A 114,230-nucleotide genomic window follows, 5' to 3' on the forward strand; every position below is an offset into this window, starting at 1 on the left:
ATGCGCGGCTCGTCGCTCGGTGCGATGCCGGGCGGCAGCAGCGCGGGGATCTCGCCGGCGGGCGTGTCGACCCGCGTCCAGCGGTGCCGGGCGGCGAGCTGCTCATGCGTCCACACGCCGTGCATGTCGTTCATCCGCGCGTTCGCGATGCCGGCCTGCTCGAGCCGGTCGATCACGTCGGCGGCCGTCAGCGTCGAGAATGCGCGGACGATGACGGATGCCAGCTCGTCGCGGTTCGCGACGCGGCGGCTGTTCGACCCGAAGCGCGCGTCGGCCGCGAGCTCGGGCATGCGAAGCACGGTCTCGCAGAAGCTTTTCCATTCGCGCTCGTTCTGCAGGCCCAGCATCACGGTGTGGCCGTCGCCGGCCTTGAACGGACCGTACGGAAAGATCGTCGCGTGCGACGCGCCGGCTTGCCGCGGCGGCGGCTGGCCGTCGATCGCGTAGTAGAGCGGATAGCTCATCCACTCGACCATGCTTTCGAGCATCGACACGTCGATGTGCCGGCCGCCTCCGGTGCGGCCGCGCGCGATCAGCGCGGCGAGGATGTTCGAATACGCATACATGCCCGCCGCGATATCGGCGATCGAGCAGCCGGCCTTGGCCGGCTCGCCGTCGGAGCCGGTAATGCTCAGGAATCCGGATTCACTCTGGATCAGCAGGTCGTATGCCTTCTTGTCGCGAAACGGCCCGTCGAGCCCGTAGCCGGAGATGTCGCAGACGATCAGCCGCGGATAGCGCGCGCGCAGCGCGTCGTAGTCGAGCCCCAGGCGTTGCGTCGCGCCGGGGGCGAGGTTCTGCACGAACACGTCGGCATCCGCGAGCAGCTTGTGCACGACGTCGAGCGCCGCGGGCTGCTTGACGTCGAGCGTGATGCTTTCCTTCGAGCGGTTGGTCCACACGAAGTGCGACGCGAGTCCCGACACGCGTTCGTCGTAGCCTCGCGCGAAATCGCCGACGCCCGGCCGTTCGATCTTGATCACGCGCGCGCCGAGATCCGCGAGCTGACGCGTGCAGAACGGCGCGGCGATCGCATGCTCGAACGTGACGACCTTGATGCCTTCGAGTGGACGCATGCTCGTCGCTCCCGTCAGAACGACCGCGGCAGGCCGAGGATGTGCTCCGCGACATACGACAGGATCAGGTTCGTCGAGATCGGCGCGACCTGGTACAGGCGCGTTTCGCGGAACTTGCGCTCGACGTCGTATTCGCACGCGAAGCCGAAGCCGCCATGGAACTGCAGGCACGCGTTCGCGGCTTCCCACGACGCGTCGGCCGCGAGCAGCTTCGCCATGTTCGCCTGCGCGCCGCACGGTTCGTGCGCGTCGAACCGGCGCGCGGCCTCGAAGCGCATCAGGCTCGCGGCCTCGACGTTGACGAACGCGCGGGCGATCGGAAACTGCACGCCCTGGTTCTGGCCGATCGGGCGGCCGAACACGACGCGATCCTTCACGTACTGCGACACCTTGTCGACGAACCAGTAGCCGTCGCCGATGCATTCGGCGGCGATCAGCGTGCGTTCGGCGTTGAGTCCGTCGAGGATGTACCGGAAGCCCTGGCCTTCGTCGCCGATCAGGTTCTCGGCGGGGATTTCAAGGTTGTCGAAGAACAGCTCGTTCGTCTCGTGGTTGACCATGTTCGGAATCGGGCGCACGGTCATCCCGTTGCCGATCGCGTGATGCAGATCGACGATGAAGATCGACATCCCCTCCGACTTCTTCTGCACGTCCGACAGCGGCGTCGTGCGCGCGAGCAGGACCATCAGGTCGGAGTGCTGCACGCGCGAGATCCACACCTTCTGGCCGTTGATCACGTAGCGGTCGCCCTTGCGCACGGCGGTCGTCTTGATCTTGGTCGTGTCGGTGCCGGTGGTCGGCTCGGTCACGCCCATCGACTGCAGGCGCAGCTCGCCGCTCGCGATCTTCGGCAGATAGCGCTGCTTCTGTTCGGCCGAGCCGTGGCGCAGCAGCGTGCCCATGTTGTACATCTGGCCGTGGCACGCGCCGGAGTTGCCGCCCGCGCGATTGATTTCCTCCATGATCACCGACGCCTCGGTCAGCCCAAGGCCGGAGCCGCCGTATTCCTGCGGAATCAGCGCGGCGAGCCAGCCGGCTTTCGTCAGCGCGTCGACGAACGCTTCGGGATAGCCGCGCGCTTCATCGATCCCGCGGAAATAGTCGGCGGGAAACTCGCCGCACAGGTCGCGAACGGCTTCGCGAATGTCTTGGTACGCGTCGGTAGGGTTCATGCGTCGTATCGGGGAAAGCGTCGGAATGGGTCAGGCGAGGGTCGCGCTCGCGGACATGGTCAGCCAGCCGTCGTGGTCGTTCGCCCAGAGTTCGACGGTCTTGCCGTCGTCGGCGAGGCGGCCGCACACGCTGAAGGGGTGGCCGAGAAAGGTCGGCCGCACCGCGCGATACGCGTATTCGCTGATCGTCGCGCCGGGCAGCGAGCGCGTGACGAGGTCGAGCAGCAGCGTCGAGATCAGCGGGCCGTGCACGACGAGGTCCGGATAGCCTTCGACGTCGCGCACGTAGGTGCGGTCGTAATGAATGCGATGGCCGTTGAAGGTCAGCGCGGAATAGCGGAACAGCATCACTTCGTCCGGCGTGATGTCGCGCCGCCATTGCGCATGCTCGGGCGCGGCCTTCGGCGGGGGCGCGACGGTGCCGGGCGCCGCCGCGCCGCGATAGACGATGTCGTGTTCATCGCGGATCGCGACTTCGCCCGCGGCTTCGATCACGTGCTCGACGGTCACGAAGCCGAGCGTGCCGCTGCGGCCTTCCTTGCGCTCGACCGACAGCACGCGCGACGTGCGCGTTGCGATCGCGCCGATCGGCAGCGGCCGTTCGAACGTCAGCCGGCCGCCGGCCCACATGCGGCGCGGCAGCCCGAGGTCCGGCAGGAAGCCGCCCTTGCGCGGATGGCCGTCGGGGCCGAGCTCGGCCTGCGGCGCGATCGACCAGAAATACAGCCAGTGCCACGCGGGCGGCAACGCATCGCCGGCGGCGGGAACGATCGGGTGGTCGAGCGTGGCCGCGAGTGCGACTGCACGTTCGGCGCTGATGAGGTCCGTCGTGACTTGCCGGACATCGTCACTGGCATTCGACCGGGAAGCATTCACTGTCACCTCCATCGCCGGGCGGCCGGCGCTTCTGACTGGGCATGAAGTGACTGTAGGTGAAGCGCGGGCGCGACGGAAATACCGTTTGAATGTACCCGTCATAGGGGTACCCTATGGCTTTCGCTTCGATCGAACCGCCATGGACATCCGTCAGCTCCGCTACTTCGTCAGCATCGTGGAATACGGGAGCCTCGGGAAAGCGGCCGAAAAACTCTTCGTCGCGCAGCCGTCGCTGAGCCAGCAGATCGCGAAGCTCGAAGGCGACCTCGGCGTCGCGCTGCTGGTGCGCAGCCCGCAGGGCGTGAAGCCGACGGCGGCCGGGCAGGCGCTGTACCGCCATGCGCGGCTCGTGCTGCGGCAGATGGAGCAACTGCGTCAGGAAGTGCGGGAAGGCGCGGGCAGCGAGTCGGGCACGGTCGCGGTGGGGTTTCCGACCACGATGACGTCGATCCTCGCGGTGCCGCTGTTCGAACGAATCCGGGCGCGTTATCCGGGCATCCGGCTGCAGTACATCGAGACCATGAGCGGCTTCATCAACGAGCTGCTGGCGAACGGGCGGCTCGACCTCGCGATCCTGTTCCGCGAATCGAACACCACCGGCATTACCGCGATGCCGTTGTTCGACGAGGTGCTGTATCTGCTCGGCGAGCCGGGCGGCGCGGTGCCGTCGCGCGCGCGAACCTGTTCCCTCGCGTCGCTCGCCGGCGTGCCGCTCGTCGCGCCGGGCGTGCAGAACGGGCTGCGCCTGTTGCTCGAGCGCACGTTCGCGCGTGAAGAAGTGCCGCTGAATATCGTCGCGGATATCGATTCGCTGCCGACGATGATATCGCTCGCGCAGGCGGGCCTCGCGTGCACGATTCTGCCTGCTTCCGCGCTGGCGTCGCGCGAGCCGGCGAGCCGGCCGAAGATGCGCCGGATCGTCGAGCCGGAGATTCGCCGGCCCGCGAGCCTGTGCTGGTCGAACACGTCCCCCGTCAATTCCGCCGCGCTGGCCGTGCGGCAAACGATCGTCGAGCTGATCGGCGAACTGGCCGCGAGCGGCGCGTGGACGGGCATCACGCTGCGCGCGGGTGATGCCACGCCGGCGTGACGGGTGGGGTGCGCGGGCTGGGTTCGCGAGCCTATGCGCAACCTGACCGGCACCGCGGTTGCGTCAGCCAAACGCCGATCCCGATCACACCAACGGCGCGACCGACGCGCCCGTGATCCCGTGGCGCTTCAACGCATCCGCGACGAATCCCGACGCCTTCATCTCCTCGACGAACGCGCCGAGCAACGCGGCCGCAGCTTCGCCGCGGCTCTTCGGTACGCCCATCGCCTGGCGGATCACCATGAAGCGCTCGTCGAGCAGGCGCAGGCCTGGCGTCTTCGCGGCATCGGCTTCGAGTTGCTGCTTCACGCCCGCCGCGATTTCGAGCTGCTGTTCGACGAACGTCTGCACGACGGCCTGCGACGTCGGCGCGCGCACGATCTGCGCGGCTTTCAGCTCGCGCGTGAGGAACAGGTCGTACGCGCTGCCCTTGCCGACCGTCACGCGGTTGTGCGGCTGGTCGACGTCCGCATTGCCGCGAATCGGCGAATCGTCGCGCACGAGATAGAAGCCTTCGATCAGCACGTAGGGCTCGGTGAACGCGACCGTTTCGCCGCGCAGCGGATCGACCGCGAAGAAGCCGAAATCGGCGCGCTCTTCGGTCAGCGCCTGCACCGACTTGCCGGCGGTGTCGAACACCACGAGTTCGAGCTCGGCCGACAGCCGCTCGGCGAACGCGCGCGCGAGGTCGATCGACACGCCGAATGGCTCGCCGGTGGCCGGGTCGCGGTTCGCGAGGATCGGGTTGCCGAGATTGATCGACGCGCGCAGCTTGCCGGTCGGCGTGAACGCGGAAAGGACGGAAGGGTCGATGGTCATGAAAACCTCGCGGGGAATCGGTGCGCCGGTCGCACAGGCGCTCGGGGTTTGAGAATGGCACGGCTGCGCGACGGCGCATCGAGCGTATGCGGGGTTACTTGACCGCCACTTCGGTATGCACGACTTGCGGCGGGCTCTTGAAGAACGGCCCGGCCAACTGCCGCCATGCCTGGAAGTCGTCCGATTGCCGGAAATGCACCATGTGATCGTCCACGGTGTCCCACTTGACGACGAGCAGGTAGCCGCCGCTGCGCTCGATCACGCGATGCAGCTCGGCGCCGCCGCAGCCGCGCGCCCGCGCGAACAGCGGCAGTGCCTGGCGAACCGCCGCCTCGAACGGCTCGGCCTGCGACGGGTCGATTTCGAGCGATGCCATTTCCAGAATCATGAATGCTCCATACAGGTTGAAAGATGCGAACGGATCGTGACGCGACGCGCGCCGCGCACGACGCATCCGGCAACGATACCGTAATTCGGCATCTCGATCGGCCGCGCCGCGTGATCGTGTACCGCAAGGCCGTCGATCGCGACGAGGCGGTGCCGCGAGCACTTGACGCCGATCGGCCTGCTGCTTGCCGATCCGCACGAGGCGGCGGCTGACTTCATGACGCTTCACGTGCACAATGCGGTGCGGGAGAAGAGGGGCGATCGACGTGCGCAGTCCGGCATCGAGGCCGCCCGCTTGCCACGCTGCATTCATTCCGGAGAGAGGAGCTCGACATGGCAGAACTGGACGACGCGCTTTACGAGCGGATCGGCGCGCTGAGCGAGGCGGGCGATGCGTTGGTCGAAGACGGGGACTACGCAGGCGCGCTGGAAAAATACTGGCAAGCGTTCGACCTGCTTCCCGAACCCAGGACCAACTGGGAAGCCGGAACCTGGTTGATGGCAGCCATCGGCGACACGAATTTCCATCAAGCCGACTACGAGGCCGGACGCGACAACCTCGGCCATGCGATGCATTTCCCCGATGCGATCGGCAACCCGTTTCTGCACCTGAGGCTCGGTCAGTGCCAGTTCGAGCTCGGCAATCTCGACCGTGCCGCGGACGAGTTGATGCGCGCCTACATGGGTGGCGGCCCGGAGCTGTTCGAGGACGAGGACGACAAATACCTGCGGTTCCTGGCCACGCGGGCGGAAGGGATCAAGGCGCCCTGACACGGGCATTCGCTCCGCGCACGGATCAGCGTTTTCCCCGATGTGGAAGCGGCGGCCCAGGCCGATGTCACAGAGGTAGTGAAGACAATTGATCCGAGGCCAATTATGACGACATCCGCGATGAACGGAGCGAACGATGCACTACCCGAAACGATCGCCGAAGCTGCGTCCGGCGACACCGCTGCTGCTGCGTCGATCCTGCTGGTCGACGATGAACCGAGCGTGCTGTCCGCGCTCAAGCGCGTGTTGCGGCCCGCGCGCTACGGCGTCCTGACCGCCGACAGCGGCGAGGCGGCGCTCGAGATCCTGGCGTCGACCGAAGTCGACCTGATCGTGTCCGACATGCGGATGCCGAACATGAGCGGCGCGGCGTTTCTGTCGCGCGCCCGCTCGCTGTACCCGGACACGATGCGCATCCTGCTGACCGGCTATTCCGACATCGCGTCGATCGTGGAGGCCGTCAACGAAGGCGGCGTGTACCGCTACTTGAACAAGCCGTGGGACGACCACGATCTGCTGATGACGATCGAGCAGGCGCTCGAGCAGCGGCGCTTGCGCGCCGAAGCGGCGCGGCTCGCCGCATTGACCGAAGCGCAGAACGAAACGCTGCGCCGCTTCAATACGGAACTCGAAACACAGGTGCGCGCGCGCACCGAGGAGCTCGCGCAAACCGTGATGTTCCTCGAAGCGGCCCAGGCCGACCTGAAAAGCAGTTTCACCGCGATGGTCCAGGTGTGCGCGAGCATGATCGAGCTGCGCTGCGGGACCGCCGGCGGCCATGCGATGCGCGTCGGCGAGATCGCGCGGCATCTCGCGCTGTCGGCCGGGATGAGCAACCTGCACGCGCAGGACGTCTATTTCGCGGGGCTGCTGCACGGCATCGGCAAGCTGTCGCTGCCCGACGAGCTGCTGCACAAGCCGCTCGTGAAGATGACGACGGACGAGCACAGCCTGTTCCAGCAGCATCCGCTGCGCGCGCAGATGGTGCTCACGCCGGTCGCGCAGTTGCACAAGGTCGCGTCGATCGTGCTGCACCAGTACGAGCGATACAACGGGCGCGGCACACCGGACGGCCTGACGGGCGATGCGATCCCGCTCGGCTCGCGGATCGTCGCGATCGCGCGCGATTTCGAAGGGCTGCGCAACGGCGAGATCGGTGCGCCGCATTCGGTCGAGCAGGCGATCGACGTGCTGCACTCGCAGGCCGGGGTACGTTACGACCCGCTGCTCGTCGCGCGCTTCATCGAACTGATGCGGCATCCGGCGAGCCTCGGCATCGCGACGTCCGTCGCGGAGGTTCAGTCCGCGCAGCTGCGCGAAGGGATGCAGCTCGCCGACGATCTGCGCACGCATCGCGGCGTGCTGCTGATGACGAAGGGCAGCGTGATGTCGGCGCACCAGATCGAGCTCGTGCGTCGCTTCGAGGCGCGCGAAGGAACATCGTTCGACATTCTGGTGCTGACCGGTGCCGCCGCGTCGAAGCAGGCGCCGGCCGACGCGCCGCCGGCGGCCTGACGTCGCGCACCGCACGCCCGCGGCGCGCGATCGTCCGTGCGCCGCGGCAACGCGTTCCTCTCGACCGAGGGTTCGATCATGCATGGCACCTACGATCCGCTGCTTGTCCTGCTGTCGCTCGTCATCGCGACGCTGGCGTCCTATACGGCGCTCGACCTGGCCGCGTTCATTTCGCTGCTCGACAACCCGAAGCTCAAGCGCGCATGGCTGGGCGGCGGCGCGGCCGCGATGGGCACCGGCATCTGGTCGATGCATTTCGTCGGCATGCTGGCGCTGTCGCTGCCGATCCCGCTCGGCTATGCGTTGCCGGATACCGTCGCGTCGCTCGTCATCGCGGTGCTCGTGTCGTATTTCGCGCTGAACATCGTCACGCGTGCGCGGTTGAGCCGCCGGCGCCTGCTCGCGGGCGGCGCGCTGATGGGCGCCGGCATCGTCGGGATGCATTACACGGGAATGGCCGCGATGCGCATGGCGCCCGGCATTCGCTACGATCCCGCGCTGTTCGCGGCGTCGATCGGCATCGCGGTGATCGCGTCGACCGCCGCGCTCTGGATGGCGCAGGCGCTGCGCGTGCAACAGGCGCGCCATGCGACCGCGCTGCGCATCGGGGCGGCGCTGATCATGGGCGTCGCCATCACGGGCATGCACTACACGGCGATGGCCGCCGCGCATTTCGCGCCGGATGCGCGATGCGGCGCGGCGAACGGGATCGATGGGCCGTGGCTTGCGACGACGATCGCCCTGTTCACGATGGCGACGCTGATCGTCACGCTGCTGGTGTCCCGTTTCGATGCGCGGACGACCTTTCTGCGCGGGATGACGGATACGCTCGAGCGGCTGGTGCGATTGCGGACCGCGGAACTCGAAACGGCGTTGCGACGCTACGAGCAGACGACCGCGATGCTGCAGCGCACCCGCGAAAACATGGCGACCGAGATCGACGAGCGCAAGGCGGCGCAGATCCGGCTCGAGCAGGAGAAGGACGAACAGCGGCGCCTGCTGCGGGCACTCGAGGAAACGCACGTGCAGCTGCTGCAGTCGGAAAAACTCGCATCGATCGGCCAGCTCGCGGCCGGCGTTGCGCACGAGATCAACAATCCGGTCGGCTTCATCAGCGCGAACCTCAACACGCTGAAGACGTGGGTGCGCAGCCTGCTCGACGTGATCGCCGCGCACGAGGCCGCGCTGCCGCAGCTGGAACCCGCCCAACGCGACGCGCTGGCCGCGATGGGGCGCGCCGCCGATCTGGACTACGTGCGCGACGAGATCGCGACGCTGATCGACGAGTCGATCGACGGCGCGCTGCGGGTGCGGCGGATCGTGCAGGACCTGCGCGATTTCTCGCGGCCGGGCAGCGGCGAATGGTGCGTGGCCGACATCCACGCGGGGCTCGAGAGCACGCTCAACGTCGTCCACAACGAACTCAAGTACAAGGCCGACATCGTGCGCGAGTACGGCGACGTGCCGCCCGTCGAATGCCTGCCGTCGCAATTGAACCAGGTCTTCATGAACCTGCTCGTCAACGCGGCGCACGCGATTCCCGAGCGCGGCGTGATCACGATCCGTACGTCGAGCGACGACGAACACGTGTCGATCGCGATCAGTGACACCGGCACCGGCATGACGCCCGACATCGTGCGGCGGATCTTCGATCCGTTCTTCACGACGAAGCCGGTCGGGCAGGGCACGGGGCTCGGCTTGTCGGTGTCGCACGGCATCGTCGAGCGCCACCGCGGCACAATCGACGTGACGAGCGAGCCGGGGCGCGGCACGACCTTCCGCATTCGGCTGCCAATCCGGCGCGCAGAGACGAGCGAGAGCGTGAGCGTGAGCGAGACGGCGGCAGTCGGGCAGCGCGCGTGAGCGCGAGGCGGCGCAGCGTCGCCGTTACCGCTTGCGCCGCCGCCTTCGAAAGAAATTCCAGAACATCGCGGTGGCGTCCGGCCCCGTCGCGGAGTGGAACGCTTCGCGCGGATCGCCGCCGCTCCACGCGTGCGCGAGGCGGCGAACGATGCAGACGCGGACGATCACCCGGCCGCCGCGCAGATAGTCCGTGTAATCCGCATCGTCATGCACGTAGGTATGCCGCTCGCCGACGCGCAGCTCACCGTGTTCGTCGACGAGCCGATTGATCCGCGCGAACGCGACGCCGAGTTGCAGCGCGTTCTGCTCGGCGACGACGGTATCGAGCCCGCCATGCATGACGAGCGCGGGCATGCCCGGATACGCGCGCACGTCGACGCATGCGTCGACCACGTGTATCGGGTCGTCGCGCAGGCCGCGGCGCATCAGGCTCATCGCGGCCATCGTCGACAACGGCGGCGCGATGGCCGGACCGGAATGCAGACCGACGGCCGCGAACAGCTCGGGATACGCGAGCGCCAGCTGCGCGGCGAGCCCCGCGCCGGCCGACATGCCGGCCAGATAGATCCGGTCGCGGTCGAACCCGCGCTCCCGCACGATCGCGTCGATCAGCGACGCAACCGCCGGAAGCTCCGACTGCGACGCATCGCCATGCCAGTTCCAGCAGCGATGCGCGTGCGCGGTCTTCGCCTGTTCGGGGAACAGCACGGCAAACCCGGCACGCTCCGCGGCGCGGCATATGCGCGTGCCCGCGGCGAACGACTCGGCGGTCTGCTTGCAGCCGTGCAGCATGACGACGACCGGCATGCCGGCGGTCGTCACCGGTGCGGCCGGCAGGTACAGCGCGTAGGCGAGATGGTTGACGAGGCGGCCGGCGGTCGGGCGCGCGGAATGAAACGAACGCAGCCAGGTGCCCGGTGCGTGGCGCGGCGACGGATGGGCGGCCGGCGCCGGGGTGCGGGTGCGACGCGGGGTCCGTACAGTGGCGGCGCGCTTGACCGACGCCGCCGGTTTGGCTGTCTTGCGTTTCGGTCGCGTGCTCGTCGCGGCGGAAAACAGGTCGAAAGGCCGGAGCCAGATGCTGGGTTTTTTCCTGGGCATGGACGAATCTCGTGCCGGCGGCGCGCGCCACAGCTTGCGGCGCAGCCGGCCGTCGGATGGAAGTCGAATGCGGGCAGAGCACGATTCGTGCTTGCGGGAAGCGGCCGCGTCGAAGCGGTCGCGCAGGGCCGAACATGTAGGCGTGTGGAGAAGTAAATGCCACGCCACGCGACATCTTTACAGCCGGGTCGCGATTCGCGCGGGCCACCCGGCATGCTAGCAGGGGTCGCTCGCATCGGGTGCGATGGTTTCGTGACGGAGCGATGAATGCTTCGACCCTGTCGGGGGGGCGTCGGTGCCGCCGTGCTGCGCGAGCCGATTGCCGACGCGGCGCGATGCGTCAACGGCCGCCGACGGCGCGGTTCGCGAGATGGTCGACCATCCGCTGGGCGGCGGGCTGCAGCGTATCGAAGCGCTGGAAACACACGATGAAGCGGCGCTTCGCCCATGAGTCGGTGAGCGGGATCATGTGCACGCCGAGCGACTGCCGGTAAGCCGCCGCCACTTCGACCGGAATGACGCTGATGCCCAGGCCCGCGGCCACGACGCGAAACGCCGCGTCGAAGCTCGACACGATCACGCGATACGACACGGTCCGGCCGCGGTCCGCGGCGGCCCGCTTGAGCATCGTATGAACAGCGGTGGCCGGCGGCAAGCCGACGTGCTCGAATTCGAGCGTGTCGTCGAAGCCGATCGACCGACGGCCGGCGAGCGGATGCTCGGGATGCACGGCGAGCGCCAACTGGTCGTGGCGATAGGACCGCTCCTGCAGCCCTTGCAGGTCGACGTTGTCCCAGCACACGCCGAGCGCGGCAGCCCCTTCGCGCACCTGCCGGACAAGATCGCGCGACAGCCGCTCTTCCACGTCGACCTTGATGTTCCGGTTGGCCGGATCGCGCATGAACGACGCGATGTCGTCCAGCAAGGCTTCCGCGATCGCCGATGCCGACGCGCAGATGCTCACGCGCCCCTGCAGCCCGTCGCCGATCGCGGTGACGTCGGCTGCGATCCGCTCCATCGTGAACAACATGCTGCGCGCATGCTCGAGCAGCGCGATGCCGGCCGGCGTGGGCGCGACGCCGCGTCGTGACCGCGTGAGCGCCGGCACGCCGAGATCGCTTTCGAGCTGCGCGATGCGCTTGCTGATCGCCGAAGGCTCGATGTGCGCTTCTTGCGCGGCACGCGCGATATTGCCGTGATCGCACACCGCCACGAACAGCCGCAGGGTCTTGAGGTCGATGTCGCGCATCGGTGCAGTCTCCGCATGTCGGAACGTTCCGGGCCGGAATTTTGCGGCTCGATTCCGCCGGCTTCCGGGTTCTCCGGGAATGCCAGAAATTACCACGACGGCGAGGACGCGTCGCTCAGCGCGTATTGCTTTCGAAATGCCTTCACGGTGTGATGTGGAGGGATTCCGTTTCGGAACGGGTTCGCTTCCAAACCGATGCTTTACGTTTTTTCGGGAATCTCTAAAGTGGGGCTATCGCCGGCGTGTGACGACCGGCCACCGATTGCGGAGACAGCCACCCCATGCGTTCTTTCCCCACCCACGTCGTGATTCGCGAGGTCGGATTGCGCGACGGTTTGCAAAGCATCCAGGCCGTCCTGCCGACCGCGCGCAAGCTCGAATGGATCGCCGGCGCCTATGCGGCCGGCCAGCGCGAGATCGAAGTCGGCTCGTTCGTGCCGGCGCGGCTGCTGCCGCAACTGGCCGATACCGCCGAACTTGTCGCGTACGCGAAAACGCTGCCGGGCCTCGCCGTGTCGGTGCTGGTGCCGAACCTGAAAGGCGCGCAGCGCGCACTCGAAACGGGCGCCGACCTGCTGCTCGTGCCGTTGTCCGCGAGCCGCGAACATAGCCTCGCGAACCTGCGCAAGACGCCCGATGAAGTCGTCGCCGAGGTCGCACGCATCCGCGCGGAACGCGATGCCGCCGGATCGACGACGCTGATCGAAGGCGGCATCGGCACGGCATTCGGCTGCACGATCCAGGGGCGCGTCGAACCGGACGAGGTCCTGCGCTGCATGCAGGCGTTGCTCGATGCGGGCGCGGATCGCGTCAGCATCGCCGATACGGTCGGCTACGCGGGGCCGGCCGCCGTGCGCGCGCTGTTCGAGCGGGCGCGTCGCGTCGCCGGCGAGCGCTTCTTTTGCGGTCACTTTCACGATACGCGCGGCCTCGCGCTTGCGAACGTCTATGCCGCGCTCGAAACCGGCGTCGCGCGTTTCGACGCGACGCTCGCCGGCATCGGTGGCTGCCCGCACGCGCCGGGCGCAAGCGGCAATGCGGCGAGCGAAGACCTGGCGTTCATGCTCGCCGACATGGGCATCGATACCGGCATCGACCTGCCGGCGCTGCTGGCGCTGCGCGCCAAGGTCGCGCGCTGGCTCGACGGCGAATCGCTGCACGGCGCGCTGTGGCGGGCCGGCCTGCCGAAAACCCATCGCGCGTCGATCGCGCTCAATGCCTGAGGACTTCATGGAAACCAACGCAAGACTGCCGCTCGACGGCGTGCGCGTGATCGAGTTCACGCACATGGTCATGGGGCCGACGTGCGGGATGATTCTCGCGGATCTCGGCGCGGAGGTCATCAAGATCGAACCGCCCGGCGGCGACAAGACCCGCAAGCTGCCGGGCCTCGGCATCGGCTTCTTCCGCACCTTCAACCGCAACAAGAAGAGCGTCGTCCTCGACATCAACACGCCGGAAGGCAAGGACGCGGCGGTCGAACTGATCGGCACCTGCGACGTGATGCTCGAGAATTTTCGTCCGGGTCTGATGACGAAACTTGGTCTGGACTACGACACGTTGTCGAAGGCGTTCCCGCGGCTCGTCTATGTGTCGCACAAGGGCTTCCTGCCCGGGCCGTACGAGAAGCGGCTCGCGCTCGACGAAGTCGTGCAGATGATGGGCGGGCTTTCCTACATGACGGGGCCGGTGGGCCGGCCGTTGCGCGCGGGAACGTCGGTCAACGACATCATGGGCGGCATGTTCGGTGCGATCGGCGTGCTCGCCGCGCTGCGCGAACGGGACGTCACCGGGCGCGGCCAGGAAGTGCAAAGCGCGCTCTTCGAGAACTGCGTGTTCCTCTGCGCGCAGCACATGCAGCAGTATGCGATGACGCACGAAGCGCCGCCGCCGATGCCCGCGCGCGTGTCCGCCTGGAGCGTGTACGACGTGTTCACGCTTGCCGACGACGAGCAGCTATTCATCGGCGCCGTCAGCGACAAGCAGTTCGTCACGCTGTGCGACGTGCTCGGCCGGCCGGATCTGCCCGCCGAGCCGCGCTTTGCCAGCAACGCGTTGCGGGTGGCGGTCCGGCCGGCGTTGCTCGATGTTCTTGGCGACATCCTGAAGAGGCACCGGATCGACGAACTGACGCCGAAGCTCGAAGCCGCGGGCATTCCGTATGCACCGATCGTGCGACCGGAGCAATTGCTCGACGATCCGCATCTGAAGGCCAGCGGCGGCCTCGTGCCGATGGAGGCCGACGACGGCACGACGACCGACGTCGTGCTGCTGCCGCTGACGATGGGCGGCCGGCGGCCGGGCGTTCGGCAGGCGCTGGCCCGGGTCGGCGAACACACGCACGAGATTCTTTCGCGGCTGACCGGACGCGCGGCCGCATGACCCTCTACCGCCTCGGCAGCGATCCGATCCGTCGAGGTGTCGCAGCACGAAACCGATGAGAACCATGCGCCGCGCATGACGTGCGCGGCGCGCAACACCGGCAGACGGACCACGATCGAACAACAAGGCCGTCGACAATCGCCGTATCAGGAGACAGACATGCAGCCCATCGTCACCGCGGATTCGCGTCCGCACGATTCGCCCTTCATCGATGTCGACGCCATGCCGGGCGCAGCAATCGCAGCGCGCATGGATCGGCTGCCGATCACCCGCCATCTATGGATGCTGGTGCTGCTGATTTCACTGGGCGGTTTTTTCGAAGTCTACGACCTGATCTTCACCGGCTATATCGCGCCGGGCATGGCGAAGAGCGGCGTGCTGCAAACCACCACGCACGCATTTTTCGGCTTCACCGGAATCGCCGGCTTCATCGCCGCGACGTTCGCCGGCTTATTCGTTGGTACGTTCGGGCTGGGCTGGATGCCCGATCGCTACGGCCGGCGCGCGGTGTTCACGGTGTCGCTGCTCTGGTATTCGATCGGCTCGGTGATCATGGCATTTCAGACGACCGCCGAAGGCATGATCCTCTGGCGCTTCATCACGGGAATCGGTGTCGGGGTCGAGATCATCACGATCGACAGCTACGTGACGGAACTCGTCCCGCAGCAGATGCGTGGCCGCGCGATGGCGTTCAACCAGAGCGTGATGTTCGCGGCGGCGCCGGTCGCCGCGATCCTGTCGTACTGGCTGGTGCCGACCACGGTGTTCGGCATCGACGGATGGCGCGTCGTGGTGCTCGCGGGCGCGCTCGGCGCGTTGCTGGTGTGGTTCATCCGGCGCGGCGTGCCGGAGAGTCCGCGGTGGCTCGCGATGCACGGACAGGTCGCGAGGAGCGACGCGATCGTGCGGCACATCGAGGCGATCGTCGAACGTCAGTCGGGGCAGCCGTTGCCGCCGCCGTCGCCGATCGTCGAACAGCCGCGGCATCGACGCGCATCGCTCGCGGAGTTGTGGCAGCCGCCGTATCGTTCGCGCCTCGTGATGCTGATCGTCTTCAACTTTTGCCAGGCGATCGGCTATTACGGTTTCGCGAACTGGGTGCCGACGCTGCTGATCAGCCAGGGCATCACGGTCACGAAAAGCCTGCTCTATTCGTTCATCATCGCGTTCGCGTTGCCGGTCGGGCCGCTGCTGGCGATGGCCGTCGCCGACCGGATCCAGCGCAAATACCTGATCGTCGGCGGCGCGCTGGTCGTGATCGTCTGCGGGACGGCGTTCGCGCAGGTCAGGGCCGTGGTGCCGCTCATCCTGCTCGGCGTGTTGATCAGCTTCGCCGGCCAGATCATCTCGGTCTGCTACCACGCTTACCAGGCCGAGTTGTTCCCGACGGCCGTGCGGTGCCGCGCCAATGGAATCGTGTACTCGGCAAGCCGGGTCGGCGCGATGATGTCGGGTTTTGCGATCGCGTTCCTGCTTCGCGATTTCGGGTTGCCCGGCGTATTCGCCGGGATCACGGCGTGCATGCTGGCGGTCGCGGTATCGATCGGATTCTTCGGGCCGAAGACCAACGGCCTGCGCCTCGAGGAGCTGAACCGTTGACGGGCCATTGCTGCGTGACGCCGGGCTCGCCACCGTAAAGCTTTACCGATACGTCCACACCCGATGCAGCACGAACATCGTCGGCGGGATCAGCAGCGCGATCGCGACGATGGCCCAGCCGCGCGGCACGTCGAGCAGTTCGGCGGCGCGCGCGAGCAGCATCGTTTCGATGAAGCCGGCCAGCGCGACCGTCAGATAGCGCACCAGATTGCGCGACTGCACCGTCGACGAGAAGCTCCACAGCGTATTCGCGAGATACGAGAACGCCGTCGCGCACACGAACGCGACGGCGTTCGCGAGCACCTGCGTCGCATCGAACAGCGCATACATCGCGGATGCGACCAGAACGTGCAGCGCGGTCGAGCAAAGCCCTGACAGGCCGAAGCGCGCGAGCCGCACGCGCTCCGCGCAGAGCAGTTCGAACATCGCGATCTCCGCCGGTCAGCGCGAGCCGACCCGCACGCGGGCCGGCTGGACGCGGCGGCGTCCGGCCGTGCGCCGCGCATCGCGCGCGACCGGCAGCTCGATCACCTTGGCGTGCGCCTCGTAGCGGCGGCGAATCAGATAGACGGGGCGTTGCTTCGACTCGTCGTAGATGCGCCCGATGTACTCGCCGACCACGCCGATGCCGATGAGCTCGATCCCGCCGATGAACAGCGTGACCGACAGCAGCGACGCATAGCCGAGCACCGGGTTGCCGAACAGCAGCGTACGGCCCACGATGAACGCGCCGTACAGGAAGGAGAGCGCGGCGATGCCCAGGCCGATATAGGTCCAGCTGCGCAGCGGCACGGTGCTGAAGCTCGTGATCCCCTCGAGCGCGAAGTTCCACAGCTTCCATCCGGAGAACTTCGAGTGCCCTGCGCTGCGCGCTTCGCGCTGGTACTCGATGATCACGGTCCGGTAGCCGACCCATGCGAACAGCCCTTTCATGAAACGATGCCGCTCCGGCAGGCTGCGCAGCGCGTTCACGACCTTGCGATCCATCAGCCGGAAGTCGCCGACGTTCTCCGGCAGCTTCACGTCCGACAGCAGGTTGTGGACGCGGTAGTAGATCGAGGCGGCAGTGCGCTTCGCGAACGAATCGCATGCGCGGTTGCTACGCTTCGCGGCGACGACTTCAACACCGTCGCGCCAGTGCTCGAGCATCACCGGAATCAGGCTCGGCGGATCCTGCAGGTCGGCGTCGAGCGGGATCACGGCGTCGCCGGCGGCTTCGTCGAGGCCGGCCGTCAGCGCCGCTTCCTTGCCGAAGTTGCGCGTGAGATCGATGACGCGCACGCGGCGGTCGCTCATGCTGATCCGGATCAGGCGTTCGAGCGTGTCGTCGCGGCTGCCGTCGTTGACGCAGACGATCTCGAAGCGGATCGCGTCGAGGCCGGCCATCAACGGAATCACGACGTCGAAGAAGCGTTCGACGGCTTCGCCTTCGTTGTAGAACGGCACGACCAGCGAGACGAGTGGCGTGTAGAGTGATTCGCGCATGATGGTTCCCCTGTGATCGCGTGTCAGCGGCCGATGCCGAAGGTCGGGCGGCCGGTGCGGCGCAGTCCGTGCGCCGGGCGGTGATGTGAGCGCAACGGATGCGTGAAGCCGGTTTCGGTCGTGTCGTCGCGCGCGTCGGGCATCGACGGCACGTCGTGCCTTTCCCGTGCGATCCGGCTGACGAGTAGCGCCAGCGACGCGAGCGTGACGAGCGGCATGAACTGGAACGACAGGTGCGGGACCAGCACGAGACCGGCGAGCGGCATCACCCACAGCAGCAGCAGCCATTCGCGATCGAAGCGCCGCCAGCCGTGCGTCCATGCATAGCGTGCGTACCACGCGATCACGAGGCCGTACCAGGTCAGGTCGTAGTCGTACAGATAAGGGCTGACGATCAGGCACGCGCACGCGAGGGTCGCCGCGCGCAGCGCGTACGAACACGCGCCGCGCCACGCGTACACGACGGCGATCGCGGCGGTCGCGGCCGACAGCAGTTGCAGCACACGCGCGACGGCGGCGGGCCAGCCGGCCATCGTCGCGAGCGCGAACACGGTCGGCATGCGTGCGAGCTTGGCGTGGCCGGCGCCGACGATCTGGTATGCGGCGTGCAAGCCGTGCGCGAATGCGACCCAGGCGTCGAAGCCGAACATCAGCGTCGACAGCGCGAAGCCGCTGGCGATCGTCGCGACCCAAGCGGCCAGCGCACGCCATTGTCCGGCGCACAGCAGCGCGAGCGGAAACAGCACCGCCATCTGCGGCTTCATCGTCAGCATTCCGAAGCAGATGCCGGCGATGACGGGACGGCGATTCAGCGTCAGCAGCCCGACGCCTGCGAGCGTCGCGGTCAGCAGGCTTGTCTGCCCGACGATCACTGCGAGAAACGCGCCGGGGAACGCGAGCGCGCAGAGCAGCGCGCCCTCGCGCTGTACGGTTGCGCGGATCGTCGTCACGAACAGCGCGTAGGTGGCGCCCAGCCACAGCACCAGCGCGAACATGTATGGCAGCCAGCCGAGCGGCAGCACGAACATCAGCATCGTGGGCGGGTAGAGCCACGGCAGCGAGCCGTTCCCGGCGTTCATCAGCGGGAGCGCGACCTTCTCGACCTCGAACAGCGACGGCAGGTTCCACGCGTTGATCCCGAGGCCGTGAGCGGCGAGCCTCGCGGCGCCCCAGATCGGCGCGACATCCTGTGCCAGGGGTTCGGGCAGGGATGTTTGCGACCAATGTACGCGCGCGAGATACACGAACATGAACAGCAGTTCGGCAAACAATACCGCTGCCGCATAGAGGCGCACCCGATCACGATTGAGCCAATGCGGGAAACGGCGGGGCCCTGCGATTGGCAGCTCGGGATGGGCGTCGACCGCCGAACCGACGTGCAGGAGGGAGAGCGGCGATTTCATTGCGCGCTCCGCGGCGCAAGGCTTGCGCGACGCACGACGACGAACAGGACGGCGAGCAGCACGATCGGGCCGATCTGCGGCAGCTTCGTGATCCGGTTGAACACCTCGAATATCGGCAGCAGCCACGCGAGCACGATCACGATCTGATCTCCCGGCAGCCAGCCGTCTTCGAGGCCGTGAGCGATCACGCAGAAGACCGCGATGCCGAGCCACGCCAGTTCGTAATGCCACAGATAGGGCGTCGTCAACAGCGTGGCGACCACCAACGCGGCGCCGCACAGCCGCATGTCGGCCGTGCGGCGCCACACATGAACGGCGGCTGCGATGGCGAGCAGTCCGACGGCGGCTTGCGCGGCGAGCGCGATCGGAATCGATGCACCCGCGAGCCGCAGCGCCGCGAACGTCGTCGGTGAAACGAACCAGTAGGCAGGCAGGGTGAAATGCATGCCGCGCACGATCGACATCGCGTGGGCCAGGCCGGTCAGCGAGCTGGTGCCGGTCAGCGCGATGCCGGCCACCACGAACAGCGTGGTCGTGAGCGCCGCCGCCGCGAAGGTGCGCCATGCACGCGCCGCGATCAGCACGAATGGAAACACCATCGCCATCTGCGGCTTGATGGCGAGCAGCCCGATCAGCACGCCCGCGATGATCGGGCGCGGGCCGATGAAATGCAGCGCGAGCGCGGCGATACCGGCGGTCAGGATGCTGTTCTGCCCGTACAGGACGGACGCGAACACACCTGAATAGGCAAGCACGACGAGCGCGGCGGCGCGCGGAACGGGCAGGTACGCACGCAGGCCCGACAGTCGCAGGACGGCGTACGCATAGCATAAAAGACTGCCCGCAAAAAAGAGGAAATACGCGGGCAGGAAAGGCACGAGGGCAATCGGCGCGACGAACAGCAGCATCGTCGGCGGATAGAGCCAGGGCAGCGATTGGTGACCCAGATAGGCCCCGAACTGCGCTACCTCGGCATGGGAGAAGAAGACCGGATCGTAGATCGCCGCGGCGTGGCCTTGCAGCACGAGTTGCGATGCGGTCCAGAAGACGGAGAAGTCGACGCCCGGCCGGGCGGTGGTTTGCGACGTGAAGGTATTCGTGACGGCGCCCCAGGTAATCAGGAATCCAACGCAGAGCATCAGCATGATGCAGCTGTACGGAATGATCCGGTCCGCTGTCAGCCATTGAGCACAGCGTTTGGCGCGATAGCGCACTCCACGATTGGCTGTGTACATGATGCCCCGTCTGCAGTGAAGGCCGCCTGGTGTGCCGCAGCCTTTTTGTGTTGTCGTGTATCCGGAGCGAATCGCATTCAATGGCGCTGTCCGGTGAATGCATTGTTGGAGAAAAAATCGCGTGACGCAAACCGCGGGCTGAATCGTGAAATATCGATTTGGCGGCGACATGGCTGAAAACCGGGTTTTTACATCTGAAAAACCCGCGCCGGCGCAAATGATGTTTCTCGCTTGAAACATTCCGGGTTTTTGGCCGGTCCGGCACGTCGTGGAACCGGCGTCGGGGGAGCGGCCTCGCGGATTCGGGAAAGTCCCGAGAAAATTTTTTGGTGCCTTGCACAGCGCGGCGGCGCTCACGCCGGCACGTCACGGCGACCGGCACGCGTATATCAAATCTGAAACATTTCGCGCATCGGGCCGAAGCTCCACTGGTGGGCGAATCGCCCGAACCCTTGCTGCGCCTGGCTTTCTTTGCGGCTGGCCTGCTCTTTGCGTCAAGGTCCGCACGACAGTCGACGATGTGACGAATGACCGGTTCAAGCAACGGACTTACCGAACCGGACTGAATCACCTGCGGAAAGCAACGGATCGAGGGCGCATCGGGGAATACGCCGCCCAGGCCTTGAAAACCGCCGGAATCGTCGACCGAGCGATACGCGACGGCATCGTCCGCGCAACAAGAATCACATGACAGCGTTTGGGGAATAAAAATGAAAGACCGGAGCACGCCGCGGCTTGCATGCCGCGCAGAAGATCTGCAGCAGCATCGACGCGTTGGCGTCATCCGCTCAATCCGTATTCATGCCCGGAACGGTCTCGCCGTTCTGCTCGATCGCGCGTTCCGCCCGATCGCAGCATGCATGCATATCGCACGCATCAGCTCACCGACGATCGTTCGCCAGGCCAGGCTCGTACCCTGCCGTGTGCGTCGCTGAGCGCTACATCCGCATTCTTTTGTTGTGCCGGTAGTACCCCGCTCCCCGCGTCGATCCCCGACAACGGGATTTTCATAGTAGTGCGAAAGGAGAAGAGCCATGTTCAAGTTCATCCAGAAGGTCCGCGGTTTCGTCCAAGACGAACAAGGTGTGACGGCCATCGAATACGGCCTGATTGCCGCACTGATCGCAGTCGGACTCGTTGCAGCACTGACGGCGGTCGGAACGGATCTCAAGACCGTGTTCAACACGATTGCAGACGATCTCAACGCGGCCATCTGAATGGCGGGCGGCGAACGGTGGGTCCGGCCCGTTCGTCGCCATCCCGTCACGCGTGCAGGGCCGGACGCAACACCAACAGATGTCGGATGCAACGAACGGCGGATGGCTCGGCCGGTGCAGTGCTCGAGCCGCCTCCGCTTTTTTGATCAAACCGAATCGGAGGACGCCATGCGGGTCAGGGTACGTGCAGATGCGATATCGCGATGGATCGACGACGAGCAGGGGGTGACGGCGATCGAATATGCGCTGCTTGCGGCGATGTTCGCCACCGTCGTGCTGGGAAGCGTGGTCACGCTGAAAGGCTCGCTTCAGGATATGTACGACATGATCGCGTCGGTCGTGACCGTGGCGGTCGATACCGCACTGGGTCAGTGAGTCCGGCCATTACGTCCAATCGAGGTCCGCCATGGTGCTGCCTGCCGCGCTGCCTTACCCGGTTCCGTTGTGCGTGACGCTGCTCGCGATCGTCGCGGCCAGCACCGACATCACGAGCCGACGCATTCCGAACCGGCTCGTCGCGCTCGGTCTGGTCGGCGCGCTGATCGCACAGTGCACGCTGCACGGGATCCAGGCAGGTGCACTTGCGTGGCTGGCGGGCGCGGCGACCGGCTTCGGCCTGCTGCTGCCGTTCTATCTGCTGCGCGGAATGGCTGCGGGTGACGTGAAGCTGATGCTCGCGATCGGCGCATGGGTCGGCGCGCAGATGACGTTCTACATCGTGCTGGCCACCTTTCTGGTCGGCGGGATCGGCGCGATCGGCTTCGCACTGCTGCGCGGACGCATGCGCCAGATGTGCGCGAACGTGTGGGCGCTGATCGCGCACCGCTCGACCGGCGCGTATGCAGGGGCAACCGACGGCCCCGTGGAATTCGCGTCGGTTGGCGCGTTGCCGTATGGCGTAGCAATTGCCGCCGGCACGCTGGGCATGCTGTTCGTTTCGTCTGTATAGCGTGACGAACCCGCAACGAGGATGAAACGCACATGAACACGATTCCCACCGAACCGAAACGCGACGCGCAGGTTGCACACCTGCCGTATCCGCCGCCGTCGCGGGAGGTGCATGCGAAACCGGGCGCGCTGCTGCCGCCGGCGCCGCGCTCGCTCGAGGAAACCGGCTTGACCCAGGCGTTCGTCGCAGGGCTCGTGCTGAAGTCGACGCTGGTGCTCGGTCGCCCGTCGTACGGCGTCCTGATCGAGCGCCACTGCCTGCCGCTCGCGGTGCTCGATGATGTCTTCGCGTTCCTGGTGCGCGAGCATCTGGTCGAACTGACCCATCGCGGCAAGACCGACCTCGACGTGACGTTCCGCCTGACCGACGCGGGCCGCGTGCTCGCGCTCGAAGAGCGTGCGCGCAGCAGCTACAGCGGCCCCGCGCCGGTGACACTCGACGCGTATCTCGACTGCGTGTCCGACCATTCGGTGCGCAAGCTGCGCGTGGCCCAGAACGACGTGTGGGCCGTATTCGAAGGCGTCGTCATGGACACGGCGGTCCTCGATTCGGCGGCCGCCGCGCTCAACGCCGGCCGCCCGCTGCTGATCCACGGCCCCGCCGGCAGCGGCAAGACCTTCCTCGCGGAGCGCCTTGGCGCGCTGATGGGCGGCCACGTGCCGGTGCCGCACGCCATTTACGCCGCGGGCGAAGTGATCCAGATCTACGACCCGATCGTGCATGTCGACGCGCCGTCGCAAGCCGACGGCCAATCGGCCGATCGCCGCTGGCGCCTGTGCGAGCGGCCCGTCGTGATGTCGGGCGGCGAACTGACGCTCGCCGAGCTCGACCTGCGCCGCGACGAAGGAGCGGGCTTCTATCAGGCGCCGCCGCACATGAAGGCGAACATGGGCATGTACGTCGTCGACGATCTCGGCCGCCAGCGCGTCGAACCGCGCGACCTGCTCAACCGCTGGCTGCGCCCGCTCGACCGCGGCGTCGATTTCCTGACGCTCGAGTCCGGCAATCGTCTCGTGATGCCGTTCGACGTCTGGCCGGTGTTCTCGAGCAACCTGGCACCGGAGCAGTTCGCCGACGACGCGTTCCTGCGCCGGCTCGGCTCCAAGCTTCACGTCGGCGCGATGTCGATCGACCACTACCGTGCGGTGTTCGATGCCGCATGCGTGTCGCTCGGGCTGGTGCCGGCACAGGACGCGTTCGACTATCTGCTGCACCGGCTGCACCTGCCGAGCGGCAAGGCCTATCTCGCATGCTTCCCGATGGATCTGCTGCGCCTCGTCGCCGCCGGCGCGCGGTATCGCGGCGATCCGCCCGAAGTGACGCACGACGCGCTGTACGACGCATGGGCCAGCTATTTCGGCTCGGCGCCGGCGCGCGACGGCGGGCATCCGCCGCCTGTCGATCACGGCGGGCGCACGTACATAACCGGTTGAGCCGTTTCTTTCACGATTCGTTGAGGAGCATTGCCATGAAAAACAGTCGAGCGCTCATGATGCTGATCATCGCGATGGTCGCGGGGCTAGCCGCGGTCGTGTTCGCATCCCGCTGGTTGATGCATACATCCAGCAGCTCGGTCACGTCGGTCGCGGTCGCGACCACCGACCTGAACCTGGGCGAGCCGCTCGGGCCGAACCAGATCCACATGGTGAGCTGGCCGTCGGGCAGCGTGCCGACCGGCGCGTTCGCCGACACGAAGGAGCTCGAAGGGCGCGTCGTGCGCACGAGCCTCGCCCGCGGCGAGCCGGTGATCGAGTCGAAGCTCGCGCCGGTCGGCACGAAGGGCGGGTTGTCCGCAGTGATTGCCGACGGCAGCCGCGCGATCACCGTGCGCGTGAACGACGTGGTCGGCGTCGCGGGCTTCGCGCTGCCGGGCAACTACGTCGACGTGATCGTCAACACGCAGGAACAGCAGGGCAAGACCGACGGGCAGAGCATCTCGAAGATCGTGCTCGAGCACATCCTCGTGCTCGCCGTCGCGCAGCAGGTCAGCCGCGACGACACCGCACCGAAGGTCGTCAACGCGGTGACGCTCGAAGTCACGCCCGATCAGGCCGAACGCCTCGACCTCGCGCGCAGCGTCGGCACGCTGTCGCTCGTGCTGCGCAACCAGGTCGACCAGAAGACGCTCACCACCGACGGCGCAACCAAGCTGACGTTGCTCGGCAAGGCCCCGGTACCCGACGCGACGCCCGCACCGGCACCCGCGCACGTACGGACCGTGCGCGTGCATGTCGCGTCGCACGCCGCACCGGAAGCGCGCCGCGATTGCGTCGGTGTACTGACCGGTGTGCACGGCAGCGTCGAATGTTTCTGAAAGCGCAGCACACATCCAGATAACCAGATTAACCAGATCGGCCGCCGTCAAGGCACGGCGGCCTTGCAAGGCAAAAACCGGCGTCTCGCCGGTCACTCGGGGGATCAGACGAAATGAAGATCAATCCGCAATATTCAGGTACCGGCCCGGTGCGCACCCGCATCGCGCGGGGCGCGATGATGGCCGCGATCCTCTGTGCAGGAACGTTGACCGTGTACAGCGCACTGGCCCAGGAAGGCGCCGAATCGGCTGCGCTGATGAAGGGCGGCGCCAGCGCGCCGGCCGCCGTCGCGAAGGGGCCGATGCAGATGACGATCAGCATGGCGCCGGCGCCGGCCACCGCGGCCGCCGCATCGGCGGCGCCGATGCGCGGACCGAACTGCGTGGGCGCGGTGCGTGATGCGACCAGCGTCACCGTGCCGCTCGGAAAGTCGCTGCTCGTGCCGATGCCGGAGCCGGTGCGCAACCGCACCATCGGCAATCCGGCCGTCGCGCAGGCGACGATGGTGTCGCCGCAGACGCTGTACATCCTCGGGCTGTCGGTCGGCACGACCAACATGATCGTGCAGGGCAGGAGCGGCGCATGCCGCGTGATCGACGTGGCGGTCGGCGCGGACGCAGGCGGCCTGCAGTCGTCGCTGCAGCAGCTGATGCCGGGCGAGCGCGACATTCACGTGTCGACCGCCGCCGGCACGATCGTGCTGGCCGGCACCGTGTCGAACTCGCAGGCCGCGCAGCAGGCCGTGCAGATCGCCCATGCGTACAGCGACAGCGCCGGTGAGGGCGCCGGCGGGGCCGGCAAGGGCGCCGGCGTATTGAACATGCTGGCCGTCACGTCGCCGCAGCAGGTGATGCTCGAGGTGAAGGTCGCCGAAGTGTCGAAGACGCTGATCAACCAGATGGGCACCGCATTCAACATCCAGGGCGGCTTCGGTTCGTGGAGCGGTGCGTTGGTCAGCAACCTGCTCGCGGGCGTTGCCAGCGCCGGGATCTTCAACAAGGCGAACAACAAGCCGTTCAGCGTCGCGGCCGACGCGCAGAACACCGACAACCTCGTCAAGATCCTCGCGGAGCCCAACCTCGTGACGATCAGCGGCCAGGAGGCGACGTTCCTTGCCGGCGGCAAGATCTTCATCCCGGTACCGCAGAGCAGCGGCACGGGCACGTCGTCGATCACGCTGCAGGAAGAGGAGTTCGGCGTCGCGCTGAAGTTCACGCCGACGGTGCTCGCGAACGGCCGGATCAGCCTGAAGGTCGCGCCGGAAGTGTCGGAGCTGTCGCAGACGGGCGTCACGCTCAGCGCGACGAACATCGGCGGCACGTCGATCCTGCCGCTGATCACGACCCGGCGTGCGTCGACGACGGTCCAGATGAGCGACGGCGAATCGTTCGCGATCGGCGGGCTGATCAAGGACAACGCGAGCGGCTCGCTCAAGGCGATCCCGGGCGTCGGCGAGGTGCCCGTGCTCGGCGCGCTGTTCCGCAGCACGTCGTTCCAGCAGGACCGCACCGAGCTGATCTTCCTGATCACGCCGCACCTGGTGAGGCCGCTGCAGACCGCCGACGTGCCGTTGCCGACCGACAGCTTCTCGAAGCCGAGCGAAATCGACGTGTACGCGACCGGCAACATGGAAGGCCGCAAGGGTGTCCGCAAGGCGACCATGCAACCGTCGAACGGCGCGGCACCGCAGACGCCGGCTTCGGCACCGGCTCCCGCGCCGCAATCGGCCGCGCCGGTCGCACCTGCCGCCGCACTGCCCGCACCGCGTGCGCCGCAGCCTGCCCAGGCGCCGGCGCCGGTGCCGGCCCAGCCGGAGAAGGCCGGCGCTGCAACGGCCGAGGCCGCGGGGGCGGTGAACGCCGAGCCGGCGCCTGCCGCGCGGCCGCAGCCACAAGCGCCCGCGCAACCGCAGGCCGATGCGGCCGGTGCGGCACGCATCGCGCGCATCGAAGCCACCGCCGCGCGCCTCGCGGCGGCCGGCTCCGCCACGCCGGCGAAACCTGCGTCGCGTGCGACGCCCAGCGTGCCGGCCGCCCATGCGCAGATCGCGCGGGCGAGCGCGGCACCCCAGTCCACCGATCGTTGAAGCTATCCAAGGGGAAGCTCATGAAATCCGCCTACCTCGTATTCGTGCGCCGCGCGGCGCTCGCCGTCCCGCTCGCGTTCGCACTCGCCGGCTGCATGTCGTCGAGCCCGGTGTGGGACAGCCGCTTCGGCGACTCGGTCCGCGCCGTCACGCAGGCCCAGATCATCGATCCGCATGCCGGGGAACACGCGGCAACGCACGCCGGGGTCGATGGCCGCGCCGCCGCGTCCGCGCTCGACAACTACGACAAGTCGTTCAAGCAGCCCGAGCCGAAAGCCAATGCATTCGTGATCGGCATCGGCAAGTCGGCGCAATAAAACAGGCACGCTCAGGGAGAACGCCATGTCCAGCGCAGCTCGTCATCCGAAGCTCACGCGTCACAGTCTGCATCGTCAGCAAGGCGCCGTTGCAATCATCGTCGGTCTCGCACTGGCGATGATGATCGGGTTCGTCGGTCTCGCGCTGGACCTCGGCAAGCTGTACGTCACGCGCAGCGAACTGCAGAACAGCGCCGATTCATGCGCGCTGTCCGCTGCGCGCGACCTGACGTCGGCCATCAGCCTGCAGGTCGCGGAAGCCGACGGCATCGCCGCCGGCCACGCGAATTACGCGTTCTTCCAGCAGAACGCGGTACAGATGCAGACGGATTCGAACGTCACGTTCAGCGATTCGCTGACCAATCCGTTTCTGACCAAGACGGCGGTCGCCACACCGGCGAACGTCAAGTACGTGAAGTGCACCGCGCAGTTGAGCAACATCGCGCACTGGTTCATCGAGGTGCTCAACACGATTCCCGGCGTGCAGGTCGCGAACGCGTCGCAGGTCGCGGCCAGCGCGATCGCGACGGTCGGGGCCGGGCAGACCACCTGCGCGATTCCGGTGTTCGTGTGCAAGCCGGCGTCCTCCGCGCCGTACAAGGTCGGCGACTGGATCTCGTCGCCGTCCGGCTCGTCGACGACGTACGGGCCCGGCAACTTCGGCTGGGCGGCGCTCGATGGCTCGACGAACGAGCCGACCATCGCCAGCGAACTGTCCGGCAACACCTGCAACATCACGTCGCCGCCGGACCTCGGCTCGACGGGCCTGAAGGCCGCATCGCTGCGCGCCTGGAACACCCGCTTCGGCATCTACACGAACGGCGCCAACGGCTCGAGCGGCCAGCCTGACTTCACCGGCTATGCGTATGTCGGCCCGAAATACGGGCCGCCGGGAACCGCGGGCATCGTCGGCGACGCGTACACGCAATTCGTGCTCGATCGCGCGAGCTTCAAGGCCTATCAGGGCGACGGTACGCCGCCCACCGGCAGCGGCATCTCGACCAACGGGACCGTCACGGCCAGCAACTACCAGACGTATGGCGGCGACCGCCGGGTCGCGCTGGCCCCCGAGGGCGATTGCTCGACGCTGTCGGGCAGCAGCGGCAAGGTGCACGTCACGCAGTGGGACTGCGTGCTGATGCTCGATCCGCTGCCGTTCAGCCCGGGAGCCGGCGGGGTCGTGGCGCACCTCGAATACCTCGGCTCCACGGCCTCCGGCACCACGCCGTGCGCGACGCACGGCCTGCCGGGCAGCGGCAGCTCGGTCGGTATCAAGGTACCGATGCTCGTTCAATAGAGGAGACACGATCATGAAGAGGCTCCCGATTCGCCGGTCACGCATGCGCGGTGTCGCCGCGGTCGAATTCGCGCTCGTGCTGATGCCGATGATCGTGCTTGCGACCGGCGTGGCCGAGTTCGGCCGCGCGATCTACCAGTACGAGACGCTCACGAAGGCGACGCGCAACGCGGCGCGCTACCTGTCGGTGTTTTTGCCGAACGACAGCGCGTATCCGCTCGCGGCGGCGCAGTGCCTCGTCGTGTACGGCAGCACCACGTGCGGCTCCGCCGGCACCGAGCTGGTGCCGGGGCTCACGACGTCGATGGTGATCGTGTGCGATGCCACGCATTCGACCGATTGCGGCGACGCGTCCGACCCGTCGCAGTTCGCGAACCTGCCGACCTACGACTCGACCAACAACGCGCCAAGCGGCACGGCGACCGGCAGCATCAACCTCGTCGAAGTGAAGGTGAAGGGCTATCAGTACCAGCCGATTCCGGCCTACCCGGGGCTGTCGTCGATCACCTTCGGCAACATCGTCACCGTGATGAGGCAAGTGTCATGAACCCGCGTCCCTCTCCGCTGTCGCGCCGTCGCGCCCAACGCGGCTCCACGATTGTCGAATTCGCGCTGATCGCATCGATCCTGATCATGCTGCTGATCGGCATCTTCGAATTCGGGCGCGTGATGTTTTACTGGAACACGGCGAGCGAGGCCATCCGGCTCGGCGCCCGCACGGCGATCGTCTGCGACGTGAACGCGGCCGGCGTCGTGAAGCGCGTGCGGTCGCTCATGCCGATCCTGGCCGACTCGAACGTGTCGGTGAGCTACTCGCCATCAGGCTGCGACGTGAGCTCCTGCTCGTTCGTGACCGTCAGCATCAGCAATGTCACTGTCAACACGATGATCCCGATCGCGAACGTTGCGATCACGATGCCGTCGTTCACCACGACGCTGTCGCGGGAAAGCCTGAACTCCTCGACGGGCGGAAGCGCCTGTCAATAACGAACCGACGAGGCACAGTCATGATCAATATCCTCGTAGCCGCCGACGATACCGCCCGGCTCATGCAGATCGCGCGTCTGGTCACGGACAGCGGACACTATCGCGTGACACGTGCGCACGGTCGGCCGTCCCAGATCGAGCATCGCACCGATGGACTTGATTCATTCGATATCCTGCTGATCGACGGCGCATTGACCGATGCGGCCGAGCTGTCGGCGATCGAGCGGATCTGCCGGCTGCACCCGTGCCTGATCGGCATCCTGGTGACCGCGGATGCGGCGCCCCATGTGCTGCTGGACGCGATGCGCGCCGGCGCGCGCGACGTGCTGCAGTGGCCGATCGATCCGGCCGCGCTCGCCCGCGCGCTCGAACGCGCCGCCGCGCAAAGCACGCGGCGCGACGGCGGCGATACGCGCTTCGTGTCGTTCATGTCGTGCAAGGGCGGCGCCGGCACCAGCTTCGCCGCGAGCAACGTCGCGTACGAGATCGCCGAAGCCCACAAGCGCCGCGTGCTGCTGGTCGATCTGAACCAGCAGTTCGCGGATGCCGCGTTCCTCGTCAGCGACGAGACGCCGCCGTCGACGCTGCCGCAGCTCTGCGCGCAGATCGAGCGGCTCGACGGCGCGTTTCTCGACGCGAGCGTCGCGCACGTGACGCCGACCTTCCACGTGCTGGCGGGCGCGGGCGACCCGGTCAAGGCCGCCGAGATGCGCGAGGATGCGCTCGAATGGATCCTCGGCGTCGCGGCGCCGCGCTACGACTTCGTGATCTTCGACATCGGCGTGAGCATCAACCCGCTGTCGATGATCGCGCTGGATCGCAGCGACCAGATCCAGCTCGTGCTGCAGCCCGCGATGCCGCACGTGCGCGCGGGCCGCCGGCTGCTGGAGATTCTCGTGTCGCTCGGCTACCCGGTCGACCAGTTGCGGCTGGTGGTGAACCGGATGACGCGCGCGGGCGACCGGTCCCGCGCCGCGCTCGAGGAAGTGCTCGGCCTGCACGCCAGCTGCACGATACCCGACGATGTCGACACGGTACGCGAAGCGCTCGACCTCGGGCATCCGGCCTCGCGCGTCGCACGTAGCGCTGCCGTTACGCGGGCATTGCAGGCCTGCGCGAAGCAGATCGTCGAAGGGGACGTGCGCACGCGGCACGGCACGTCCAGCAGCGAACCGTTGATGTCCCGGCTGTTCGGCCGCAAGGCCACGCCGAAGCTCAAATCCATGTGAATCTTTCGGGGAAACCATCATGTCATTGCGCGAACAGATGTCCTTGTACCGGACGCAGCCGCAGGCGGCGGGCACCGAACCGGCAGGTGCGGCGCATTCGTCGGTACGCGATGCGTACCAGAAGCTGCGCCGTGAAATTCACCTGACGGTGCTTGATCGCGTCGAGCTCGAGCGCCTGTCACGCCTGCCGCAGGAACAGGTCCGGCAGGAAATCTCGTCGCTGATCTCGCGCATTCTCGACGAGGAGCGGCTACTCGCGAACGACATCGAGCGGCGCCAGCTCGCGATCGACGTGTACGACGAAATGTTCGGTTTCGGCCCGCTCGAGTCGCTGCTGCGCGACCCCGGCATCTCCGACATCCTCGTGAACACGTACCGGCAGGTTTACGTCGAGCGCAGCGGCCAGCTCGAGCTGACCGACGTGACGTTCTACGACGACGCGCACCTGATGAAGGTGATCGAGAAGATCGTGTCGCGGGTCGGGCGGCGCATCGACGAATCGACCCCGATGGTCGATGCGCGCCTGCCGGACGGCTCGCGCGTGAACGCGATCATTCCGCCGTCGGCGATCGACGGGCCGCTGATGTCGATCCGGCGCTTCGCGGTCAACCCGCTGAAGATGGACGACCTCGTGGCCTACCAGAGCCTCACGCCGCCGATGGCGGAACTGCTCGACGCGCTGGCCCACGCGAAAGTGAACGTGCTCGTGTCGGGCGGCACCGGCAGCGGCAAGACGACGCTGCTCAACATCCTGTCGGGCTTCATTCCGCGCTCGGAGCGGATCGTGACGATCGAGGATGCGGCCGAGCTGCAGCTGCAGCAACCGCACGTGCTGCGGCTCGAAACGCGGCCGCCGAACATCGAGGGAAAGGGCGAGATCACGCAACGCACGCTCGTGCGCAACGCGCTGCGGATGCGGCCGGACCGGATCATTCTCGGCGAAGTGCGCGGCGCGGAAGCGCTCGACATGCTCAATGCGATGAACACCGGCCACGAAGGCTCGCTCGCGACGATCCACGCGAACACGCCGCGCGATGCGCTGACGCGGCTCGAGAACATGATCAGCGTCGGCGGCCTGACGCTGCCGCCGAAGACGATGCGCCAGCAGATCGCGTCGGCGATCTCGGTGGTGGTCCAGGCGACGCGGCTCACCGACGGCAAGCGCAAGATCGTCAGCATCCAGGAGTTGACCGGGATGGAAGGCGACATCATCAACATGCAGGAGATCTTCACGTTCAAGCGCACCGGCATGGATCGCGACGGTACGGTGCGCGGACACTTCTGCGCGACCGGCGTGCGGCCGAAGTTCGCCGAGCGTCTGCAGGCGTTCGGCATCAATCTGCCGGATTCGCTGTACGACCCGGCGCAGCGTTACGAGACGAAGTGACGACGCGCCATCGTCTGATTCCGGGGAGGCCTCATGGACTCGATCTATTACGGTTTTGTGATTCTCACCTTCGTCGCGGTGGTGCTCGCGATCGAGGGCGTCTATCAATGGTGGAACGCGCGTCATGGTGCCGCGGCACGCCGGATCGAGTCGCGCCTGCGCGCGATGTCGGCCGGCGGCAGCGTGCAGCAGGAGCGGCTGTCGATTCTCAAGAAGCGGATGCTCGACGAGTCGAAGCCGTTCGACCGGCTGCTGATGCGGGTGCCGCGTATTCAGGCGCTGGACCTGGTGCTGCAGCAGTCGGGGCTCGACTGGACGGTCGCAAAGCTGGTCACGATCAGCGCCGTATTGCCGGTCACGGCGGCGCTCGCCCTGGCCGTCACCCCGTTGCCGCTGATCGCCGTGCTGCCGATCGCGCTGCTGACCGCATGCCTGCCGGCGATGTACGTGATGCGGCATCGCAACCGGCGGATGCTCAAGCTCGAGCGCCAGCTGCCGGACATCTGCGACATGATTGCGCGCGCGTTGCGCTCCGGTCATTCGTTCTCGAGCGCGCTCGGGATGGTCGGCGAGGAGTTTCCCGATCCGATGGGCGGTGAATTCCGGATCACGTTCGACGAGATCAACTACGGCGTGTCGCTGCACGATGCGCTGGTGAACCTCGCGACGCGCGTGCCGGCTCACGACCTGCGCTACTTCGTGATCGCGGTGCTGATCCAGCGCGAGACCGGCGGCAATCTGGCCGAGCTGCTCGACAGCATCGCGTCGCTGGTGCGCGAGCGCTTCAAGCTGTTCGACAAGGTCCGCGTGCTGTCGGCGGAAGGGCGGCTGTCGGCCTGGATCCTCGGGCTGTTGCCGTTCGGCACCGCGGCCATGATGGCAATGATGAACCGGGAGTTTCTGTCGGTGCTCTGGCAGGATCCGGCGGGCATCAAGATGGTCGGCGTGATGCTGGGGTCGATGGCATTCGGCCTGCTGTGGATTCGCCGCATCATCCGCATTCGCGTCTGACGCGTGTCTCAGGCTTCACGAACCGATTCGAGGCTGTCATGCAAAACCTGAGCGTAATACATACCGTGATGCTCGCCGGCTTGTTCATCTTCGTCGCCGGCGGCGTGCTGGTCGCGATGCTGCTGTTTGCGCCGCGCAACATCGAGCGCCGGATTCAGCAGGCGAGCGGAGCAAGTGCGGGCATCGGCGGCGGTGCGGACGGCGACGGGCAAACGTCGCGCTGGATCGCGAAGCTCGTCGAGCTGTCGCAACCGATTTCCCGGCTGTCGGTGCCGCAGGAGGGCTGGGAGAATTCTCCGCTGCGGATCCGGCTGATGAATGCCGGCTGGCGCAATCCGAACGCGGGCGCGCTTTACTTCGCGGCGAAGACGGTGCTCGCGTTGGTGCTGCCGGGCGCGGCGCTGCTGGCGCTCGCCACGACGCGGCTCGCGGAGCAGCGCATGTTGCTGTCGTTCATTCTCGTCGCGCTCGCCGGGATCGGCTACTACGTGCCGAATGTGATCCTCTCGCGGCGGATCGCGACGCGTCAGCGGGTGATCTTCGAGGATTTCCCGGATGCGCTCGACTTGCTGACCGTCTGCGTCGAAGCCGGGCTCGGGCTCGATGCGGCGCTGATGCGGGTGAGCGAGGAACTGCGCTTTCGCAGCGAAGTGGTCGCGGGCGAGCTCGACTTGCTGCTGCTCGAGATGCGTTCCGGGTTCACGAAGGAAACCGCGCTGCGCAATTTCGCGCTGCGCACCGGCGTGGAGGATATCGAATCGTTCTGCGCGATGCTGATCCAGGCCGACCGCTTCGGCACGAGCATCGCCGAATCGCTGCGCGTGCTGTCCGACATGCTGCGCACGCGGCGGCGGATGCGCGCCGAGGAACGCGCCGCGAAGATCGCGCTGAAGCTGCTGTTCCCGCTGATCTTCAACATCTTCCCGGCACTCATGTGCGTGTTGCTCGGCCCGGCGATGATTCACGTGTATCGCGTGCTGCTGCCGTCTTTCGCCAGCATCGGACACTGAGTCGCGGCGCGGGTGGCCGCGCGAAACGGATGGGCGTGCCGGCCCGGCCGCACCGGTCGGCCGGCACGGTAGGTCTTCATGGGAGGCTCCTCCTCCCCCGGGCGGCGCCGCGAGACAGGTCGATCATAGCGGCGTCAACGCAACCCGGACCCATGGTCGACCCTGGACACAGCCGTAGTCCACTGCGCGCGCGGGTGGCGCCCTACGGTTAATCGCGAACGCAGCCGCGCTGCGTGCCGGCCCGACGGGAAATCGACCCGGCAAGGTCGGTCCGCACCGCGCGTGCCGCTCGAAAATCCCCTTGAAATTCCCGTTTCGAATTCCTACGATTATTCAAAATCAGGCTCGAACGACGGTGCGCACGGGCGATTGACCTGCGTGCCCGATATATCGAACACGACAACTGAAAATCGAGCGTCTGCCCGACGATACGGAAAACAGGCCAGTCGTCCACGATCAAGGCCGGGGGAACCATGAACGAACACACAGCGCGACGCACGCGGTCCGACGCTTCATCGAGCAGGCGCCCATCCGCGTGGCGCGAACCCGCGAACCCGCCGGGCATCGTCGCGCATCCTCTGCCTCCCGACTCCTGAGAACCGGCGCCCGCAACCGCGCCCGGTACACCATCTTCATCGACACCTGCGCATCGGCGCCCACGCGGCCGGCGTGGCGACGCGCGCCGCGCAGTCGACGGACCGACATAACAATTCGAACGAGGGACGCAGCATGGCCATCCATGTGCCTGTGACACGCCGGACGTTTCTGAAGCTCGCCGGTAGCGGCGCCGTCGTCGCCGTGTCGGTCACCCATTTGCCGGCCGTCGTGCTCGCCGCGGGCGACACGCAGGCCGATGCGAACGGCCTGAACTGGGCGCCGGTGCCCGGCAAGGCGCGCTGGCGCATCGACGGCATTCCGAAGGTCACGGGCCAGAAGATCTACGCGCGCGACTTCAAGGCTCGCGACTTCGTCGGCTGGCCGCAGCGGGAAAACTGGCTCTATGCGTTGCGCTGCGACCGGGTCGACGCCGTGTACCAGGGCTACGATCTCAGCGTGCTGCCGCCCGGACTGAGACCGATCGCGATCGTCGACAGCGCGTTGCTGAGCGCGCGCCGGATTCCGCTTGCGCCCGAACCCGATCCGATCGCGAACCAGGACATCTACTGGCTCGCGCGGCCCGGTCATCCGGCGGACTGCTACGGGCAACCGGCCGCGCTGCTGATCTTCGAGAACTTCGACGTCTATCGCCGCGCGAAGAAGCTGCTCGACTTCAATCGCGGCGTGATCCGCTACGGCGCATCGACCGGCACCGGCCCGGCCGCACCGGTCGTGCCGTATCTGCCCGTGACCGTCTACGTGCGCGACGACGAACGACGGTTCAACTACGTCGACAACTATCAGACCGACAGCAACGGCAAGCCGAGCGCGAAGTACCTGGAGGAACGCGAGGCGGCAGTCGCCAACATCGACGCGACGATTGCCCGTCAGGCGGCCGCCGGCGCGTGGATCGGCGTTCGCGCGACCGGCAACGACGGCTTCCAGACGCCGGCGATCGACCCGATGTTCATGGAGCCCGAGTCAGGACTCGCGTGGTACGACGCGTCCGCCGCAAAAATGAGGCTCGTGCTCGGCACGCAGTCGGCGAACGACGATGCGACCGGCGCGTGCGCGCTGTTCGACGGCAGCGACATCGCGGTCAAGGAGGCGCATGTGATCGCGTGCTACCCGGGCGGCGGCTTCGGCGGACGCGACAAGTCGTATTTCCCGCTGTATCTGGCGCTGGCGGCGCCGTTCGCGAAGGGCGCGCTGCGCTGGCAGCAGTCGCGCTACGAACAATTCCAGGTCGGCCTGAAACGCTGCGAGACGCAGTTTTCCGAATCGCTGTGGTTCGACCGTCGCGGCAAGCTCGAAGCGATCACCTGCGATTTCCTGTTGAACGGCGGCGGCAAGAAGAATCTGTCGCCGTACGTCGCGCAGCTTGCCGCGCTGAGCGCGATGAGCTGCTACGAGATTCCGCGCGCACGCGCGCAGGCCGCGTCCACCTACACGCGGGAAGTGCTCGGCGGATCGCAGCGCGGCTTCGGCGGGCCGCAGGCGTTCATGGCGATCGAGACGCTGATGGACGAGGCCGCGCGCCGACTCGGGCTGTCGCCGTTCGAGATCCGGCGCGCCAATCTGCTCGGCAAGGCGCCCGGTCCCGGCAAGGGCCGCGCGATCACGGGTGCGCCGATCCTGTTCGACCTGCAGCTCGACGCGCTGCTCGACCGGCTCGAGCGTCACCCGCTATGGCTGGAGCGCGAGCACACGCGTGCCGAGCGCAACACGCGCAATCTCCGGTACGGCGTCGGTCTCGCGATGGCGAACGAGGCGTACGGCACGTCCGGCGACGGGATGTTCGGGATGGTGCAGATCCTGCCCGACGGCAACCTGCGTGTGATCACGCCGTATACCGACATGGGCAATGGCGCGGCCACGACGCTGGGTCTCGCACCGGCTGAATTTCTCGGGCAGAACGCGCAAACGATTGCGATGAGCGAGATCGCGCCGTTCAACGCGCTCGGACTCACCCCGAAGGGCCCGTCGAGCGCGCCGAATTGGGTGCGCTACTACTACGGTTCCTCGAGCGCGTGCCTCGGCGCGTTCCATCAATACCATGCGGTGAAGGGGGCCGCGCAGGCGCTGTTTCTGCAAAGCGTGCTGCCGGCCGCGCGCGCACGGTGGGGCGTGAACGTGCGGGCCGCGGACGTGCGCTGGGTCGATCGCACGCTCGTCGCGAACGGCCTCGCGCCGATTCCGTGGCCGGTGCTGCTGGGCACGATCGGGAAGCTGGGCCTGCAGACCGTGGCGGCCGTGCATGCGAGCTATGCCGGCTACTTCTGGAAGGGCACCTATCCGTTCGCGTCCGGCAGTGCGCAGATCGACTACGACTACGTGGCGGTCGGCCTCGACCCGTATCGTCTCGCGCCGCTGCAGCGCGTGCTGCAGCCGCCGCCGGTCAACACGTCACTCTACGGGCGGACGACCTATGCGCCGTCGGCGACGCTCGTCGCGGTGGCGGTCGATCCGGCGACCGGGCGCGTGAAGGTCGAACACGTGGTGACGGCCGTGAGCGTCGGCCGGCAGTTGTCGCCGGAACTCGTCGAAGGACAGTCGCAGGGCGCGGTCGCGATGGGGATCGGCAATGTGCTGACCGAAACCTGCCCGCTGGGGCCGGACGGGCCGGGCGGCGGCCGCTGGAATCTCGATCGCTACGAGGTCACGCGGCTGCCGGACATCCCCGTGCAGGAACTGATCGCATTGCCGCCGCCGGCCGGCGATCCGGCCAACGCGCGCGGCATCGCGGAAGCGGTGATGTGTCCGATCGCGCCGGCGCTGCTCAACGCGCTCGCGATGGCGACGGGGCGGCGGTTCCGGGTGACGCCCGTGACGCCGGAGAAGATTCGGGAGGCACTGCAATGAGCACTCCGGTCCGGATGACCATCAACGGCAAGCCCGTCGAAGCAGACGCCGCCGACGGCGACATGAACCTCATCGACTTCCTGCACGAGCGGCGGGACCTGACGGGCACGAAGCTGTGCTGCGGCATCGGCGTGTGCCGCGCGTGCACGGTCGGCGTGCGCAACACGCCCGATGCGCCGATGGAAAAGACGCTGTCGTGCTCGACGCCGGTCAGCGCGATGGCGGACATGCACGTATACACGATCGAAGGGCTCGCGCAGGGCGGCGCGCTGTCGCCGCTGCAGCAGAGCTTTCTCGAGTCGTTCGCGTTCCAGTGCGGCTACTGCGCGTCGGGCTTCCTGATGGCCGCGACCGCGATGCTCGACCATCTGCGCGCGCAGCCGGTGCACGAGCGCGATCTGGACGCGATGATCGAAACCTGGGTCGGCGGCAACATCTGCCGTTGCACCGGCTACGTCAAGTACATCGAGGCCATTCGCAAGGTGGCGCTGCGCTACACGAAGGGGGCGGCATGACGACGAGAACCCGCGTCGCCGCGCTGGCGATGCTGCTGGCCGTGCAGGCGGCGCCCGGTGCGTCGGGCGCGCTCGCGGCGGACAACGCCGATGCGTCGCTGCATGCGTATGCGCAGCAGTGCACCGACGAAATCGGCGAGATTCCCGCGTTCGACTGCAACGCCGGCACCGATGTGCCGATCACCGTCAACGGCCGCGTGCCCGCGCGCTATGCGGCGCACATGACGTGCGATCGCCCGGCGCTGCTGCCGTACGACGCGCCGACATCCGGGCAGTGCACGCCTTATTCGAAGATCCTCGACCTGTCCCACGGCGACACGCAGATCTCGGCGTTTTGCCGTCGCAAGCAGATCCGCGCGAACCGCAGCCCGTATTACGACGAAGTCGACATCGTGCTGCACCATGCGGGCAACGGCAAGACCTGCTGGTTTCATGCGGAGAAGGGCGGCACGGCCGGCATGAACGCGGCGCGCGTGCCGCCGCCGAACGAGACGATGCCGCCGCCCGGCCATCCGTCCGCGGCCGAGTTCTGGTGGAAGCCGGCCGCGACCGCGACCAAGCGCTGCGTGTCGTGTCACGACGCGAGCCCGGTCATGTACAGCCCGTGGATCGGGCAGGTATGGAACAAGGTGCCGACCGATCCGTGGGGCAAGTATGTGAATCTCGGCGCCGACTTCGCGTCGTGGACCTCGCATGCGATCAGCACGCCCGGCAACACCTGCATCGGCTGTCACCGGATCGGCGACCAGAACAGCTGCAAGATCTACGTGCCGCTCGCGGCCGGGATGCTGCCGCCGCCGAAGGGCAGCAACGCGCGCGCGAGCCGGTATCCGCTGACGCACTGGATGCCGATCGACAACAACAAGAGCCTCTACGAATGGAATGCGGCAAACGCGAAGTCGGTGAGCGACCTGCTCGAATGCTGTTCGGCGCGCGGCAAGAACGATCCGAAGTGCAGCTTCACGCCGGCGGCGCAGGCTGCGCAGGCGGTGAAATAAGCCGCCTGCGATTGCCGTCGCCGTCGTGTCACGGCCGCCCCTCGCTCGGCACGTCCGACGCCTTGCTGAGCTCGGCCATGATGATGCGCGCGATCTCGTTGGCCGGTGCGCGTCCGTCGGGGCCGGCCCCCGTGTTCGCCCACGTGACGATCGTCGTCTTCGTCGCCGGGTCGTAGCCGGCGAATGTATTGAAGCCCGGTATTTCACCGGTGTGTCCGTAGAACGTACCGAACTTCGCGAGCCCCATGCAGTAGCTGGCCGATGCGGGATTCGACGGATCGATCGGCGTGCAGCTCGCGAGCCGTTGCGCCTGCAGGTCGGCGTTCAGGTAGCCGCCGCCGACCATGCGCTGCACGTACGCACCCAGTTCGGTCGCGGTCGAGATGCCGGAGCCGGCCGTCCATGCCCACGACGTATTGACGGTCGTCACGTTGGCGGGCTGCAGCGTGCCGTTTTTCGCGGCCGCCTGGCGTGCCGGGGACAGCGCGTCGCTGTCGATCGTCTCGGTATTGGTGCCCCATTGATAGCCCTGCGGCGACGGCGCCCGCAGCGCCGTGTTGTCCTGCGGCGGCAGGGCGGTTTCGGTCAGGCCGAGCGGCGCGAACAGCCGCGTCCGGATCGCATCGGCGGCGCTCATGCCGGTGAGCTGCTGGATGATCAGGCCGAGCAGCACGGTGTTCGTGTTCGAGTAGCGGAAATCCGCGCCCGGCGCGAAATAGACGGGCTGGCTCTGCGCGATGCCCAACAGCTCATCGGTGGTCCACACCTTGTTCGGTTGCGCATCCAGCGTCTGGTTGAACGCGAGATTCGTCGAGTAGTTGTAGAGGCCGCTGCGCATGGTCAGCAACTGCTCGATCGTGATCGAGTCGCCGTTCGGCACGTTGGCGACGTACTGGCTGACGTGATCGGTCAGGTGCAGCCTGCCTTCCTGAACGAGTTGCAGGATCACCGTGCCCGTCCACGTCTTCGTCACGCTGCCGACGCGGAAGTGCGCGTTCGTCGGGATCGGCGTATTCGTGCCGCGCACGGCCGTGCCGAACGACGCGAGCCAGTTGCCGTGTGGCGATTGCACATAGACGACGGCGCCGGGCGTCATCGTATCCGCGAGCAATGCGTCGATCTGCGGGCGCGCCTCGGTTGCGAAGGCGGGTTCGCCAGAGCTCACCGAGCTGTCGCCGCCGCAGGAGGAAACCGCGATGCTGACGGCCAGCGCCGGTGCAATCGCCGCCACGCGACGCATCAGCCGCTTGGCGGCGCGCGGGAAAAGCCGGGGAGGAGCAGAAGTCGTCATCGCGTGTTCCCTTCCTGTTCGTGATGTCTTGGTGTCTCCTTGCCATCCCCAGAACTATAGGACACGCATTCACGCGTCGAAGGTGTACGTTGAATTCGTCATACGATACCGACCGCGGTCGACGCCGGCGGCCAGGGCTGCACACTACTGAAAGTGATGCACGTACCGCAACACCATCCGCGTGCCCTGCGGCCGGTTGCGCGCATAGACCTCGAAATACGCGTTGAACATCAGGTGATCCTGCGGCGAGAAGCTGACCATCGCGCCCGGCCCGATCGCCAGCACGGCTTCCCGCGTGCCGGCAACATCCTGACCGTTCGCCTTCATGTCGGTGGTCTGGCGCAGCCAGTAGCCGTTGAGCCCCAGCCGCAGCCCGGGCCGCACTTCATACTCCGTCGCGAAGTTCGCATGAACGGCCTGACCGGCACGCGTCGACGTCACGTCAGGCCCGAGCGCGGTGGCTGGTTCGTGATTGGTCGCATTCCACAAATAGTGCAGCCGCCATGACACGGTCCACTTCGGCGTGACCCAGAACGTCGCGGCCCAGTACGGATCGAACGACCAGAAATGGCTGCCCGGATTGATCGCCCGTGCCGGATCGTAGGCGCCGGTCGGCGCGATGAACTGGAATTCCACGCGCTGCGCGAAGCGCGGGCCGTGCGCACCCATCACCGGATCGAACTGGATGAACGGGCCGACCAGCAGATCGCCGAACCCGGCACGGGAATTCAGCGCGACGTTGCCGATCCCGTCGTTGGTATGCACGGACGCCACCCACGGCAGGATCACGTCGAGCCCCGGATGCATGCCGCCGAACGTCAGCGGCGACTGGTAGACGAGCTGGCTCAGCCCCGCGAACAGGTCGACGTCCTGCTTCGGCAGCCCGACCTTGTTGCCGGCATTGTCGTTGATGCGGCCGGCCGTGTAGTACTCGAGATACTGCGTGCCGTACCAGCCGGCGCCGGCCGGCGGCATCCCGTCGAGGAAGCTGGTCATCCCGAGGTTGACCGCCGGCAGGTCGGTCGCATGGGCCGGCGCGGGGCCGGTCAGGCCGGCGAACACGAGGCCTGCGATCGCAAGCAGGCGAGAGCCGCATTTCATCATCACCATCTCCTGGATATTTATTGGTATTACTTATCAAACGGCGTGAGAAAAATCGGGATGCGCCGAGATCGCGCGATACTGGCCCGCGTGGAACACGAGCGGCGCATGGCCGTTCGTATCGAATGCCTCGATCTGGCCGATGAACAGCAGGTGGTCGCCGCCTTCGTAATGGCCGACGTTGCGGCACACGAAGCGCGCGCTCGTGCCGTCGAGGCAGGGCACGCCGCCGGCGTCGGCGTCCATGTGCGGCACGCCGGCGAACTTGTCGGCGCTCGGCGTCGCGAAACGGCGCGACAGCTCGATCTGGTCGTGCGCGAGGATGTTGATCGCGAAGTGCGTGGCCGCAACGAAATCGGGGCGGCTCGGTGCCACCTTGCGCAGGCTCCACAGCACGAGCGGCGGGTCGAGCGACAGCGACGAGAACGAATTCGCGGTGAGGCCGACCTTGCGCCCGTCCGGCGCGCGCGTGGTGATCACGGTGACGCCGGTCGGAAACTGTCCGAAAGCGGCGCGCAATTGCAGCGGGTCAATGACCGGATCGCAGGAAATGGTGGTGTCCATGTCGCTTACTCCGAACGCTCGGCGTGTTCGCGGATCAGCGCCGCGCAGGCCGACGGCTCGAACCACCACGGCGAGAACTGGCGCGGATCGTCGAAGCCATTGACGATCGTGGCGGCCAGCGTCGGCAATTGGCCGGCCGCGCCGAACAGTTCGAGAATGTGCGGCGGCGGCGGGGTGAGCAGCGAGTTGGTCCAGCGCACGACGTGCTGCGCATACGCCCAGTAGCGTTCGAACGTTTCGTGCATCCAGCCTTCGTCGAACGGCGCGGCTTCGCGCGCGAGGATCGCGTCGCCGTATACCTTCGCGCATTTCGCCGCATTGTTCGAGCCCTGGCCGGTGATCGGATCGTTGACGACCACCGCGTCGGCCATGCCGAACACGGTGCGGCCCGACGGCAGGCGGAAGAACGGCTTGCGCACGGTCGGCGTGAAGCGCCCCGACAGCGTGCCGTTCGCGTCGGTGAGCTCGACGTCGCGGCAGCGTTCGAATTCCCACGGCACGTACTGCTGCAGGAACGACAGGCTGCGGTCGAGATGCTGCTCGGGTGTCTTCACGTCGGCCCAGCAGTCGAGCGGGCCGCCGGGGATGCCTTCGAACACCATGATTTCGCACGGGCCCGTCGTGGTCAGCGCCGGAAACACGAAGTATTCGCCGATGCCCGGCAGCAGGTTGAAGCGCACCCGCGAATACGGCTGGCTCGGCGTCATCCCCTTCACGTAGGTGAGGGCCAGCGCGCGTTGCGGGCGCTCGAACGCGCTGCGCGCGTCGTCTCGGCCCAGCAGGTTGACGATTTCGCCCTTGCCGGCCGCGAGCAGCACGAGATCATGGCTGCGCGCGAGATCCTCGAGTTCCGGCACGCCGACATCGCAGATGCGCACGTCGGCGCCGCGGCGCGCGATCGCGTCGAGCCAGTCGGCCATCTTCACGCGCTGGTCGACCGATTGCGCGTAGCGGGTCAGCCGCGACGACCAGTCGATCGCCTTGAGGCCGTTGCCTTCCGGATGCGGCACCGCGATGCCGATGCCCTCGACGGACGGGCACGCTTCTTCCCAGCTGTTCAGGCCGAGATCGCGCTCGATCTCCAGCGCGGTATGGAACATGCACTGGCTCGACATGACCTTGCCGGAGCGGATCTGTTGCGCGTCGCGGTTGGTCGCGAGCGTGACGTGATAGCCCTGGTCGAGCAGCGTGACGGCGAGTTGCAGGCCGGACTGGCCGGCGCCGACGATAGCGATGCGTTTCATGACGAAATCCTTGGTAGAACGAATGATTTGGGTTGGAATGCGGGCGGTGGAAGCGCTTTGCGGTTACTCCGCGAGGCGCGGAATCGCCGGCACCGCCTGCTCAGGGCCCATCGCGGAATAGCCGCCGTCCACCGCGTAGTCGGCGCCCGTCACGAAGCTCGCGGCGTCGCTGCACAGGAACGTGACGACCTGCGCGACTTCCGACGGATCGCCGACACGACCGAGCAGATGAAACGGCGCGGCCACGCGATCGGTCTTCGCGCGGTCGCCGTGCGTCAGCTCGTCCATCACGCGCGACCACGTCCAGCCGGGCGACACCGAGTTGACACGTATCCGGTCGGCGGAGAGATCCATCGCCATGCTGCGCGTGAGCTGGCGTATCGCGGCCTTCGAGGTCGGGTAGAGCCAGCGGCCGGTCTGCGCGCATTGCGCGGAGATCGAACTGAAGTTCACGATCGCGCCGCCGCCGCGCCGCACCAGGTGCGGATGAACGGCCTTGACCAGCATCGCGGCCGACACGACGTTGACGTCCATCGCCGCGAGCCAGTCGCGGCGCGACGCCTGGATGCCGTTGTCGACGTAGCTGCAGGCGAGGTTGATCAGCAGGTCGATCGCGCCGAAGCGTTCGGCGACGGCCGATACCGCGTGTTCGATCGCGCGGTCGTCGGTGATGTCGGTCGCGATGAACATCCCGCGTTCGCCGAGCGCATCGGCCACGCGCGCACCGTTTTCCGCATCGAGATCGAGGATCGCGACGCATGCGCCGGCGCGGCTCAGGTCCTGCGCGACGGCGGCGCCGATCAGCGTGGCGCCGCCGGTGACGAGCGCGACTTTGCCAGCAAGGGCAGTCATGGGGTGTCTCCTGGAATGATTGAATCAAGGCGGCGCGCGTTCGGCGCGCCGCCTGCGCCTCCTGCCTATCCGCCGTCGCTCACGCGCTGTCGTGCCAGCGCTGCATCAGTCCGTTCGACGGCACGGTTTCGTCGAGCAGCTTGCGCGCCGTTTCGACACCGGCGACGGGCAGCCCGGCCGCGTCGAGCAGGCCGATCTGCACGAGCACGCTCGCCTGATCCCAATAGATGTGTTCGTGATACAGCTTGTCGCCGCGGAACTTGACGATCGCGACGAGCGGAATCTCGACGCGCTTGCCGGTCGGCGCGACGCCGGGCAGCATCCAGTCGATCTCGGTCGTATGCGTGAAGCAGAACAGCAGCTCGTCGACGATCTGGCTCGCGCCGATCGTGCGCGAGATCGGCGTGATCGTCGTGTCCGGCGGGTTTGCATGCACGAAGTGATGCGTGTAGAAGCGCTTGAGCTCGTCGTGGCCGACGCCGCCCGTCAGCGTCGGGATATGGTTCACGTAGGGTTGCGCGACCATCGTGGCCATCGTCGCGTCGACGTTGCGCGTGTCGAACTCGTGGCGCAGATGTGCTTCCCACAGCGTGGACAGGTCGTAGTGCGGGCCGAGCGCCGCTCGGAACGCGGCGATCGCGCGCTGGTGCGCCATGATCGCGGCCGCCTTGTCGAAATGATCGCCGCCGACGCGCGCGAACGCATGATCGACGCCCGGGTATACGTATACCTCGACGCCGTCGCGCCCCGCCAGCGCGGCGGCGATGCGCTGCTGCGCGTCGGGCGGGCAGAAGCGGTCCTGCGCGGGAATCTGCAGCACCAGCCGGCCGCGCAGGTGAGCGGCTTCGTCGAGCGCGTGCTCGATCCCCACGCCGTAATAGCTGACGGCGGCCGCCACGTCCGGCAGCCGGCACGCGGCGAGATACGCGAGCTTGCCGCCCAGGCAGTAGCCGAGCACGCCGGCCCGCCCCGTGCATTCCGGCCGTTGCGTCAGCACGGCCAGCGCGGCGGCGACGTCCTCCACGCCCTTGTTTTCGTCGTACTCGCGGTACAGCGCCATCGCGCGCTCGGCGTCGGCCGCGGTGTAGCCGAGTTCGATGCCGGGCGCCTGGCGCCAGAACAGATCGGGCACGAGCACCGTATAGCCTTCCTCGGCGTAATAATCGGCCACGTCGCGCATCGTCGCGTTCGCGCCGAAGATCTCGTGACACAGCACGATGCCCGGCCCCGTGCCGCCGGCCGGCGTGCTCAGGTACGCGCGAAACGCCCCGCCGTCCGGCGACGGGATCTCGATGTGTCGTCCTTTCATGTGTCCCTCCAATTCGTTCGTGATTTTCATGGCCCCAGTATTGGCGGACGAAACGCGCGCTTCTATCCGCTTTCTTCGGCCGGTATCCGCGAATTCCGGAAACCTGTGGATCGGCCCGCCGCGCCGGGCCGGCACGCGGTGCACTGCGGGTATGTGCGGATGCGGAAGTCCCGCACAGTTTTCTACGATGCGCGAACGGCCCGCTTCTTGCGTGATGGGCGCAGCGCTTGCGTAGTGTAACGACGCGGACTGTCCGGATACGCCGACGCTATCCGGCTCGTGCGACGGGATTCCCCGGAATCGGGATTGCGTGCACGGCGCAAGTGCGATCGGGCACGACGGGAGAACTTCGATGGGGCAATTTGCCGGAACGGGCTGGCTGGGCGACGCCGCCTGTTTCAATCACGACACGCTGCTGCTGCAGTCGAACGATCTCGACGAGGTGCGGGCGCGCGTGGCGGACGTGTTCAAGCCGCATCGGCTTACGTTGACGGGCGACTCGTGCGCGCTGCATAGCCGCATGCACCACGCGCGCTGGGGCAACCTCTCGTTGAATCTGCTCGATTACGGCGGCGAGGTGTCGATCGAACCGGGGCCGCTCGAGCACTTCTATCTGTTGCAGATTCCGCTGCGCGGCGACGCCGAGATCGAATGCGGCACGACGCGTTTCGTGTCGTCGCCCGACACCGCGTCGCTGCTGTCGCCGACGCTGCCGCTCAGGATGCGGTGGGGCGACGCGTGCCCGCAAGTGATCCTGCGCATCGAGCGCGAGGTGATGGAGCGGCATGCGCGGCGGCATTTCGGCGACGACCGGCGCGTGCCGGTCGAGTTCGAGCCGGAATTCAGGCTGTCGTCGCCGCAGGGCGCGTGCCTCGCGCAGATGCTGCCGATGCTCGCCGATGCGATCGCGACCGACGGGCATCCGCTGCGCCATCCGCTCGCGTTCGAGCAGCTCGAATCGACGCTGCTCAACCTGTTGCTGTACGGCCAGCCGAACAGCGCACGCAATGGCGCGCGCGTCGCGCCGGCGCCGCTCGCGCCGTTCTATGTGAGGCGTGTCGAGGAATACATCCGCACGCATGTCGACGAGCCGCTGACGATCGAACGGCTCGCCGAACTCGCGGGCGTGAGCCCGAGCACGCTGTTCGCGGGATTCCGCAATCGCCACGGCATCACGCCGATGGCATTCGTGCGTCAGTTGCGGCTGCAACATGTGCGCGACGAACTGCTCGACGATGCGACACCGGGGCTCGCGTCGGTGACGGACGTCGCGCTGAAATGGGGCTTCGCGCATCTCGGGCGATTCGCGATCGACTACAAGCGTGCTTTCGGGGAATCGCCGTCGGCCACGCTCCGGATGCGGCGCGTGCGCGGTTGACGGTCGCAATGGCGGCGGGATCATCGCGATGATCACGCGCACGGCGCACGGCGCGCGTGCTCGTCGCGGGCGCGTGGGCGCAGATGCACGAGTGGCTGGCGATCGGTGCCGATCTGGCAGAGAAGGATGCATCGCGCCGGCAAGCCTCGCGGCTTGCCGGCGGCATCGCGCGAGGAGCCCGCTTGCTGCAGCGGGCCTCCTCGCGCGTGGGTTCAGAAATGCACGACGGTCCGGATGGACTTGCCTTCGTGCATCAGGTCGAACGCTTCGTTGATGCCGGTGAGCGGCTTCGTGTGCGTGACGAACGGTGCGAGCTGGATCGTGCCGGCCATCGCTTCCTCGACCATGCCCGGCAGTTCGGAGCGGCCCTTCACGCCGCCGAATGCCGTGCCCAGCCAGCGGCGACCAGTGACGAGCTGGAACGGGCGCGTCGAGATTTCCTGGCCGGCGCCCGCGACGCCGATGACGACCGACTGGCCCCAGCCGCGGTGCGCGCATTCGAGCGCGGCGCGCATCACGTTGACGTTGCCGATGCACTCGAAGCTGTGGTCGACGCCCCAGCCGGTCATCCCGACGATCACCTGCTGGATCGGCTCCTGGTAGTCCTTCGGGTTCACGCAGTCGGTGGCGCCGAACACGCGGGCGAGATCGAACTTGCCGGGGTTGGTGTCGATCGCGATGATGCGGCCGGCCTTCGCGAGCTTGGCCCCCTGGATCACCGCGAGACCGATGCCGCCGAGGCCGAATACGGCCACCGTATCGCCCGGCTGCACCTTCGCGGTGTTCTTCACCGCGCCGAGGCCGGTCGTGACGCCGCAGCCCAGCAGGCAGACCTGCTCGGGGTTCGCCTGCGGGTTGATCTTCGCGAGCGAGACTTCGGCGACGACGGTGTATTCGCTGAACGTCGAGCAGCCCATGTAGTGATAGATCGGCTGGCCGTTGTAGCTGAAACGTGTGGTGCCGTCGGGCATCACGCCCTTGCCCTGCGTGGCGCGCACCGACACGCACAGATTGGTCTTGCCGCTCTTGCAGAACAGGCACTCGCCGCATTCGGCGGTGTAGAGCGGAATCACATGGTCGCCGGGCTTGACGCTCGTCACGCCTTCACCGACTTCCACCACGATGCCGGCGCCTTCGTGGCCCAGCACGGCGGGAAAGAGGCCTTCCGGATCGTCGCCCGACAGCGTGAAGGCGTCGGTGTGACAGACGCCCGTGTGAGTGATCTTGACGAGCACTTCGCCCTTGCGGGGCGGCTCGACGTCGATTTCGACGATCTGCAGCGGCTTACCCGCCTCAAACGCAACAGCGGCACGTGATTTCATGGCAATCCTGTTAAAAAAATCATCGAATGGCTCGGACGGCGACGATTCCCTGTCGGTCAGCGCAGGTAGGACCGAACGAGGGTCACGATATCGTCGATCGATCCGGGCGAGGGCCGCGGGGCGTCCGCGAGCTGGGTGAATTCCTCGCGCAAATGGCTTTCGAGCACGCCGGCCATCACGCCGTTGATCGCGCCGCGGATCGCAGCCAGTTGCTGGAGTATCGGACCACAGTCCGCTCCCTCCTCGAGCGCCTGCTCGAGCGCGTTCAGTTGCCCGCGCACACGGCGCACGCGGGTCAGCACGCGTTTCTTTTCTTCGGGGGAATGCGGCATGGGATCGTGGTTTCCGGATACTGGGGGGCAGTATAGAACATTGCCGCGCGGAGGTATACGGAATCATTGACCGCCACGGCCCGACCGGCTTCGGATGGGGCGTGGGCAGGGTGCGGCGGAAGGCTGCACCGCCATGCTTGGCTCTCTGGTCCGTGGCCGGTTTGGACCAACGATGAATTTTTGACGTCGATATGCTGCGTTCACGTTGGATCCGGCCCGGCACCCGCGCTTTGGAATGGGCCCTGGGACAAGCGGGGGGGGAAGTAACGCCGTCCACACGCCGATATCGATTCACGGGTCCGTGACATGAAGTTAGAAATCCTATCGAAATGGTTTAATTCAAGGAAACGATATGCAGATGCAGAATACTGAAAGCGTGATGCAGGGCGACACGACGGATTGGTTGCCGTTGATCGCCCTGTTCATGGTCGGAATCTTTCCGAACGGCGTATTGCTGTGCGCGCCGGCACTCGGCAACCAGCTCGTCAACGAGTTTGCGTTCACCCCCGAACAGCTGGGAAATTTCTTTTCACTGGAGTTTTGCGGGTTCGCGGTCGCCGGCATCCTCGGCACCTACGTGATGCCGAGGGTGAACTGGGTGAAGCTCTTCAACTTCGCGCTGTTCGTCTTCGTCGCCGGCTATCTCGCGTCGATTTTCGTCCTGCCCGATGTCAAGGGGCTCATGGCCGTGCAGGGCGTCACGACGATCTTCGGCGGCTGTTCGATCAGCCTGCTCGGCTTGTCGTTCTCGGGGCGGGTGTCGAGGCCGGCCCGCGGATATGCGATGTTCATCCTCGGCCAGCTGGCGTCGGGCACCGTCGGCCTCCTGGTCCTGCCGATGCTGTTCCAGGCCTATGGCCTGAAAGCATTCTTCGTCGCCGAAGTCCTGCTCGCGTTGTCGATGCTGCCGTTCATCAAGTGGCTCCCGGCCACGCCGCCGTCCGCGAGCGCGGGGAAGACGGTGCAGGCAAAGGTGCCGTTCCACTTGCTGCTGCTCGGGCTCGGCACCGTGACGGCGTTCTACTTCGGGCTGGCCAGCGTCTGGACGTTCGTCGGGCAAATCGGCACCAGCATCCATCTGACGGACGCGAGCATCGGCACCGCGCTGGCGATTTCCACCGTGGCCGGGATGATTGGCTCGGTCGTCGTCGGGGTGCTCAGCGGCCGTGCGCAAGCGGCGCTCCTGATCTCGGCTGGCATGGGCGCGATGCTCCTGTCGTGTTTCGGACTGGTCGACGTGCGCTCGCTCGCGCTGTTCACGCTGTCCGCGATCCTGTTCAAGTTCGCGTGGACGTTCGCGCTTCCGCCGATGCTGGAAGCCATTGCGCAGGCGGACGACAGCAGCCGCTTGCTCGCGTTTTCCAGTTCGGGCATCGGCGTCGGCCTGATGGTCGGCCCCGCGATTGCCGGCTGGATCATCTCGATCAGCAAGGGCTATACGGCGATGCTGCTCGTTTCCGCATTGATGTGCTTGCTGGCGTGGCTCGGTTGCCTGGCACTCGTACGCGTCAATCGACGCACGACGAAGGCCGTCCCGGCGCGGTGATCCGCGCCTCGATGACCGACAGACAAAAATTACCCGATCGTTTGGAGAATCCATGAAGCATAAAACGGCAATGCTGTGCACGTTGTTCTGTGCGGTAACAAACGCGTCCGCGCAGGACAGCGTGACCCTGTACGGCCTGATCGACCAGGGCATCGGCTTCACGAACAACGCCGCCGGCAAGCAGGCGTGGCAGACGCAGAGCGGCTGGACCGCGGGTGACCGTTGGGGGCTCAAGGGCGTCGAATCGCTCGGTGCAGGAAACGCGGCCATCTTTACGCTGGAGAACGGATTTGTGCTCGATTCGGGCCGGGATCTGCCGTCGGGTATGCTGTTCGGGCGCCAGGCGTTCGTTGGCTTGCAGAACACGCAATGGGGCAGCGTGACGTTCGGCCGGCAATACGACTCGATTCAGGATTACCTTGCGCCACTGACTGCCAATGGCCGCGATGGCGGATGGCCGTTCGCGCATCCGTACGACAACGACAATGCGGTCGCGACGTTCCGCTTGAGCAACGCCGTGAAATTCAGTAGCGCGAACTATGGTGGGCTGCAGTTCGGCGGCGTGTACGCGTTCGGCAATACGGCGAGCTTCGCGAACAATCGCAGTTTCAGCCTCGGTATCGCGTACAAACTATCATCGCTGTCGCTCGCGGCTGCGTATCTGCAGGCCGACTCGCCGGGCGCGACGGGCGCTGGCGCCGTATCGTCGACCGATGCCAATTTCGTCGCGCGGCGCCAGCGCGTGTGGGGCGCCGGCGCAAATTATGACTGGGGGCCAGCGACGCTCGGCCTGACCTATACGCACACGGTGTTGAACGATCCGGTTTCTTCCACCTATTTCGGCACGCTGCCGGCCGGCGCAACCTTGCTCCGGTTCGACAACGTCGAGGCAAACGTCAGGTATCAGGTCACGCCGACCGTGGTATTCGCCGCGATGTATGCGTATACGCTCGGCCGGTTCGACGGGGCGTCGGGCGAGGCAACGCCGCGCTGGCATCAGGCCGGCCTGATGCTCGACTACCTGCTATCCAAGCGGACGTTCCTGTATACGCAGGCGGTCTATCAGCATGTGGGCGGCGATGCGGCGGGCACCGTCTTCGGCAACGCGTACATCACCGGGTCGGCGGGCATCTCATCGACCCGCTCGCAGGTGCTTGGCCGCGTCGGTATTCGGACAGTCTTCTGACGTGTCGCGGTTCGTTCGAACCGCAGCGGAAACCCTCGGAGAACGGCATCTGGATGGAAATGCCGGTTCGATCCACTACTTTCCGGCGATATCAGGAGAGTTGCCGGGCCAGCGGGATGACCGATCGGTCCGGGAAAACAACGAAGCCGACGACGCCTGTCGTCGGCTGTCATTACACGATCGACACGATCGCGCTTGGCACGAACGCTAACGCGCCACATGCACCGGCGGCCGCCGGGTCGCCCACGGACGCGCCTGTTCGAGCTGGGCGGCCAGTTGCAGCAGCGTGGCTTCCTGCCCGTAGCGACCGGCGAAGTGCACCCCGACCGGCAGCCCGCTTTCCGTCACGTGCAGCGGCAGCGACATGGCCGGTTGCCCCGTGATGTTGAAGACCGGCGTGAACGGAATATAGGAGAACACCTGCTTCGTCCATTCGAACGCGGCGATGCCCGCGCGATCCTGGTTCAGCTCGCCCAGCGGCCGGGGCAGCCTGGCCAGGGTGGGCGTCAGGAAGACATCGACGGTTTCGAAGAACGCGCCGACCTGCCGGCAGACCGCGTTGTGCTGGCCCAGCGCACCGATCAGGTCGGTGGCCTTGAAGTTTTTCCCTTCTTCGTACGACGCGAGCGTCGCGGCCTCGAGATTGTGCGGGCCGGGCGTGCGACCGGTCGCCAGCGCGAGCTGCTGCGCGCTTGCCGCGATGAAGCTCATCCACACGACGTGCGTCGCATCGAGGAACTGCTCCCAATCGTAGACGGGCGCATCCTCGACCACGATGTGACCGAGTTCCTCGAGCAAGCGGACGGTCCGATGCACGGCCTGCATGCAGTCGGCGTCGGGAAGCTCGCCGGATCCCGTCTTCGTCGACCACGCGATGCGCAGCGGCCGCGGCGGTTTTGTCATGGCGGTGGCGTACGGCTCCAGTTGCGGCAGCGGATGTCCGGGCGCACCGACGTCGGCGCCCGACACCGCATCGAGCAGGGCGGCCGCGTCGCGTACCGTGCGGGTCAGCGCAAACTCCGAGATTGCGCCGAATACGAGTTCCGCACCGTGGTTCGGCCCCCAGGGCGTCCGGAAGCGGCTCGGCTTGAGGCCGACCAGCCCGTTGCACGACGCCGGAATCCGGATCGAGCCGCCGCCGTCGTTGCCGTGCGCGACGGGTACGATGCCCGCGGCGACGGCAGCGCCCGCACCGCCGCTCGAGCCGCCGGCGCTACGCGTGAGATCCCACGGGTTGCGCACCGCGCCGTGCAGCCGTGGTTCTGTCGACGGGCTGTACGCGAACTCCGACGTCTGCGTCGTGCCCGCCAGCACGAGGCCGCATTGCCGGAATCGCGTCATCAGTTCGGAGTCGGCCGGTGCAACGAGCCCTCTCGCGAGACCGGAGCCCATCTCGCACTTCACGTCCTTCGCCTGCAGCACCGCTTCCTTGATCAGGAAGGGCACGCCCGAGAACGGGCCCGCGGGAATCCCGGCCGACACGGTGCCGGTTGCCTGCTCGCGCAGGACCTGCAGCACGGCGTTGATGGCCGGGTTGACCTTGTCGATGGCGGCGAACGCGGTGTCCAGCAGCTCTTGCGGCGTGACGTCCTTTTTGGCGACGAGCCCGGCCAGGCCCAGGCCGTCATACCGTGCATACTCTTCCAGGGAAATCATGGGGGTGTCCTGTCGTCAGATTGAATAGCCAGGGCGAACCGCGAGGCCGTCCGCCGGCCTCCCGGGATCACCACGTCACGGCCGTCCGTCGGTTCATCGTCGATGCCGCGCCGGCCGCGTTTCGTACGGCGCGGGCCATACGAGCGCCGCGCCGTAAACGACGAAAACGGCCTTGACGCTTGCAGCAAGACGGTCGATTGTTTTATCCAGCCACATGGCTCCTCCGCTCGAACGCGATGACGATCGGGTCGTCGTGACGTGAGTGATCGCCGGCAGGCGATGTGTCGGCACCGGCGATCGAGCAGGCGTGCGCCGGCCGCTTCGTCGGTCCGAGACCACTATAAGCAGGCAAAAGCGGGCGTTGTGGGACCAAGCCGGCGTGGATCGAAGGTGCCAAGTCGGGGGGATGCCGGGGGCGCGACAATCGCGATCGCGAGCCGCGGCGACATAGGGGCAACCGAGTGTTTGGCGAGTGTTTGCGGCGCAGTAAGATCGGGCGGGCGGCAGCGCGTGGTACACGACGGGCGTGACGAGCGCGGCCGCTTTCTTTGCGTTCGAGAGGATCCCTAGCGGTGGAGAAGCCATCAAGCCGAAGCAGAAAAAGTTTGAGCGTCCTGTTTACGCTGGACGGCAAAGGGGTGCTGGTCGACCAGCTGGTTAGAGCATTGCGCATCGAGATCGCGAAGGCACAACCTGGCACGCGACTGCCGCCGACGCGCGATCTGGCGAAAGAACTCGGCGTCTCCCGAAACACCGTCACGACGGCTTACAGCGAGCTTGTGAACGAAGGGTGCATCGTTAGCCGCTTCGGCGCTGGATCGGTCGTTGCGGAGCGCCTCGCCGGCAAGCCGGCAGCGGCAGCTCCCACGACGCATGCAGCGACGCCCGCTCCGGTGCTGTCCCATTTCGCGAGACGCCTGCGGAGTCTCGAACCGTCGCCGATCCTCGAGCGGCCGGAGCTGAAATACGACTTCAGGTACGGCCTGCCGGTGACGGACGACTTTCCGTTTTCGAAGTGGTCGCGGATCGTCGCGCGGCGCGCGACCGTCAGCGCCACATCCAATATCGGCTATGGCCATCCGGGCGGCTATCCGGCGCTGCGCACCGAGATCGCCGAGTATCTGGCGCGGGCCCGCGGAATCCAGTGCCGGCCGGACGATATCGTCATCACGAACGGTTCACAGCAGGCGCTCGACCTGATCGCGCGGCTGCTGATCGATCCGGAGGACGGCGTGGTCATCGAGGAGCCGCATTTCGAAGGCGCGCGGGAGGCATTCGCCGCGGCCGGCGCACGGATCATCGCGGTGCCCGTCGACAAGGACGGCCTGCAGACCGCGAAGTTACCGGGCGCTTCCGCGCACTGCCGGGCCGTCTATGTGACGCCGTCGCATCAGTTTCCGACCGGCGCGATCCTTTCCGCGACGCGGCGCCGCGAACTGCTCGACTGGGCCGGCGAACACAATGCGTTCGTCGTCGAGGACGACTACGACGCGGAGCTACGCTACGACGTGCGGCCGCAAGCGTCGATCAAGGCCGTGGACAGCGGCGACCGTGTCATCTACGTGGGGACGATGTCGAAGGTGCTTTTCCCGTCGCTTCGGATCGGCTACATCGTCAGTCCGAGGCACCTGCTGCCCAGTCTGCTGGCCGCGAAACACGTCTGTGACCGGCAGACGCCGCTGCTGTTGCAGTCGTCGCTGAGCGACTTCATCTCGCAAGGCCATTTCGACCGCTACCTGGTCGAGCAGAAGCGCCTCTGCGGCCGCAAGCGTGCCGCGTTCATGCGCGCGGTGGACGAATGCCTGGGCGAGCACGTCACGGTGCAGGGCATCAGCGCGGGCATCCATGCGCTGGTCTGGCTCAACAAGCGCACGTCCTGCGACGTTCCGAAGCTGATCGACGCGGCCGCGCAGGCCGGCGTCGGCATCTATCCGGTGACGCCGTATTTCCTCCACGCGCCCCGAAAGGCCGGACTACTGCTCGGCTATGCGTCGATGGAAGAGGCGCTCATCCGCGAAGGCATCGAACGTCTGGCGCGCGTGGTGCGCGGCTGATCGGCGGGCCGGCCCGGTTTCGTCCGCGGCACCGGCCGGCATTCGACTTGGCTCCTTCGAATTCACCGCCTTTGGACCGTCAGCGGGCTTTTTTGCCTGCCTATATTGGGCCGTCCGTCACTCGCAAACCGCACACGCCGGTTCGAGCGACGAGCGACTGCCCGTCAATCCAATCACCAGGAGCCCGTAATATGTCTGTCTATCTGAGCATGCAGCGAGTGCGTTTCTCCAGCCCCGATGGTTACGAGAAGTTCAAGATGGTGTTCGCGGACGTGCGCAACCACCTGAAGGAAGTCCCGGGATTCATGCACCTGACGTGGTGGGTGCATGCGGACGATCCCGCCTGGTTCAACGAAGTCAGCTTCTGGACCAGCTTCGATGCGCTGCGCGACTGGCATGCGAACGTGTATCACAAGCATGCGAAGGAATGGGCGGTCCGCACCGGCGCGATCATGGAAGACATCATCACCAATTTCGAGCTGAAGAACACGCGCCTCATCCGCGTCTGCCCGTGCTGCGGGACCGCCGATGACAGCCCGTATCCGCTCGAGCGGGAGCAGGAAGTGCTTGGACAGCCGTGCGGGCAATGCGGATTCAACTTTCCCGTGACGTCCGAAAACACGGCAAGCACGGCGCTATACAAGGACGTCGGCGTCTGACGCTCGAAGTTTCGGTGAAGACCGCGGGCCGGTTTCAATGTGGTCCGCGTGCGGCGCCTGCCGGATCGGTGCATTTCCTGCGCGCATGGCTCACCGTACACCGTCAGATCAATAGCGTCAGCGTGCGGAACAGCGCGAGATCCTCCTTTCGCGCCGAGCGCGCATGCCGCCGGATCGTCTGCAGCAGGCAGTCGATGAAGCAGCGCGCGGCGTCGCTCAGCGTGCTGCTGCGACGCGTGACGATGCCGAGTTCGCTCGGCTCGAAGGTTTCCTTCAGCGACAGCACGCGCATCCGCTCGCCGAACGGCGGCACGGCCGCGAGGATGGTCGGGCACCACGTGCACATGCCGGCCTGTTCGAGCATGGTTTGCAGCATCGCGACCGACTGCGCGCGCACGATGCGCCGTTCGTCGATCTGCGCGCCGTGCCGCGTGAACAGGTAGTCGACGAGCGCGGCCTGACCGTCGGGCGACGAATTCAGCACCCAGTCGCAATCGAGCAGGTCGTGCACCGACTTCGCGCGTTCGCGCGGATGGCCGGCGCGCACCATCACCGACGTGTCGTAGCGCAGCAGCGGCTCGAATGCGAATTCCTGCGCGCCGCTGCCGGGCTGTACGTGGCCGAGCGCGAAATCCATGCTGCCGTCGCGCAGCAGCGGTTGCGCGACGGCCATCAGCGCTTCGTACAGCTCGAGGCGCACGTCGGGCATCCGTTCGCGAAACCGCAGCACGGTTTCCGCGAGGAACGTCATCGTCAGCCACGGCGTGACGCCGACGCTCAGCCGGCCCTCGACGCGCCCGCGCATCCGCTCGAGATCGCTCTGCGCGTGCTCCAGTTGCTTGAGCACGAGCTTCGCGTGCGTGAGCAGGGTCTTCCCGTACTCGGTGAAGCCGATGCCTTCCGGCGCGCGCACCAGCAACGGCAGGCGCTCGCTGGCCTCCAGCTCGCGCAGCGCGCGCGTGACGGCCGCCTGCGACAGCCCGAGCGTGCGCGCCGCGCCGCGGATGCTGCCGGCCTCCGCGCTCGCGACGAGCGCCTGCAACTGATGCAGCTTGATCGTGCTCATGGTTTTGATGGAGCTGAGGGTGCGATGCCCGACAACGAAAGGTTGTCATCATAACGAAACTGCGGCTGTTCGCCGGTTTTTTCGCTGCCTACGATTTCGCCACGATCTGCCATTCCGGCGATCGGCAACCGGCACGCATCGAGGAGTATCAGGATTGGATCGAGCACGCATTCCGCCTGAAATGGCGGCCATCGAGACCGAGATGATCGCGCTGCGCCATCGGCTGCACGCGCATCCTGAGCTCGGTTTCGAAGAAGAGGCCACGAGCGCGCTCGTTGCCGACTGCCTGACAACATGGGGTTATCGGGTCACGCGCGGCCTCGGCGGCACCGGCGTGGTCGGCACGCTCACGCGCGGCGCCGGCAAGCGGCTCGGGCTGCGCGCGGACATGGACGCGCTGCCGATCCGCGAGACGACCGGGCTCCCGCATGCGAGCCGCCGCGACGGCGTGATGCACGCGTGCGGCCACGACGGCCACACGGCGATGCTGCTCGCGGCGGCCCGGTGTCTGGCCCAGCGCGAGCGCTTCAGCGGCACGCTGAACCTGATTTTCCAGCCGGCGGAGGAAGGGCTCGGTGGCGCGAAGCGGATGCTCGACGACGGGCTGTTCACGCAGTTCCCGTGCGATGCCGTATTCGCAATGCATAACGTGCCGGGGCTGCCGGCCGGCGTGCTCGGCTTCTGCGACGGCCCGGCGATGGCGTCGGCCGACGAAGTGCGCGTGCGGGTGATCGGGCGCGGCGGCCATGGCGCGGCGCCGCACACGACGATCGATCCGGTGGTTGTCTGTGCATCGATCGTGATGGCGCTGCAGACGGTCGTGTCGCGCAACGTGAATCCGCAGGAGCTGGCCATCGTGTCGACGGGCTCGATCCACGCGGGCACTGCATCGAACGTGATTCCGCCGCATGCGGATCTCGAACTGAGCGTGCGTGCGCTGTCGCCGGACGTGCGCGCGCTGCTGGAGCGGCGCATTCGCGCGATCGTGCAAGGTCAGGCCGACAGCTATGGCGCGACGGCCGAGATCGACTATCGCCACGGTTATCCGGTGCTCGTCAATCACGCGGCGGAAACGGCGTTCGCCCGTGACGTGGCGCGCGAATGGGGCGGCGACGACGCGCTGATTCCGCATCTGCGGCCGATCGCGGCGAGCGAGGATTTCGCATTCATGCTCGACGCGTGCCCGGGCAGCTACCTGTCGATCGGCAACGGCGACGGCGCGGCTGGCTGCGGGCTGCACAATCCGGGCTACGACTTCAACGACGCGTGCCTCGCGACCGGCGCGAGCTACTGGATCGCGCTCGCCGAGCGTTATCTCGCGTGACGCGCACACACGAATTTGATTCACCTTCAACAACGGAAGCAAGGAGACGGGCAATGAAACAGTGGATGGCGGCGCTCGCGGTGGCGCTGACGGCGACGACGATCGCGGGGGCCGCGCAGGCGGGCGACTGGACGGGCAAGGAGATCCGCCTCGCGGTCGATCCGACCTACCCGCCGCTCGAATACAAGCTGCCCGACGGTACGCTGACCGGGTTCGGGATCGACATCACGAACGCGTTGTGCGCGGAGCTGCGTGCGCGCTGCGTGTGGGTCGAGTCGAGTTTCGACGGGATGATTCCGGGGCTGCTCGCGCGCAAGTTCGACGTGATTGCCTCGTCGATGACGATCACGCCGAAACGGATGCAGCAGATCGCGTTCACGAACCGGATCTCGAACGCGCCGGCGCGGCTGATCGCGCGCAAGGGTTCGCCGCTGCTGCCGACGGCCGCGTCGCTGAAGGGCAAGCGGGTCGGCGTCGAGCAGGGCTCCGCGCAGGCCGACTACGCGATCGCGAACTGGCAGCCGGCCGGCGTGCAGATCGAGTCGTACCAGAACCAGGACCAGGTGTACGCCGATCTCGTGACGGGGCGGCTCGACGCGGCGTTCCAGGCGTCGATCGCGGCCAGCGACGGCTTCCTGAAGAAGCCGCAGGGCAAGGACTTCATGTTCGTCGGCGCGGCGATCGACGACGCGAAGTACTTCGGGCAGGGCGACGGCCTCGGTCTGCGCAAGCAGGACACCGACCTGCGCGACGCGTTCAACCGCGCGCTCGCGACGATCCTCGCGAACGGCACGTATCAGAAGATCAACAAGAAGTATTTCGACTTCGACATCTACGGCACGAAGTAAGCCTGGCCGCACCTCGACGTGCGGCCTGGAATCAACATATCAATAAGGAAAACGAATGAACTGGAGATTGATTTTCGTCGCGATGCCGGCGCTCTGTGCTGCGCCGGCCTTTGCCCAAGGCAGCGTCACGCTGTACGGGCTGGTCGATGCCGGCATCGACTATACGAACAATGTAGGCGGCCACAGTGCGTGGCAGATGGCGAGCGGCTTCGCGCAGGGCAGCCGGTGGGGGCTGAAGGGCACCGAGGATCTCGGCGGCGGCTACAGCGCGCTGTTCCAGATCGAGAACGGCTTCAACGTGAACAGCGGCACGCTCGCACAGGGCGGCCGCATGTTCGGGCGGCAGGCTTACGTCGGGCTCGGCAACACGCGCTTCGGCACGCTGACGCTCGGCCGGCAATACGACTCGGTCGTCGACTATCTCGCGCCGACGACCGCGAACGGCAGCTGGGGCGTCTATCCGTTCTCGCATCCGCTCGACAACGACAACACCGGCAACACGTTCCGCGTGAACAACACGGTCAAGTACGCGAGCCCGGATTTCGCCGGTTTCTCGTTCGGTGGCACGTACAGCTTCAGCAACGACACCGGGTTCGCGAACAACCGGCAGTGGAGCGTCGGCGCGCAGTACGAGCAGGGCGGCCTGCTGGTCGGCGCGGCCTTCCTGAATGCGGACAACCCGGGCGCGACGGCCGGCGGCGCGATCGCGGGCTCGGGCTCGGTCGGCGCGGATGCGAACTTCGCGTCCGCGCGGCTGCGGATCTTCGGCGCCGGCATCAACTACACGGCCGGGCCCGCGACGCTCGGCTTCGCGTACACGAACAGCAATGTCACGCGGCCGACCGCGAACGTCGGCTACCTGTTCGGCGACGAGACGATCGAACCCGTCGCGGGGCCGCTCGCGGGCGGCACGGTCACGGCGATCAAGTACCAGAACTTCGAAGTGAACGGCAAGTATCAGTTCACGCCGGCGTTCTTCGTGGGCGCGCAGTATGTGTATACGACCGTGCGCTACGACGCGACCACGGGCAGCGCGAAACCGAAGATCCATTCGATCGGGCTGATGGCCGACTACAACCTGTCGAAGCGCACCGACGTGTACCTGATGGGTGCGTACCAACGGGTTGCCGGCGACGCGACCGGCTCGTCGCTCGATCAGGCGGTTATCCCCGGGGCGGCCGATTTGTCGTCGACGTCGAAGCAAGTGATGGTGCATGCGGGGATCCGTCACAAGTTCTGAGCGGATCGGGCGGGAAGGGCGGCGGGCCAGCGCCGCCCGCCTGCGAAATCGGTGATACCGGCGAAGCGCGGACCGACCTGCCGCGCCTCATGTGCGCATGGCAGCTTCAGCGACCATGTGCTGTACGGCAATCTGTTGTGAAAGTTCTGAAGCGGGGCCGGCCGTTCGCGAGGTGGTTTTTGCGAGGGGCCGGTTCCATTGGCGCGCACATATGACGTGTGCCCAAGAGACTGACCTGGTTCACCATCCGCCTGCGTTGGGAACTTGACGAGATATGTCCGAATGCATGTCAATCAGACGTGTCTGGAATTCGAATTTTGTGGTTTTCTTTCAATGACTTGGCAGTTTTTGACAGTCATTTTTTGATGTTTCGGTAAGCTCGCGCTCGATAGCCAACGATTGGGCGCGGGGCCGCGCCGATCATCGTCAAACAGGTCAACAGTCCGAACCCGTCTCAAATCCGCGGCATAGTCGAGATAGCGGGCGCCCCTGCGGAACTGATCGTGGCTACCCCGTCAGCATCTTTGTCGACGGCCAGAGCTTTCTCAATACCAGTCGCACGACCCTAAACCGGCGTGCCGTTTTATGGCGCCGATGGGGCCCAGGTGAACGCGGCCGCAGGAGGTAAAAAACGATGCCGAAGTGGCTGTTGAAGGACGGAAATTTCACTACATGGGTTCAGGGGGTATTAACGATTGGCGGTGCTGGAATTGCATTCGCTGGGTTGAAGTATGATAAATCCATGTGGGTTGCTATGTTGGGGTTGTTGACAGCAGCTATTGGCGGGATATCAAGTAGGGCGCAGATGCTTAAAATTAAACCTTTTGATAGAAGTCATGGGAGAGCAAGGGATAGCTACAAATCAAAGGGTGACGAAGATGGGCGGCAATGAGATAGCGAATTGGTCCACATTGCTATCATGAATCGATTTTAGGTCGCCCAATGCCGTGAAAAGATTTTTTTGGAAATGACGGAAAGTGTGGAAAAATAAACTGATCGAAGACGGTAATTTCGCGGCGTGGCTGAGAGTTATACTTTTTCTGGTTGGTTTAGTTTTGACCTTTGCAGGACTTGGGCTTGATCAAATGCCCCGTTGGCTCAGAGCGTTGGTCTTCTTGTCTGGCTTCGGAACGATGGCACTTGGAGGAATTTCCAGTCGAGCTCATATGTTAAAAATCAAACCATTTGACAACGGCTACCAGAAGGCACGCGATAGCTACAAGACAAGCGGTAGCGATGATCAGGATAAGCCAAGATGAAGCTGTTCAACGGCCTCATAAATGCCCGTTCTCTTGCAGCCCAGAGCTAGGAACCCAATTCCCGGTCTTGTTAATTTTTTTCAGGCGGTATCGCGGAAAGGGTGTCATCAGGTACTAGGTAAGCCAGCGAAAAAATGAAACGATCACGAATTGATCAATTGATATCGGACAAAGGTTGGAAAGGGTCTTGTGTCCGGGTTGTTGGAATGATCATTGTCTATTTTGGAATAAAGTACCTTCCGGCGGCGATAAATTGGGGTGCAGTGCATGGAAGTATATCTCCCCTTTCTCCCGAGCAGGCGGCAAATCATGGCGCTGTCTTGACGGTATTCGGCTGGGCATTTTGTATTGCAATTTCTATTGAGATTATTAGGTGGGTGATTGTGGCATTTAGGCGATTCCGATAATAATCGTAGCCCACGATTACATGCCTGGAAAAATGGGAGCTATTCGCCGGGGAATTCTGCAGCAGCACTGCCGTTTATCGCCGCCAGTGTGTTGGCGCAAGAAGTCCCGAGCTTGATCGTTCCTCGCTACGATCCGTAACCCCGATCTCACTGCCCGATGCACTGCCCGCGTCCGTAAAATCGTAAGGCGCCTCCGCTTTGCCGTTGGATCGTTTCCGAGTCGACACCCCGCAGCGCGAAAAACACCCCAAAATCGAGATCCGTCCGCATCCCTGCTTGCTCAGCCGATCTCTCCGACAGAAGTATTCCGATCGCCAGGAGCCAAGGATTTGCCTCCTGTCTCAACGCCGACCCGTCAATCCCTCGCCACCCCCGTCGACTCCCGCACCACGAGTTCCGGCGCACCGATCGTATGCACGGCCGCGGCCGGCTCGATCCCGTCGATCATGTCGAGCGTCAGCGCGATCGCCCGCGCGGCGATCTGCGACGTCGGGAACCGCACCGTCGTCAACGCAGGGCGGAACTGGTGGGCGAGCTGGATATCGGTCATGCCGACCACCGACAGATCGGCCGGCACGCGCAGGCCGAGATCGGTGGCCGCCTGCATCGCGCCGATCGCCATCAGGTCGTTGGTCGCGAACAATGCGGTGATGCCGGGCTTCTCGCGCAGTAGCGCAGCCGCCGCTTCGTAGCCGCCTTCGATCGAATCGTGCGCCGACACGGTCGTCAGCGCATCCGCCGGATGGCCGCGTGCCGCGAGTTCGTCGGCGAAACCGCGCAGCCGCACCGACTGCGGGCCGCCCGAGCCCTTGCCGACGAGCGCGCCGAACGCGCGATGCCGCAACCCGGATAGATGCGCGGCCGCCAGCGCGCCCGCCGCCGCGAAATCGACGGTCACGCACGGCAGCGTGCGCGATGCATGCACGTGCTCCCACATGCACAGCACGATCGACGCGCCGTGACGCGCGATGTCGGCGAGTTCGGCTTCGGCGAGATCGGTGTTCATCACGATCGCGCCGGCCGCGAGCGTTCCCGCGATCCGCTCGAGGTAATTGCGCGTGATCGCCGGATCGTCGTCGGTGTTGGACACGAGCAGGTAATGGCCGCGCTTGCGCGCCTCGCGCTCGGCGGCCAGCACGAACTCCGGATAGAACGGGTTCGTGATGTTCGACAGCATCAGCGCGAGCGTCGACGTGCGGCCTTCGGCGAGCGCCCGCGCGGTGAGATTCGGCCGATAGCCGAGTTCGCGGATCGCCGCCATCACGCGTTCGACGGTCGCCGGCTTCACCTTCTGCGGATTGCGCAACACGTTCGAGACGGTCGCCGCGGTGACGTTCGCGCGCCGCGCGACTTGCGCGAGGGTCACCATGCGCGACCTGCGGCCGGTCGGGCGACGCTACGCGCCGGAAGTGAAGCGGGGGAGTGTCTGCTCATATTCTGGGAGTGCGTCCCACAAGTTGCACAGGGACAGGCGATACGCTAATTTCTCGACACAACAGATGAAGGAGACGACATGGTACGGCGAACCGCGCGAACTGCGCCACCGAAATTTAAGCGGTTAAATTTTTCGCTCCGAAGCGCCTGACCGAGGAGGAGAGCGCGATGACCGCCATTTCATTGAAGGATGTCTCGAAGCGCTACGGCGACCATGCGCCGGTGCTGCGCGACGTCAACCTCGAGATCGCATCGCACGAGTTCTGCGTGTTTCTCGGTCCGTCGGGCTGCGGCAAATCCACGTTGCTTCGGATGATCGCCGGGCTCGAGGACGTGACCGAAGGCGAGCTGCGGATCGGCGGTGCGCGCATGAACGACACGCCGCCTGCCGAGCGCGGCGTCGCGATGGTGTTCCAGAGCTATGCGCTGTTTCCGCACATGACGGTGTTCGAGAACATCGGTTTCGGGCTGCGCATCGCCGGCACGCCGAAGGACGAGATCCGCCGGCGCGTGACCGAGGCCGCGCGCGTGCTGCAGCTCGACGCACTGCTCGATCGCAAGCCGAAGGCGCTGTCGGGCGGGCAGCGGCAGCGCGTCGCGATCGGCCGTGCGATCGTGCGCGAGCCGCGCGTGTTCCTGTTCGACGAGCCGCTGTCGAATCTCGACGCGACGCTGCGCGGCCAGACGCGCGTCGAGATCGCCCGCCTGCACGCACGCTTCACGCAATCGAGTTCCGTCTACGTGACGCACGACCAGATCGAGGCGATGACGCTGGCCGACCGGATCGTGCTGCTGCACGCGGGCGACGACGTCGCGCGCTTCGGCAGCATCGCGCAGGCCGGTGCGCCGCTCGAGCTGTATCACCGCCCAGCCAACCGCTTCGTCGCGGGCTTCATCGGCTCGCCGCGGATGAACTTCTTGCCGGCGGTCGTCGAGGCGAGCGATGCGCACGGCTGCCGGCTGCGCCTGGACGGCACCGGCGAAACGCTGACGCTGCACGATCGTCCGTTGCCGCGGCACGTCGGCGGCGGCGCGCGCGTGACGCTCGGGATTCGTCCCGAGCATCTGACGGTCGCGGGGCTCGGCGATGCCGACGTGCCGGCGATCGTGCGCGACGTCGCGCTCGTCGAGCAACTGGGCGAAGCTGCATACGTGCATCTCGATCAGCCCGGCGGCGTGCCGCTGCTCGCGAAACTGCCGGGCCAGGCTGCGTTGCGGCGCGGCGAGCGTCATGCGTTCAGCGTGCCGCCGTCGTGCTGCCACCTGTTCGACGAAGCCGGCATCGCATTGCCGGCCATCCACGCCGAAGCGGCATTCGCATAGCGGCGCGGCGCCGATCCGCCGCGCGCGGCGCGGCACCCATCACACCAATACCAGGAGACAACGATGAGACTTCGTGCGAGCCGACTGCTGCTTGCCCTGACGACTGCCGCGGCGTTCGCCGCGGGGACGGCCGATGCGGGCACGCTGAAGGTGAACGTCGCCGCGCGCGGCAACCAGCGCGCGACGTGGCAAGCGGTGTTCGACCAGTTCCACAAGGCGAATCCGGACATCGACCTGAAGGTCAGCTACGTCGGGGAGGAGGCGTACAAGGTGCAGATGTCCGGCTGGCTCGCGACCGATCCGCCCGACGTGCTGAGCTGGAACAACGGCGAGCGGCTCGCGTATTTCGCGAAGCGCGGGCTGATCGAGGACCTGAGCGCGGACTGGCAGAAGAACGGCTGGAACGACACGTATGCAGCCGTGAAGCAGTCGTCGACCTACGGCGGCAAGCTCTACAGTTTGCCGCTCGGCTATGACGCGTATGGCCTCTTCTACCGCAAGGACCTGTTCGAGAAGGCGGGCATTCACGGCGAGCCGGCGGACTGGACGCAGTTTCTCGATGCGTGCCGCAAGTTGAAGGCAGCCGGCATCGCGCCGATCGCGGTGGCCGCGCGCGACGCGTGGACGCTCGCCGCGTGGTTCGACTACCTCGACCTCCGGATCAACGGCTATGCATTCCACCAGAAGCTGATGGCCGGCGACGTCGCCTATACCGACCCGCGCGTGCGTGCCGTGTATGCGGCGTGGAAGAAGCTGATCGACGACAAGTATTTCATCGACAACGCGCTGTCCTACGACGTCGATTCGCTGAGCCCGCTGATCGTCAACGGCCAGGCCGCGATGACGCTGATGGGCACCTGGTATTCGGCGGGCCTGCTCGGCGCGACGCGCAACCCGATCAGCTTCTTCCGCTTCCCGGTGATCGATGCGTCGGTGCCGCTCGCGGAGGACGGTCCTGTCAACGTGCTGATCGTGCCGGCGAAGGCGCACAACAAGACGGACGCGCGTCGCCTGCTCGCGTTCATGGGGCAACCGGCGGTCAGCGGCGAGTTCGCGAAGGGGATGGGCCAACTGCCGTCGAACAACAAGGCGCCCGAGCCGCAGGACCCGATCTCGAAGATCGGCTTCCGCACGCTCGCGTCGACGCCCGGCGGCATCGCGCAGTTCTACGACCGCGACATGACGAAGGAAATGGCGGACGAGGGGATGAAGGCGATGCAGCAGTTCCTGTCCGACCCGACGCAGCTCGATGCGATCCTGCAGCGCCTCGAGCAGACCCGCAAGCGCATCTACCGGAAGTAACGACGCACGCGGCCGGTCCGGCCGCGTCGTCACGTCATGCCCGTTTCGTCTCGTTTCGTCGAAGGTCACAACAATGTCAACCAGCCTGTCCGAAAGCGCTGCGCGCCGCGATGCCGGCCGCGAGCAGCATGCGCGCGCGTCGCTCGCGCGCCGGCGCAACCGCGCGGCGCTGCTGTTCGTGCTGCCGGGGTTCGCGCTGTTCACCGTGTTCGTCTTGTATCCGATCGTCAGCAGCATCTGGCTGAGCTTCCATCACTGGGACGGGATGACGCCGATGACGTACGCGGGGCTCGACAATTATCGTGAGCTGCTGCAGTCCGATACGTTCTACGTCGCGCTGAAGAACAACGTGCTGTGGCTCGCGCTGTTCCTCGCCGCGCCGCCGCTCGGCCTCGCGCTCGCGCTGTACCTGAACCAGAACGTCTACGGGATCCGGCTCGTGAAGTCGCTGTTCTTCGCGCCGTTCGTGTTGCCGGGCGTCGTCGTCGGCCTGGTGTTCTCGTGGTTCTACGACCCGACGTTCGGGCTGCTGAAGCTGATCATCGGGCACGGAATCCCGGTGCTCGGCGATCCGCGCTATGCGACCTACGGCGTGATCGTCGCCGCGCTGTGGCCGCAGATTCCGTTCTGCATGATCCTGTACCTGACCGGGCTCACCGGCATCAACGGCGAGATCGTGGAGGCGGCCCGGATGGAAGGCGCGCGCGGCTTCACGCTGCTGTGGCACGTGATCCTGCCGCAGTTGCGGCCCGCGACCTTCATGGCGGTGGTGCTGACCGTGATCGGCGCGCTGCGCAGCTTCGACCTGATCTCGGTGATGACGGGCGGCGGCCCGTTCGACAGCTCGACCGTGCTCGCGTACTTCATGGTCGACCAGGCGATCAAGTACTACCGCGAAGGCTATTCGGCCGCGATCGCGGTCGTGCTGTTCGCGATCATGCTCGTCTATATCGTGTGGCAGCTGCGCAAGCTGGTGCGCGTCGAATCGTAAGGATTTCGAATATGTATCCGATGCCCATGTCCCGCTGGGGACGTCCCGCCCGCTTGCTGTACCGGCTGTCGCTGCCGTGCGCGCTCGCGCTGTGGCTCGTGCCCCTGCTCGCGGTGCTCGTCACGTCGATCCGCTCGACCGACGAGATCATGGCCGGTCATTACTGGGACTGGCCGAAGCAGTTCGCGCTGGTCGAGAACTACGGCGCCGCGCTCACGCAGACGCCGATGCTGCATTACTTCGCGAACAGCATCCTGATCACGGTGCCGTCGGTCGCCGCGTCGATCCTGCTCGCGTCGCTCGCCGGGCACGCGCTCGCGAACTACCGGTTCCGCGGCAATCTCGTGCTGCTCGGGCTGTTCGTCGCGGGCAACTTCGTGCCGATCCAGATCCTGATGATCCCGGTGCGGCAGATCATGCTCGGCGTCGGCCTGTACAACACCGTATGGGCGCTGGTGCTGTTCCATACCGCGTTCCAGACCGGCTTCTGCACGCTGTTCCTGCGCAACTTCATCCGCGAGCTGCCGTTCGAGCTGATCGAGGCCGCGCGCGTCGAAGGCGCGTCCGAGTGGGCGATCTACTGGCGCGTCGTGCTGCCGCTCGTGCGGCCGGCGCTCGCCGCGCTCGCGATCCTCGTGTTCACGTTCGTGTGGAACGACTACTTCTGGGCGCTGTGCCTCACGCAAGGCGACGACGCGGCGCCGATCACCGTCGGCGTCGCCGCGCTCAAGGGGCAGTGGACGACCGCCTGGAACATCGTGTCGGCCGGCTCGGTGCTCGCCGCGCTACCGTCGGTGCTGATGTTCTTCGCGATGCAGAAGCACTTCGTCGCGGGGCTCACGTTCGGCGCGACGAAAGGCTGATGGCCTCCCTCCTTCCACTCTCCAGCGAGGAATCCACGATGCACCTCGGCGTTTGCTACTACCCCGAACACTGGCCGCGCGAACAATGGGCGCGCGATGCGCGGCGCATGGCCGAACTGGGCCTGACGCGCGTGCGGATCGCCGAATTCGCATGGAGCCGGATGGAGCCGGAACCGGGCCGCTACGACTGGGCGTGGCTCGACGAAGCGATCGACACGCTCGCCAGCCGCCAGTTGAAGGTCATACTCGGCACGCCGACCGCGTCGCCGCCGAAATGGCTTGTCGATCGCCATCCGGAGATCCTGCCGATCGGCGCGGACGGCGCAGTGTGGCAATTCGGCTCGCGTCGCCATTACGACATCGCGAGCCCCGTGTATCGCGAGCACTGCGTGCGCATCGCGGACGCGATGGCGCGGCGCTACGGCGCGCATCCGGCGGTGATCGCGTGGCAGACCGACAACGAGCTCGGCTGTCACAACACGCTGCCGAGCTATACGTGTGCGGCGCTCGAAGGCTTTCGCGCGTGGCTCGCCGTGCGCTACGGCGACATCGGCGCGCTGAACCGCGCGTGGGGCAACGTGTTCTGGAGCATGGAATATCGCGGCTTCGACGAGATCGAGCTGCCACGCCATACGCCGACCGACGCGAACCCCGCGCACCTGCTCGACTTCCGGCGCTATCAGTCGGACGAGGTCGCGCGGTTCCATGCGGCGCAGGTCGATGCGATCCGTCCGCACGCGCCGGGCCGCGACGTGCTGCACAACTTCATGGGATTTTTCACCGAGTTCGACCACTACGCGTTCGCGCGCGGCGGCCTCGATGTCGCCGCGTGGGACAGCTACCCGGTGCCGCGCACCGAAGTGCTGCCGCTCGACGAAGCCGACAAGCAGCGCTGGGCACGCACCGGCCATCCCGACGTGTCGGCGTTCTCGCACGACTTGTATCGCGGTGTCGGCAACGGCCGGATGTGGGTGATGGAGCAACAGGCGGGGCCCGTCAACTGGGGGCCGTACAACCCGGTGCCGCACGCCGGCGCGGTGCGGCTGTGGACGTGGGAAGCGTTTGCGCACGGCGCGGAGCTCGTGTCGTATTTCCGCTGGCGGCAGTATCCGCATGCGCAGGAGCAGCTGCACTCGGGGCTCAACGCACCGGACGATCAGCTGTCGCCGGGCGGCCGTGAAGTGGCGCGCGTCGCACGCGAGCTGGCCGCGCTGGACCCCGCGCTCGTCGCCGGCGCGCGCGAGCCGGCCCGCGTCGCGCTGCTGTTCGATTACACGGCCGACTGGATGATCCGGATCCAGCCGCACGGTGCCGACTTCGACTATCAGCAGCACGCGTTCGACTGGTATCACGCGCTGCGCGAACTGGGGCTCGACGTCGATATCGTCGCGGCCGATGCCGACGTGTCGCGCTATGCACTCGTCGTCGTGCCGACGCTGCCAGTCGTGCCGGATTGCGTCGTCGAGCAGGCCGTGCGCGGCAACGCGCACTGGCTGTTCGGGCCACGCACCGGGTCGCGCACTGCCGAGTTCGCGATCGTGCCGGGCCTCGCGCCGGGCAAGCTGCGCGACGTGCTGCCGGTGCGGATCGCGCAAGTCGAGTCGCTGCGGCCGTCGCTCGCGCCGCGCGTCGCGTTCGACGGTGTCGACGGCCATGCGCTGAAATGGCGCGATCACATCGACCTCGACGCGAGCACCTCCATCGTCGTGCTCGCTGCCTGCGACGACGGCGTGCCCGCGCTCGTGCGGCACGGTCAGGTGACGATGGCGACTGCGTGCTTCGATCCCGCGCTGTTGCGCGCAATCGTCGGCCGCTGCGCGCGCGATGCCGGACTGCCGGTGCGCGAACTGCCTGACGGCGTGCGCTTGTGCCGGCGCGGGCGCGTCGTGTTCGCGTTCAACTACGGCGATACCCCGTGCACGCTGCCCGCGCCGGACGGTGCGCGCTTCGTGCTCGGCGGCCCCGAACTCGGCGCGGTCGATGTCGCCGCATGGGTCGAGCCGGACTGACGCGATGCAGTCGTTGCCGTCGCCGCGGTTGCATGTCGCGCGCCTCGCGCGGATCGCGCATTTCGTGCCGCTGTCCGCGGCGGCGCTGATGCTCGGCGTCGCGATGTCGTTTACCGCGCCGTACCTGTCGTTGTTCGGCGTGGAGGCGGCCGGGATGTCGCCGTTGCTCGCGGGCGTCTTCATGACGCTGATCGCGGCGAGCGGGGTGGTCGCGAGCACGTGGGCCGGGCGTTGGTCGGATCGTCGCGACCGCCACCGGCCGCTGCTCATCGTATCGCTCGCCGCGGCCGCGCTCGGCTTCGCGCTGCTGTGCGTACTGCGCGCGCACGGGCTGGTGATCGCGGCCGGCACGATCCTGCTTGGCGCGGGCGCCGTGTCGCTGTCGCAGATCTTTTCGTTCGCGCGCGCGGTGCTGCCGGTCGACGACGATGCGCAGCGCGAGCTCGCGTCGGCCGCGCTGCGCACGATGCTGTCGGTCGCGTGGGTGTTCGGTCCCGCGCTCGGCGCGCTGATCCTCGCGCAGACGGGTTTTACCGGGCTCTTTCTCGCGGCTGCCGCGGGTTTTGTCGCGTGCGCGGCGATCGTCGCGCGGATTCCGGAGCCCGCGCGGCGGCCGGCAGCCGTTCACGTGCGCGCGGTCGGCGACGACGCAAAGACGCCCGTCGATTCGACGGCTATCGTCGTCGCGCCGCGCGCGAGCGTGCTGCGAACCCTCGTCGCGCTCACGCTGATCGGGCTCGCGGCGAACGCGACGATGATCGTGCTGCCGCTGTACATCGTGCGCGGGCTCGGCGGCACGCCCGCGAACGTGTCGGCCGCGCTGGGTCTCGCCGCATTGCTCGAGATCCCGATGATGCTGTGGCTCGGCATCCGCTCGACGCGGCTCGACAAGGCGCGCTGGCTGATCGCATGCGCGGCCGTGCACGCCGCGTATTTCATCGGGCTCGCGGCGGTGACGCGGGTCGACATGATCCTGCCGCTGCAACTGCTGAGCGCGTGCGTGGTCGCGATCACGTCCTGCCTCGGGATGACGCGCGTGTGCGACCTGATGCCCACGCGCCCCGGCACCGCGACCGCAATGTTCTTCAGCACCGCGCGGGTCGGCTCGATCGCGTCGGGCGTGCTGTCGGGCGCGTGTGTCGACCTGTTCGGCTATCGCGCGACGTTCGCGGGATGTTGCGGGCTCGCGCTCGTCGCATTCGCGCTGCTTGCCCGGGATACGCGGGGCGAGCAGGGCGGTGCGAATGACACAAGCGGCACGGGGGCGCCTGCGCGGCGCCGCTTCGATGCACCGCACTGACGCGCAAAGCGCCGGTGCGGTGATGACGTGATGCCGTAATGTCGTCAGACGGGATCGATCAGCGCCGCCGAAGCGCGTCGAGCGACGACAGCGCATTGCCGTGGAAGTCGAACCACGTGTTGTTGTCCCACTGATCGCCCGCGCCGACCTTCCAGCCCACGCCCGGCGTCGGGATCCATTCGGGCTCCCACCAGAACACGCCCTTGCCGCGATTGCCCGGCACGCCCTTCACGATGTCGGTCACGGCCGTGAGGAATTGCGCCTGGCCGGCCGGTGACGGCGGGAACGCGGTCGAGCCCGTGTTCGTCATCGCGTTCGGTTCCGAGTCGCCGTCGCTGGTGGTCCACGGATACGCGGTTTCCACGACGATCAGCTCCTTGTCGTAGCGCACCGCGAGGTCGTTCGCGTTGTTGCGCAGGTCGTCGAGCGAGCCTTGCCACTGCGGGTAATACGACAGGCCGATCACGTCGAACGTCACGCCGCGCTGCGTCGCGCTGTCGAACCACCAGCGGCTTTTCGCGTTGTCGCCGCCGCTGTCGATGTGCAGCATCACCTTGATGCGCGGATCGACGGCCTTCACCGCATCGCGGCCCGTCTTCAGCAGCTGCGCGAGGTTGTCCCACTGGTCGTAGCGGCCGAGCGGCCACAGCATGCCGCCGGTGATCTCGTTGCCGATCTGCACCCACTCGGGCCGCACGCCGGCGCGCTGCAACTGGCGCAGCACGTCGGTCGTATAGGCCGACAGCAGCGCGCATGTCTCGGCGAGATTCTTGCCGGCCCAGGCATGCGGCGGGTATTGCTTGCCGGGGTCGGCCCACCAGTCGCTGTAGTGGAAGTCGATCAGGATGCGCATCCCGAGCGCGGCCGCACGCTTCGCGAGTGCCACGACGTGTGCGGCATTGTTGTAGCCGGCCGCATCGCTCTGGTTCGCGGGGAAGAAATCCGGATTGCCGGGATCGTTCCAGACCTTGATGCGGATCGAATCGACGCCATGCGCGTGCAGGATCTTCAGGCAGTCGCGCGGATGCCCACGGTCGAAGTATTGCGCGCCATGCGCCTCGAGCTCCGGCAGCGTCGACACGTCCGCGCCCATCGCGAACGGGACGCCGCCCGCGCCGCGCGCAACGCCTTGCGCGACGGCCGGCAACGCGCCGGCCAGGTCGACGCAGGCGAGCGCCGCGGTCGAGACACTCCAGCGCAACATCGATCGTCTGTTCATTGTCATCCTCCAAGTGTTGGCCCGGTCGATCGATCGCTGGATCGCGGGCATCGGCGGTTTAAGCGCTTAAATTTCAGCCTCGATACGAGACGACACGAGGCGAGAACGAGCGTAGCGCAGCCCCCGATGCCGATGCAAAGAACGCGTGCGTTGCCTACTATCTGGCGCTACCCCCGCACGCCGACCCGATACCGCGTCGTCTGGCGATAGGTGTCGCCCGGCTGAAGGATGGTTTCGTCGCGCAGCGCGTTCATGTTGATCTGGTTCGGAAAGAACCCGGCCTCGACGCACAGCGCCGCATGCTGCACGCACGACACACCGCCGCTTGCGCGCACGCCGTCCAGATAGTTGCCCGTATAGAGCTGCAGCCCGCGCTGATCCGTCGACACGGCGAGTTCCCGGCCGCTTTCCGGATCGTAGATCGCCGCGACGGGCCGCACGCCGCGCCCAGGCTCGCGCAGCACGTAGCAGTGGTCGAAGCCGCGCCCGCGGGCGAGCTGCGCATGCGGCCAGTCAAGGCGCGCGCCGATCGGCGCGCTTTGCCGGAAATCGAACGCGCTGCCCGTCACGTCGGCCGTGCCGGTCGGGATCAACGCGTCGTCCACTTCGACGAACGCATCGGCGTCGATCTGCAGCAGATGCCCGCGCACGTCGCTGCCCGCGCGTCCGCTCAGGTTGAAGTAGCTGTGATTCGTCAGGTTCAACGGCGTGGGCGCATCGGTCACGCCCGTGTAGTCGATCGTCAGCGTGCCGTCGTCGTCGAGCGTGTAGCGTACCTGTACGCGCACGTTGCCGGGGAACCCGGCATCGCCTTCCGGCGAATCGAGCCGCAGCGTCAACCCGCCGTGGTCGTCGATCACGTCCCAGCGCGCGCGATGAAAGCCGCTCGCGCCGCCGTGCAGCAGGTTGCCGTTCTCGTTGCGGTCGAGCGTGTAGTCGACGCCGTCGAGCGTGAAGCGCGCGTCCGCGATCCGGTTCGCCCAGCGGCCGACGGTCGCGCCGAGGTACGCGCCCGAGTCGATGTAATCGGCCGGCGTGTCATGGGCCAGCACGATATCGGCGAAGCGCCCGGTGCGGTCGGGGGCGAGCCACGACACGACGGTCGCGCCGAGATCGCTGATGACGACGCGCATTCCGTGCGCGTTGCGCAGCGTATAGCGCCGCACCGGATCGCCGCCGGGCGGCGTGCCCCACGGCTCGGACGGAATGCGGCCGAGCTCGGCTGCCGGGCGGGAAGTGTCGATATCGATAGGCATGAGTGGATTCGCTCGTGGGCGGTGAATTCAGTGGGCAGGCGCGGTGCGTTCCTGGTATTCGCGCGGCGTGCAGCCGAGTTCGCGGCGGAACACCGCATACATGTATTGCAGCGACGTGAAGCCGCAGCGGATCGCGACTTCCGCGCTCGACGCATTGCGGGCCGCGAGCAGCGCCTGTGCGGCCTCGAGCTTGTGACGCAGGATTTCCTGGTGCACGGTGCGCTGCAGTTCGCGCCGGAAGTGCTCCTCGAGCAGCGAGCGCGACACCCCGACGTAGTCGGCGACCTGTTCGGTCTTGATCCCCTGGCACGCGTACTGGCGGATGAAATGCCGGGCGCGCATCACGTGCGGGCTCGCAAGCGGCTGGTGGCGCGTCGATTCGAGCACGTTGATTCCGACCGGCGGCACGAGGATGCGTTGCCCGGGAAAACGCGCGCCGCGCAGCATCCGGTGCAGCAGGTGCGCGGCGGTGCGGCCCATTTCCTCGGTGCCCTGGATCACCGACGACAACGGAATGCGCGTCAGCGTGCGGGTGAGCGGATCGTTGTCGATGCCGATGATCGCGACCTGTTCCGGCACCGCGATGCCGGCGATCAGGCACGCCTGCAGCAGGTGCCGCGCGCGCGCATCGGTGACGGCGATCACGCCGACGGGTTTCGGCAGCGCATGCAGCCAGCCGATCAGCTGCTCGATCGCGTGATCCCAGCCCGACGCGCTCGTCGATACGCCGCGGTAGATCGGCGCGTCGAGCGCGTCCGCGCGCGCGAGCCGGTCGAACGCGAGCTCGCGCTGCTGCGCCCAGCGGTTCTCCTGCGCGACCGGCAGGCTGTACATCGCGAAATGCGCGAGCCCCGCGCCGATCAGGTGCGTATAGGCGAGCGACACGAGCTTGGGGTTGTCGGTCGCAATATATGGGACGCCGTCCGGATACTGCGCCGGATCCTCGTAGGACGAGCCGACCGCAACGATCGGCAGCGGCGAGCCGGCGAGCGCGTCGGCGACGGCCGGATCGTCGAAGTCGGCGATGATGCCGTCGCCGTCGAAGCGCTCGATGCCGGCGAGCCGGCAGCGGAAGTCGTCTTCGAGGAACAGGTCCCACACGACGCGCGTCGTGTGCAGGTACTGGCCGATGCCGCTGATGATCTCGCGGTCGTAGACCTTGTTCGCGTTGAACAGCAGCGCGATGCGGTGCGGTGTCTGGGCGGAGGGGGCGTGGTTCATCTGGTGTCGGGGCACGCGCGCCGGGCGCGTCGTGCCGTTGTCTCCGGGGGGCGCCCGGGGCGGCGGCGCGCGGTGTTCTGGTGTCCGGCGATTGTAGGACGGAACGCGGGCCGCGCGCAGCAACTGGCAAGAAACGTTAAGCATGCTGCGCAATTTCGCAATTGCCGGCCGGCGGGCGCACGGGCACGATCCAGTCAACCGAATTCGGCCGCGTGCGTCGTCGCGACGCGCGTTGCGCTGCAACAAGAGCCTGTACGGAGACACCATGTCGTATTTCGAACACATTCCCGCGATTCGTTACGAAGGTCCGCAGTCGGACAACCCGCTGGCCTACCACCATTACGACGCCGAGAAGCGTGTGCTCGGCAAGACGATGGCCGAGCATCTGCGGATTGCCGTGTGCTACTGGCACACGTTCGTATGGCCGGGGCACGACATCTTCGGGCAGGGCGCATTCCAGCGGCCCTGGCAGCAACCCGGCGACGCACTCGAGCGGGCGCGGCTGAAGGCCGATGCGGCATTCGAATTCTTCACGAAGCTCGGTACGCCGTTCTATACGTTCCATGACACGGACGTCGCGCCGGAGGGCGACAGCCTGCGCGAGTACGCGGCCAATTTCGCGCGGATGGTCGACTATCTCGGCGAGCGCCAGCAGGCGAGCGGCGTGCGGCTGCTGTGGGGGACCGCGAACCTGTTCTCGCACCCGCGCTTCGCGGCGGGCGCGGCGACGAACCCGAACCCCGACGTGTTCGCGTGGGCCGCGACCCAGGTGTGCCATGCGCTCGACGCAACGCACCGGCTCGGCGGCGAGAACTACGTGCTGTGGGGCGGCCGCGAAGGGTACGAGACGCTGCTCAATACCGACCTGAAGCGCGAGCGCGACCAGTTCGCGCGCTTCCTGTCGATGGTCGTCGAGCACAAGCACCGGATCGGCTTCAAGGGCGCGCTGCTGATCGAGCCGAAGCCGCAGGAGCCGACCAAGCACCAGTACGACTACGACGTCGCGACCGTGCACGGCTTCCTCGTGCAGTACGGACTGCAGAACGAGATCCGCGTGAACATCGAGGCGAACCACGCGACGCTCGCCGGTCATTCGTTCCATCACGAGATCGCGAATGCGTTCGCGCTCGGCGTGTTCGGCAGCGTCGACGCGAACCGCGGCGATCCGCAGAACGGCTGGGACACCGACCAGTTTCCGAACAGCGTCGAGGAACTGACGCTCGCGTTCTACGAGATCCTGCGCCACGGCGGCTTTACCACCGGCGGGATGAACTTCGACGCGAAGGTGCGCCGCCAGAGCGTCGATCCGGAAGACCTGTTCTACGGCCATGTCGGCGCGATCGACGTGCTTGCGCTCGCGCTCGAACGCGCGGCGGTGCTGGTCGAGAACGACCGGCTCGACGCGCTGCGCCGGCAGCGCTACGCGCAGTGGGACGATGCGTTCGGCCAGAAGATCCTGTCGGGCGGCTATACGCTGCAGTCGCTCGCGGACGACGCGCTCGCGCGCGGCGTGGACCCGCGGCATGCGAGCGGCGCGCAGGAGCGGCTCGAGAACATCGTGAACCAGGCGATCTACGGGCTGCGCTGACGCCATGTATATCGGACTCGATCTCGGCACGTCGGGCGTGAAGGCGGTGCTGCTCGACCGCGACGGTGCGGTGCGCGCGAGCGCGAGCCGCCCGCTGACGGTGAGCCGGCCGCGGCCGCGCTGGTCGGAGCAAGCGCCGCGCGACTGGTGGGACGCGGCATGCGGCGCGCTCGCCGCGCTCGTCGATGAAGCACGCGCAGCCGGCATCGATCCGCACGACATCGCCGCGCTGGGGCTGACCGGGCAGATGCATGGCGCGACGCTGCTCGACGCGCAGGGCGACGTGCTGCGCCCCGCGATTCTCTGGAACGACGGTCGTGCGGATGCGGAGTGCGCGGAACTCGAGCGGCTTGCGCCCGCGCTGCGCACGGTGGCCGGCAACATCGCGATGCCCGGCTTCACCGCGCCGAAGCTGCTATGGGTGCGCCGTCACGAGCCCGACGTGTTCGCGCGCATCGCGCACGTGCTGTTGCCGAAGGACTATCTGCGCTACCGGCTGACCGGTGCGTTCGCAACCGATCCGTCGGATGCCGCCGGCACGCTGTGGCTCGACGTCGCGAAGCGCGACTACGACGACGCGCTCCTGGCCGCGTGCGGGTTGTCGCGCGCGCAGATGCCGACCGTGTTCGAGGGCAACGGCGTGACCGGCACGCTGCTGCCGGCCGTCGCGCGCGCGCTCGGGCTGCGCGAGATCCCGGTGGTGGCCGGCGGCGGCGACAACGCGGCCGGCGCGGTGGGCGTCGGCATCGTGCGGCCCGGCGATGCGCTGCTGTCGCTCGGCACGTCGGGCGTCTATTTCGCGGTGTCGGACGGGTTTCGCGCGAATCCGGAATCGGCGGTGCACAGCTTCTGTCACGCGCTGCCCGATACGTGGCACCTGATGTCGGTGATGCTCAACGCGGCCGGCTGCCTCGACTTCAGCGCGCAGCTGGCCGGTTACGGCGGCGTCGCGGCGCTGCTCGACGATGCCGAGACGAACGCGCGCACAAGCCGCCCGTGGTTCCTGCCTTATCTGAGCGGCGAGCGCACGCCACACAACGACGTGAATGCGAAGGGCGTGTTTTACGGGCTCACGCCCGACACGCAGCGTGCGGATCTCGCGAACGCGACGCTCGAAGGCGTCGGCTTCGCGCTGCTCGACGGCATCGACGCGCTGCATGCGGCCGGGCTCGCGCCCGACAGCATCACGGTGATCGGCGGCGGCTCGCGCAGCGCGTACTGGACGCAGATGCTCGCCGATCTGAGCGGCCGCGCGCTGACGCTGCGCGCGGGCGGCGAAGTGGGGCCGGCGCTGGGCGCCGCGCGCCTTGCGCGTCTCGCGCTCGAACCGGATGCGTCGCTCGGCGACGTGTGCCCGCAGCCACCGATCGTCGCGGTGCGCGAGCCCGACCTCGCGCGGCATGCGTGGTATCGCGACGAGCGGCGTCCGACGTTTCGCGCGCTTTACCGCGCGCTCGAACCGGTGTTTGCAACGGGCGCATGACGTGCTGATGGCCTGTGCGTTGCAGTGACTCGATGCGGGCGGCGCATTCCGGCGGCCGCCCGGCGTTCGTGAAGTTGTCCAATAACAAGGAGTGGAGACATGAAATCCGTGACGCGTCGTACCGTATTGAGTTCCCTTGCCGGCGCCGCCGCGCTGGCAATCCTCGCGCTGGGCGCACCGCTCGCGCACGCGAGCAAGGACAAGCCCGAGATCGGCTTCTGCATCGACGACCTGCGCGTCGAGCGCTGGTCGCGCGATCGCGATTATTTTGTCGCGGCCGCGACAAAGCTCGGCGCGAAGGTGTCGGTGCAGTCGGCCGACGCCAGCGAGGCGCGGCAGATTTCCCAGATCGAGAACCTGATCTCGCGCGGCGTCGACGTGATCGTGATCGTGCCGTTCAATTCGAAGACGCTCGGCAACGTCGTCGCCGAAGCGCGGAAGGCCGGCATCAAGGTCGTGTCGTATGACCGTCTGATCCTCGACGCGGATGTCGACGCGTACATCTCGTTCGACAACGAGAAGGTCGGCGAACTGCAGGCGCAGGGCGTGTTCGACGCGAAGCCGAAGGGCAACTACTTCCTGCTCGGCGGCGCGCCGACCGACAACAACGCGAAGATGCTGCGCGAAGGACAACTGAAGGTGCTGAAGCCGGCGATCGACCGCGGCGACATCAAGCTCGTCGGCCAGCAATGGGTGCCCGAGTGGAGCGCGTCGACCGCGCTGCGGATCGTCGAGGACGCGCTGACCGCGAACAACAACAAGATCGACGCGATCGTCGCGTCGAACGACGGCACCGCGGGCGGCGCGATCCAGGCGCTCGCCGCGCAGCATCTGGCCGGCAAGGTGCCGGTGTCCGGGCAGGATGCGGATCTCGCGGCCGTCAAGCGCGTGATCGCCGGCACGCAGACGATGACGGTCTACAAGCCGCTGAAGCTGATCGCGAGCGAAGCCGCGAAGCTCGCGGTCGATCTGGCGAAGGGCGCGAAGCCCGCGTTCAACGCGCAATACGACAACGGGAAGAAGAAGGTCGACACGGTGCTGCTGCAGCCGACGCTGCTGACGAAGCGCAACGTCGACGTCGTCGTGAAGGACGGCTTCTACACCCAGGCCCAGCTGGCGAGCCAGTAACGGCACGACGGCGGCGATGCACGCGGCCGGCCGGGCGGGCGGCCGCGTGCACACTGCGAGGCGATGAACGTATGACCGAACCCTTGCTGACGATGCGCGGCATCGTCAAGGCATTCGACGGCGTGAAGGCGCTCGACGGAATCGACCTGACCGTGCGTCCGGGCGAGTGCGTCGGCCTGTGCGGCGAGAACGGCGCCGGCAAGTCGACGCTGATGAAGGTGCTGTCGGGCGTCTACCCGCACGGCACGTGGGACGGCGAGATCCGCTGGGAAGGCGCGCCGCTCGTCGCGTCCGGCGTGCGCGACACCGAGCGCGCGGGCATCGTGATCATTCATCAGGAGCTGATGCTCGTGCCCGAGCTGTCGGTGGCCGAGAACATTTTTCTCGGCAACGAGATCACGCTGCCCGGCGGGCGCATGCACTATGCGGAGATGGTGCGGCGTTCGGAAGCGCTGCTGCGCGACCTGCGGATCGACGCGATCAACGTCGCGCAGCCGGTGATGAACTACGGCGGCGGCCACCAGCAGCTGATCGAGATCGCGAAGGCGCTGAACAAGCGCGCGAAGCTGCTGATCCTCGACGAGCCGTCGTCGTCGCTGAGCGCCGCCGAGACGCGCATCCTGCTCGACATCGTGCGCGACCTGAAGCGTCGCGGTGTCGCTTGCGTGTACATCTCGCACAAGCTCGACGAAGTCGACGCGGTATGCGACACCGTGACCGTGATCCGCGACGGCCGCCATGTCGCGACCGAGCCGATGAGTACGCTGACCACCGACCGGATCATCGCGATGATGGTCGGCCGCGAGATTCGCAACCTGTATCCGCGCGAGCCGCACGAGATCGGCGACGTCGTGCTGGAGGCACGCAACGTGACCTGTCACGACGTGGCCAACCCGCGCCGCAAGCGCGTCGACGACGTATCGTTCGCCGTGCGGCGCGGCGAGATCCTCGGCGTCGCCGGGCTCGTCGGCGCGGGGCGCACCGAGCTGATGCAGGCGATCTTCGGCGCGTATCCGGGCGCGAGCACGGCGAGCATTCGGATGAACGGCCGGCCGCTCGCGATCCGCGCGCCGGCCGATGCGATCCGCGCGGGCATCGCGATGGTGCCGGAGGACCGCAAGCGCCACGGGATCGTGCCGCAGCTCGGCGTGGGCCACAACATCACGCTGTCGGTGCTGCGCCGTTTCGCGACGCGCGGACGGATCGACGCGGCCGCCGAGCTCGATGCGATTCGCACGGAGATGCAGCGGCTGTCGGTGCGCGCCGCGCATCCGTTCCTGCCGATCGCGAGCCTGTCCGGCGGCAACCAGCAGAAGGCGGTGCTCGCCAGGATGCTGCTGGCCGACCCGCAGGTGCTGATCCTCGACGAACCGACCCGCGGCGTCGACGTCGGCGCGAAGGCGGAGATCTATCGGCTGATCTTTGCGCTCGCGAAACGCGGCGTCGCGCTGATCGTCGTGTCGTCGGAGTTGCCGGAAGTGCTCGGGCTGGCCGATCGCGTGCTCGTGATCGGCGAGGGCGAGCTGCGCGGCGATTTCGTGAACGACGGCCTCACGCAGGAACAGATCCTCGGCGCCGCGCTGACGCCCGCGCGGCGTCCGGCCGAACCCATTGCAGCGAGTAACCCATGAATACCGAACTGTCTTCCTCTTCCGCCGTGCCGCCGGACGCCGACGCGCGCCGCGGGCACCGCCATCCGTTGCGTCAGGTCTTCGTGCGCTACAAGGTGCTCGCGCTGCTGTTCGCGGTCGCGGCGATCTGGGTGTTCTTTTCGGTGCTGACCGACGGGGCATTCGTCACGCCGCGCAACGTGTCGAACCTGCTGCGGCAGATGTCGATCACCGGAATGCTCGCGTGCGGGATGGTGTTCGTGATCATCGCGGGCGAGATCGACCTGTCGGTCGGCTCGTTGCTCGGGCTGCTCGGCGGCGTCGCGGCGATCCTCGACGTCAATCGGCACTGGCCCGTCGCCGCGACGGTGCCGGCGGTGCTCGCGCTCGGCGTGCTGGTCGGGTTGTTCAACGGCTGGTGGTCGACCTACCGTCGCGTGCCGTCGTTCATCGTCGGGCTGGGCGGAATGCTCGCGTTCCGCGGCATCCTGCTCGGCGTGACGGGCGGCTCGACGATCGCGCCGGTGTCCGACGGCTTCGTGTTCATCGGTCAGGGCTACCTGCCGCGCATGGCGGGCGACGGCCTCGCGCTGCTGCTGTTCGCGCTCGTCGCGCTGCTGGTCGTCCGGCAGCGCGGCACGCGGCGCCGTTACCGGCTCGCGGTCGCGCCGCTGTGGCAGGACGTCGCGAAGGTCGTCGGCGCCGGGGCCGTGCTGTTCGCGTTCGTCGCGATGCTCGACCGCTACGGCGGCATTCCCGTGCCCGTGCTGCTGCTGCTCGCGCTGCTCGGCGCGTTCTCGTGGATCGCGACGCAGACCGTGTTCGGCCGACGCATCTATGCGGTGGGTTCGAACCTGGAGGCGACGCGGCTGTCGGGCGTCGATACGGATCGCGTGAAGCTGGCGATCTTCGCGCTGATGGGGCTGATGTGCGCGTTCGCGGGGATCATCAATACCGCGCGGCTCGCGGCCGGCTCGCCGTCGGCCGGCACGATGGGCGAACTCGACGCGATCGCCGCGTGCTTCATCGGCGGCACGTCGATGCGCGGCGGGTCGGGCACCGTCTATGGCGCGCTGATCGGTGCGCTCGTGATGGCGAGCCTCGACAACGGGATGTCGATGCTCGACGTCGACGCGTACTGGCAGATGATCGTCAAGGGCGCGGTGCTGGTACTGGCGGTGTGGATCGACGTGGTGTCGCGTTCGAACCGGCGGTGAGGTGTCGTTCTATCCCTTCTATCCCGCCTCGGCCTTGATGAAATCGACGAAGGCGCGCAGGGGAGCCGGTACGAAACGTCGCCCCGGGTAGTAAAGATACGGGCCCGAGAATGGCCGCCACCAGCCGTCGAGCACCGGCTCGAGCGCGCCGCTCGCGAAGTACGGGCGCAGCCAGTCTTCGTACAGATGCACGATGCCGAGCCCCGCACAGGCCGCGTCCACGATGAGATCGACGGCGCCGCCGATCTGCACGACGAGCGGGCCCGACGGCTCCACGCGCACCACTTCGCCGTCGCGCTCGTATTCCCACGCCGGCATCGCGCCGCTCGCGAAGCGGCCGCGCAGGCATGCGTGATCGAGCAAGTCGCGCGGATGGGCGGGGCGGCCGCGCCGGTCGAGATAGGCGGGCGCCGCGGCGGTCGCGAGGCGTTGCGACCGCGGGCCGATCGGCACGGCGATCATGTCCTGTTCGAGGCGCTCGTCGTAGCGAATGCCGGCGTCGCAGCCGGCCGCGAGGATATCGACGAAGCTTTCGTCGGCCACGACCTCGAGCCGTATCTCCGGATACGCATCGAGAAAGCGCGGGACGATCGACGGCAGCACGAGCCGCGCCGCGCTCATCGGAACGTTGAGCTTCAGCGTGCCGACCGGCTTCTCGCGGAACGTGTTCACCACGTCGAGCGCCGCCTCCACCTCGCTCAGCGCCGGCGTGAGCCGTGCGAGCAGACGCGCGCCGGCTTCGGTCGGCGACACGCTGCGCGTCGTGCGGTGCAGCAGCCGCACACCCAGTTGCGCCTCCAGCCTGCGGACCGCTTCGCTGAGCCCCGATGCACTGGCGTTGGCCACGCGCGCAGCCTCGCGGAAGCCCTTCGCGCGCGCCACCGCCACGAACGCGTTCAGATCGCCGAGATCGACTTGCATTGTTCGCCTTTTCGTACAGGTTGTGCGCATTATGACCGCTTATCGTGCAGCGCCGCGCGGCGTAACCTGCGATTCACTCGTTCATACAGGAGCACGATCATGTCCCCCGTCGTTCAATCCGGCACGTTTTCCCTGGCGGGCCGCCGCGTTCATCGCCTCGGTTATGGCGCAATGCAATTGGCCGGGACGGGCGTGTTCGGGCCGCCGAAGGATCGCGACGCGGCGCTCGCCGTGCTGCGCGAAGCCGTCGAAGCGGGCGTCGATCACATCGACACCAGCGACTTTTATGGACCACATGTGACGAACCAGCTGATTCGCGACGCGTTGCATCCGTATCGCGACGATCTGCTGATCGTGACGAAGATCGGCGCGACGCGCGGCGACGATGGTTCGTGGCTGCCGGCGTTCTCTGCCCAGGCGCTTGCGGCCGCCGTGCACGACAACCTGCGCAACCTGGGTCTCGACGTGCTCGACGTCGTCAATCTGCGGATCATGTTCGACGTGCACGGGCCGGCCGAGGGCTCCATCGAGGCGCCGCTGTCCGCGCTGGCTGAGCTGCAGCGGCAGGGCCTCGTGCGACACATCGGGCTGAGCAACGTCACGGCCGCGCAGATCGCGGAAGGCCGGCGGATCTGCGACATCGCGTGCGTGCAGAATCACTACAACCTCGCGCATCGCGACGACGATGAACTGATCGATGCGCTGGGTCGCGACGGCATTGCCTACGTACCGTACTTTCCGCTTGGCGGCTTCAATCCGTTGCAGTCGTCGACGCTCGACGCGGTCGCCGCGCGGCTCGGCGCGACGCGGATGCAGACAGCGCTCGCGTGGCTGCTGCGCCGCGCGCCGAACATCCTGCTGATTCCGGGAACGTCGTCGGTCGCGCATCTGCGCGAGAATCTCGCGGCCGGTGCGCTGGTGTTGCCGGACGATGCGGTGCGCGAACTCGACGGGGTCGGGGCTGCTGGCGGTTGACGCGGGCGTGCGCGCAGGTGTCGTACATCGCATCGTACGGCCGCTGCGTCCGCGCCGGCCGCCGAATTCAGCGAGCCTGACCCAGTTGCTCGTCGATCGTGCGCGTCAACGGTGACTCGACATCGCCGGTGTGCTTCGTCTGCACGGGCTCGATCAGCACGATCCAGCATTCGTCGTCGGCGACGGGGTTATGCTGCGTGCCGCGCGGCACCACGTGCATCGAGCCGGCGGGCAAGTCGACGACGCGGCCGCCTTCATACTCGATCCTCAGGTGCCCGCGCACGACGAAGAACAGCTCGTCTTCATGCGCATGGTCGTGCCACACGAGCTGACCGCGAACCTTCGCGACTTTCACATACTGATCGTTGACCTGCGCGACGACCTTGGGCGACCAGTATTCGGATACATCGGCGAAGGCAGCCTCGAGGTCGAACGATTCGGCGAACGCAGCGGCGGGAATAGTCATCTCGTCTCCTGATCCAGTTGTGGCATGCGGGATCGAAACCGGCACGTTGCCGATTCATCGATATGTGGGGGCCAGGCCGATTATATTGACGCCGCCGTGACGGCGCACGACGGCGTCGCACCGCGCCGCGCTCAGCGGACCAGCGCTGCCGCGAAGTCGCGGTACGCGTGCAGCGGGCGGCCGAGGATCGCGGTCAGCCGCTCGACATCGCCGGCCTGAGGCACCATCCCGTCGCTGACGTAGCGTTCGGCCATCAGGCGCATCTCGTAGGCCATCCATTTCGGCATGAAATTCGCGAAATTGCTTTCGAACGCCGTGGGATCGTCGCCGCCGTAGGCTACCGGGCGGCCAAGCAGCTCCGACCAGATCGACGCCAGCTCCGGGCCCGTCAGCGTGTCGGGCCCGACCAGGTTGATGGTCTCGACCGGCAGCTTGCCGGGCGCGTCGTTGAGGCGGATCAGCTCGATCGCCGCGACTTCCGCGATGTCGCGCACGTCGACCATCGCGACGCCCTTGCTGCCGATCGGAATCGGGTAGACACCGTGATCGACGATTGTGTCCTTGATCATTAGTTCGTTGTCCATGAAATATGCAGGGCGCAGGATCGTCGCGCTGAATCCCATCTGATCGATCATCCGCTCGGCGCCGGATTTCACCGCGAAGTGCGGCACGTTGACGAAGCGGTCGGCATCGAAGACCGACAGATAGACGACGCGCTCGATACCCGCCTCGCGTGCAAGATTCAGCGCGATCAGCGCATGCGTGAATTCGTCGCCCGCCACGCCGTTGAGCAGGAACAGCGTGCGCACGCCGGAGAAGGCCGTGCGCAGCGAGTCGATATCGAGCATGTCGCCCTGAACGACGCTCACCGCCGCCGGAAAATCGGCTTTGGACGGATCGCGCACCAGCACGCGCACGTCGGCGCCGCGCTGGACGAGTTGATGGACGACCTGGCGGCCGACACGGCCGGTGGCGCCGGTAACGAGAATGGTCATGATGTTCGCTCCTGGGAGTACGGTTGGGTTGACTGCCCACGTAAGTTAGGTGATCCACACATGATCCGGAAGATGTGTTAAATAGACTCGGTGTCTCACAGGTGGAACACATGGACCTGCTCGCTCTCGCCGATTTCAATCTCGTCGCCCGTCATGGCAGCTTTGGGGAAGCCGCACGCGCGGCGGGGCGCCCGAAGGCGACGCTGTCGCGCCGCGTCACGGAACTGGAGAACAGTCTCGCGTTGCGCCTGTTCGAGCGCGGCTCGCGCGGCGTGACGCTCACGCAGGAAGGGCGCGCACTTTACGAGCGCACGGGCGCGTTGCTCGCCGAGCTGGCCGACAGCGCATCGGCGATCGCATCGCGCGGCGAGCGGCCGCACGGCCGGCTGCGCATCAGCGCGCCGATGCTCTTTTCGCACTTCGCGATGGGCAAGCTGGTGGCGACGTTTGCGTTGAAATATCCGGACGTGCGGGTGGAAGTCACGACGGAAGACCGGCCGGTCGACATGATCGACGAAGGCTACGACCTCGTGATTCGCGTGAACCCCGACCCGGACGAAAGCCTGATCGGGCGTGTGTTCCTGCGCGATCGGCTGGTGGTCGTGGCGACGCCGGCGCTGGCACGGCCGAGCGGCGACGCGGCAGCGCCGGCCGTGGTTCGCGGCACCGACGACAGGCGCGCCGCATGGGACGTCACGGGCCCGGCCGCGACGTCACGCATCGCGATCGAGCCGGTGGCCCGGCTGTCGTCGCTGATCATGGTGCGCGATACGGTCCGGCTCGGGCTGGGCGCCGCTTGCCTGCCGGTGTCGCTCGTGAGCGGCGATCTCGCCGCCGGCACGCTCGTCAGTTGGGGCGACGTGCCGGGGCCCGACATCGCACTGTGGGCGCTGTATCCTTCCAGGCGATTGTTGAGCGCGCGCGTGTCCGCGTTTCTCGATCACCTCAAGAGCGCGTTTCCGTCGGGCACCCCACAAGAACTGGCCGCCTATATCGACGCGCGCCAGTGACACCGCGCCGCGCGCGGCGTGGGGTTCGCGATACCGCGGCGGCGCGTGTGTTGCGCTACGTCCGGTCGCGGGTGCGTGCGCGTACCGCGCCCGTGATCACCGCGATGCCGAACAGGATGACGGCGACGATCTCGATGATGTGCTGCGACACATGCAGCGTCATCAATCCCCATGCCACGCCGCCGATGAAAATGATCCATCCGACCAGGTAGATAAGCAGAGTCATCATTTTTCTCCTTGCGGTTCGGGTTCTCGCTCGGATTGCCGTCGCGCGGCGGCCGCTTTCTCCGGCAGCGGTTCGTGCGGATGCAGGCCGAGGCGTTCCATCAAGCGTCCAGCGTCGAACGGTGCTTTCGTTTTCACGTCGTTGTCGAAATAGCAGTACACGTCGCGCCGCTGCGCGCGCGGCGGCGCCAGATCCGGCGCCGCAAGTCGCGCATCGGCGGGCTGCGCGCCGCCGCGCCACGACGTGATCCTGCGCGCCCACCGATCGAGCGAAGCATCGGAATACGCGCCGGAATACTTCGTTTCCGTGCCGTGCAGCCGCATGTAGACGAAGCGCGCGGTCAGATCCTCGAACTGCGGCCACGCCTCGGTGGAGTCCGACACGACGAGCGCGGCCTTGTGGCGGCGCAGCAGCTTCACGAACGCGGGATCCACGAAGCTCGCGTGACGCACTTCGACAGCGTGACGCAATTTGCGCTTGCGGTCGATCTCGAGATACGGCGTCCTGACCCTGCGGTCGTGCTGTTGCGCGAGGGCGAGCGCGGCTTCGGTGTCGGGCGGCAGCAGGCTCAGGAAATGTTCCATGTGCTCGGGGTCGAAACGCAGCGATGGCGGAAATTGCCACAGGATCGGCCCGAGCTTGTCATTCAGTGCGAGGAGCCCCTGCGCGAAGAAATTCGCGCAGGCGGTCGTCGCCGTTTCGTCGCGAAAGCGCAGCATGTGGGTCAGATAGCGCGAGCCTTTCACGCTGAACGTAAAACCGGGCGGCGTTTCGTCGTACCAGCGCCGCCAGCTGGAGAGCGATTGCAGGCTGTAGTGCGTGCCGTTGATCTCGATCGTCTGCATCCGGCCTGACGCGTATTGCAGCTCGGCCGCCTGCTTGAGCCCTTTCGGATAGAAGGTGCCGCGCCAGCCGTCGTAGCGCCAGCCTGAAATGCCGATGTGTATCTCGCCGGTTGTGCCTTTCACGTCGATGCCCGGAAGTCCGTGGATATCCGTGGCAAGTAGCAACGCGCGTGCCACGGCGTGCGGTAAGCGCGCTCCATCGCTTGCCGAGCCACGCGGCGAACGGCGCTGTCAAGTCAACGACAAGGAGCGCGATGAAAGCGACGCCGCACGCGCCACGCAACGATCACGACGCGGACAACCTCACCGACACGCCCGTCGCCGTATAAACCGGCGTCGCCTTGAACCCGTCGACCGTGACCGTCGAGAACTTCGCCGCGCCCGCCGCGCCGTCGATCAGCGCGATCGTATCGCCGGCCTTCGGCGCATAGCCGTTCACGAACTTCACATGCAGCGTGCCGCCGGCGACGGTCAATTGCCCGCCCACGCGCAGCCGGCCGCCGCCGTTGCCGTCGATGTCGAGTTCGAGGGTCGCGTTGTCGAGCTGCGTATAGCGCGTCGCGATCGTGACGGGCGCGCTCGCCGCGATCCTGACGTTGCCACCGGCGCCGACGTACACGTCGCCGTTGCCGAACGCCGACGCGGAGGCCGCGGCGAGCGTGCCGCCATTGACCTGCGTGCCGCCCGCATAGCGGTTGTTGCCCGCCAGCGTCAGCGTGCCGGTGCCTTGCAGCGTCAGCTTGCCGGCGCCGCCGATGTCGTTGCGCCACTGGTCGGCCGCGTTGAGTCCGCCCTGCGATGCGTCCATCGACACGACCACGTTGCCGTTGAACGCGCCATAGCCGTCGGCCGCGGCGAACAGGTTCAGGCGGCCCCAGCCTTCCGCATCGTCCATCACCGGGTAGCCGGACTGCAGCTCGGTCGTCTTCAGCACGACGCGCCGCTGGTCGGCGCTCAGGTACGGGAAGCGCGTCTGCAGCAGGATCTCCGCGCCTTTCGGCACGACGGGCGGCGCGTCGGTCGACTCGATCGCGCCGAAGCCGTACGTCATGCGGCGCGCGAAGGCCGCCTTGTTCGCCGTGTAATCGGCGAACCGGTCGTTGGCCGGCGTGCCCGAGTGCGCGAACGCGGCGAACGTCGTGCCGGTCGTCCCCGTGAGCTGCTGCAGCGCCTGGTGGGCCTGGTTGTATGCGGCCTGCGCATCGCTCGCATACGCGTTCAGGTTCGCCGCGCTGACCGCCAGCGCGAGCATGCGGCCGCCGATCACGTCGAGCGGCGAGTGCATGCCGGCGAGAATCCGGTTCTCGCCCAGTTCGAGGCCGCGGCTCACCATCTCCTGGAATCGCTCCGGCACGAGCCACGCCATCGTCATCGCATCGCGCATCGCTTCAGCCTCGTGGCCGCTGATGAAACCGCCGTCGGTCGCGGGCGTCGTGCTTTCCGCCGGCACGAGTGTCGGCGCGACGACGACGCTCGAACTCCAGCGATATGGCCGCGCGTACTTGTAGAAGCGCTTCGACGGTTCGGTCGACGCGTTGTTGCCCATTTCGTTGAGCAGGTCGACGACCTTGCCGAAGCTCGCATTGGTGCTGCTGCCGACGCCGACGTTGTTGCCGGCGTCGTTGTACAGCACCGTCGTCGCGTCGGCGGGCACGCTGGTGATGCTGGTGGTCTGCTGCGCGGCCGTGCGCCACGCGCTGGTGAGCGGGCCCATGCCGTCGGTCACGCTGTAGCCCTTGCCGCGCCGGTCGTCGAAGTAGGCGGCGTCGGCCTGCTGCTGCGTGCGCGCGGTCGTTGCGTTGACCACGTACTGCACATTCGCCGCCAGCACCGTGTCGTTCAGGATCGTGCCGCACGGCGTGCCGCTGCCGGGCAGGCCCGAGCAGGTCGACGGCGAGATCGCCGGAAACGCGCCGTTGGCCGGTGCGCTCACGCCCGCATCGACCAGCATCGTCGACGGCTGCCACAGGTCGAGGAAGCGGCTCACCACGCGCACGGCCGCGTTGGTCGACAGCGTCGCATAGCGCGCGTCGCCGCGCTGGTTGGTCGCGATGTTGTCGACGAAGGCCGGCACGCTCGGCACGGGGGCGCTGTCGACGAAGCCGGGGTCCGCCGGCGGCGCGGGAACGGCCGCGATGGTCGGGTTCGTCGACGCGACGTCGTCACCGCCGCCGCAGGCGACCAGAACGAACGCACTCGACAGCGCTGCGACGTGCAGCGGGAAACGGCTCCGTGATACCAACATGCAAGGCTCCATCCTGAGGGTCGAAGATGGCGGATTGTCGTGGGCGATCGTGACGTGGCGGTTAAGGATTTGTTGCGGCGCGCGGTCGATGCGCACGAATTCTCACTATTTGGTGAATTCGTGATGCTGAACATGCCGGACGGAGCGATCCGGTCTTCTGCGCAGCCCGGTAGCGGACCGCGACGTGCAAGCCGCGCAAGCGTGCGCGGTCGAATCAGGAGACCGGAACCGCGGCGCTCACGCCGTTTGTGCGAGCGGTTCCACGTCGGCGACGCACACGCGGTTTCTGCCCTGGCGCTTGGCCGCATAGAGGGCGAGGTCGGCCTGATGCGTGAGCGCATGCATGGACGGCGGCCGCGCGCGATGGCCGGTCGCGCAGCCGATGCTGACCGTGAAGGCCGGCATCGTCGCGTCGAACCCGTCGAGCTGGTTGCGCTCCACGGCGTGGCGAATCGCTTCGGCGACCTGCTGCGCACCGCGCTCGTCCGTGTCGGGCAACACCGCGACGAATTCCTCGCCGCCGTAACGTGCGGCGAGATCGCCGCGCCGTCGCGTATGCGCGCGGATGCATTCGGCGAGAAAGCGCAGCGCGGTGTCGCCTTGCGCATGGCCGTAGCGGTCGTTGTACTGCTTGAAGTGATCGGCGTCGATGAACAGCACCGACAGGCTGCCGTCGCTGCCGCGCTGCAGCCGTTCCCATTCGTCGGCGAGCGCGGCATCGAGCGCGCGCCGGTTGTGCAGGCCCGTCAGCGGATCGGTGCGCGTGAGGTCCGTGAGCAGCGTCTGCTTGCGCAGGTTGTCGCGCAGCGCGAACGCGAGCAGCCACACCACCGCGCAGAACAGCGCGCCGATCACGGACGCCGACACGCCCGCCGTCCACGTCAGGCGCGTGATGCCGGCCAGCACGTCGCGCTCGGCCGGCGCGACCACGGCGATCAGCGGCGTGCCGGGTACCCGCTGGTACGTGTACAGCCGCAACGTCCCGTCGATGCTCGAGCGCGCGGCATAGAAACCCGCTTCGCGGCTCACCATCCGCTCGAACGACTTCGACCGGCGCACGCGCACCATCTGGTGATCGGTCAACGGCGGATTGCGCGCGAGGATCGTGCCGTCCGCGCGCAGGATCGCGCTGACGCCGTGCGGTCCGACGTTCAACCGCGACAGCAGCTGATCGAAGTAGGCGAGATCGACGGCGACCACCGCGATTCCGTTGAACGCATGATCCGGCCGTTCGATGCGGCGCGACAGCGCGATCGATTCGGTGCCGCCGCGCGAACGCGCGCGGTACGCCTCGGACACGTACAGGCCGACGTTGTCCGAATCGCGATGGACCTTGAAGTAGTCGCGATCGCTGAAGTCCCAGTTGTGGGTCGGGCCGCAACAACCGTCGATCAGCCGCCCGTCGCGGTCCGTCACGCCCATGCCGGTCACGTATTGCGCGGCCGTGCGCTCGAACAGCACGTCGTGGCGCAAGCCGGCCTTCAGGCGCACGATCGCGGGGTTGCCGAGATCGGCGGCGAGCGATACCAGCGCATTGTTGGACGTTTCGACGGTGCGCGCGATCTCACTGACGAGGACGGCCGCGACATTGCGCGACGTCTCGTGCGCATGTTCGACGACTTCGCTGCGCGCGGCCCACAGCGTCACCGCGCTGATGCCGAGCGCCGCGACCGACATCAGCGTGCCCAGCACACCGACGATCAGGTGGTGGCGACCGGCCCAGTCGGCAATTTTCTCGATCGAAGGGGATGCAGGCATGGCTCGCGCTCGTACGGGAAGCGGGCTGCGACGGCAGCGGCGCTGGTCAAATCCGGGTTAACGGCAGGTGTGCCCGGAAATCGAGGCCGGCATGCGAGGCGATGACTGCGCGCAGGCACCGCAAACGTGTGCGAGCGGGGCGCGCCGGCAGCGGCGCGCCGCGACTGCGTGACGATTGCATAAGCGCCGCGGATGACGGCGGCGGCGCGGCCTCACTCGAGCCCGCCCTGGCACAGGTACTTGATCGACAGGTAATCGTCGAGGCCGTAGCGTGAGCCTTCGCGGCCGTAGCCCGATTCCTTCACGCCGCCGAACGGCGCGGCCTCGCTCGCGAGCGCGCCTTCGTTGATGCCGACGAGGCCCGTTTCGAGCCGAGCCGACACGCGCGCGATGCGGCGCAGGTCCTGCGTATAGAAATACGCGGCGAGCCCGAACGGCGTGTCGTTCGCGGCGTCGACGGCTTCGTCTTCCGTGTCGAACTTGAACAGCGCGGCGATCGGCCCGAAGGTTTCCTCGCAGGTCAGCTGCATGTCGGCGGTGGCGTCGCCGAGCACCGTCGGCGCGTAATAGTTCGGCCCGAGTTCGGGCAGGCGCTTGCCGCCCGTGAGCACGCGTGCGCCGCGCTCGATCGCGTCGCCGACGTGGCGCGCGATCTTGTCGACCGCGCGTGCGTTGATCATCGGGCCGATTTGCGCGGCCGGGTCAGTCGCCGGCGCGACCTTCAGCGCGGCGACACGGGCGGTGAGTTTGGCGGCGAACGCATCGTAGACGCCGGCCTGCACGTACACGCGGTTCGGCGACACGCAGGTCTGGCCGCCGTTGCGGAACTTGGCGGCCATCAGCCCGTCGACCGCCGCGTCGAGCTCGGCATCGTCGAACACGATGAACGGCGCATTGCCGCCGAGCTCCAGCGACAGCTTCTTCAGCGTCGCCGCCGATTCGCGTGCGAGCAGCTTGCCGACGGGCGTCGATCCGGTGAACGTGATCTTGCGCACGCGGCCGTCGGCGAGCCAGTCGGCCACCGCGTCGATACCGCGTTCACGCGACGCGGCGATCATGTTCAGCACGCCGGGCGGCACGCCGGCTTCCTGCGCGAGGAACGCGAGCGCGAGCGCGGTGAGCGGCGTATCTTCCGCCGGCTTCGCGACGACCGTGCAGCCGGCCGCGAGCGCGGGCGCGATCTTGCGCGCGATCATCGCGAGCGGAAAATTCCACGGCGTGATCGCGGCGACGATGCCGATCGGCTCTTTGACCGCACTCAGCCGCTTGCCGCGCTGCTGCTGCGGAATCAGGTCGCCGTAGGTGCGCGTCGCTTCTTCGGCGAACCACTGCACGTACGATGCGCCGTACGCGACTTCGCCGCGCGCTTCGGCGAGCGGCTTGCCCTGTTCGCGCGACATCAGCTTCGCGAGATCGTCGGTATGCGCGACGATCGCCGCGTGCCATGCGCGCAGGATCGCGGCGCGGTCGCGAGCGGGCGTCGCGCGCCACGCGGGCAGCGCGCGGGCTGCCGCGTCGGTCGCGGCGCGCGCGTCGGCGGCGCCGCTGTCGGGGGCATGGGCAACGGTGTCGAGCGTGGCCGGATCGGTGACGTCGAAGCGACGGCCGTCGCGCGCGTCGCACCACGCGCCGTCGATCAGGTTGGCGGTGCGAACGAGTTCGGGTCGGGAGAGCGTAAGCGGCATGACAGGTCCTGGGATGGAGCGATTCGGTGACGACGGCTGCGGCGCGGGCGCGCGACTATCCCACGCGTGACAGCGAACTGCCACGCTGATGGGTGCCGCACGCTGCGGTAGTCAGTGACGTTCGCCGAACAGCGATTCGAGCGGATAGTGCCGTTTGACGAACGGCGACTTGATGATCACGTAGCTGAAATACTTCTCGATGCCGATGTTCTGCTCGAGCAGCCCTTCGACGATCGTCTGGTAATGGCTCACGCTGCGCGTGATGAACTTCAGCAGATAGTCGTAGCCACCGCTCGCGAGATGGCACTCGACGATCTCGTCGACGTTGCGGATCGCCGCGACGAAGCGGTCGAAGTCCTCGCGGCGGTGGTCGGCCAGCGTGACCTCGGTAAACACGACCTGCACGTCGCCGAGTTTCTCGAGCTGGATGTGCGCGCCGTAGCCGCCGATGTAGCCGGCCTTCTCGAGCCGCTTCACGCGGATCAGGCACGGACTGGGCGACAGCCCGACCGCATCGGCCAGCTCGACGTTGGTCATGCGGCCGCGCTTCTGCAACTGGGAGAGGATGCGCAGGTCGATGCGATCCAGCTTGCTGTCCGTCATGTTCACGTGAGAGCGGAAAAATGGAATGTCCGGTTACTTTAGAGTCGAACGATGGCCGCCACAAGCCCGGCTTTCCCTCGGCCGGCTCAGGCCGGCTGCGCGTGCGCGGCCTCGAGCGCGCGCTGCACGCCCGCGTCGGCCAGCACGTCGTCGAGCGTCTTGCGCACGCGTTCGAACAGCAGGTCGAACTCGCCCGCCGTGAAGCTCAGCGCCGGCGCGAAGCCGAGCACGCCGTCGCCGAATGCGCGAAACACCACGCCGTTCGCGTACGCGGCCGCCGCGATCCGGTCGGGCACGTTCAGCGCCGGGTCGAAGCGCGTCTTGCGCGCCTTGTCGGACACCAGTTCGAGCGCGCCGAGCAGGCCGACCGAGCGCGCGTCGCCGACGAGCGGATGCGCGCGCAGCGCATCGAGCCCCGCCGCGAAGCGCGGCGCCATCGCCTGGCCGTTCGCGAGCAGCCCGCCTTCGTGATAGAGCTTCAGCACTTCGAGGCCGATCGCCGCGCTCACCGGGTGCGCGGAATACGTATGCCCATGACCGACCACGGCCGACTCCGCGCGGCTGCCCGCGAGGCCTTCGTAGATTTCGTCGGACATCAGCACCGCGCCCATCGGCGCATAGCCGGCGGTCAAGCCCTTCGCGACGGTCATCAGGTCCGGATCGACCTGCTCGGCCTCGCACGCGAACAGCGGGCCCGTGCGGCCGAAGCCGGTGATCACCTCGTCGGCGACGAACAGGATGCCGAGGCGCCGGCAGGCGTCGCGCATCGCCTTCAGCCAGCCGGGCGGCGGCACGATCACGCCGCCGGAGCCTTGCACGGGTTCGCAGAAGAACGCGGCGACGTTGTCCGCGCCGAGCTCCGCGACCTTCGCTTCGAGTGCGGCGACCGACGCGGCGATCAGCGCCTGCGGATCGTCGCCGAGCGGATGGCGATACGGGTAGGGCGACGGGATATGGTGCTGGTCAGCGCGCGGCAGGTCGAAATGGCGGTGGAACGCGGGCAGCGCGGTCAGCCCCGCGCCGATCGACGACGAACCGTGATAGCCGCGCTCGAGCGCGATCATCTGCTTCTTCGACGGGCGGCCGGTCGCGTTGAAATAATGCGTGATGAAGCGCACCGCGGAATCGACCGCATCCGAGCCGCCGAGCGTGAAGTACACGCGGTTCAGCGACGGCGGTGCGAGCGCCGCGAGCCGTTCGGCGAGCTCGATCGCGGGCTGCGAGCCGAAATGGAAATAGCCGGTCGCGTAGGGCAGCTTCGACATCTGTTCGGCGGCGGCCTTCACGATGCTGTCGCGGCCGTAGCCGACGTTCACGCACCACAGGCCCGAGAACGCATCGAGCAATGTATGGCCGTCGCCGTCGCGCAGGAACACGCCGTCGGCGGATTCGAGCACGGTGACGCCGCGCGCCTCGTGCGCGCGATAGTTGACGACGGGGTGGATCAGGTGTTGACGATCGGCTTCGATCAGCGCGGCTTGGTTCATGGCAGGGCGGGACTCTCGTCGGGTGTCAGCGGTGAGTCCATGCTACCGGGCGAGAATTCCGCACGCGTCTTCAATTTGTCGCCGGAAACGTATGGTCGCGGCGTTTGCACGGGGCGCTGCGGCATTTTCTGCTGCGCGCCCCGCCGGGCCGGGCGCGCGCGTCAGTAGCCGCGCGCGCGATCGACGATGCCGATCATCGGCTGTCCCGCGCGATGGCGCGCGAGGTTCTCGAGCACCGCGTCGACCGCGGTGTCGGGCCGCGTCGCGCTCGCGATGTGCGGCGTGATGCGAATGCGCGGATGCGTCCAGAACGGGTGGCCGGCCGGCAACGGTTCGGGCTCCGTCACGTCGAGGATCGCGCTGTCGAGCCGGCCGCTGTCGAGCGCGGCGAGCAGCGCCGCCGCATCGAGCTGCGGGCCGCGCCCGACCTGCACGAGCGACGCGCCGGCCGGCAGCGCATCGAACACGCGTGCGCCGAGCAGGCCGCGCGTGCTGTCGGTGAGCGGCAGCAGGCAGATCAGGATGTCGGTGCGGGCCAGGAACGCGTCGAGCGCCGCGTCGCCCGCATAGCAGTCGATGCCGTCGAGCGTGCGCGGCGTGCGGCTCCAGCCGGCGCACGGGAAACCGAAGCGCCGCAGCGCGTCGAGCACGGCCTGGCCGAGCGTGCCGAGCCCGAGCACGCCGACGCGCCGCGACGCGGCCGCGCGCACCGGCTTCTCGCACCATGCCTGCACGCGCTGTTGCGCCGCATAGTCGAACAGGTCGCGGTGGATCGTCAGCACCGCCTGCGTCACGTATTCGACCATCCCTTCGACGATGCCCGGCTCGATCATCCGCACGACCGGAATGTGTGTCGGCACGCGTGACAGGTCGAACTGATCGATGCCGGCGCCGACCGAGAACACGACCTCGAGGTTGGGCAGCAGCGCGACCGGGTCGTCCGGCGGTTGCCACGCGGCGAGGTAGCGCACGTCGTGCGGATCGCCGAGATCCGGCCAGATCCGGAACGGGAGGTCGGGCGCGCGTTGCGCGAAGCGTTGTGCCCATTGCGCGCCGCGCACCGGGTCGGCTTTGTACAGGAAGCTCATCTTGCGTGCCGCTCAGCCGAGTGCCTGGTTGACGATCGCGAACGCGCGCAGCGCCGGGTCGCGCGCGGGCGCCGCACCGCGCGCCATCGCGACGACGGTATCGACATGCGGCAGGCCGAGCCCCTGCAGCCAGTCGGACAGCCCGCTGTCGCCCGGCACGTCGAGGCGCACGAACATGCCTTCGTGCAGCGCGAGCCAGTGGCTGATGAGCGCCTGCGCGCGCAGCGCGTCCGGCGCGATCACCGGGCCGATCACATGGCCGCGGCCGAAGCGGCGGAACAGCGCGAAGCCGAGCAGTTCGCCGTCGCGATCGAGCGCGATCCCGTTCGCGACGTCGAGCAGCGCGTCGATCACCGCGCCGCGCTCGTAGCCTGCGGCGCGCGATGCGAGCGCCGCGAGGCGCGGCCCGTCGTTCGTGCCGAGCGGGCGCAGGCGCTCGCCCGGCGGCAGCGAGATCAGCGGCGGCTGGAATGCGGCGCCCTGGTGCTGGTCGATCGTGGCGATCGCCTCGAAGCCGAACTTCACGTAGAGCGGTTCGCCGGACGGCGTCGCATGCAGGAATATCGTGCGCGCGCCGAGATTGTCGACGACGCGCGTGAGCAGTTCGCGGCCGATGCCGCGACCCTGGTGCTCGGGCGACACGATCACCATGCCGAGCGACGCGTGTGAGTCGTCGAAGCGCCAGCCGAGCGCGGTGCCGATGACGCCGGATGCGTCCTCGGCGACGAAGCCGCCGCCGAGCTGGAACGCGAAGCGCCAGTCGTCGAGGCGATGCGGCCACTTGACCGCTTCCGACAGGCGGTGCGCGGCGGGCAGGTCGGTGTCGACGAACGGGCGATAGGTAAGCGTGCGGGAAGGATTGAGGTCGGCCACGCCGGACTCCGGATGGGTAGAAGTGACCTATCGACTCTGCCAGCGACCCACGGGCGCGGATAGGACGATTCGCCTGTTTTCCGGCGTCGGCGGGCGGCCGCGCGAGATCGATGCAAACCGGCTCGATCGGCGCGGACGAACGCGCGCGTCGTGCCGGCCGGGCCCGTCATTCCGACAGCTTGTGCTGGATGAACGCCGGTACGATGGGAGCAGGATGGCGCGGCGGCGGTTGCCGCGCCGCACCGCGTGGTGGCCGTGCCGCGCATGCGCGTGGCGGTGTCGCGAGACCCGCCGGCCGGCCGGCGCGCACTGCACAGGCGCGCACCGCAGATCGTGCCGTGCAGGGCGCGCAACACGCGGCGATCGTGCGTTTCGGGCGGCATCGAACGACGTGCGACGGACTTTTTGCCCTGATTCAATTTCATACAACCCAGCCCGTCCCCGGCCCTGCCGGGGCTTCACACCGACAGGACGTCACCATGATCCAGTTTGAACCGAAGTACATCACCTTCGACTGTTACGGCACGCTGACCCATTTCCGGATGGCCGAGACGGCGCGCGAAATCTATGCGGATCGGTTGTCGCCGGCCACGATGGAGGCCTTCGTGCGCGCGTTCGCCGCCTATCGGCTCGACGAGGTGCTCGGCGCGTGGAAGCCGTACCGCGACGTCGTCGTCAATGCGGTCCGCCGCACGTGCGCGCGGATCGGCGTGAAGTTCGACGAGGCCGAGGCTGAGCTTTTCTATCATGCGGTGCCGACGTGGGGCCCGCACCCGGACGTGCCGGCCGGGCTGTCGCGGCTGGCGTCGAAGTACAAGCTGGTGATCCTGTCGAACGCGATGGATGACCAGATCATGAGCAACGTCGACAAGCTCGGCGCGCCGTTCCATGCGGTGTTCACCGCGCAGCAGGCGCAGTCGTACAAGCCGCGCATGCAGGGCTTCGAATACATGTTCGACAAGCTCGGCTGCAAGCCCGAGGACGTGCTGCACGTGTCGTCGAGCCTGCGCTACGACCTGATGACGGCCGAGGATCTCGGCATCAAGCACAAGGCGTTCGTGAACCGCGGTCACGAGCCGGGCACGCCGTTCTACAACTATTACGAAGTGTCGGACATCGGCCAGCTCGCGACGCAGCTCGGGCTGTAAGCCGGCTGCGCCGGCCGATTCATCGAGCGCCGGGACGCGGCCGTGATGCCGTCGCGTCCCGGCGCGTTCGGTCAGCGCACGAAACGAGGGTAATTACCGATATCGAGTCGTTCAAGCCGGGGCCGCCCGGGCCGATATATGTACCGAACGGTTAATATTTCGAGGCCCCCGCATGAAGTTGTCCACCAAACTGCTGATGCTCGTCGCCGCGGCGCTGCTCGGCGTCGTCCTGCTCGCCGCGTTGTCGCTGCACACGCTGCGCGATGCGCTGATCGACAGCCGCCGCGAAGAGATCGTCATTCTGCTGACCAAGGCCGAGCACCTGGTCGATTCGTATCGCGCGATGCAGACGAGCGGCACGCTCACGCAGGAGCAGGCGCAGCAGCAGGCCAAGGCCGCGCTGGCGGCGCTCAACGCGAATTCGAAGAGCTACTTCTGGGTCACGACGTCCGACGGCGTCAACCTCGTGCACCCGAACGCGAAGTTCATCGGCACGCGCGCGAAAGGCAACCGCACGACCAGCGGCCTGACCGACAGCGATGCGTACCGCGCGGGGATGGCGCACGCGCATTTCGCGCTCGTCGACGTGCTGATCAAGCGCAGCCCCGACGCGGACCTGGAGCCGAAGCTGCAGGGCGTGGTCGCGATTCCGGACTGGAACTGGTGGATCGGCACCGGATTTTTCTACGACGACATCAACGCGGCGTTTGCCCGGCTCGCGATGGTGCTGGGCGCCGTCGCGCTCGTCATCGCCGCGGCGCTCGCGGCCATCGCATGGGGCGTGCTGCGCAGCGTCAGGCGCACGCTGGGCGGCGAGCCCGCGCATGCGACGCAGATCGCCGCCCGCATCGCCGCCGGCGAACTGGACGTGCCGTTCGATACGGCGCACGCCGCGCCCGGCAGCCTAGTCGTCGCGCTGGGCGACATGAAGGCGCGGCTGACCGACACCATCGCCGAGATCCAGACCACGACCCACTCGATCGCCACCGGCACCGGCGAGATCGCGCAAGGCAACCTGGATCTGTCGCAGCGCACGGAGCAGCAGGCCGCATCGCTGCAGGAAACGGCCGCGAGCATGGAGCAGATCACGTCCACGGTCAAACAGAACGCCGACAACGCACGCCAGGCGAATGCGCTCGTGGCCCAGGCGAAGGATGCGACGGAACTCGGCGGCGCCGCCGTGCAGGCGGTCGTCGAAACGATGCGGCAGATTTCGGATGGATCGGTGCGGATCGCCGACATTACCGTCGTCATCGAAAGCATCGCGTTCCAGACCAACATTCTCGCGCTCAACGCCGCGGTGGAAGCCGCGCGGGCCGGCGAGGAGGGGCGCGGGTTCGCCGTCGTCGCGTCGGAAGTCCGCTCGCTCGCGCAACGCAGCGCCGCGGCCGCGAAGGACATCAAGGGATTGATCGACGCGTCGGTCGAGCGGGCCGGCAGCGGCAGCCGGCTCGTCGAGACGGCCGGCGAGCGCATGACGGAGATCGTCCGGTCGATCGACCGGGTGGCCGACATCATGGGCGAGATTTCCGCGGCATCGGCCGAGCAAAGCACCGGCATCGAACAGATCGGGCTGGCGGTCGCGCAAATGGACGAAGTCACCCAACAGAACGCCGCGCTCGTCGAACAGGCGGCTGCGGCCGCTTCGTCGCTGGACGAGCAGGCGGCGCGCCTGCGGGCCGCCGTATCGGTATTCCGGCTCACTGCGTGACGGCTTCGCGCCGTCCGCTCGCGGCCGGCGTATCACCCTGCCTCCCGGGCGTCGCGCCGGCGCCCGCCCGGCGTGCGCGGCGACATGCCGGTGATGGACGCGGCGCCTGACGGCTGCACGCGCCCGGTTTCCGGGCAGTCCCGCCTGCTTCCCGTCCTCCCGCCAAGCCGTTCCGATCGAGCGGCATTCTTCTGAACTTTCCTGCGCGACGTCCCGTCGCGATCCCCACCGTCGACGCCCGTGCATGCGGCGATCTGCCGCAACGTGCCGCTCGTTTCGGCCGTCGTGGGCAGGCGCGCACGCATTCGACACAAACGTGCGGTTTGCGTCAGCCAAACGCGCGCCGGATGCCGAACGGGCAATTTTGTCGGCGCAATCTGCGGCGGCCGCGGCCTTACGATTTCCTGCATCGACACGGGTTCGGCAACCACCGCGACACGCCGCCGGGCCAACGGCGACACGTGCGTGCACGCAGCAATTCATGCTGCGCGGGCCGCTCAAAACGGTCGATTCGTATCGTGCGGGCCGCCCGAATCGCGACAAACCGCATTTTGGCGATGCTTAAATGAATTGCATGTGTACGACGTTGCGCCCGCCACCAGCAAGCGGGCGCGGCGGGATTCGAGAACCACGCTGGACCCAGGACCCCACTTTCCACAGTCAGGAGCAGTTCGGATGAGCGACGATATCGACAACGGCGGCAAGGGCGGCTTCACGCGCCGCGACATGATGAAGGTCATGGCGGCGAGCGGCATGATGGCCGCCGGCGCCGGCGGACTGCTGATGACCCCCGGCTCTGCATTCGCCGCGCCCGCGCCGAAGCGCGGCGGCAAGATCCGGGTCGCGAACGAAGCCGGCTCGACGTCCGATACGCTCGACCCGGCCAAGGGCTCGACGGGCGCGGACTACACGCGCTTCTTCATGTTCTACAGCGGCCTCACGCAGCTCGATGCGAGCCTGACGCCGCAGATGAACCTCGCCGAGTCGCTGCAGACGACCGATGCGAAGACGTGGATCATCAAGCTGCGCAAGGGCGTCACGTTCCACGACGGCAAGCCGGTCGGCCCGGCCGACGTGGTGTTTTCGCTGATGCGCCACAAGAACGCGGCCACCGCGTCGAAGGTCAAGACGCTTGCCGAACAGTTCGTGGACGCGAAGGCGAGCGGCCCGGACGAAGTCACGCTCACGCTCGCCAGCGCGAACGCGGACCTGCCGGTGATCCTCGCGACGCCGCAATTGGTGATCGTCAAGGACGGCACAACCGACTTCTCGACCGGCATCGGCTGCGGCCCGTACAAGCTGAAGTCGTTCAAGCCGGGCGTGTCGACCGTCGGCGTGCGCAACGACAGCTACTTCAAGCCGGGCAGGCCGTATCTCGACGAGATCGAGCTGATCGGCATCAGCGACAGCGCCGCGCGCCTGAACGCGCTGCTGTCGGGCGACGTGCACCTGATCAACGCGATCGATCCGCGCTCGACGCAGCGGGTCTCGTCGACGCCGGGCTACGCGCTGAAGGAAACCAAGTCGGGCCTTTATACCGACCTGATCATGCGCAGCGACAACCCGATCGTCTCGAGTCCCGATTTCGTCGAAGGGATGAAGTACCTGTTCGATCGCGAGCAGCTCCGCACGGCGGTGTTCCGCGGCTACTCGGTGATCGGCAACGACCAGCCGATTCCGCCGGGGCACCGCTACTTCAACGCGTCGCTGCCGCAGCGGGCGCACGATCCGGACAAGGCGAAGTTCCTGTTCAAGAAGGCGGGCGCGCTCGGCGCCACGTTGCCGCCGGTCTATGCGACGTCCGACGCGAACGGGTCGATCGAAATGGCCGTGCTGCTGCAGCAGGCCGGCCAGAAGATCGGGCTGAACCTGCAGGTCAACCGCGCGTCGCCCGACGGCTACTGGTCGAACCACTGGATGAAGCACCCGCTCACCTTCGGCAACATCAACCCGCGCTCGAGCGCCGACGTGCTGTTCACGCAGTTCTTCAAGTCGGATGCGCCGTGGAACGAGTCGGGCTGGAAGAACGCGAAGTTCGACCAGCTGCTGCTCGCCGCGCGTTCGGAAACCGACGACGCGAAGCGCAAGCAGATGTACGGCGACATGCAGGTGATCGTGGCGCAGCAGGGCCGGGTCGGCATTCCGGCGTTCATCAGCTTCCTCGACGGCTACGACAAGCGGCTCGCGGGCCTCGGCTCGATCCCCACCGGGCCGATGATGGGCTTCACGTTCGCCGAGAACGTGTGGTGGAACGCATGACGTTGTGGCTGGCCGCCGCCGCGCGGCCGGTGCGAATCATCGCGCCGGCCGCACGCGGCTTTTCCGGGAGTGCGACTCCATGAATCGAATTTTGCTCGGGCTGATCGGCCGGCGCATCGCGGTCACCGCGCTGACGCTGCTGATCGTATCCGCGATCATCTTCACGATCACGAACCTGCTGCCGGGCGACGCCGCGCAGGCCGCGCTCGGCCAGTCGGCGACGCCGGAGACGGTCGCCGCGCTGCGCCAGCAGTTCGGTCTCGACATGCCGGCGCACGTGCGTTACGTGCACTGGCTCACCGGCCTGCTGCACGGCGACTTCGGCCGGTCGTTTTCCGGCGACATGCCGGTGTCGGAGCTGATCGGCGGGCGCCTGCCGAAGTCGCTCGCGCTGGCGGCGATCACGACCGCGGTGTCGGTGCCGATCGCATTGCTGCTCGGGATTCTCGCGGCGGTCAAGCGCGAGTCGGCGATCGACCGCGTGATCAGCCTCGGCACGCTGTCGCTCGTCGCGACGCCGGAATTCCTGATCGCGACGGTCGCCGTGCTCGTGTTCGCGGTGAAGCTGCACTGGCTGTCCGCGCTGTCGTACAGCGGCCCGATCGAAAGCCTGCACGATTTCCTGCGTGCGTATGCGATGCCGGTGCTGACGCTGTGCGCGGTCGTGATCGCGCAGATGGCGCGGATGACGCGCGCCGCGGTGATCGAGCAACTGAGCGCGTCGTATGTCGAGATGGCCGTGTTGAAGGGCGCGAGCCCCGCGCGCGTCGTGCTGCGCCATGCGTTGCCGAACGCGATCGGCCCGATCGCCAATGCGATCGCGTTGAGCCTGTCGTATCTGCTCGGCGGCGTGATCGTCGTCGAGACGATCTTCAACTATCCGGGCCTCGCGAGCCTGATGGTCGACGCCGTCAGCAACCGCGATTTCCCGTTGGTTCAGGCCTGCACGCTGATCTTCTGCGTCGCTTACCTGACGCTGGTGCTGTTCGCCGACCTGTGCTCGATCGTGTCGAACCCGCGACTGCGCACCTGAGTGTTTCGTTTTCCTTCCGAGATGCCGCCCATGCAACCGATCGAACCCGTACAACGCAGCAGCGCGCTGCCGCCATCCGGCGACCCGCCCCTTGGGCGGGGCAGCATGCCGCCTGCCGCGCCCGCCCCCGACCAGCCGCGCAAGCGCCGCGCCGCGCGCATCGCCTTGACCGCCGGCGGCCGCGTCGGCCTGTCGATGGTCGGCCTGATGCTGTTCGTCGCGGTGTTCGGGCCGCTGATCGCGCCGCATGACGTCGGCGCGATCGTCACGCCGGACGTGTTCGCGTCGTTCAGTGCGAAGCTGCCGTTCGGCTCCGACTTCCTCGGCCGCGACATGCTGAGCCGGATCCTGTACGGCACGCGGCTGACCGTGCTGCTCGCGCTCGCCGCGGTGCTGCTCGCCGCGGTGACCGGCACGACGCTTGGGCTGCTCGCGACCGTGTCGGGCCGCGCGGTCGACGAGACGATGAGCCGGCTGCTCGACGCGCTCACGTCGATTCCGTCGAAGATGTTCGCGCTGATGTTCGTCGCCGCATTTGGCTCGTCGCTGCCGCTGCTGGTGCTGACCGCCGCGATCAGCTACATGCCCGGCTCGTACCGGATCGCGCGTGCGCTGGCGGTCAACATCAGCACGCTCGAATTCGTGCAGGTGGCCAAGGCGCGCGGCGAAAGCGCGCTGTACATCGCGTGCGTCGAGATGCTGCCGAACATGATCCACCCGATGCTGGCGGATACCGGGCTGCGCTTCACGTTCGTCGTGCTGCTGCTGAGCGGCCTGAGCTTTCTCGGGCTCGGCGTGCAGCCGCCGTATGCGGACCTCGGCTCGCTCGTGCGCGAGAACATCGCGAGCCTCGGCGACGGCTCGGCCGTCGCGATCATGCCCGCTGTCGCGATCGCGATCCTGACGGTGGGCGTCAACCTGATGATCGACGGTCTGCCGCATCGCGGCCGCCGCAAGGGCGCGGCCGCGGCCGCGGGAGAACGCTGATGCGAGATGAATCGACTCCGCTCGTGCAAGTGCGCGGGCTGCGCGTGGTCGGCGGCCGTCCGGGCGGCGTGGAAACGACGATCGTCCACGACGTCGACTTCGACGTCGCGCGCGGCGAGGTGCTCGCGCTGATCGGCGAGTCGGGCTCCGGCAAGACGACGATCGCGCTGTCGCTGATGGGCCATGCACGCGCCGGCTGCCGGATCGCCGGCGGCTCGGTGAAGCTCGGCGGCACGGACGTATGCACGCTGTCCGCGCAGGCGCTGACCGCATTGCGCGGCCGCAAGGTCGCGTATATCGCGCAGAGCGCGGCTGCCGCTTTCAATCCGTCGCGCACGATTCTCGACCAGGTGATCGAGAGCGCGCTGATCCACAAGACGATGACGAAGCGCGATGCGCAGGCGAAGGCGGTCGAGCTGTTCCGCGCGCTCGCGCTGCCCGAGCCGGAAACGATCGGCAAGCGCTATCCGCACCAGGTGTCGGGCGGCCAGTTGCAGCGGCTGATGGCCGCGATGGCGCTGATCACCGACCCGGAGCTGGTGATCCTCGACGAGCCGACCACCGCGCTCGACGTGACCACGCAGATCGACGTGCTGCAGGCGTTCAAGAACGTGATCCGGCGCTACGGGATGAGTGCGGTGTACGTGTCGCACGACCTGGCGGTGGTCGCGCAGATGGCCGACCGGATCGTCGTGTTGAGCGACGGCCAGATCCGCGAAGCGGGCGAGACCGAACAGATACTGCACGCGCCGGCGCACCCGTACACGCAAAGCCTGATCGCGGCCGTCACGCCGGGCGCGATCGAACGCGACGCGAAATTCGCGCAGGCCGCGCCCGCGCCGCTGCTCGACGTGCGCGGCGCGGTCGCCGGCTACGGCGGCCGCACCGCGAAAGGCTGGCCCGCGAAGGTGATCCTGCACGAAGTGGACCTGCGCATCGGGCGCGGGCAGACGGTCGGCGTGATCGGCGAATCGGGCTCCGGCAAGACGACGCTCGCGAAGGTGATCGCGGGCCTCGTGCCGGCGACGGCCGGGCAGATCCTGCTCGACGGCGAGCCGCTCGCGCTCGACATCGGCAAGCGCTCCAAGGAGCAGCACCGCCGCGTGCAGATCGTGTTCCAGAACGCCGATACCGCGCTCAACCCGGTGCATACCGTCGAGCGCACGCTCGCACGGCCGCTCGCGTTCTACCACGGGATCAAGGGCGCGCGTGCACGCCAGCGCGTCGCGGAACTGCTCGACCTCGTGCGGCTGCCGCAGGCGGTGGCAGCGCGGCGCACCGGCGAGTTGTCGGGCGGGCAGAAGCAGCGCGTGAACCTGGCGCGCGCGCTCGCGGCCGAGCCCGACCTGATCCTGTGCGACGAAGTCACGTCGGCGCTCGACACCGTGGTCGGCGCCGCGATCATGGACCTGCTGCGCGACCTGCAGGCGAAGCTCGGCGTGTCGTACGTGTTCATCACGCACGACATCGCGAAGGTGCGTGCAATCAGCGACGACATCGTCGTGCTGTACGCGGGCCGCCGCGTCGAAACCGGCAGTCGCGATGCGCTGTGCGCGCCGCCTTATCACCCGTATTCGCATCTGCTGGTGTCGTCCGCGCCGGAACTGCGCGCGGGCTGGCTCGACGATGCGGCCGAGCGTTGCCATCGGCCGCTGGTGCCGATCGGCGAGCGCGAGAACGAGGCCGAGCTGTGTCCGTTCCTGTCGCGTTGTTCGATGCGGGTGGACGGCGTGTGCAACCAGACGGCGCCCACGCTGCGCACGCTCGGGAACGGCGCGAAGGTGTTGTGTCATCGCAGCGAGGAAGACCTCACGCGCTTCCAGGCGGAGCCGGTGGAGGCCGACGGAGCGCCGGTGCAGCCGGTGCGTCTGTAGCGCGCCCGATGTACGTGTTCGTCGCGCATTCCGTGGCAGCCGGTGCTCCGCATAGTCTGCTGCGGCGGTCGCGCAAAACGGCAATTTGTACGCGCGCCGCGCGCGAATACGCGGTAACTGCGGTTTTTGACGGTGATTAAATGATTCTCATTGAACGGTCGCCGATCGTCGTTGCCGGCATGGACAAGAAGGATCCAATGAAACTGGAATCGTACTGGCTGGATACCCGCCCCGCGTTTCGCGCCGGCAGCGAAGGCACCGTCGAGGGACGCGCGGACGTGGTCGTGATCGGCGGCGGTTTCACCGGCTTGTCGGCAGCGCTCGCGCTCGCGCAGCGCGGCGTCTCGGTGGTCGTGCTCGAAGCCGCGCAGGTCGCGGGCGAAGCGTCCGGCCGCAACGGCGGCCAGTGTAATACGGGCGTCGCGCAGGACTACGCGTCGCTGGCCGCGCGCATCGGCGCCGCGCAGGCGAAGCAGTTCTATCGCGCGTACGAAAGCGCGGTGAAGAGCGTCGAGACGATCGTGACCGAACAGGCGATCGATTGCGATTTCCGGCGCGCCGGCAAGCTGAAGCTCGCCGCGAAACCGCAGCATTTCGCGGGGCTTGAAAAGACCTTCAACGCGTTGCGGCGCGACGTCGATCCGGACATCGAGCTGATCGACGCGTCGCACATCCGCGACGAAGTCGGCTCCGACGGTTTCTACGGTGGACTCCTGCAGCGCAACGGCGCGCAGATGCACATGGGCAAGTTCGGCGTCGGGCTCGCGCAAGCGGCCGTGCGGGCCGGCGCACGCGTGTACGAGCACGCGGCCGTCACGCAGCTCGAGCGGCTCGACGGCGAGCGCCACACGATCACCAGCACGCGCGGCACGATCGTCGCCGATCGCGTGCTGGTCGCGACCGGCGCATCGCAGCTCGGGCCGTTCGCATGGTTCCGGCGGCGCATCGCGCCGGTCGGCAGCTTTATCGTCGTCACCGAGCCGTTGCCCGACGCGCAGCTGAACCGGCTGTTCCCGCATCGGCGTGCGTACGTGACGTCGCGCCAGATCGGCAACTACTTCCGCGTGACGCCGGACAACCGGCTGCTGTTCGGCGGCCGTGCGCGCTTCGCGATGTCGAGCCCGCGCTCGGACGCGAAAAGCGGCGACATCCTGCGCGCCGGCATGGCCGGCTATTTCCCCGAACTGGCTCACGTCCGCCTCGATTACTGCTGGGGCGGGCTGGTCGACATCACCGCCGACCGGCTGCCGCGCGCGGGCCAGCACGACGGGCTCTATTACTCGATGGGCTACAGCGGCCACGGCGTGCAGATGGCGGTGCACATGGGCCGCGTGATGGCCGACGTGCTGTACGGCGCGGCCGCATCGAATCCGTGGCGCGAGCTCGACTGGCCGGCGATGCCCGGTCATTTCGGGCACGCGTGGTTCCTGCCGATCGTCGGCGCGTATTACCGGATGCAGGATTTTCTGCACTGAAGCGAGCGCCCAGGAGGATTCGACATGAAAGTGCGTTTCGTTTACCCATTCTTCGTCGTGCGGGCGGCGGCATGAGGGCGGCGAGCATGGCTGTTCCGTTCCACGATCCGATCGACGGCGCGATTTCCCGCGCAGCGCGTGTCGCGCGGCCCGTGTCGCCCGCGATCGGCGACGTACTGCGCACGATCGACGCGTCGTTCGCGCAGCCGCTGAACCTCGACACGCTCGCGGCGGTGGCCGGGTTGAGCGTGTCGCGTTTCACCGCGCGTTTTCGCAGCGAAACCGGGTTGTCGCCGCACCGGTATCTGTGTCTCGTGCGGGTGCTGCGGGCGCAGGACCTGTTGCGCGCCGGTCTCGCGCCGTCGGTCGTCGCGACCGACGTCGGCTTCTTCGATCAGAGCCACCTGTGCCGGCATTTCCGGCGGGTGCTCGGGATCACGCCGGGTGATTACGTGGTGGCGCGGCCGGGTAGGCCGCCGGCGCGAACTTCGCCGACGCGCACACGCGCCGAACGCAGCGACGTGTCGTGTCACGTCGCGTAGGCGCCAGGCGCGGGCCGCATGCAGCGCGCCCGCAGATTTCCGGCTCGAAGCCGGCGAACGACGATTTCCGATATCGCGCGACGGCTGTCGACCGGCTGCCGCGCATTGCACAGGAGCAGGAATGACCGCAGCTTTCGTGTTGCATCGTGCCGACGGCACACTTTCTTCCACCGCGTTCCGCAAGCAGGCGTTCGGCGCGAGCGATCCTTTCGCGCAACATCGGGAAATTGCGTGGGAAGGGCCCGACGCGATGGCAGCGGGACGGATCGGCTTCGTCGGCGAACTCGACGTCGCGAGCTTTCCGCACATCGAAACCCTCGTGGTCGTCGCAGGCGAGCTGACACTCGAAGCGGCCGGCGCCGCGCCGCTGGTGCTCGGCCCGCGCGAGGGCGTGGTGATCGGCGGCGGCACCGCGCTGCGCATCACCGCGCAAGCGCCCGTGCTGTTGACGTTCTGCGCGGCCGCGTGCACGAACCCGACGAAGCGAGGCCTCTTCGCGCTGCGTGCCGACGCCGACTTCAAGCCGTCGTCAACGCTGCCCGCGGAAGTGCTGCTCGGGCCCGCGCCGCAATGCCGCAGCGACAACGTGTTTCTCGACGACAGCGCCGAGTACTGCGCGGGCACGTGGGATTCGACGCCCTATCACCGGATCATTCGCCCGCATCGCGTGAACGAATTCATGCTCCTGCTGGACGGCGGCGTGCGGTTCGCCGCGCCCGACGGCAGTGTCCTGTCGCTCGGTGCCGGCGACGCGCTGTTCGTGCCGCGCGGCGCGCCGATCGGCTGGGAAAGCAGCGAACGCGTGGCGAAGTTCTACGTTGTGCAAAACGTCCAAGCATCAACCGACCGAGACTGAACATGTCCCCTCCGCTGCGCCATATTGAAACTTCGCCCACGCCACCGGCTTCGGCCGACGTCGTCGTGATCGGCGGCGGCATCATCGGCGTCTTCACCGCCTACTACCTCGCCCGGCGCGGGGTGTCGGTCGCGCTGGTCGAGAAGGGCCGAATCGGCGCCGAGCAGTCGAGCCGCAACTGGGGCTGGTGCCGGCAGCAGAACCGCGATGCGCGCGAGTTGCCGATGGCGAGCAAGAGCATCGACCTGTGGGAACGATTCGCGGCCGAATCCGGCGAAGACACGGGCTTTCATCGCTGCGGCTTGCTGTATCTGAGCAATGACGACGAAGAGCTGTCCCGCTGGGCCAGTTGGGGCGAATTCGCGAAGACCGCGGGCGTGACCACGTACATGCTCGACAGCAAGCAGGCCGCCGAGCGCGGACGGGCAACCGGGCGGCAGTGGAAGGGCGGCGTGTTCTCGCCGACCGACGGCACGGCCGATCCAGGCAAGGCCGCGCCGGCCGTGGCCGCCGCGCTGATCAAGCTGGGCGGCAGTGTCCACCAGCACTGCGCGGCGCGCGGCATCGAACTCGAGGGCGGCCGGGTCGCGGGCGTCGTCACCGAGGCGGGCGTCATCAAGACCCGAACGGTCGTGATGGCCGGCGGTGCATGGGCGTCGTCGTTCTGCCGCCAGCTCGGCATCCGGTTTCCGCAAGCGTCGATCCGTCAGTCGATCCTGAGCGTGTCGCCGGTCGAAACGCCGTTGCCGGATGCGATGTACACGTCCGGCGTGTCCATCACGCGCCGCAGCGACGGACGCTACGCATTGGCGATCAGCGGCCGCGCGCGCGTGGACCTGACGCCGCAGTTCCTGCGCTTCGCGCCGCAATTCGTGCCGATGTTCGCGAAACGCTGGCGCAATCTGCTGCCGGGCGGCCTCGAAGGCGTACGCGGCGGCCACGAAACGTTGAAGCGCTGGCGCCTCGACGCGCCGACGCCGATGGAAGCCGTGCGCATTCTCGATCCGAAGCCCGACATGCCGACGGTCACCGAAACGTACCGCCGCGCGGCCGAACTGTTGCCCGAACTGCGCGACGCGAAGATCACGCACGCGTGGGCCGGGTTCGTCGACAGCACGCCGGACGGCGTGCCGGGCATCGGCGAAGTGCCGGGGGTGCCGGGGCTGATCCTCGCGGCGGGGTTTTCGGGTCACGGCTTCGGGATTGGCCCGGGCGCCGGGCACCTGATCGCCGATCTCGCGTCCGGTGCGCAACCTTTCGTGGACCCGGCGCCGTACCGGCCCGGCCGGTTCAGCGAGTCCGCATGGGGCAAGGTCGCGGATTTCTAGTCCGCGGTCGTCACGGGAACGATGGTGGCGGCCTCGGGATGATACGTTTCGATCCGGACGGCGCGCGAGCGGTCGGATCGGTGTGGTGAATGCTCGCCGTGCTGTGCAGCCCGGTGCTGCCGACAATGGAGTGCGTGATGCGTTTCGGTTCCTACTGGCTCGATACGTCCGAGCCGTTCGTGAGCCGCTCGACCGAGCGGCCTGACGGAAATTGCGACGTGGTGGTGGTGGGCGGCGGCATCACCGGTTCGGCCGCCGCACTGGCGCTGGCCAAGAAAGGCGCGCGCGTGATCGTCTGCGAGGCGGGCACCGTCGGGCAGGCGGCATCGGGACGCAACGGCGGCATGTGCAACAACGGCTTCGCGCAGGATTACGCGTCGCTGTCGCAGCGCATCGGCACGGAACTGGCCAACCGGCTCTATCTCGCGTTCGACGCGGGTGTCGACACGGTCGAGCGGCTGGTCAGGGAGGAGTCGATCGATTGCGATTTCGTGCGGCGCGGCAAGCTCAAGCTCGCGGCGAAGCCCGAGCACTACGACAAGCTCGCGCGAAGTCAGGCCCTGCTCGCGGCGAGCGTCGACCCCGACACGCGCCTGGTCACGAAGGCGGAGCTGCGCGACGAGATCGGCTCGAACCGATATCACGGCGGGCTGCTGTTCGGCAAGAGCGCCGGGATGCATGTTGGCCGTTATGTACGCGGCCTCGCGCGCGCCGCGCAAGCCCGCGGCGCGCATATTCTCGAGCATGCGCCGGTGCTCGGCCTGCAGCGGCAAGCGGGCGGCGCGTACGCGGTGCAAACACCGCTCGGCGAGATCCGTGCGCGCCAGGTGCTGCTCGCGAGCGGCATCTCGCAGGTCGGGCCGTTCGGCTGGGTTCGCCGCAGGATCGTGCCGGTCGGCGCGTTCATCATCGTCACCGAGCCGTTGCCGCGCGAGCTGCTCGACCGGTTGCTGCCGACGCGCCGGATGGTCACCGACACGAAGAACTTCGTGAATTTCTTCCGCGTCACGCCCGACAACCGGATGCTGTTCGGCGGGCGCGCGCGTTTTGCCGCGTCGAATCCGCGCTCCGACGAAAAGAGCGGGGCGATCCTGCGGCAGCAGATGGCCGCCGTGTTTCCCGAGCTGGCCGCTGTGCGCATCGACTATTGCTGGGGCGGGATGGTCGACATGACGGCCAACCGGCTGCCGCGCGCAGGCCAGCGCGACGGCGTTTACTACTCGATGGGTTATAGCGGCCACGGCACGCACATGGCGACGCTGATGGGCACGCTGATGGCGGAGATCATGGACGGACGCGCCGATCTCAATCCGTGGCAAAGCTTCGACTGGCCCGCGATTCCCGGCCACTTCGGCAAGCCGTGGTTTCTGCCGTTCGTCGGCGCATGGTATCGACTCAAGGACACGCTGCAATGAATTCACTCGTCAATTCACCGGTTCGCCACCTGAAGGAAGCCGGCAGGCTGGATCGCTTCTTCATCGACGGCGACTGGGTGCTACCCGACGGCGGCGACCGGTTCGCGGTCGTCTGCCCGTCCACCGAAGACACGCTGTGCGACATCCCGCTCGGCAGCGCACGCGATGCCGACCGCGCGGTGCAGGCCGCGCGCAACGCGTTCGAACGCTGGGCCGCGACCTCGCCGCAAGAACGCGCCGCGCTGCTCGACCGCGTGCATGCGTTGATGCTGGAGCGCGCGGAATCGTTCGCCATGGCGCTCGCGCTCGAAATGGGCGCGCCGATCGGCTATGCACGCGGCGCCCATGTGCCGCTCGCAGCCGAACATATCCGGGTCGCGCGCGACAATCTGGCCCGCTACCCGTTCGTCTCGCGGCGCGGGACGACCGCGGTCGTACGCGAGCCGATCGGCGTATGCGCGTTGATCACGCCGTGGAACTGGCCGATCTATCAGATCACCGCGAAGGTCGGCCCGGCGCTCGCCGCAGGCTGCACGGTGGTGCTGAAACCCAGCGAGCTGTCGCCGCTCAGCGCGCTGCTGTTCGCGGAAGTGATCGCCGATGCGGGCGTGCCCGCGGGCGTGTTCAACCTGGTGAGCGGCAGCGGCGAGGCGGTGGGCGCCGCGCTTTCGTCGCACCCCGAGGTCGACATGGTGTCGATTACCGGGTCGACGCGCGCGGGCGTGCTCGTCGCGCAGGCGGCGGCCCCGACCGTCAAGCGCGTCGCGCAGGAGCTGGGCGGCAAATCGCCGAACGTCGTGTTGCCGGACGCGGACCTGCAGCAGGCCATCGCGCCGGGCGTGGCCGCCGCGTTCCGCAACATGGGGCAATCGTGCAGCGCACCGACCCGCATGATCGTGCCGCGCGACGCGCTCGGCGCGGTGGAGGAACTGGCCGTCGCAGCAGCGCAGCGGCTGATCGTCGGCGATCCGTTCGACGATGCGACGACGCACGGGCCGCTCGCCAATCGCGCGCAGTTCGGTCGCGTCGCGCAGATGATCGACGTGGGCATCGACGAACGGGCGAAGCTGATCGCCGGCGGCCCCGGACGGCCCGCGGGATTCGACCGCGGCTTCTATGCGCGGCCGACGATCTTTTCCGACGTGCGCACCGACATGGCGATCGCGCAGCAGGAGATCTTCGGGCCGGTCCTGGCGATCCTTCCTTACGATACGGTCGACGAAGCCGTCGCGATCGCGAACGACACCGTCTATGGGCTCGGCGCGCATGTGCAGGGCGCCGACAAGGAACGCGCACGTGCGGTGGCCGCGCGCATCCGCTCGGGGCAGGTGCATCTGAACTACCCGGCATGGGATCCGCAGGCGCCGTTCGGCGGCTACAAGCAGTCGGGTAACGGTCGCGAGTACGGGATCGAAGGGATGGAGGAGTATATGGAGATCAAGTCCGTCGTCGGCTTTTACGACTGACCCAGCCGTCTACTTTTCGAAGGTGCCGAAATTGGAAAATCCCGTCATTCCCGACACGTCGCTGCAAGCGCATCACGCGCACTGGGCGAAGCTGCGCCGCGACCTGCATGCGCATCCCGAACTGCGATTCGAAGAACACCGGACGGCCGACGTCGTCGCCCGCGAGCTTGAAGCGCTCGGCTATGCGGTGTCGCGCGGGCTCGGCGGTACAGGCGTCGTGGCCAGCCTGCCCGGCGCGGATCCGGGCCGCGGCATCGTCCTGCGCGCCGATCTCGATGCGTTGCCGATCCACGAAGCCAACGATTTCGCGCATGCGTCGTGCACGCACGGGATCATGCATGCGTGCGGCCATGACGGTCATACCGTGATGTTGCTCGGCGCCGCGCGCGTGCTGAAAGCGTTGCCGCAGCTGCCGGGCACCGTCCATTTCGTGTTTCAGCCGGGCGAAGAAGGCGGCGCGGGCGCGCGCAAGATGATCGACGATGGGCTGTTCGAGCAATGCCCGACGGAGGCGGTATTCGGCATGCACAACTGGCCCGGTTTGCCGGCCGGGCATTTCGGGTTGCGCACCGGCCCGATCATGGCCGCCGGCTCGCGGTTCAGGATCACGATCACCGGCAAGGGCGCGCATGCGGCGCAGCCGCACCTCGGCATCGATCCCGTTCCGCTCGCGTGCTCGATGGTGCTGCAGTGCCAGACGATCGCCGCGCGGCACAAGGATCCCGTTGACCCGGCGGTGATTTCCGTCTGCATGTTCCATGCGGGCACGACGGACAACGTCATTCCGGACACGGCCGAGCTGCGCGGCACGATCCGCACGCTGTCGTCCGCGTTGCAGCAACAGTTGCAGCGCGACGTCCGGCTCATGTGCGAAGGGCTGGCGGCGGCTTATGGCGCGCAGGTCGACGTCGAATTCTTTCAGTACTACCCGGCAACGGTCAACACGCCGACCGAGACGGCGCTGTGCGAAGCGGTGATTCGCGACACGTTCGGCGACGAACGCCTGTACCCCGACGTACCGCCGAACATGACGTCCGAAGACTTCGGCTTCATGCTGGAGGAGCGCCCCGGCGCGTACGTGCTGATCGGCAATGCGCCGGTCGGATCGACGTCGCCGGCGTTGCATCACCCGAAATACGATTTCAACGACGACATCATTCCGGCTGGCGTTCGGTACTGGGGGGCACTCGCACGGGAGTATTTCGCGCGATTTCCGTGACGCTGTGCGTGACGCCGACCCGGTCGGCAGTCGAGCCGAATCGAATGGTCATGCGCGTACTTGGCATTAAGTTTTGGTTAATGGTGCATTTATAGATCGTTAGGCACAGGAAAATCATTCCTTCCTATAGTCGGGTTATGAAACTGCGCCATTTCGAAGGATGACTTTGATGAACGACGAACACGTGATGAACGATTCCGGCGCCGCGACGGCGCTGCACTACCGACGATTTACCGCGGCCGACGTCCCCGCGGCCCACGCACTCTCGATGGCGCTTCGCTGGCCGTTCAGGGCGGAAGACTGGCAGTTTTCCGCGGACACCTCGATCGCGTTCGCGGCCGAGGAAAACGGGGTGGTC

General features: G+C 67.2%; 100 protein-coding genes (2 of these 100 cut by a window edge). 61 read left to right on the forward strand and 39 right to left on the reverse strand.

Annotation, left to right across the window (positions count from 1 at the left end; all coding sequences use genetic code 11):
- The 3 genes in view from BAMB_RS31225 to BAMB_RS31235 are tightly spaced (at most 30 nt apart) and all read right to left on the reverse strand, a layout consistent with a single transcriptional unit that may run on beyond the window.
- On the reverse strand, positions 1-1,076 hold the 5' portion of the coding sequence (locus tag BAMB_RS31225; RefSeq protein ID WP_011661142.1) for a CaiB/BaiF CoA transferase family protein. It extends 103 nt beyond the left edge of the window; 1,076 of the gene's 1,179 nt are visible here — the first part of the coding sequence; it begins with the start codon at positions 1,074-1,076; the stop codon falls past the left edge of the window.
- Positions 1,077-1,090: 14 nt separating this feature from the next.
- Positions 1,091-2,248 carry an acyl-CoA dehydrogenase family protein gene (locus BAMB_RS31230; RefSeq protein WP_011661143.1) on the reverse strand — a complete coding sequence of 386 codons (1,158 nt, stop codon included), beginning with the start codon at positions 2,246-2,248 and terminating at the stop codon, positions 1,091-1,093.
- Positions 2,249-2,278: 30 nt separating this feature from the next.
- A complete protein-coding gene (locus BAMB_RS31235; RefSeq protein ID WP_045555007.1) occupies positions 2,279-3,124 on the reverse strand; it encodes an HTD2 family dehydratase in 846 nt (281 codons plus the stop codon).
- Between the two features lie 139 nt (positions 3,125-3,263).
- On the opposite strand from BAMB_RS31235, the gene BAMB_RS31240 reads away from it, so the two are divergent.
- On the forward strand, positions 3,264-4,214 hold the full coding sequence (locus BAMB_RS31240) for a LysR substrate-binding domain-containing protein (RefSeq protein ID WP_011661145.1): 951 nt from the start codon (positions 3,264-3,266) through the stop codon (positions 4,212-4,214).
- An 84-nt stretch (positions 4,215-4,298) separates the two neighbouring features.
- On the opposite strand, the gene BAMB_RS31245 is transcribed toward BAMB_RS31240, so the two are convergent.
- From BAMB_RS31245 to BAMB_RS35730, 3 genes are all read right to left on the reverse strand, one after another.
- Entirely contained in the window at positions 4,299-5,033 is a 735-nt protein-coding gene (locus BAMB_RS31245) for an ABC transporter substrate-binding protein (RefSeq protein WP_011661146.1), read from the reverse strand.
- A 94-nt stretch (positions 5,034-5,127) separates the two neighbouring features.
- Positions 5,128-5,421, reverse strand: a complete 294-nt coding sequence (locus tag BAMB_RS31250; protein WP_006753336.1) for an antibiotic biosynthesis monooxygenase family protein — start codon at positions 5,419-5,421, stop codon at positions 5,128-5,130.
- On the reverse strand, positions 5,418-5,639 hold the full coding sequence (locus BAMB_RS35730; protein WP_158380553.1) for a hypothetical protein: 222 nt from the start codon (positions 5,637-5,639) through the stop codon (positions 5,418-5,420). The genes BAMB_RS31250 and BAMB_RS35730 overlap by 4 nt, the downstream gene beginning before the upstream one ends.
- 114 nt (positions 5,640-5,753) lie before the next feature.
- Here BAMB_RS35730 and BAMB_RS31255 point away from each other — a divergent pair, with 114 nt between their 5' ends.
- The 3 genes from BAMB_RS31255 (at position 5,754) to BAMB_RS31265 (ending at position 9,569) form a co-directional block, all read left to right on the forward strand.
- A complete protein-coding gene (locus tag BAMB_RS31255) occupies positions 5,754-6,191 on the forward strand; it encodes a tetratricopeptide repeat protein (protein WP_011661148.1) in 438 nt (145 codons plus the stop codon).
- 105 nt (positions 6,192-6,296) lie between these two features.
- A complete protein-coding gene (gene nosR / locus BAMB_RS31260) occupies positions 6,297-7,706 on the forward strand; it encodes a response regulator c-di-GMP phosphodiesterase, NosR family (protein ID WP_011661149.1) in 1,410 nt (469 codons plus the stop codon).
- 78 nt (positions 7,707-7,784) lie between these two features.
- On the forward strand, positions 7,785-9,569 hold the full coding sequence (locus BAMB_RS31265) for a histidine kinase (protein ID WP_011661150.1): 1,785 nt from the start codon (positions 7,785-7,787) through the stop codon (positions 9,567-9,569).
- Positions 9,570-9,593: 24 nt separating this feature from the next.
- Here the strand turns inward: BAMB_RS31265 and BAMB_RS31270 are convergent, their stop codons facing one another.
- Both BAMB_RS31270 and BAMB_RS31275 read right to left on the reverse strand, forming a co-directional pair.
- Positions 9,594-10,670 carry an extracellular catalytic domain type 1 short-chain-length polyhydroxyalkanoate depolymerase gene (locus BAMB_RS31270; protein WP_011661151.1) on the reverse strand — a complete coding sequence of 359 codons (1,077 nt, stop codon included), beginning with the start codon at positions 10,668-10,670 and terminating at the stop codon, positions 9,594-9,596.
- Between the two features lie 340 nt (positions 10,671-11,010).
- A complete protein-coding gene (locus tag BAMB_RS31275) occupies positions 11,011-11,919 on the reverse strand; it encodes a LysR family transcriptional regulator (protein WP_011661152.1) in 909 nt (302 codons plus the stop codon).
- Positions 11,920-12,200: 281 nt separating this feature from the next.
- Between BAMB_RS31275 and BAMB_RS31280 the strand changes: the two genes are divergently transcribed.
- From BAMB_RS31280 to BAMB_RS31290, 3 genes are all read left to right on the forward strand, one after another.
- Positions 12,201-13,142, forward strand: a complete 942-nt coding sequence (locus BAMB_RS31280) for a hydroxymethylglutaryl-CoA lyase (protein WP_011661153.1) — start codon at positions 12,201-12,203, stop codon at positions 13,140-13,142.
- Between the two features lie 7 nt (positions 13,143-13,149).
- Entirely contained in the window at positions 13,150-14,301 is a 1,152-nt protein-coding gene (locus BAMB_RS31285) for a CaiB/BaiF CoA transferase family protein (protein WP_011661154.1), read from the forward strand.
- Between the two features lie 159 nt (positions 14,302-14,460).
- Positions 14,461-15,900, forward strand: coding sequence for an MFS transporter (locus BAMB_RS31290; protein ID WP_011661155.1), 1,440 nt, complete (start codon positions 14,461-14,463; stop codon positions 15,898-15,900).
- A gap of 42 nt (positions 15,901-15,942) precedes the next feature.
- Here the strand turns inward: BAMB_RS31290 and BAMB_RS31295 are convergent, their stop codons facing one another.
- Genes BAMB_RS31295 through BAMB_RS31310 form a run of 4 tightly spaced genes read right to left on the reverse strand, consistent with a single transcriptional unit; the run spans position 15,943 to position 20,023 of the window.
- Complete coding sequence (locus BAMB_RS31295; RefSeq protein ID WP_011661156.1) at positions 15,943-16,326, reverse strand: GtrA family protein; 384 nt, start codon at positions 16,324-16,326, stop codon at positions 15,943-15,945.
- A 15-nt stretch (positions 16,327-16,341) separates the two neighbouring features.
- A complete protein-coding gene (locus BAMB_RS31300) occupies positions 16,342-17,385 on the reverse strand; it encodes a glycosyltransferase family 2 protein (protein WP_011661157.1) in 1,044 nt (347 codons plus the stop codon).
- A 23-nt stretch (positions 17,386-17,408) separates the two neighbouring features.
- Positions 17,409-18,788 carry a glycosyltransferase family 87 protein gene (locus BAMB_RS31305; RefSeq protein WP_011661158.1) on the reverse strand — a complete coding sequence of 460 codons (1,380 nt, stop codon included), beginning with the start codon at positions 18,786-18,788 and terminating at the stop codon, positions 17,409-17,411.
- A complete protein-coding gene (locus tag BAMB_RS31310; protein ID WP_041491810.1) occupies positions 18,785-20,023 on the reverse strand; it encodes a glycosyltransferase family 87 protein in 1,239 nt (412 codons plus the stop codon). The genes BAMB_RS31305 and BAMB_RS31310 overlap by 4 nt, the downstream gene beginning before the upstream one ends.
- A 1,034-nt stretch (positions 20,024-21,057) precedes the next feature.
- Here BAMB_RS31310 and BAMB_RS31315 point away from each other — a divergent pair.
- From BAMB_RS31315 to BAMB_RS31395, 17 genes are all read left to right on the forward strand, one after another.
- Complete coding sequence (locus BAMB_RS31315; protein WP_011661160.1) at positions 21,058-21,240, forward strand: Flp family type IVb pilin; 183 nt, start codon at positions 21,058-21,060, stop codon at positions 21,238-21,240.
- Between the two features lie 168 nt (positions 21,241-21,408).
- Positions 21,409-21,615: a Flp family type IVb pilin gene (locus tag BAMB_RS31320; protein ID WP_011661161.1), complete on the forward strand. Its 207-nt coding sequence runs from the start codon at positions 21,409-21,411 to the stop codon at positions 21,613-21,615.
- Positions 21,616-21,649: 34 nt separating this feature from the next.
- Complete coding sequence (locus BAMB_RS31325; RefSeq protein ID WP_041491900.1) at positions 21,650-22,189, forward strand: A24 family peptidase; 540 nt, start codon at positions 21,650-21,652, stop codon at positions 22,187-22,189.
- 32 nt (positions 22,190-22,221) lie between these two features.
- Positions 22,222-23,622, forward strand: coding sequence for an ATPase (locus tag BAMB_RS31330; RefSeq protein ID WP_011661163.1), 1,401 nt, complete (start codon positions 22,222-22,224; stop codon positions 23,620-23,622).
- Positions 23,623-23,657: 35 nt separating this feature from the next.
- Positions 23,658-24,503 carry a Flp pilus assembly protein CpaB gene (gene cpaB, locus BAMB_RS31335; RefSeq protein ID WP_011661164.1) on the forward strand — a complete coding sequence of 282 codons (846 nt, stop codon included), beginning with the start codon at positions 23,658-23,660 and terminating at the stop codon, positions 24,501-24,503.
- Between the two features lie 113 nt (positions 24,504-24,616).
- Entirely contained in the window at positions 24,617-26,590 is a 1,974-nt protein-coding gene (locus BAMB_RS31340; RefSeq protein ID WP_011661165.1) for a type II and III secretion system protein family protein, read from the forward strand.
- 20 nt (positions 26,591-26,610) lie between these two features.
- Positions 26,611-26,907 (forward strand): hypothetical protein, encoded by a 297-nt coding sequence (locus BAMB_RS31345; protein ID WP_011661166.1) that lies wholly within the window; start codon positions 26,611-26,613, stop codon positions 26,905-26,907.
- A 25-nt stretch (positions 26,908-26,932) separates the two neighbouring features.
- The gene (locus BAMB_RS31350; RefSeq protein ID WP_011661167.1) at positions 26,933-28,204 is read left to right on the forward strand and encodes a pilus assembly protein TadG-related protein; all 1,272 of its coding nucleotides are present in this window, start codon (positions 26,933-26,935) and stop codon (positions 28,202-28,204) included.
- A gap of 13 nt (positions 28,205-28,217) precedes the next feature.
- Entirely contained in the window at positions 28,218-28,751 is a 534-nt protein-coding gene (locus BAMB_RS31355) for a TadE/TadG family type IV pilus assembly protein (protein ID WP_011661168.1), read from the forward strand.
- A complete protein-coding gene (locus BAMB_RS31360; protein ID WP_011661169.1) occupies positions 28,748-29,191 on the forward strand; it encodes a TadE/TadG family type IV pilus assembly protein in 444 nt (147 codons plus the stop codon). Before BAMB_RS31355 ends, BAMB_RS31360 begins: the two co-directional genes overlap by 4 nt.
- 20 nt (positions 29,192-29,211) lie before the next feature.
- Positions 29,212-30,420, forward strand: a complete 1,209-nt coding sequence (locus BAMB_RS31365; RefSeq protein WP_011661170.1) for a CpaE/TadZ family protein — start codon at positions 29,212-29,214, stop codon at positions 30,418-30,420.
- A 19-nt stretch (positions 30,421-30,439) separates the two neighbouring features.
- Complete coding sequence (locus tag BAMB_RS31370) at positions 30,440-31,807, forward strand: TadA family conjugal transfer-associated ATPase (protein WP_011661171.1); 1,368 nt, start codon at positions 30,440-30,442, stop codon at positions 31,805-31,807.
- Between the two features lie 33 nt (positions 31,808-31,840).
- A complete protein-coding gene (locus tag BAMB_RS31375) occupies positions 31,841-32,818 on the forward strand; it encodes a type II secretion system F family protein (protein ID WP_011661172.1) in 978 nt (325 codons plus the stop codon).
- A 38-nt stretch (positions 32,819-32,856) separates the two neighbouring features.
- The gene (locus BAMB_RS31380) at positions 32,857-33,828 is read left to right on the forward strand and encodes a type II secretion system F family protein (protein WP_011661173.1); all 972 of its coding nucleotides are present in this window, start codon (positions 32,857-32,859) and stop codon (positions 33,826-33,828) included.
- Positions 33,829-34,557: 729 nt separating this feature from the next.
- Complete coding sequence (locus BAMB_RS31385; RefSeq protein WP_011661174.1) at positions 34,558-37,287, forward strand: xanthine dehydrogenase family protein molybdopterin-binding subunit; 2,730 nt, start codon at positions 34,558-34,560, stop codon at positions 37,285-37,287.
- Positions 37,284-37,802, forward strand: a complete 519-nt coding sequence (locus BAMB_RS31390; protein WP_011661175.1) for a (2Fe-2S)-binding protein — start codon at positions 37,284-37,286, stop codon at positions 37,800-37,802. The genes BAMB_RS31385 and BAMB_RS31390 overlap by 4 nt, the downstream gene beginning before the upstream one ends.
- Positions 37,799-38,800 carry a hypothetical protein gene (locus BAMB_RS31395; protein WP_011661176.1) on the forward strand — a complete coding sequence of 334 codons (1,002 nt, stop codon included), beginning with the start codon at positions 37,799-37,801 and terminating at the stop codon, positions 38,798-38,800. The genes BAMB_RS31390 and BAMB_RS31395 overlap by 4 nt, the downstream gene beginning before the upstream one ends.
- 28 nt (positions 38,801-38,828) lie before the next feature.
- Here the strand turns inward: BAMB_RS31395 and BAMB_RS31400 are convergent, their stop codons facing one another.
- The 6 genes from BAMB_RS31400 to BAMB_RS31425 all read right to left on the reverse strand — a co-directional run bounded on the left by BAMB_RS31400 (position 38,829) and on the right by BAMB_RS31425 (position 45,161).
- Positions 38,829-40,091 carry a serine hydrolase domain-containing protein gene (locus BAMB_RS31400; protein ID WP_011661177.1) on the reverse strand — a complete coding sequence of 421 codons (1,263 nt, stop codon included), beginning with the start codon at positions 40,089-40,091 and terminating at the stop codon, positions 38,829-38,831.
- A gap of 144 nt (positions 40,092-40,235) precedes the next feature.
- On the reverse strand, positions 40,236-41,195 hold the full coding sequence (locus BAMB_RS31405) for a SphA family protein (RefSeq protein ID WP_011661178.1): 960 nt from the start codon (positions 41,193-41,195) through the stop codon (positions 40,236-40,238).
- A 33-nt stretch (positions 41,196-41,228) separates the two neighbouring features.
- Complete coding sequence (locus tag BAMB_RS35735; protein ID WP_011661179.1) at positions 41,229-41,756, reverse strand: flavin reductase family protein; 528 nt, start codon at positions 41,754-41,756, stop codon at positions 41,229-41,231.
- A 5-nt stretch (positions 41,757-41,761) separates the two neighbouring features.
- Entirely contained in the window at positions 41,762-43,000 is a 1,239-nt protein-coding gene (locus BAMB_RS31415; RefSeq protein ID WP_011661180.1) for a styrene monooxygenase/indole monooxygenase family protein, read from the reverse strand.
- Positions 43,001-43,063: 63 nt separating this feature from the next.
- Complete coding sequence (locus tag BAMB_RS31420) at positions 43,064-43,852, reverse strand: SDR family oxidoreductase (RefSeq protein WP_011661181.1); 789 nt, start codon at positions 43,850-43,852, stop codon at positions 43,064-43,066.
- A gap of 79 nt (positions 43,853-43,931) precedes the next feature.
- Positions 43,932-45,161 carry a dienelactone hydrolase family protein gene (locus tag BAMB_RS31425; protein ID WP_011661182.1) on the reverse strand — a complete coding sequence of 410 codons (1,230 nt, stop codon included), beginning with the start codon at positions 45,159-45,161 and terminating at the stop codon, positions 43,932-43,934.
- 352 nt (positions 45,162-45,513) lie between these two features.
- Here BAMB_RS31425 and BAMB_RS31430 point away from each other — a divergent pair, with 352 nt between their 5' ends.
- Entirely contained in the window at positions 45,514-46,539 is a 1,026-nt protein-coding gene (locus tag BAMB_RS31430) for an AraC family transcriptional regulator (protein ID WP_011661183.1), read from the forward strand.
- 212 nt (positions 46,540-46,751) lie between these two features.
- On the opposite strand, the gene BAMB_RS31435 is transcribed toward BAMB_RS31430, so the two are convergent.
- Together BAMB_RS31435 and frmR are read right to left on the reverse strand one after the other, a co-directional pair.
- Positions 46,752-47,861: an S-(hydroxymethyl)glutathione dehydrogenase/class III alcohol dehydrogenase gene (locus tag BAMB_RS31435; RefSeq protein ID WP_006753041.1), complete on the reverse strand. Its 1,110-nt coding sequence runs from the start codon at positions 47,859-47,861 to the stop codon at positions 46,752-46,754.
- Between the two features lie 56 nt (positions 47,862-47,917).
- Positions 47,918-48,193 carry a formaldehyde-responsive transcriptional repressor FrmR gene (gene frmR / locus BAMB_RS31440; protein ID WP_011661184.1) on the reverse strand — a complete coding sequence of 92 codons (276 nt, stop codon included), beginning with the start codon at positions 48,191-48,193 and terminating at the stop codon, positions 47,918-47,920.
- Positions 48,194-48,551: 358 nt separating this feature from the next.
- Here frmR and BAMB_RS31445 point away from each other — a divergent pair, with 358 nt between their 5' ends.
- Positions 48,552-49,739, forward strand: coding sequence for an MFS transporter (locus BAMB_RS31445; protein WP_127456129.1), 1,188 nt, complete (start codon positions 48,552-48,554; stop codon positions 49,737-49,739).
- Between the two features lie 52 nt (positions 49,740-49,791).
- Positions 49,792-50,925 carry a porin gene (locus BAMB_RS31450; protein WP_011661186.1) on the forward strand — a complete coding sequence of 378 codons (1,134 nt, stop codon included), beginning with the start codon at positions 49,792-49,794 and terminating at the stop codon, positions 50,923-50,925.
- Positions 50,926-51,132: 207 nt separating this feature from the next.
- Here the strand turns inward: BAMB_RS31450 and BAMB_RS31455 are convergent, their stop codons facing one another.
- Positions 51,133-52,581 (reverse strand): amidase, encoded by a 1,449-nt coding sequence (locus tag BAMB_RS31455; RefSeq protein WP_011661187.1) that lies wholly within the window; start codon positions 52,579-52,581, stop codon positions 51,133-51,135.
- A gap of 605 nt (positions 52,582-53,186) precedes the next feature.
- Here BAMB_RS31455 and pdxR point away from each other — a divergent pair.
- Together pdxR and BAMB_RS31465 are read left to right on the forward strand one after the other, a co-directional pair.
- Positions 53,187-54,635: a MocR-like pyridoxine biosynthesis transcription factor PdxR gene (gene pdxR, locus BAMB_RS31460; protein ID WP_158380554.1), complete on the forward strand. Its 1,449-nt coding sequence runs from the start codon at positions 53,187-53,189 to the stop codon at positions 54,633-54,635.
- Between the two features lie 191 nt (positions 54,636-54,826).
- A complete protein-coding gene (locus tag BAMB_RS31465) occupies positions 54,827-55,294 on the forward strand; it encodes an antibiotic biosynthesis monooxygenase family protein (protein ID WP_011661189.1) in 468 nt (155 codons plus the stop codon).
- 103 nt (positions 55,295-55,397) lie between these two features.
- Here the strand turns inward: BAMB_RS31465 and BAMB_RS31470 are convergent, their stop codons facing one another.
- Both BAMB_RS31470 and BAMB_RS35740 read right to left on the reverse strand, forming a co-directional pair.
- Positions 55,398-56,360, reverse strand: a complete 963-nt coding sequence (locus BAMB_RS31470; RefSeq protein ID WP_011661190.1) for a LysR substrate-binding domain-containing protein — start codon at positions 56,358-56,360, stop codon at positions 55,398-55,400.
- On the reverse strand, positions 56,357-56,527 hold the full coding sequence (locus tag BAMB_RS35740) for a hypothetical protein (protein ID WP_158380555.1): 171 nt from the start codon (positions 56,525-56,527) through the stop codon (positions 56,357-56,359). The genes BAMB_RS31470 and BAMB_RS35740 overlap by 4 nt, the downstream gene beginning before the upstream one ends.
- On the opposite strand from BAMB_RS35740, the gene BAMB_RS31475 reads away from it, so the two are divergent.
- The 5 genes from BAMB_RS31475 (at position 56,515) to BAMB_RS35750 (ending at position 61,031) form a co-directional block, all read left to right on the forward strand.
- Positions 56,515-57,684: a M20 aminoacylase family protein gene (locus tag BAMB_RS31475; protein ID WP_041491812.1), complete on the forward strand. Its 1,170-nt coding sequence runs from the start codon at positions 56,515-56,517 to the stop codon at positions 57,682-57,684. The genes BAMB_RS35740 and BAMB_RS31475 overlap by 13 nt on opposite strands.
- A 53-nt stretch (positions 57,685-57,737) precedes the next feature.
- On the forward strand, positions 57,738-58,532 hold the full coding sequence (locus BAMB_RS31480; protein WP_011661192.1) for an ABC transporter substrate-binding protein: 795 nt from the start codon (positions 57,738-57,740) through the stop codon (positions 58,530-58,532).
- 55 nt (positions 58,533-58,587) lie between these two features.
- Positions 58,588-59,772 carry a porin gene (locus BAMB_RS31485; RefSeq protein ID WP_011661193.1) on the forward strand — a complete coding sequence of 395 codons (1,185 nt, stop codon included), beginning with the start codon at positions 58,588-58,590 and terminating at the stop codon, positions 59,770-59,772.
- A gap of 634 nt (positions 59,773-60,406) precedes the next feature.
- Positions 60,407-60,664, forward strand: coding sequence for a hypothetical protein (locus tag BAMB_RS35745; RefSeq protein WP_127456127.1), 258 nt, complete (start codon positions 60,407-60,409; stop codon positions 60,662-60,664).
- Positions 60,665-60,749: 85 nt separating this feature from the next.
- Positions 60,750-61,031: a hypothetical protein gene (locus BAMB_RS35750; protein ID WP_127456125.1), complete on the forward strand. Its 282-nt coding sequence runs from the start codon at positions 60,750-60,752 to the stop codon at positions 61,029-61,031.
- Between the two features lie 762 nt (positions 61,032-61,793).
- On the opposite strand, the gene BAMB_RS31490 is transcribed toward BAMB_RS35750, so the two are convergent.
- Entirely contained in the window at positions 61,794-62,807 is a 1,014-nt protein-coding gene (locus tag BAMB_RS31490; RefSeq protein ID WP_011661194.1) for a LacI family DNA-binding transcriptional regulator, read from the reverse strand.
- A 233-nt stretch (positions 62,808-63,040) separates the two neighbouring features.
- Between BAMB_RS31490 and BAMB_RS31495 the strand changes: the two genes are divergently transcribed.
- The 6 genes from BAMB_RS31495 to BAMB_RS31520 all read left to right on the forward strand — a co-directional run bounded on the left by BAMB_RS31495 (position 63,041) and on the right by BAMB_RS31520 (position 70,660).
- Positions 63,041-64,195: an ABC transporter ATP-binding protein gene (locus BAMB_RS31495; RefSeq protein ID WP_011661195.1), complete on the forward strand. Its 1,155-nt coding sequence runs from the start codon at positions 63,041-63,043 to the stop codon at positions 64,193-64,195.
- Between the two features lie 63 nt (positions 64,196-64,258).
- On the forward strand, positions 64,259-65,497 hold the full coding sequence (locus BAMB_RS31500) for an ABC transporter substrate-binding protein (protein WP_011661196.1): 1,239 nt from the start codon (positions 64,259-64,261) through the stop codon (positions 65,495-65,497).
- Positions 65,498-65,570: 73 nt separating this feature from the next.
- Positions 65,571-66,488, forward strand: coding sequence for a carbohydrate ABC transporter permease (locus tag BAMB_RS31505; protein WP_011661197.1), 918 nt, complete (start codon positions 65,571-65,573; stop codon positions 66,486-66,488).
- 11 nt (positions 66,489-66,499) lie between these two features.
- Positions 66,500-67,351: a carbohydrate ABC transporter permease gene (locus BAMB_RS31510; RefSeq protein ID WP_011661198.1), complete on the forward strand. Its 852-nt coding sequence runs from the start codon at positions 66,500-66,502 to the stop codon at positions 67,349-67,351.
- Positions 67,352-67,389: 38 nt separating this feature from the next.
- On the forward strand, positions 67,390-69,360 hold the full coding sequence (locus BAMB_RS31515) for a beta-galactosidase (RefSeq protein ID WP_011661199.1): 1,971 nt from the start codon (positions 67,390-67,392) through the stop codon (positions 69,358-69,360).
- Between the two features lie 4 nt (positions 69,361-69,364).
- Positions 69,365-70,660: a sugar efflux transporter gene (locus BAMB_RS31520; protein WP_011661200.1), complete on the forward strand. Its 1,296-nt coding sequence runs from the start codon at positions 69,365-69,367 to the stop codon at positions 70,658-70,660.
- A 58-nt stretch (positions 70,661-70,718) separates the two neighbouring features.
- Here BAMB_RS31520 and BAMB_RS31525 read toward each other — a convergent pair whose 3' ends face one another.
- The 3 genes from BAMB_RS31525 to BAMB_RS31535 form a co-directional block, all read right to left on the reverse strand.
- Positions 70,719-71,879, reverse strand: a complete 1,161-nt coding sequence (locus BAMB_RS31525) for a glycoside hydrolase family 53 protein (RefSeq protein ID WP_011661201.1) — start codon at positions 71,877-71,879, stop codon at positions 70,719-70,721.
- Between the two features lie 167 nt (positions 71,880-72,046).
- Positions 72,047-73,135 carry an aldose epimerase family protein gene (locus BAMB_RS31530; protein ID WP_011661202.1) on the reverse strand — a complete coding sequence of 363 codons (1,089 nt, stop codon included), beginning with the start codon at positions 73,133-73,135 and terminating at the stop codon, positions 72,047-72,049.
- Positions 73,136-73,162: 27 nt separating this feature from the next.
- The gene (locus BAMB_RS31535) at positions 73,163-74,356 is read right to left on the reverse strand and encodes a XylR family transcriptional regulator (RefSeq protein ID WP_011661203.1); all 1,194 of its coding nucleotides are present in this window, start codon (positions 74,354-74,356) and stop codon (positions 73,163-73,165) included.
- A gap of 265 nt (positions 74,357-74,621) precedes the next feature.
- Between BAMB_RS31535 and xylA the strand changes: the two genes are divergently transcribed.
- The 5 genes from xylA to BAMB_RS31560 all read left to right on the forward strand — a co-directional run bounded on the left by xylA (position 74,622) and on the right by BAMB_RS31560 (position 81,382).
- The gene (xylA, locus tag BAMB_RS31540; protein ID WP_011661204.1) at positions 74,622-75,944 is read left to right on the forward strand and encodes a xylose isomerase; all 1,323 of its coding nucleotides are present in this window, start codon (positions 74,622-74,624) and stop codon (positions 75,942-75,944) included.
- Positions 75,945-75,948: 4 nt separating this feature from the next.
- Positions 75,949-77,427, forward strand: a complete 1,479-nt coding sequence (gene xylB / locus BAMB_RS31545; RefSeq protein WP_011661205.1) for a xylulokinase — start codon at positions 75,949-75,951, stop codon at positions 77,425-77,427.
- Between the two features lie 99 nt (positions 77,428-77,526).
- The gene (xylF, locus tag BAMB_RS31550) at positions 77,527-78,555 is read left to right on the forward strand and encodes a D-xylose ABC transporter substrate-binding protein (protein ID WP_011661206.1); all 1,029 of its coding nucleotides are present in this window, start codon (positions 77,527-77,529) and stop codon (positions 78,553-78,555) included.
- Positions 78,556-78,626: 71 nt separating this feature from the next.
- Entirely contained in the window at positions 78,627-80,186 is a 1,560-nt protein-coding gene (gene xylG / locus BAMB_RS31555) for a D-xylose ABC transporter ATP-binding protein (RefSeq protein ID WP_011661207.1), read from the forward strand.
- Complete coding sequence (locus tag BAMB_RS31560) at positions 80,183-81,382, forward strand: sugar ABC transporter permease (RefSeq protein ID WP_011661208.1); 1,200 nt, start codon at positions 80,183-80,185, stop codon at positions 81,380-81,382. The genes xylG and BAMB_RS31560 overlap by 4 nt, the downstream gene beginning before the upstream one ends.
- Positions 81,383-81,400: 18 nt before the next feature.
- On the opposite strand, the gene BAMB_RS31565 is transcribed toward BAMB_RS31560, so the two are convergent.
- Positions 81,401-82,303 (reverse strand): LysR family transcriptional regulator, encoded by a 903-nt coding sequence (locus BAMB_RS31565; RefSeq protein ID WP_041491813.1) that lies wholly within the window; start codon positions 82,301-82,303, stop codon positions 81,401-81,403.
- Between the two features lie 99 nt (positions 82,304-82,402).
- On the opposite strand from BAMB_RS31565, the gene BAMB_RS31570 reads away from it, so the two are divergent.
- A complete protein-coding gene (locus tag BAMB_RS31570; RefSeq protein ID WP_011661210.1) occupies positions 82,403-83,278 on the forward strand; it encodes an aldo/keto reductase family oxidoreductase in 876 nt (291 codons plus the stop codon).
- Positions 83,279-83,345: 67 nt separating this feature from the next.
- Here the strand turns inward: BAMB_RS31570 and BAMB_RS31575 are convergent, their stop codons facing one another.
- Both BAMB_RS31575 and BAMB_RS31580 read right to left on the reverse strand, forming a co-directional pair.
- Positions 83,346-83,744 carry a cupin domain-containing protein gene (locus tag BAMB_RS31575; protein WP_011661211.1) on the reverse strand — a complete coding sequence of 133 codons (399 nt, stop codon included), beginning with the start codon at positions 83,742-83,744 and terminating at the stop codon, positions 83,346-83,348.
- Between the two features lie 131 nt (positions 83,745-83,875).
- Positions 83,876-84,739 (reverse strand): SDR family oxidoreductase, encoded by an 864-nt coding sequence (locus tag BAMB_RS31580; RefSeq protein ID WP_011661212.1) that lies wholly within the window; start codon positions 84,737-84,739, stop codon positions 83,876-83,878.
- A 110-nt stretch (positions 84,740-84,849) separates the two neighbouring features.
- On the opposite strand from BAMB_RS31580, the gene BAMB_RS31585 reads away from it, so the two are divergent.
- Positions 84,850-85,749, forward strand: coding sequence for a LysR family transcriptional regulator (locus BAMB_RS31585; RefSeq protein WP_011661213.1), 900 nt, complete (start codon positions 84,850-84,852; stop codon positions 85,747-85,749).
- 55 nt (positions 85,750-85,804) lie between these two features.
- Here the strand turns inward: BAMB_RS31585 and BAMB_RS35755 are convergent, their stop codons facing one another.
- The 9 genes from BAMB_RS35755 to BAMB_RS31625 form a co-directional block, all read right to left on the reverse strand.
- On the reverse strand, positions 85,805-85,978 hold the full coding sequence (locus tag BAMB_RS35755; protein WP_011661214.1) for a hypothetical protein: 174 nt from the start codon (positions 85,976-85,978) through the stop codon (positions 85,805-85,807).
- Positions 85,975-86,943, reverse strand: coding sequence for a DUF72 domain-containing protein (locus BAMB_RS31590; RefSeq protein ID WP_041491814.1), 969 nt, complete (start codon positions 86,941-86,943; stop codon positions 85,975-85,977). The genes BAMB_RS35755 and BAMB_RS31590 overlap by 4 nt, the downstream gene beginning before the upstream one ends.
- Before the next feature lie 163 nt (positions 86,944-87,106).
- Positions 87,107-89,065 (reverse strand): autotransporter-associated beta strand repeat-containing protein, encoded by a 1,959-nt coding sequence (locus BAMB_RS31595; RefSeq protein ID WP_011661216.1) that lies wholly within the window; start codon positions 89,063-89,065, stop codon positions 87,107-87,109.
- A 237-nt stretch (positions 89,066-89,302) separates the two neighbouring features.
- The gene (locus BAMB_RS31600; protein ID WP_011661217.1) at positions 89,303-90,823 is read right to left on the reverse strand and encodes a GGDEF domain-containing protein; all 1,521 of its coding nucleotides are present in this window, start codon (positions 90,821-90,823) and stop codon (positions 89,303-89,305) included.
- 212 nt (positions 90,824-91,035) lie between these two features.
- A complete protein-coding gene (locus BAMB_RS31605) occupies positions 91,036-92,508 on the reverse strand; it encodes an NAD-dependent succinate-semialdehyde dehydrogenase (RefSeq protein ID WP_011661218.1) in 1,473 nt (490 codons plus the stop codon).
- A gap of 111 nt (positions 92,509-92,619) precedes the next feature.
- On the reverse strand, positions 92,620-93,111 hold the full coding sequence (locus BAMB_RS31610) for an Lrp/AsnC family transcriptional regulator (protein ID WP_006749694.1): 492 nt from the start codon (positions 93,109-93,111) through the stop codon (positions 92,620-92,622).
- Between the two features lie 86 nt (positions 93,112-93,197).
- Positions 93,198-94,598, reverse strand: a complete 1,401-nt coding sequence (locus BAMB_RS31615) for an aspartate aminotransferase family protein (protein WP_011661219.1) — start codon at positions 94,596-94,598, stop codon at positions 93,198-93,200.
- 161 nt (positions 94,599-94,759) lie between these two features.
- Positions 94,760-95,686: a 2-hydroxyacid dehydrogenase gene (locus BAMB_RS31620; RefSeq protein WP_011661220.1), complete on the reverse strand. Its 927-nt coding sequence runs from the start codon at positions 95,684-95,686 to the stop codon at positions 94,760-94,762.
- 12 nt (positions 95,687-95,698) lie between these two features.
- Positions 95,699-96,559, reverse strand: coding sequence for a GNAT family N-acetyltransferase (locus BAMB_RS31625; RefSeq protein ID WP_011661221.1), 861 nt, complete (start codon positions 96,557-96,559; stop codon positions 95,699-95,701).
- A gap of 479 nt (positions 96,560-97,038) precedes the next feature.
- Between BAMB_RS31625 and BAMB_RS31630 the strand changes: the two genes are divergently transcribed.
- From BAMB_RS31630 to BAMB_RS31695, 14 genes are all read left to right on the forward strand, one after another.
- Entirely contained in the window at positions 97,039-97,707 is a 669-nt protein-coding gene (locus BAMB_RS31630) for a haloacid dehalogenase type II (RefSeq protein ID WP_011661222.1), read from the forward strand.
- A gap of 172 nt (positions 97,708-97,879) precedes the next feature.
- Positions 97,880-99,418, forward strand: coding sequence for a methyl-accepting chemotaxis protein (locus BAMB_RS31635; protein WP_011661223.1), 1,539 nt, complete (start codon positions 97,880-97,882; stop codon positions 99,416-99,418).
- A 675-nt stretch (positions 99,419-100,093) separates the two neighbouring features.
- Positions 100,094-101,677 (forward strand): ABC transporter substrate-binding protein, encoded by a 1,584-nt coding sequence (locus tag BAMB_RS31640; protein WP_011661225.1) that lies wholly within the window; start codon positions 100,094-100,096, stop codon positions 101,675-101,677.
- A 79-nt stretch (positions 101,678-101,756) separates the two neighbouring features.
- Complete coding sequence (locus tag BAMB_RS31645) at positions 101,757-102,710, forward strand: ABC transporter permease (protein WP_011661226.1); 954 nt, start codon at positions 101,757-101,759, stop codon at positions 102,708-102,710.
- A gap of 30 nt (positions 102,711-102,740) precedes the next feature.
- On the forward strand, positions 102,741-103,697 hold the full coding sequence (locus tag BAMB_RS31650) for an ABC transporter permease (protein WP_041491815.1): 957 nt from the start codon (positions 102,741-102,743) through the stop codon (positions 103,695-103,697).
- On the forward strand, positions 103,697-105,571 hold the full coding sequence (locus tag BAMB_RS31655) for an ABC transporter ATP-binding protein (protein ID WP_011661228.1): 1,875 nt from the start codon (positions 103,697-103,699) through the stop codon (positions 105,569-105,571). Before BAMB_RS31650 ends, BAMB_RS31655 begins: the two co-directional genes overlap by 1 nt.
- Before the next feature lie 197 nt (positions 105,572-105,768).
- A complete protein-coding gene (locus BAMB_RS31660; protein WP_041491903.1) occupies positions 105,769-107,046 on the forward strand; it encodes an NAD(P)/FAD-dependent oxidoreductase in 1,278 nt (425 codons plus the stop codon).
- An 86-nt stretch (positions 107,047-107,132) separates the two neighbouring features.
- The gene (locus BAMB_RS31665; protein WP_011661230.1) at positions 107,133-107,588 is read left to right on the forward strand and encodes a helix-turn-helix domain-containing protein; all 456 of its coding nucleotides are present in this window, start codon (positions 107,133-107,135) and stop codon (positions 107,586-107,588) included.
- Positions 107,589-107,709: 121 nt separating this feature from the next.
- Positions 107,710-108,444, forward strand: coding sequence for a cupin domain-containing protein (locus tag BAMB_RS31670; protein ID WP_011661231.1), 735 nt, complete (start codon positions 107,710-107,712; stop codon positions 108,442-108,444).
- Between the two features lie 2 nt (positions 108,445-108,446).
- Positions 108,447-109,772: an NAD(P)/FAD-dependent oxidoreductase gene (locus BAMB_RS31675; protein ID WP_011661232.1), complete on the forward strand. Its 1,326-nt coding sequence runs from the start codon at positions 108,447-108,449 to the stop codon at positions 109,770-109,772.
- A 137-nt stretch (positions 109,773-109,909) separates the two neighbouring features.
- Positions 109,910-111,187, forward strand: coding sequence for an NAD(P)/FAD-dependent oxidoreductase (locus BAMB_RS31680; protein ID WP_041491905.1), 1,278 nt, complete (start codon positions 109,910-109,912; stop codon positions 111,185-111,187).
- Positions 111,184-112,653 carry an aldehyde dehydrogenase family protein gene (locus tag BAMB_RS31685; RefSeq protein ID WP_011661234.1) on the forward strand — a complete coding sequence of 490 codons (1,470 nt, stop codon included), beginning with the start codon at positions 111,184-111,186 and terminating at the stop codon, positions 112,651-112,653. The genes BAMB_RS31680 and BAMB_RS31685 overlap by 4 nt, the downstream gene beginning before the upstream one ends.
- Positions 112,654-112,684: 31 nt before the next feature.
- A complete protein-coding gene (locus BAMB_RS31690; protein WP_011661235.1) occupies positions 112,685-113,872 on the forward strand; it encodes a M20 aminoacylase family protein in 1,188 nt (395 codons plus the stop codon).
- Between the two features lie 169 nt (positions 113,873-114,041).
- Positions 114,042-114,230 carry the start of a GNAT family N-acetyltransferase gene (locus BAMB_RS31695; protein ID WP_011661236.1) on the forward strand. 714 nt of this gene lie beyond the right edge of the window, so 189 of the gene's 903 nt are visible here — the first part of the coding sequence; the start codon lies at positions 114,042-114,044; the stop codon falls past the right edge of the window.

Origin of the sequence: Burkholderia ambifaria AMMD (assembly GCF_000203915.1) — a bacterium.
Classification (GTDB): domain Bacteria; phylum Pseudomonadota; class Gammaproteobacteria; order Burkholderiales; family Burkholderiaceae; genus Burkholderia; species Burkholderia ambifaria.

Excerpts from the sequence above, each read along its gene's own strand:
- BAMB_RS31640 (WP_011661225.1), top strand. The coding sequence starts at position 100,094 with ATGAGCGACGATATCGACAACGGCGGCAAGGGCGGCTTCACGCGCCGC.
- BAMB_RS31420 (WP_011661181.1), bottom strand. The coding sequence starts at position 43,852 with ATGACTGCCCTTGCTGGCAAAGTCGCGCTCGTCACCGGCGGCGCCACG.
- BAMB_RS31355 (WP_011661168.1), top strand. The coding sequence starts at position 28,218 with ATGAAGAGGCTCCCGATTCGCCGGTCACGCATGCGCGGTGTCGCCGCG.
- BAMB_RS31685 (WP_011661234.1), top strand. The coding sequence starts at position 111,184 with ATGAATTCACTCGTCAATTCACCGGTTCGCCACCTGAAGGAAGCCGGC.
- BAMB_RS31585 (WP_011661213.1), top strand. The coding sequence starts at position 84,850 with ATGGACCTGCTCGCTCTCGCCGATTTCAATCTCGTCGCCCGTCATGGC.
- BAMB_RS31495 (WP_011661195.1), top strand. The coding sequence starts at position 63,041 with ATGACCGCCATTTCATTGAAGGATGTCTCGAAGCGCTACGGCGACCAT.
- BAMB_RS31595 (WP_011661216.1), bottom strand. The coding sequence starts at position 89,065 with ATGTTGGTATCACGGAGCCGTTTCCCGCTGCACGTCGCAGCGCTGTCG.
- xylB (WP_011661205.1), top strand. The coding sequence starts at position 75,949 with ATGTATATCGGACTCGATCTCGGCACGTCGGGCGTGAAGGCGGTGCTG.
- BAMB_RS31350 (WP_011661167.1), top strand. The coding sequence starts at position 26,933 with ATGTCCAGCGCAGCTCGTCATCCGAAGCTCACGCGTCACAGTCTGCAT.
- BAMB_RS31680 (WP_041491905.1), top strand. The coding sequence starts at position 109,910 with ATGCGTTTCGGTTCCTACTGGCTCGATACGTCCGAGCCGTTCGTGAGC.
- BAMB_RS31300 (WP_011661157.1), bottom strand. The coding sequence starts at position 17,385 with ATGCGCGAATCACTCTACACGCCACTCGTCTCGCTGGTCGTGCCGTTC.
- xylF (WP_011661206.1), top strand. The coding sequence starts at position 77,527 with ATGAAATCCGTGACGCGTCGTACCGTATTGAGTTCCCTTGCCGGCGCC.
- BAMB_RS31510 (WP_011661198.1), top strand. The coding sequence starts at position 66,500 with ATGTATCCGATGCCCATGTCCCGCTGGGGACGTCCCGCCCGCTTGCTG.
- BAMB_RS31400 (WP_011661177.1), bottom strand. The coding sequence starts at position 40,091 with ATGACGACTTCTGCTCCTCCCCGGCTTTTCCCGCGCGCCGCCAAGCGG.
- BAMB_RS31575 (WP_011661211.1), bottom strand. The coding sequence starts at position 83,744 with ATGACTATTCCCGCCGCTGCGTTCGCCGAATCGTTCGACCTCGAGGCT.
- BAMB_RS31615 (WP_011661219.1), bottom strand. The coding sequence starts at position 94,598 with ATGAACCAAGCCGCGCTGATCGAAGCCGATCGTCAACACCTGATCCAC.
- BAMB_RS31570 (WP_011661210.1), top strand. The coding sequence starts at position 82,403 with ATGTCCCCCGTCGTTCAATCCGGCACGTTTTCCCTGGCGGGCCGCCGC.
- BAMB_RS35755 (WP_011661214.1), bottom strand. The coding sequence starts at position 85,978 with ATGATGACTCTGCTTATCTACCTGGTCGGATGGATCATTTTCATCGGC.
- BAMB_RS31470 (WP_011661190.1), bottom strand. The coding sequence starts at position 56,360 with ATGAGCACGATCAAGCTGCATCAGTTGCAGGCGCTCGTCGCGAGCGCG.
- BAMB_RS31560 (WP_011661208.1), top strand. The coding sequence starts at position 80,183 with ATGAATACCGAACTGTCTTCCTCTTCCGCCGTGCCGCCGGACGCCGAC.
- BAMB_RS31650 (WP_041491815.1), top strand. The coding sequence starts at position 102,741 with ATGCAACCGATCGAACCCGTACAACGCAGCAGCGCGCTGCCGCCATCC.
- BAMB_RS31385 (WP_011661174.1), top strand. The coding sequence starts at position 34,558 with ATGGCCATCCATGTGCCTGTGACACGCCGGACGTTTCTGAAGCTCGCC.
- BAMB_RS31450 (WP_011661186.1), top strand. The coding sequence starts at position 49,792 with ATGAAGCATAAAACGGCAATGCTGTGCACGTTGTTCTGTGCGGTAACA.
- BAMB_RS31290 (WP_011661155.1), top strand. The coding sequence starts at position 14,461 with ATGCAGCCCATCGTCACCGCGGATTCGCGTCCGCACGATTCGCCCTTC.
- BAMB_RS31485 (WP_011661193.1), top strand. The coding sequence starts at position 58,588 with ATGAACTGGAGATTGATTTTCGTCGCGATGCCGGCGCTCTGTGCTGCG.
- BAMB_RS31280 (WP_011661153.1), top strand. The coding sequence starts at position 12,201 with ATGCGTTCTTTCCCCACCCACGTCGTGATTCGCGAGGTCGGATTGCGC.
- BAMB_RS31520 (WP_011661200.1), top strand. The coding sequence starts at position 69,365 with ATGCAGTCGTTGCCGTCGCCGCGGTTGCATGTCGCGCGCCTCGCGCGG.
- BAMB_RS31330 (WP_011661163.1), top strand. The coding sequence starts at position 22,222 with ATGAACACGATTCCCACCGAACCGAAACGCGACGCGCAGGTTGCACAC.
- BAMB_RS31655 (WP_011661228.1), top strand. The coding sequence starts at position 103,697 with ATGCGAGATGAATCGACTCCGCTCGTGCAAGTGCGCGGGCTGCGCGTG.
- BAMB_RS31480 (WP_011661192.1), top strand. The coding sequence starts at position 57,738 with ATGAAACAGTGGATGGCGGCGCTCGCGGTGGCGCTGACGGCGACGACG.
- BAMB_RS31415 (WP_011661180.1), bottom strand. The coding sequence starts at position 43,000 with ATGAAACGCATCGCTATCGTCGGCGCCGGCCAGTCCGGCCTGCAACTC.
- BAMB_RS31305 (WP_011661158.1), bottom strand. The coding sequence starts at position 18,788 with ATGAAATCGCCGCTCTCCCTCCTGCACGTCGGTTCGGCGGTCGACGCC.
- BAMB_RS31465 (WP_011661189.1), top strand. The coding sequence starts at position 54,827 with ATGTCTGTCTATCTGAGCATGCAGCGAGTGCGTTTCTCCAGCCCCGAT.
- BAMB_RS31535 (WP_011661203.1), bottom strand. The coding sequence starts at position 74,356 with ATGAACCACGCCCCCTCCGCCCAGACACCGCACCGCATCGCGCTGCTG.
- BAMB_RS31525 (WP_011661201.1), bottom strand. The coding sequence starts at position 71,879 with ATGAACAGACGATCGATGTTGCGCTGGAGTGTCTCGACCGCGGCGCTC.
- BAMB_RS31675 (WP_011661232.1), top strand. The coding sequence starts at position 108,447 with ATGTCCCCTCCGCTGCGCCATATTGAAACTTCGCCCACGCCACCGGCT.
- cpaB (WP_011661164.1), top strand. The coding sequence starts at position 23,658 with ATGAAAAACAGTCGAGCGCTCATGATGCTGATCATCGCGATGGTCGCG.
- BAMB_RS31630 (WP_011661222.1), top strand. The coding sequence starts at position 97,039 with ATGATCCAGTTTGAACCGAAGTACATCACCTTCGACTGTTACGGCACG.
- BAMB_RS31310 (WP_041491810.1), bottom strand. The coding sequence starts at position 20,023 with ATGTACACAGCCAATCGTGGAGTGCGCTATCGCGCCAAACGCTGTGCT.
- BAMB_RS31605 (WP_011661218.1), bottom strand. The coding sequence starts at position 92,508 with ATGCCGCTTACGCTCTCCCGACCCGAACTCGTTCGCACCGCCAACCTG.
- BAMB_RS31295 (WP_011661156.1), bottom strand. The coding sequence starts at position 16,326 with ATGTTCGAACTGCTCTGCGCGGAGCGCGTGCGGCTCGCGCGCTTCGGC.
- BAMB_RS31505 (WP_011661197.1), top strand. The coding sequence starts at position 65,571 with ATGTCAACCAGCCTGTCCGAAAGCGCTGCGCGCCGCGATGCCGGCCGC.
- nosR (WP_011661149.1), top strand. The coding sequence starts at position 6,297 with ATGACGACATCCGCGATGAACGGAGCGAACGATGCACTACCCGAAACG.
- BAMB_RS31275 (WP_011661152.1), bottom strand. The coding sequence starts at position 11,919 with ATGCGCGACATCGACCTCAAGACCCTGCGGCTGTTCGTGGCGGTGTGC.
- BAMB_RS31315 (WP_011661160.1), top strand. The coding sequence starts at position 21,058 with ATGTTCAAGTTCATCCAGAAGGTCCGCGGTTTCGTCCAAGACGAACAA.
- xylG (WP_011661207.1), top strand. The coding sequence starts at position 78,627 with ATGACCGAACCCTTGCTGACGATGCGCGGCATCGTCAAGGCATTCGAC.
- BAMB_RS31405 (WP_011661178.1), bottom strand. The coding sequence starts at position 41,195 with ATGATGAAATGCGGCTCTCGCCTGCTTGCGATCGCAGGCCTCGTGTTC.
- BAMB_RS31340 (WP_011661165.1), top strand. The coding sequence starts at position 24,617 with ATGAAGATCAATCCGCAATATTCAGGTACCGGCCCGGTGCGCACCCGC.
- BAMB_RS31245 (WP_011661146.1), bottom strand. The coding sequence starts at position 5,033 with ATGACCATCGACCCTTCCGTCCTTTCCGCGTTCACGCCGACCGGCAAG.
- BAMB_RS31265 (WP_011661150.1), top strand. The coding sequence starts at position 7,785 with ATGCATGGCACCTACGATCCGCTGCTTGTCCTGCTGTCGCTCGTCATC.
- BAMB_RS35745 (WP_127456127.1), top strand. The coding sequence starts at position 60,407 with ATGCCGAAGTGGCTGTTGAAGGACGGAAATTTCACTACATGGGTTCAG.
- BAMB_RS31670 (WP_011661231.1), top strand. The coding sequence starts at position 107,710 with ATGACCGCAGCTTTCGTGTTGCATCGTGCCGACGGCACACTTTCTTCC.
- BAMB_RS31490 (WP_011661194.1), bottom strand. The coding sequence starts at position 62,807 with ATGGTGACCCTCGCGCAAGTCGCGCGGCGCGCGAACGTCACCGCGGCG.
- BAMB_RS31370 (WP_011661171.1), top strand. The coding sequence starts at position 30,440 with ATGTCATTGCGCGAACAGATGTCCTTGTACCGGACGCAGCCGCAGGCG.
- BAMB_RS31230 (WP_011661143.1), bottom strand. The coding sequence starts at position 2,248 with ATGAACCCTACCGACGCGTACCAAGACATTCGCGAAGCCGTTCGCGAC.
- BAMB_RS31620 (WP_011661220.1), bottom strand. The coding sequence starts at position 95,686 with ATGAGCTTCCTGTACAAAGCCGACCCGGTGCGCGGCGCGCAATGGGCA.
- BAMB_RS31390 (WP_011661175.1), top strand. The coding sequence starts at position 37,284 with ATGAGCACTCCGGTCCGGATGACCATCAACGGCAAGCCCGTCGAAGCA.
- BAMB_RS31375 (WP_011661172.1), top strand. The coding sequence starts at position 31,841 with ATGGACTCGATCTATTACGGTTTTGTGATTCTCACCTTCGTCGCGGTG.
- frmR (WP_011661184.1), bottom strand. The coding sequence starts at position 48,193 with ATGCCGCATTCCCCCGAAGAAAAGAAACGCGTGCTGACCCGCGTGCGC.
- BAMB_RS31255 (WP_011661148.1), top strand. The coding sequence starts at position 5,754 with ATGGCAGAACTGGACGACGCGCTTTACGAGCGGATCGGCGCGCTGAGC.
- BAMB_RS31285 (WP_011661154.1), top strand. The coding sequence starts at position 13,150 with ATGGAAACCAACGCAAGACTGCCGCTCGACGGCGTGCGCGTGATCGAG.
- BAMB_RS31240 (WP_011661145.1), top strand. The coding sequence starts at position 3,264 with ATGGACATCCGTCAGCTCCGCTACTTCGTCAGCATCGTGGAATACGGG.
- BAMB_RS31445 (WP_127456129.1), top strand. The coding sequence starts at position 48,552 with ATGCAGAATACTGAAAGCGTGATGCAGGGCGACACGACGGATTGGTTG.
- BAMB_RS31250 (WP_006753336.1), bottom strand. The coding sequence starts at position 5,421 with ATGATTCTGGAAATGGCATCGCTCGAAATCGACCCGTCGCAGGCCGAG.
- BAMB_RS31645 (WP_011661226.1), top strand. The coding sequence starts at position 101,757 with ATGAATCGAATTTTGCTCGGGCTGATCGGCCGGCGCATCGCGGTCACC.
- BAMB_RS31660 (WP_041491903.1), top strand. The coding sequence starts at position 105,769 with ATGAAACTGGAATCGTACTGGCTGGATACCCGCCCCGCGTTTCGCGCC.
- BAMB_RS31270 (WP_011661151.1), bottom strand. The coding sequence starts at position 10,670 with ATGCCCAGGAAAAAACCCAGCATCTGGCTCCGGCCTTTCGACCTGTTT.
- BAMB_RS31635 (WP_011661223.1), top strand. The coding sequence starts at position 97,880 with ATGAAGTTGTCCACCAAACTGCTGATGCTCGTCGCCGCGGCGCTGCTC.
- xylA (WP_011661204.1), top strand. The coding sequence starts at position 74,622 with ATGTCGTATTTCGAACACATTCCCGCGATTCGTTACGAAGGTCCGCAG.
- BAMB_RS31320 (WP_011661161.1), top strand. The coding sequence starts at position 21,409 with ATGCGGGTCAGGGTACGTGCAGATGCGATATCGCGATGGATCGACGAC.
- BAMB_RS35730 (WP_158380553.1), bottom strand. The coding sequence starts at position 5,639 with ATGAAGTCAGCCGCCGCCTCGTGCGGATCGGCAAGCAGCAGGCCGATC.
- BAMB_RS31500 (WP_011661196.1), top strand. The coding sequence starts at position 64,259 with ATGAGACTTCGTGCGAGCCGACTGCTGCTTGCCCTGACGACTGCCGCG.
- BAMB_RS35735 (WP_011661179.1), bottom strand. The coding sequence starts at position 41,756 with ATGGACACCACCATTTCCTGCGATCCGGTCATTGACCCGCTGCAATTG.
- BAMB_RS31455 (WP_011661187.1), bottom strand. The coding sequence starts at position 52,581 with ATGATTTCCCTGGAAGAGTATGCACGGTATGACGGCCTGGGCCTGGCC.
- BAMB_RS31365 (WP_011661170.1), top strand. The coding sequence starts at position 29,212 with ATGATCAATATCCTCGTAGCCGCCGACGATACCGCCCGGCTCATGCAG.
- BAMB_RS31380 (WP_011661173.1), top strand. The coding sequence starts at position 32,857 with ATGCAAAACCTGAGCGTAATACATACCGTGATGCTCGCCGGCTTGTTC.
- BAMB_RS31430 (WP_011661183.1), top strand. The coding sequence starts at position 45,514 with ATGGGGCAATTTGCCGGAACGGGCTGGCTGGGCGACGCCGCCTGTTTC.
- BAMB_RS31345 (WP_011661166.1), top strand. The coding sequence starts at position 26,611 with ATGAAATCCGCCTACCTCGTATTCGTGCGCCGCGCGGCGCTCGCCGTC.
- BAMB_RS31565 (WP_041491813.1), bottom strand. The coding sequence starts at position 82,303 with ATGCAAGTCGATCTCGGCGATCTGAACGCGTTCGTGGCGGTGGCGCGC.
- BAMB_RS31515 (WP_011661199.1), top strand. The coding sequence starts at position 67,390 with ATGCACCTCGGCGTTTGCTACTACCCCGAACACTGGCCGCGCGAACAA.
- BAMB_RS31425 (WP_011661182.1), bottom strand. The coding sequence starts at position 45,161 with ATGAAAGGACGACACATCGAGATCCCGTCGCCGGACGGCGGGGCGTTT.
- BAMB_RS31580 (WP_011661212.1), bottom strand. The coding sequence starts at position 84,739 with ATGACCATTCTCGTTACCGGCGCCACCGGCCGTGTCGGCCGCCAGGTC.
- BAMB_RS31360 (WP_011661169.1), top strand. The coding sequence starts at position 28,748 with ATGAACCCGCGTCCCTCTCCGCTGTCGCGCCGTCGCGCCCAACGCGGC.
- BAMB_RS31665 (WP_011661230.1), top strand. The coding sequence starts at position 107,133 with ATGGCTGTTCCGTTCCACGATCCGATCGACGGCGCGATTTCCCGCGCA.
- BAMB_RS31530 (WP_011661202.1), bottom strand. The coding sequence starts at position 73,135 with ATGCCTATCGATATCGACACTTCCCGCCCGGCAGCCGAGCTCGGCCGC.
- BAMB_RS31600 (WP_011661217.1), bottom strand. The coding sequence starts at position 90,823 with ATGCCTGCATCCCCTTCGATCGAGAAAATTGCCGACTGGGCCGGTCGC.
- BAMB_RS31610 (WP_006749694.1), bottom strand. The coding sequence starts at position 93,111 with ATGACGGACAGCAAGCTGGATCGCATCGACCTGCGCATCCTCTCCCAG.
- BAMB_RS31435 (WP_006753041.1), bottom strand. The coding sequence starts at position 47,861 with ATGAAATCACGTGCCGCTGTTGCGTTTGAGGCGGGTAAGCCGCTGCAG.
- BAMB_RS31395 (WP_011661176.1), top strand. The coding sequence starts at position 37,799 with ATGACGACGAGAACCCGCGTCGCCGCGCTGGCGATGCTGCTGGCCGTG.